The 115,343-nt window shown below is 34.8% G+C and carries 117 protein-coding genes, 18 pseudogenes and 2 riboswitches (1 of these 137 running past the window's edge); of the genes and pseudogenes, 24 read left to right on the top strand and 111 right to left on the bottom strand.

Features of this window, described 5'->3' with window-relative positions:
* From C564_RS0121840 to C564_RS0121790, 11 genes are all read right to left on the bottom strand, one after another.
* Nucleotides 1–1,363 carry the 5' portion of a peptidoglycan D,D-transpeptidase FtsI family protein gene (locus tag C564_RS0121840; RefSeq protein ID WP_018766833.1) on the bottom strand. Its footprint begins 800 nt before the window's first position, so the window shows 1,363 of its 2,163 coding nt (coding positions 1–1,363); the start codon lies at nt 1,361–1,363; the stop codon falls past the left edge of the window.
* Between the two features lie 212 nt (nt 1,364–1,575).
* A complete protein-coding gene (locus C564_RS0121835; RefSeq protein WP_018766832.1) occupies nt 1,576–2,292 on the bottom strand; it encodes an NAD-dependent protein deacylase in 717 nt (238 codons plus the stop codon).
* Between the two features lie 69 nt (nt 2,293–2,361).
* A complete protein-coding gene (gene pcp / locus C564_RS0121830) occupies nt 2,362–3,009 on the bottom strand; it encodes a pyroglutamyl-peptidase I (RefSeq protein WP_018766831.1) in 648 nt (215 codons plus the stop codon).
* Nucleotides 3,010–3,024: 15 nt separating this feature from the next.
* Nucleotides 3,025–3,987 carry a DUF979 domain-containing protein gene (locus C564_RS0121825; RefSeq protein ID WP_018766830.1) on the bottom strand — a complete coding sequence of 321 codons (963 nt, stop codon included), beginning with the start codon at nt 3,985–3,987 and terminating at the stop codon, nt 3,025–3,027.
* A gap of 1 nt (nt 3,988) precedes the next feature.
* Nucleotides 3,989–4,684 carry a DUF969 domain-containing protein gene (locus C564_RS0121820; RefSeq protein ID WP_003198508.1) on the bottom strand — a complete coding sequence of 232 codons (696 nt, stop codon included), beginning with the start codon at nt 4,682–4,684 and terminating at the stop codon, nt 3,989–3,991.
* A gap of 20 nt (nt 4,685–4,704) precedes the next feature.
* Nucleotides 4,705–5,463: a 5-oxoprolinase subunit PxpA gene (gene pxpA / locus C564_RS0121815; protein WP_018766829.1), complete on the bottom strand. Its 759-nt coding sequence runs from the start codon at nt 5,461–5,463 to the stop codon at nt 4,705–4,707.
* A 20-nt stretch (nt 5,464–5,483) separates the two neighbouring features.
* The gene (locus C564_RS0121810; protein WP_018766828.1) at nt 5,484–6,473 is read right to left on the bottom strand and encodes a biotin-dependent carboxyltransferase family protein; all 990 of its coding nucleotides are present in this window, start codon (nt 6,471–6,473) and stop codon (nt 5,484–5,486) included.
* Entirely contained in the window at nt 6,470–7,177 is a 708-nt protein-coding gene (pxpB, locus tag C564_RS0121805; RefSeq protein ID WP_003198503.1) for a 5-oxoprolinase subunit PxpB, read from the bottom strand. The genes C564_RS0121810 and pxpB overlap by 4 nt, the downstream gene beginning before the upstream one ends.
* The gene (locus tag C564_RS0121800; protein WP_003198501.1) at nt 7,177–7,944 is read right to left on the bottom strand and encodes an IclR family transcriptional regulator; all 768 of its coding nucleotides are present in this window, start codon (nt 7,942–7,944) and stop codon (nt 7,177–7,179) included. Before C564_RS0121800 ends, pxpB begins: the two co-directional genes overlap by 1 nt.
* Nucleotides 7,945–8,115: 171 nt before the next feature.
* Entirely contained in the window at nt 8,116–8,670 is a 555-nt protein-coding gene (gene lepB, locus C564_RS0121795) for a signal peptidase I (RefSeq protein ID WP_018766827.1), read from the bottom strand.
* Nucleotides 8,671–8,691: 21 nt separating this feature from the next.
* On the bottom strand, nt 8,692–9,375 hold the full coding sequence (locus C564_RS0121790; RefSeq protein ID WP_003198497.1) for a copper homeostasis protein CutC: 684 nt from the start codon (nt 9,373–9,375) through the stop codon (nt 8,692–8,694).
* Nucleotides 9,376–9,751: 376 nt separating this feature from the next.
* Here C564_RS0121790 and C564_RS0121785 point away from each other — a divergent pair, with 376 nt between their 5' ends.
* Nucleotides 9,752–10,900 (top strand): SH3 domain-containing protein, encoded by a 1,149-nt coding sequence (locus tag C564_RS0121785; RefSeq protein ID WP_003198495.1) that lies wholly within the window; start codon nt 9,752–9,754, stop codon nt 10,898–10,900.
* Between the two features lie 618 nt (nt 10,901–11,518).
* Here C564_RS0121785 and C564_RS0121780 read toward each other — a convergent pair.
* The 9 genes from C564_RS0121780 to C564_RS0121740 all read right to left on the bottom strand — a co-directional run bounded on the left by C564_RS0121780 (nt 11,519) and on the right by C564_RS0121740 (nt 18,083).
* Nucleotides 11,519–11,740: a YdbC family protein gene (locus tag C564_RS0121780; protein ID WP_003198493.1), complete on the bottom strand. Its 222-nt coding sequence runs from the start codon at nt 11,738–11,740 to the stop codon at nt 11,519–11,521.
* Nucleotides 11,741–11,941: 201 nt separating this feature from the next.
* Nucleotides 11,942–12,604, bottom strand: coding sequence for a methionine ABC transporter permease (locus tag C564_RS0121775; protein ID WP_018766826.1), 663 nt, complete (start codon nt 12,602–12,604; stop codon nt 11,942–11,944).
* Nucleotides 12,594–13,355, bottom strand: a complete 762-nt coding sequence (locus C564_RS32455) for a methionine ABC transporter ATP-binding protein (protein ID WP_018766825.1) — start codon at nt 13,353–13,355, stop codon at nt 12,594–12,596. Before C564_RS32455 ends, C564_RS0121775 begins: the two co-directional genes overlap by 11 nt.
* A 6-nt stretch (nt 13,356–13,361) precedes the next feature.
* Nucleotides 13,362–14,522: an acyl-CoA dehydrogenase family protein gene (locus tag C564_RS0121765; protein WP_003198488.1), complete on the bottom strand. Its 1,161-nt coding sequence runs from the start codon at nt 14,520–14,522 to the stop codon at nt 13,362–13,364.
* Between the two features lie 13 nt (nt 14,523–14,535).
* Nucleotides 14,536–15,354, bottom strand: a complete 819-nt coding sequence (locus C564_RS0121760) for a MetQ/NlpA family ABC transporter substrate-binding protein (RefSeq protein ID WP_018766824.1) — start codon at nt 15,352–15,354, stop codon at nt 14,536–14,538.
* A 59-nt stretch (nt 15,355–15,413) separates the two neighbouring features.
* A riboswitch (SAM riboswitch) is annotated at nt 15,414–15,503 on the bottom strand.
* A gap of 171 nt (nt 15,504–15,674) precedes the next feature.
* Complete coding sequence (locus tag C564_RS0121755; protein WP_018766823.1) at nt 15,675–16,304, bottom strand: YdcF family protein; 630 nt, start codon at nt 16,302–16,304, stop codon at nt 15,675–15,677.
* A gap of 329 nt (nt 16,305–16,633) precedes the next feature.
* Complete coding sequence (locus C564_RS0121750) at nt 16,634–17,131, bottom strand: GNAT family N-acetyltransferase (RefSeq protein WP_003198479.1); 498 nt, start codon at nt 17,129–17,131, stop codon at nt 16,634–16,636.
* 9 nt (nt 17,132–17,140) lie between these two features.
* Nucleotides 17,141–17,719, bottom strand: coding sequence for a GNAT family N-acetyltransferase (locus tag C564_RS0121745; protein ID WP_003198477.1), 579 nt, complete (start codon nt 17,717–17,719; stop codon nt 17,141–17,143).
* A gap of 73 nt (nt 17,720–17,792) precedes the next feature.
* Nucleotides 17,793–18,083: a hypothetical protein gene (locus C564_RS0121740; protein WP_003198475.1), complete on the bottom strand. Its 291-nt coding sequence runs from the start codon at nt 18,081–18,083 to the stop codon at nt 17,793–17,795.
* A 250-nt stretch (nt 18,084–18,333) separates the two neighbouring features.
* Between C564_RS0121740 and C564_RS0121735 the strand changes: the two genes are divergently transcribed.
* The gene (locus tag C564_RS0121735; RefSeq protein ID WP_018766822.1) at nt 18,334–18,942 is read left to right on the top strand and encodes a CPBP family intramembrane glutamic endopeptidase; all 609 of its coding nucleotides are present in this window, start codon (nt 18,334–18,336) and stop codon (nt 18,940–18,942) included.
* A gap of 50 nt (nt 18,943–18,992) precedes the next feature.
* Here the strand turns inward: C564_RS0121735 and C564_RS36310 are convergent.
* From C564_RS36310 to C564_RS0121725, 3 genes and pseudogenes are all read right to left on the bottom strand, one after another.
* Nucleotides 18,993–19,145, bottom strand: a pseudogene (locus C564_RS36310) (IS1595 family transposase); the annotation flags it as partial.
* 89 nt (nt 19,146–19,234) lie between these two features.
* On the bottom strand, nt 19,235–20,437 hold the full coding sequence (locus tag C564_RS0121730) for a M20 family metallopeptidase (protein ID WP_018766821.1): 1,203 nt from the start codon (nt 20,435–20,437) through the stop codon (nt 19,235–19,237).
* A gap of 91 nt (nt 20,438–20,528) precedes the next feature.
* A riboswitch (SAM riboswitch) is annotated at nt 20,529–20,633 on the bottom strand.
* Between the two features lie 86 nt (nt 20,634–20,719).
* Nucleotides 20,720–23,029, bottom strand: a complete 2,310-nt coding sequence (locus tag C564_RS0121725) for an AAA domain-containing protein (RefSeq protein WP_026008658.1) — start codon at nt 23,027–23,029, stop codon at nt 20,720–20,722.
* 113 nt (nt 23,030–23,142) lie between these two features.
* Here C564_RS0121725 and C564_RS0121720 point away from each other — a divergent pair, with 113 nt between their 5' ends.
* Complete coding sequence (locus tag C564_RS0121720; protein WP_003198468.1) at nt 23,143–23,532, top strand: VOC family protein; 390 nt, start codon at nt 23,143–23,145, stop codon at nt 23,530–23,532.
* Nucleotides 23,533–23,673: 141 nt separating this feature from the next.
* Nucleotides 23,674–24,342, top strand: coding sequence for an alpha/beta hydrolase family protein (locus tag C564_RS0121715; protein WP_306474245.1), 669 nt, complete (start codon nt 23,674–23,676; stop codon nt 24,340–24,342).
* Nucleotides 24,343–24,411: 69 nt separating this feature from the next.
* On the opposite strand, the gene C564_RS0121710 is transcribed toward C564_RS0121715, so the two are convergent.
* From C564_RS0121710 to C564_RS33705, 8 genes and pseudogenes are all read right to left on the bottom strand, one after another.
* Nucleotides 24,412–25,407 carry a D-cysteine desulfhydrase gene (locus C564_RS0121710; RefSeq protein ID WP_018766818.1) on the bottom strand — a complete coding sequence of 332 codons (996 nt, stop codon included), beginning with the start codon at nt 25,405–25,407 and terminating at the stop codon, nt 24,412–24,414.
* 339 nt (nt 25,408–25,746) lie between these two features.
* Nucleotides 25,747–25,998 (bottom strand): annotated as a pseudogene (locus C564_RS0121705) (DUF4073 domain-containing protein); the annotation flags it as partial.
* Between the two features lie 155 nt (nt 25,999–26,153).
* The gene (locus C564_RS0121700; RefSeq protein ID WP_018766816.1) at nt 26,154–26,915 is read right to left on the bottom strand and encodes a CPBP family intramembrane glutamic endopeptidase; all 762 of its coding nucleotides are present in this window, start codon (nt 26,913–26,915) and stop codon (nt 26,154–26,156) included.
* A 98-nt stretch (nt 26,916–27,013) separates the two neighbouring features.
* Nucleotides 27,014–27,361 (bottom strand): DUF4260 domain-containing protein, encoded by a 348-nt coding sequence (locus C564_RS0121695; protein ID WP_003198457.1) that lies wholly within the window; start codon nt 27,359–27,361, stop codon nt 27,014–27,016.
* Nucleotides 27,362–27,491: 130 nt separating this feature from the next.
* Nucleotides 27,492–28,163: an ABC transporter ATP-binding protein gene (locus C564_RS0121690; protein ID WP_003198455.1), complete on the bottom strand. Its 672-nt coding sequence runs from the start codon at nt 28,161–28,163 to the stop codon at nt 27,492–27,494.
* Nucleotides 28,163–29,227: an ABC transporter permease gene (locus C564_RS0121685; protein ID WP_018766815.1), complete on the bottom strand. Its 1,065-nt coding sequence runs from the start codon at nt 29,225–29,227 to the stop codon at nt 28,163–28,165. Before C564_RS0121685 ends, C564_RS0121690 begins: the two co-directional genes overlap by 1 nt.
* 131 nt (nt 29,228–29,358) lie before the next feature.
* Entirely contained in the window at nt 29,359–29,649 is a 291-nt protein-coding gene (locus tag C564_RS32450; RefSeq protein ID WP_003198452.1) for a response regulator transcription factor, read from the bottom strand.
* Between the two features lie 118 nt (nt 29,650–29,767).
* Nucleotides 29,768–30,444: pseudogene (locus C564_RS33705) on the bottom strand (ABC transporter ATP-binding protein); the annotation flags it as partial.
* On the opposite strand from C564_RS33705, the pseudogene C564_RS37675 reads away from it, so the two are divergent.
* The 5 genes and pseudogenes from C564_RS37675 to C564_RS36305 form a co-directional block, all read left to right on the top strand.
* A pseudogene (locus tag C564_RS37675) lies at nt 30,439–30,531 on the top strand (IS6 family transposase); the annotation flags it as partial. The pseudogenes C564_RS33705 and C564_RS37675 overlap by 6 nt on opposite strands.
* 178 nt (nt 30,532–30,709) lie before the next feature.
* Nucleotides 30,710–30,866, top strand: a pseudogene (locus C564_RS37670) (GIY-YIG nuclease family protein); the annotation flags it as partial.
* Between the two features lie 21 nt (nt 30,867–30,887).
* Entirely contained in the window at nt 30,888–32,195 is a 1,308-nt protein-coding gene (locus tag C564_RS0121670; RefSeq protein ID WP_018766814.1) for a condensation domain-containing protein, read from the top strand.
* Between the two features lie 194 nt (nt 32,196–32,389).
* Nucleotides 32,390–33,298, top strand: a complete 909-nt coding sequence (locus tag C564_RS0121665) for an alpha/beta fold hydrolase (protein WP_003207587.1) — start codon at nt 32,390–32,392, stop codon at nt 33,296–33,298.
* A 59-nt stretch (nt 33,299–33,357) separates the two neighbouring features.
* Nucleotides 33,358–33,444, top strand: a pseudogene (locus C564_RS36305) (IS6 family transposase); the annotation flags it as partial.
* Between the two features lie 205 nt (nt 33,445–33,649).
* On the opposite strand, the gene C564_RS0121660 reads toward C564_RS36305, so the two are convergent.
* The 34 genes and pseudogenes from C564_RS0121660 to C564_RS0121490 form a co-directional block, all read right to left on the bottom strand.
* Nucleotides 33,650–35,026: a sensor histidine kinase gene (locus tag C564_RS0121660; RefSeq protein ID WP_018766813.1), complete on the bottom strand. Its 1,377-nt coding sequence runs from the start codon at nt 35,024–35,026 to the stop codon at nt 33,650–33,652.
* A gap of 1 nt (nt 35,027) precedes the next feature.
* Nucleotides 35,028–35,699: a response regulator transcription factor gene (locus C564_RS0121655; RefSeq protein WP_003198595.1), complete on the bottom strand. Its 672-nt coding sequence runs from the start codon at nt 35,697–35,699 to the stop codon at nt 35,028–35,030.
* A 234-nt stretch (nt 35,700–35,933) separates the two neighbouring features.
* The gene (locus tag C564_RS0121650; RefSeq protein WP_003198593.1) at nt 35,934–36,620 is read right to left on the bottom strand and encodes a formylglycine-generating enzyme family protein; all 687 of its coding nucleotides are present in this window, start codon (nt 36,618–36,620) and stop codon (nt 35,934–35,936) included.
* A gap of 359 nt (nt 36,621–36,979) precedes the next feature.
* Entirely contained in the window at nt 36,980–38,227 is a 1,248-nt protein-coding gene (locus C564_RS0121640) for a DUF1015 domain-containing protein (protein ID WP_018766810.1), read from the bottom strand.
* Nucleotides 38,228–38,240: 13 nt separating this feature from the next.
* Entirely contained in the window at nt 38,241–39,413 is a 1,173-nt protein-coding gene (locus tag C564_RS0121635) for a phosphoglycerate dehydrogenase (protein ID WP_003198589.1), read from the bottom strand.
* 12 nt (nt 39,414–39,425) lie between these two features.
* The gene (gene serC, locus C564_RS0121630) at nt 39,426–40,508 is read right to left on the bottom strand and encodes a 3-phosphoserine/phosphohydroxythreonine transaminase (protein ID WP_018766809.1); all 1,083 of its coding nucleotides are present in this window, start codon (nt 40,506–40,508) and stop codon (nt 39,426–39,428) included.
* 207 nt (nt 40,509–40,715) lie between these two features.
* A complete protein-coding gene (locus tag C564_RS0121625; protein WP_016115354.1) occupies nt 40,716–40,907 on the bottom strand; it encodes a DUF378 domain-containing protein in 192 nt (63 codons plus the stop codon).
* Nucleotides 40,908–41,114: 207 nt separating this feature from the next.
* Nucleotides 41,115–42,854: a tetratricopeptide repeat protein gene (locus C564_RS0121620; protein WP_018766808.1), complete on the bottom strand. Its 1,740-nt coding sequence runs from the start codon at nt 42,852–42,854 to the stop codon at nt 41,115–41,117.
* 25 nt (nt 42,855–42,879) lie between these two features.
* Nucleotides 42,880–43,824: an ATP-binding protein gene (locus C564_RS0121615; protein WP_018766807.1), complete on the bottom strand. Its 945-nt coding sequence runs from the start codon at nt 43,822–43,824 to the stop codon at nt 42,880–42,882.
* Between the two features lie 237 nt (nt 43,825–44,061).
* Nucleotides 44,062–44,778: an endonuclease V gene (locus C564_RS0121605; protein WP_018766805.1), complete on the bottom strand. Its 717-nt coding sequence runs from the start codon at nt 44,776–44,778 to the stop codon at nt 44,062–44,064.
* A 21-nt stretch (nt 44,779–44,799) separates the two neighbouring features.
* Nucleotides 44,800–45,192 carry an immunity 22 family protein gene (locus tag C564_RS0121600; protein WP_018766804.1) on the bottom strand — a complete coding sequence of 131 codons (393 nt, stop codon included), beginning with the start codon at nt 45,190–45,192 and terminating at the stop codon, nt 44,800–44,802.
* A 65-nt stretch (nt 45,193–45,257) separates the two neighbouring features.
* Nucleotides 45,258–45,947 carry a hypothetical protein gene (locus C564_RS0121595; protein ID WP_018766803.1) on the bottom strand — a complete coding sequence of 230 codons (690 nt, stop codon included), beginning with the start codon at nt 45,945–45,947 and terminating at the stop codon, nt 45,258–45,260.
* A gap of 71 nt (nt 45,948–46,018) precedes the next feature.
* Nucleotides 46,019–46,543 carry a hypothetical protein gene (locus C564_RS0121590; protein WP_018766802.1) on the bottom strand — a complete coding sequence of 175 codons (525 nt, stop codon included), beginning with the start codon at nt 46,541–46,543 and terminating at the stop codon, nt 46,019–46,021.
* A gap of 56 nt (nt 46,544–46,599) precedes the next feature.
* On the bottom strand, nt 46,600–47,118 hold the full coding sequence (locus C564_RS0121585) for a SecY-interacting protein Syd (protein WP_018766801.1): 519 nt from the start codon (nt 47,116–47,118) through the stop codon (nt 46,600–46,602).
* A 148-nt stretch (nt 47,119–47,266) separates the two neighbouring features.
* The gene (locus C564_RS0121580; protein WP_003198568.1) at nt 47,267–47,614 is read right to left on the bottom strand and encodes a DUF2185 domain-containing protein; all 348 of its coding nucleotides are present in this window, start codon (nt 47,612–47,614) and stop codon (nt 47,267–47,269) included.
* Nucleotides 47,615–47,827: 213 nt separating this feature from the next.
* On the bottom strand, nt 47,828–48,271 hold the full coding sequence (locus tag C564_RS0121575; protein ID WP_018766800.1) for a hypothetical protein: 444 nt from the start codon (nt 48,269–48,271) through the stop codon (nt 47,828–47,830).
* A 296-nt stretch (nt 48,272–48,567) separates the two neighbouring features.
* On the bottom strand, nt 48,568–50,955 hold the full coding sequence (locus C564_RS0121570) for a penicillin acylase family protein (RefSeq protein WP_018766799.1): 2,388 nt from the start codon (nt 50,953–50,955) through the stop codon (nt 48,568–48,570).
* 224 nt (nt 50,956–51,179) lie between these two features.
* Nucleotides 51,180–51,560 (bottom strand): hypothetical protein, encoded by a 381-nt coding sequence (locus tag C564_RS0121565; RefSeq protein WP_003198562.1) that lies wholly within the window; start codon nt 51,558–51,560, stop codon nt 51,180–51,182.
* Nucleotides 51,561–51,681: 121 nt separating this feature from the next.
* Nucleotides 51,682–52,296: an immunity protein Imm33 domain-containing protein gene (locus C564_RS0121560; RefSeq protein ID WP_003198560.1), complete on the bottom strand. Its 615-nt coding sequence runs from the start codon at nt 52,294–52,296 to the stop codon at nt 51,682–51,684.
* Between the two features lie 33 nt (nt 52,297–52,329).
* Entirely contained in the window at nt 52,330–52,896 is a 567-nt protein-coding gene (locus C564_RS0121555; protein WP_003207573.1) for a DUF1444 family protein, read from the bottom strand.
* 124 nt (nt 52,897–53,020) lie between these two features.
* On the bottom strand, nt 53,021–53,557 hold the full coding sequence (locus C564_RS0121550; RefSeq protein ID WP_003198556.1) for a SecY-interacting protein Syd: 537 nt from the start codon (nt 53,555–53,557) through the stop codon (nt 53,021–53,023).
* A gap of 221 nt (nt 53,558–53,778) precedes the next feature.
* Nucleotides 53,779–54,510 carry a DUF4261 domain-containing protein gene (locus tag C564_RS0121545; protein ID WP_018766798.1) on the bottom strand — a complete coding sequence of 244 codons (732 nt, stop codon included), beginning with the start codon at nt 54,508–54,510 and terminating at the stop codon, nt 53,779–53,781.
* 83 nt (nt 54,511–54,593) lie between these two features.
* Nucleotides 54,594–54,812 carry a bacteriocin immunity protein gene (locus C564_RS0121540; protein WP_026008656.1) on the bottom strand — a complete coding sequence of 73 codons (219 nt, stop codon included), beginning with the start codon at nt 54,810–54,812 and terminating at the stop codon, nt 54,594–54,596.
* A gap of 252 nt (nt 54,813–55,064) precedes the next feature.
* Nucleotides 55,065–55,538: an SMI1/KNR4 family protein gene (locus C564_RS0121535; RefSeq protein WP_018766796.1), complete on the bottom strand. Its 474-nt coding sequence runs from the start codon at nt 55,536–55,538 to the stop codon at nt 55,065–55,067.
* A 47-nt stretch (nt 55,539–55,585) separates the two neighbouring features.
* A complete protein-coding gene (locus tag C564_RS0121530) occupies nt 55,586–55,975 on the bottom strand; it encodes an immunity 22 family protein (RefSeq protein WP_018766795.1) in 390 nt (129 codons plus the stop codon).
* Between the two features lie 108 nt (nt 55,976–56,083).
* Nucleotides 56,084–56,562, bottom strand: a pseudogene (locus C564_RS33700) (DUF6985 domain-containing protein).
* A gap of 387 nt (nt 56,563–56,949) precedes the next feature.
* Nucleotides 56,950–57,144: pseudogene (locus C564_RS38260) on the bottom strand (nucleoside triphosphate pyrophosphohydrolase); the annotation flags it as partial.
* A gap of 479 nt (nt 57,145–57,623) precedes the next feature.
* A complete protein-coding gene (locus C564_RS0121520) occupies nt 57,624–58,466 on the bottom strand; it encodes an SDR family oxidoreductase (RefSeq protein ID WP_018766793.1) in 843 nt (280 codons plus the stop codon).
* A gap of 237 nt (nt 58,467–58,703) precedes the next feature.
* Nucleotides 58,704–59,099, bottom strand: coding sequence for an immunity 22 family protein (locus C564_RS0121515; RefSeq protein ID WP_026008655.1), 396 nt, complete (start codon nt 59,097–59,099; stop codon nt 58,704–58,706).
* Nucleotides 59,100–59,160: 61 nt separating this feature from the next.
* Nucleotides 59,161–59,463: a hypothetical protein gene (locus C564_RS0121510; protein ID WP_018766791.1), complete on the bottom strand. Its 303-nt coding sequence runs from the start codon at nt 59,461–59,463 to the stop codon at nt 59,161–59,163.
* Between the two features lie 121 nt (nt 59,464–59,584).
* Entirely contained in the window at nt 59,585–59,977 is a 393-nt protein-coding gene (locus C564_RS0121505; protein ID WP_018766790.1) for an immunity 50 family protein, read from the bottom strand.
* Between the two features lie 148 nt (nt 59,978–60,125).
* Complete coding sequence (locus tag C564_RS0121500) at nt 60,126–60,677, bottom strand: SUKH-4 family immunity protein (protein ID WP_018766789.1); 552 nt, start codon at nt 60,675–60,677, stop codon at nt 60,126–60,128.
* 34 nt (nt 60,678–60,711) lie between these two features.
* Nucleotides 60,712–61,068 carry an SMI1/KNR4 family protein gene (locus C564_RS0121495; RefSeq protein WP_003203407.1) on the bottom strand — a complete coding sequence of 119 codons (357 nt, stop codon included), beginning with the start codon at nt 61,066–61,068 and terminating at the stop codon, nt 60,712–60,714.
* A gap of 108 nt (nt 61,069–61,176) precedes the next feature.
* A complete protein-coding gene (locus C564_RS0121490; protein ID WP_018766788.1) occupies nt 61,177–61,533 on the bottom strand; it encodes an Imm3 family immunity protein in 357 nt (118 codons plus the stop codon).
* A gap of 278 nt (nt 61,534–61,811) precedes the next feature.
* Here C564_RS0121490 and C564_RS36300 point away from each other — a divergent pair.
* Nucleotides 61,812–61,931: pseudogene (locus C564_RS36300) on the top strand (IS1595 family transposase); the annotation flags it as partial.
* A 19-nt stretch (nt 61,932–61,950) separates the two neighbouring features.
* Complete coding sequence (locus C564_RS0121485; RefSeq protein ID WP_018766787.1) at nt 61,951–62,418, top strand: hypothetical protein; 468 nt, start codon at nt 61,951–61,953, stop codon at nt 62,416–62,418.
* Here C564_RS0121485 and C564_RS0121480 read toward each other — a convergent pair.
* The 9 genes from C564_RS0121480 to C564_RS0121440 form a co-directional block, all read right to left on the bottom strand.
* A complete protein-coding gene (locus C564_RS0121480) occupies nt 62,400–62,897 on the bottom strand; it encodes an SMI1/KNR4 family protein (protein WP_018766786.1) in 498 nt (165 codons plus the stop codon). The two genes, C564_RS0121485 and C564_RS0121480, sit on opposite strands and share 19 nt — an antisense overlap.
* 110 nt (nt 62,898–63,007) lie before the next feature.
* A complete protein-coding gene (locus C564_RS0121475) occupies nt 63,008–63,493 on the bottom strand; it encodes an Imm30 family immunity protein (protein ID WP_018766785.1) in 486 nt (161 codons plus the stop codon).
* A gap of 112 nt (nt 63,494–63,605) precedes the next feature.
* A complete protein-coding gene (locus C564_RS0121470; protein ID WP_003203397.1) occupies nt 63,606–63,971 on the bottom strand; it encodes a hypothetical protein in 366 nt (121 codons plus the stop codon).
* A gap of 224 nt (nt 63,972–64,195) precedes the next feature.
* On the bottom strand, nt 64,196–66,766 hold the full coding sequence (gene pulA, locus C564_RS0121465) for a type I pullulanase (RefSeq protein ID WP_018766784.1): 2,571 nt from the start codon (nt 66,764–66,766) through the stop codon (nt 64,196–64,198).
* 565 nt (nt 66,767–67,331) lie between these two features.
* Nucleotides 67,332–67,823, bottom strand: coding sequence for a hypothetical protein (locus tag C564_RS0121460; RefSeq protein ID WP_018766783.1), 492 nt, complete (start codon nt 67,821–67,823; stop codon nt 67,332–67,334).
* A 116-nt stretch (nt 67,824–67,939) separates the two neighbouring features.
* Nucleotides 67,940–68,134 (bottom strand): hypothetical protein, encoded by a 195-nt coding sequence (locus C564_RS37665; RefSeq protein WP_018766782.1) that lies wholly within the window; start codon nt 68,132–68,134, stop codon nt 67,940–67,942.
* Nucleotides 68,135–68,454: 320 nt separating this feature from the next.
* Complete coding sequence (locus tag C564_RS0121450; protein WP_018766780.1) at nt 68,455–68,997, bottom strand: SecY-interacting protein Syd; 543 nt, start codon at nt 68,995–68,997, stop codon at nt 68,455–68,457.
* Nucleotides 68,998–69,075: 78 nt separating this feature from the next.
* On the bottom strand, nt 69,076–69,453 hold the full coding sequence (locus C564_RS0121445; RefSeq protein WP_018766779.1) for a hypothetical protein: 378 nt from the start codon (nt 69,451–69,453) through the stop codon (nt 69,076–69,078).
* A 264-nt stretch (nt 69,454–69,717) separates the two neighbouring features.
* Complete coding sequence (locus C564_RS0121440) at nt 69,718–70,722, bottom strand: hypothetical protein (RefSeq protein ID WP_018766778.1); 1,005 nt, start codon at nt 70,720–70,722, stop codon at nt 69,718–69,720.
* Between the two features lie 369 nt (nt 70,723–71,091).
* On the opposite strand from C564_RS0121440, the gene C564_RS0121435 reads away from it, so the two are divergent.
* Nucleotides 71,092–71,913 carry an alpha/beta fold hydrolase gene (locus tag C564_RS0121435; protein WP_018766777.1) on the top strand — a complete coding sequence of 274 codons (822 nt, stop codon included), beginning with the start codon at nt 71,092–71,094 and terminating at the stop codon, nt 71,911–71,913.
* A gap of 54 nt (nt 71,914–71,967) precedes the next feature.
* Here the strand turns inward: C564_RS0121435 and C564_RS0121430 are convergent, their stop codons facing one another.
* The 11 genes and pseudogenes from C564_RS0121430 to C564_RS0121385 all read right to left on the bottom strand — a co-directional run bounded on the left by C564_RS0121430 (nt 71,968) and on the right by C564_RS0121385 (nt 77,393).
* Nucleotides 71,968–72,297: a hypothetical protein gene (locus tag C564_RS0121430; protein WP_231382345.1), complete on the bottom strand. Its 330-nt coding sequence runs from the start codon at nt 72,295–72,297 to the stop codon at nt 71,968–71,970.
* A gap of 42 nt (nt 72,298–72,339) precedes the next feature.
* Nucleotides 72,340–72,483: a hypothetical protein gene (locus tag C564_RS36295; protein ID WP_018766775.1), complete on the bottom strand. Its 144-nt coding sequence runs from the start codon at nt 72,481–72,483 to the stop codon at nt 72,340–72,342.
* Nucleotides 72,484–72,577: 94 nt separating this feature from the next.
* Nucleotides 72,578–72,770: pseudogene (locus C564_RS38255) on the bottom strand (immunity protein YezG family protein); the annotation flags it as partial.
* A 6-nt stretch (nt 72,771–72,776) separates the two neighbouring features.
* Nucleotides 72,777–72,905: pseudogene (locus tag C564_RS35185) on the bottom strand (immunity 22 family protein); the annotation flags it as partial.
* 125 nt (nt 72,906–73,030) lie between these two features.
* Nucleotides 73,031–73,600: pseudogene (locus C564_RS38250) on the bottom strand (suppressor of fused domain protein).
* Between the two features lie 124 nt (nt 73,601–73,724).
* Nucleotides 73,725–74,153 (bottom strand): SMI1/KNR4 family protein, encoded by a 429-nt coding sequence (locus C564_RS0121410; RefSeq protein WP_026008653.1) that lies wholly within the window; start codon nt 74,151–74,153, stop codon nt 73,725–73,727.
* Nucleotides 74,154–74,303: 150 nt separating this feature from the next.
* Nucleotides 74,304–74,822, bottom strand: coding sequence for an SMI1/KNR4 family protein (locus C564_RS0121405; RefSeq protein WP_018766770.1), 519 nt, complete (start codon nt 74,820–74,822; stop codon nt 74,304–74,306).
* A 155-nt stretch (nt 74,823–74,977) separates the two neighbouring features.
* Nucleotides 74,978–75,448 carry an SMI1/KNR4 family protein gene (locus C564_RS0121400; protein WP_018766769.1) on the bottom strand — a complete coding sequence of 157 codons (471 nt, stop codon included), beginning with the start codon at nt 75,446–75,448 and terminating at the stop codon, nt 74,978–74,980.
* 318 nt (nt 75,449–75,766) lie between these two features.
* A pseudogene (locus C564_RS38465) lies at nt 75,767–75,997 on the bottom strand (DUF3994 domain-containing protein); the annotation flags it as partial.
* Between the two features lie 71 nt (nt 75,998–76,068).
* Nucleotides 76,069–76,803 carry a DUF975 family protein gene (locus C564_RS0121390; protein ID WP_026008652.1) on the bottom strand — a complete coding sequence of 245 codons (735 nt, stop codon included), beginning with the start codon at nt 76,801–76,803 and terminating at the stop codon, nt 76,069–76,071.
* Nucleotides 76,804–77,111: 308 nt separating this feature from the next.
* On the bottom strand, nt 77,112–77,393 hold the full coding sequence (locus C564_RS0121385) for a hypothetical protein (RefSeq protein ID WP_018766766.1): 282 nt from the start codon (nt 77,391–77,393) through the stop codon (nt 77,112–77,114).
* 200 nt (nt 77,394–77,593) lie between these two features.
* On the opposite strand from C564_RS0121385, the pseudogene C564_RS0121380 reads away from it, so the two are divergent.
* The 4 genes and pseudogenes from C564_RS0121380 to C564_RS0121360 form a co-directional block, all read left to right on the top strand.
* A pseudogene (locus tag C564_RS0121380) lies at nt 77,594–77,899 on the top strand (MFS transporter); the annotation flags it as partial.
* Between the two features lie 589 nt (nt 77,900–78,488).
* A complete protein-coding gene (locus tag C564_RS0121370; protein WP_018766764.1) occupies nt 78,489–80,192 on the top strand; it encodes a molecular chaperone HscC in 1,704 nt (567 codons plus the stop codon).
* Nucleotides 80,189–81,487, top strand: a complete 1,299-nt coding sequence (locus C564_RS0121365) for a J domain-containing protein (protein ID WP_018766763.1) — start codon at nt 80,189–80,191, stop codon at nt 81,485–81,487. Before C564_RS0121370 ends, C564_RS0121365 begins: the two co-directional genes overlap by 4 nt.
* Before the next feature lie 12 nt (nt 81,488–81,499).
* The gene (locus tag C564_RS0121360) at nt 81,500–82,180 is read left to right on the top strand and encodes a DUF1266 domain-containing protein (protein WP_018766762.1); all 681 of its coding nucleotides are present in this window, start codon (nt 81,500–81,502) and stop codon (nt 82,178–82,180) included.
* A gap of 355 nt (nt 82,181–82,535) precedes the next feature.
* Here C564_RS0121360 and C564_RS0121355 read toward each other — a convergent pair whose 3' ends face one another.
* The 6 genes from C564_RS0121355 to C564_RS0121330 all read right to left on the bottom strand — a co-directional run bounded on the left by C564_RS0121355 (nt 82,536) and on the right by C564_RS0121330 (nt 87,163).
* Nucleotides 82,536–83,042 (bottom strand): hypothetical protein, encoded by a 507-nt coding sequence (locus C564_RS0121355; protein WP_231382344.1) that lies wholly within the window; start codon nt 83,040–83,042, stop codon nt 82,536–82,538.
* A 131-nt stretch (nt 83,043–83,173) separates the two neighbouring features.
* Nucleotides 83,174–83,641 (bottom strand): DUF2004 domain-containing protein, encoded by a 468-nt coding sequence (locus C564_RS0121350; RefSeq protein ID WP_018766760.1) that lies wholly within the window; start codon nt 83,639–83,641, stop codon nt 83,174–83,176.
* A 59-nt stretch (nt 83,642–83,700) separates the two neighbouring features.
* Nucleotides 83,701–83,889 carry a DnaB-like helicase N-terminal domain-containing protein gene (locus tag C564_RS0121345; RefSeq protein WP_018766759.1) on the bottom strand — a complete coding sequence of 63 codons (189 nt, stop codon included), beginning with the start codon at nt 83,887–83,889 and terminating at the stop codon, nt 83,701–83,703.
* Nucleotides 83,886–84,758, bottom strand: coding sequence for a DnaD domain-containing protein (locus tag C564_RS0121340; protein WP_018766758.1), 873 nt, complete (start codon nt 84,756–84,758; stop codon nt 83,886–83,888). Before C564_RS0121340 ends, C564_RS0121345 begins: the two co-directional genes overlap by 4 nt.
* A 277-nt stretch (nt 84,759–85,035) precedes the next feature.
* Nucleotides 85,036–85,380: a DUF2185 domain-containing protein gene (locus tag C564_RS0121335; RefSeq protein WP_003209416.1), complete on the bottom strand. Its 345-nt coding sequence runs from the start codon at nt 85,378–85,380 to the stop codon at nt 85,036–85,038.
* 313 nt (nt 85,381–85,693) lie between these two features.
* Nucleotides 85,694–87,163 carry a TROVE domain-containing protein gene (locus C564_RS0121330; RefSeq protein WP_003202640.1) on the bottom strand — a complete coding sequence of 490 codons (1,470 nt, stop codon included), beginning with the start codon at nt 87,161–87,163 and terminating at the stop codon, nt 85,694–85,696.
* A 936-nt stretch (nt 87,164–88,099) separates the two neighbouring features.
* Between C564_RS0121330 and C564_RS0121325 the strand changes: the two genes are divergently transcribed.
* Nucleotides 88,100–88,528 (top strand): hypothetical protein, encoded by a 429-nt coding sequence (locus C564_RS0121325; protein WP_003202638.1) that lies wholly within the window; start codon nt 88,100–88,102, stop codon nt 88,526–88,528.
* A gap of 264 nt (nt 88,529–88,792) precedes the next feature.
* Here the strand turns inward: C564_RS0121325 and C564_RS0121320 are convergent, their stop codons facing one another.
* The 4 genes from C564_RS0121320 to C564_RS0121305 form a co-directional block, all read right to left on the bottom strand.
* Complete coding sequence (locus C564_RS0121320) at nt 88,793–89,437, bottom strand: hypothetical protein (RefSeq protein ID WP_018766757.1); 645 nt, start codon at nt 89,435–89,437, stop codon at nt 88,793–88,795.
* Complete coding sequence (locus C564_RS36285) at nt 89,434–89,550, bottom strand: Imm3 family immunity protein (RefSeq protein ID WP_018766756.1); 117 nt, start codon at nt 89,548–89,550, stop codon at nt 89,434–89,436. The genes C564_RS0121320 and C564_RS36285 overlap by 4 nt, the downstream gene beginning before the upstream one ends.
* 114 nt (nt 89,551–89,664) lie before the next feature.
* A complete protein-coding gene (locus tag C564_RS0121310; protein ID WP_018766755.1) occupies nt 89,665–90,150 on the bottom strand; it encodes a hypothetical protein in 486 nt (161 codons plus the stop codon).
* Nucleotides 90,151–90,231: 81 nt separating this feature from the next.
* Nucleotides 90,232–90,591 (bottom strand): hypothetical protein, encoded by a 360-nt coding sequence (locus C564_RS0121305; protein WP_018766754.1) that lies wholly within the window; start codon nt 90,589–90,591, stop codon nt 90,232–90,234.
* Nucleotides 90,592–90,710: 119 nt separating this feature from the next.
* On the opposite strand from C564_RS0121305, the gene C564_RS0121300 reads away from it, so the two are divergent.
* Nucleotides 90,711–91,337 (top strand): FMN-binding negative transcriptional regulator, encoded by a 627-nt coding sequence (locus C564_RS0121300; protein WP_003209412.1) that lies wholly within the window; start codon nt 90,711–90,713, stop codon nt 91,335–91,337.
* Nucleotides 91,338–91,744: 407 nt separating this feature from the next.
* Here the strand turns inward: C564_RS0121300 and C564_RS0121295 are convergent, their stop codons facing one another.
* The 6 genes from C564_RS0121295 to C564_RS0121270 are packed head-to-tail and all read right to left on the bottom strand — an operon-like array spanning nt 91,745 to nt 101,521.
* Complete coding sequence (locus C564_RS0121295; protein WP_018766753.1) at nt 91,745–92,023, bottom strand: hypothetical protein; 279 nt, start codon at nt 92,021–92,023, stop codon at nt 91,745–91,747.
* Nucleotides 91,995–93,632: an SWIM zinc finger family protein gene (locus C564_RS0121290; protein WP_018766752.1), complete on the bottom strand. Its 1,638-nt coding sequence runs from the start codon at nt 93,630–93,632 to the stop codon at nt 91,995–91,997. The genes C564_RS0121295 and C564_RS0121290 overlap by 29 nt, the downstream gene beginning before the upstream one ends.
* Nucleotides 93,608–94,714: a VWA domain-containing protein gene (locus C564_RS0121285; RefSeq protein ID WP_018766751.1), complete on the bottom strand. Its 1,107-nt coding sequence runs from the start codon at nt 94,712–94,714 to the stop codon at nt 93,608–93,610. Before C564_RS0121285 ends, C564_RS0121290 begins: the two co-directional genes overlap by 25 nt.
* Entirely contained in the window at nt 94,704–97,010 is a 2,307-nt protein-coding gene (locus tag C564_RS0121280) for a DUF5682 family protein (protein ID WP_018766750.1), read from the bottom strand. The genes C564_RS0121285 and C564_RS0121280 overlap by 11 nt, the downstream gene beginning before the upstream one ends.
* Nucleotides 96,971–98,077 (bottom strand): ATP-binding protein, encoded by a 1,107-nt coding sequence (locus C564_RS0121275; protein WP_018766749.1) that lies wholly within the window; start codon nt 98,075–98,077, stop codon nt 96,971–96,973. Before C564_RS0121275 ends, C564_RS0121280 begins: the two co-directional genes overlap by 40 nt.
* Before the next feature lie 15 nt (nt 98,078–98,092).
* Nucleotides 98,093–101,521, bottom strand: coding sequence for a DUF4132 domain-containing protein (locus tag C564_RS0121270; RefSeq protein WP_018766748.1), 3,429 nt, complete (start codon nt 101,519–101,521; stop codon nt 98,093–98,095).
* 261 nt (nt 101,522–101,782) lie between these two features.
* Here C564_RS0121270 and C564_RS0121265 point away from each other — a divergent pair, with 261 nt between their 5' ends.
* Together C564_RS0121265 and C564_RS0121260 are read left to right on the top strand one after the other, a co-directional pair.
* A complete protein-coding gene (locus tag C564_RS0121265) occupies nt 101,783–102,085 on the top strand; it encodes a hypothetical protein (protein WP_003202614.1) in 303 nt (100 codons plus the stop codon).
* A 188-nt stretch (nt 102,086–102,273) separates the two neighbouring features.
* Nucleotides 102,274–102,813 carry an STM3941 family protein gene (locus tag C564_RS0121260; protein WP_018766747.1) on the top strand — a complete coding sequence of 180 codons (540 nt, stop codon included), beginning with the start codon at nt 102,274–102,276 and terminating at the stop codon, nt 102,811–102,813.
* A gap of 529 nt (nt 102,814–103,342) precedes the next feature.
* Here the strand turns inward: C564_RS0121260 and C564_RS0121255 are convergent.
* Entirely contained in the window at nt 103,343–103,696 is a 354-nt protein-coding gene (locus C564_RS0121255; protein WP_003209400.1) for a hypothetical protein, read from the bottom strand.
* A gap of 309 nt (nt 103,697–104,005) precedes the next feature.
* On the bottom strand, nt 104,006–105,748 hold the full coding sequence (locus tag C564_RS0121250) for an ABC transporter ATP-binding protein (protein ID WP_018766746.1): 1,743 nt from the start codon (nt 105,746–105,748) through the stop codon (nt 104,006–104,008).
* Nucleotides 105,749–106,496: 748 nt separating this feature from the next.
* Between C564_RS0121250 and C564_RS32425 the strand changes: the two genes are divergently transcribed.
* Nucleotides 106,497–106,724 carry a hypothetical protein gene (locus C564_RS32425; RefSeq protein ID WP_018766745.1) on the top strand — a complete coding sequence of 76 codons (228 nt, stop codon included), beginning with the start codon at nt 106,497–106,499 and terminating at the stop codon, nt 106,722–106,724.
* Here the strand turns inward: C564_RS32425 and C564_RS36280 are convergent.
* The 3 genes from C564_RS36280 to C564_RS0121230 form a co-directional block, all read right to left on the bottom strand.
* Nucleotides 106,709–106,879, bottom strand: a complete 171-nt coding sequence (locus C564_RS36280; RefSeq protein ID WP_018766744.1) for a hypothetical protein — start codon at nt 106,877–106,879, stop codon at nt 106,709–106,711. The two genes, C564_RS32425 and C564_RS36280, sit on opposite strands and share 16 nt — an antisense overlap.
* Before the next feature lie 120 nt (nt 106,880–106,999).
* The gene (locus tag C564_RS0121235; RefSeq protein WP_018766743.1) at nt 107,000–108,631 is read right to left on the bottom strand and encodes a multicopper oxidase family protein; all 1,632 of its coding nucleotides are present in this window, start codon (nt 108,629–108,631) and stop codon (nt 107,000–107,002) included.
* 127 nt (nt 108,632–108,758) lie between these two features.
* The gene (locus C564_RS0121230) at nt 108,759–110,042 is read right to left on the bottom strand and encodes an aminopeptidase P family protein (protein WP_018766742.1); all 1,284 of its coding nucleotides are present in this window, start codon (nt 110,040–110,042) and stop codon (nt 108,759–108,761) included.
* 261 nt (nt 110,043–110,303) lie between these two features.
* Between C564_RS0121230 and C564_RS0121225 the strand changes: the two genes are divergently transcribed.
* Nucleotides 110,304–111,296: a F510_1955 family glycosylhydrolase gene (locus C564_RS0121225; protein WP_003210062.1), complete on the top strand. Its 993-nt coding sequence runs from the start codon at nt 110,304–110,306 to the stop codon at nt 111,294–111,296.
* A 150-nt stretch (nt 111,297–111,446) separates the two neighbouring features.
* Here C564_RS0121225 and C564_RS0121220 read toward each other — a convergent pair.
* Both C564_RS0121220 and C564_RS0121215 read right to left on the bottom strand, forming a co-directional pair.
* Nucleotides 111,447–111,835: pseudogene (locus C564_RS0121220) on the bottom strand (LysR family transcriptional regulator substrate-binding protein); the annotation flags it as partial.
* 98 nt (nt 111,836–111,933) lie between these two features.
* Nucleotides 111,934–112,524, bottom strand: a complete 591-nt coding sequence (locus C564_RS0121215; RefSeq protein ID WP_018766740.1) for a DUF3994 domain-containing protein — start codon at nt 112,522–112,524, stop codon at nt 111,934–111,936.
* A gap of 16 nt (nt 112,525–112,540) precedes the next feature.
* Between C564_RS0121215 and C564_RS0121210 the strand changes: the two genes are divergently transcribed.
* Together C564_RS0121210 and C564_RS36275 are read left to right on the top strand one after the other, a co-directional pair.
* The gene (locus C564_RS0121210; protein ID WP_018766739.1) at nt 112,541–112,801 is read left to right on the top strand and encodes a cytochrome P450; all 261 of its coding nucleotides are present in this window, start codon (nt 112,541–112,543) and stop codon (nt 112,799–112,801) included.
* 252 nt (nt 112,802–113,053) lie between these two features.
* Nucleotides 113,054–113,227 (top strand): annotated as a pseudogene (locus tag C564_RS36275) (cytochrome P450); the annotation flags it as partial.
* Between the two features lie 145 nt (nt 113,228–113,372).
* Here the strand turns inward: C564_RS36275 and hblB are convergent.
* From hblB to C564_RS36270, 3 genes and pseudogenes are all read right to left on the bottom strand, one after another.
* The gene (gene hblB, locus C564_RS0121200) at nt 113,373–114,773 is read right to left on the bottom strand and encodes a hemolysin BL regulatory component HblB (protein WP_018766738.1); all 1,401 of its coding nucleotides are present in this window, start codon (nt 114,771–114,773) and stop codon (nt 113,373–113,375) included.
* 36 nt (nt 114,774–114,809) lie between these two features.
* A pseudogene (locus C564_RS37650) lies at nt 114,810–114,972 on the bottom strand (hemolysin BL lytic component L1); the annotation flags it as partial.
* Nucleotides 114,973–115,187: 215 nt separating this feature from the next.
* A pseudogene (locus C564_RS36270) lies at nt 115,188–115,343 on the bottom strand (hemolysin); the annotation flags it as partial.

Raw genomic sequence — 115,343 nt, 5'->3', positions numbered from 1 at the left:
AAGCTCTGACATCATCAATATCACCAAAATCTTTCCATGATTTCTTTGCTTTTGTTGTCCCTTTAAATGTCATCGGTGCATCGTAAAAATGAGTAAATGGTTTGATCGCACCCGTTTGATAACCTGTTAGTAGCGTAGCTCCCTTGACTGTTGAACCTAATTCATATGAACTTGTCATTGTACCAAGGGCATAATCCTCTACTTGAATATTTCCATCTTTATTTACTAGTTTTTTTCCTGAAATTGACAAAAGTTGTCCATTTTTAGGATTCATCATTACCACAAAGGCACGATCCAACATTGGTTCTACAGCTTTGAACGCCATTAAGTTTTTTTCAATGCTTTCCTCAACTTTCTTTTGCAATTCCATATCAATTGTTAGCATTAAATTATTGCCACTTCTCCCTTTCGTAATTTGTTCAGTACGAAGTATTTTCCCTTCTTTATCTGTAATATTTTTCGATTGCGCTTTCATACCATGTAGGGCGTCTTCGTATTGCCTTTCAATATAACTCTTTCCAACCCGATCATTGCGGTTATAATCACGAACTAAATAATAATCTAATTGCTCTTTCGGTAGTCCTTCATCAGCACTTGAAACGTTTCCAAGTACTGAACGAAGTATTTTATCATATGGATACTCACGTTCCCAATCTACGGTCGTATCCACACCTGGAAGATTTGCTAAATTTTCACTAATTACTGCATATTCTTCTGGTTTTACATCTTTTTTTATTATTTTAGGAGTCATATTATATCCTGCATTCATTTTACTTTTAATAGCTAATACTTCTATATCTTGTGGGGTAAGTTCATTTAACTCTTCCGCTGTAATTCGCTCACGTCTAATTTCTTCCACCTTTTTATCTAATTCTTTTCCCTCTATTTTTTTTGCTCTTAATTTATTTTCATCCTCCTTTGTAACCTTTTCTGCTGCACGTTTCTTATGTAATTGCATCCAAAAATCTTTCTTATCTACCTCGGTTAACTTATTTATAGCCTCCTGCGGCATTTCAATCATCTTCGCAAGTTGTCTTGCCGTATTTAAAATCTCTTCTGAATTAACACCTTTCATTTTTGTATATGTAATTGTCCGTAATGGTTTATTATCAACAATCGAGTGGCCTTCTCGATCAAAAATTTTCCCACGTGGAACGGGAGTACTAACCGTTAAATCTCCCTTTTTTTCCACCTCATTTTTATAAGTCTCACCATCAATAATTTGAACCTTACCTAATTGAACAATAACAGTTGAAAACATAAGAAATACAAAGAAAAACAACACATTTAATCGGAAAGGAATATGGGTTTTCTTTTTCCGTTTCTTTTTCTGTTCTTTCTTTTTCTGTTCTTTCTTTTTCATTATGCTCTCCTCTTTCTATGGTCTAAAGTATCTTTATCTTATAAATAACAAAAATTAAACCATACTTTCTCATCCGGATATAAAAATCTCCTCTATTAATAATATTAAAGCACATAGATAATATAATTTATAGTGTTTTTAAAGAAAATTAAGAAAATTTAAACTCCAAAAAACCGAGATAAATACCTCTTATCTCGGTTTTCCTACATCATTTAAAATCGATCCACAAACTGCCCGATTTTTTGCTGAAAGATATAATCAAAATAATACTCTTGACCCGTTAACTCTTCATTCACTAAAATAGTCGTTGTCCCTACTTCTCTTTTTGCAATTTGCGGGAACGATGCAACCGGCTGCACTTTTAATGAGGTTCCCATAACAAGTAATACATCCGTTTCATATAAACGCTGTATTGCATTTTGATATTGTGGTAATGTATCACCATATAAAACGACATCTGGATTTAAAATAAAATTACATGTTTCACATCGTGGTACCTCATGGTCTATCATATATTGCAAATCATATTTCGTTTTGCATTTTGGACAATGAGCCGTTTGGAGTGTACCATGCAAATCTATCACATGCTTACTTCCTCCTAATTGGTGCAGACCATCAATGTTTTGTGTTAACACCACAATATCTTTTCCTTGCTCTTCTATACTTGCTAAAAATTGATGCCCACGGTTTGGTTTGTATTGATGGAATGTATTAATTTGAAATATTTCTTTGTAATGCTTCCAAAATTCTTTTGGATTACGGTTATAATATCCTCTAGATAAGTACATTTCAACTTTAGCATCTGCATATAAACCATTGGCTGAGCGAAAATCAGGAATGCCACTTTCTGTACTTGCACCAGCACCTGTTAATACCGTTATCTTATTTGCTTTTTCTATAACAGAACGAACTTCTTCATATTGCTGCATTGCTCTCACCTCTATGTATAATCCTTCCTTTATTATAACATTTGTCCATAGCAGGTGTTGTACTTTTGTTTAGTGTGTGGTCCCGCCACATTCTATAATATCCATTTCTACCTCTAATGCGACCCGTACCAATAATTCAATTCCAGTTGTAATAGTTGAAAGCGACATACTCGGTTGTCCAGGATGCTTACTTGCTTGCTCTGGCAAAAACGGAATATGTATAAAACCACCACGAGCCCCGTTTTCACTTTTTGCTAAAATGTCCATAAGTCCATAAAAGAGATGATTACAAACAAATGTACCTGCAGTTTGAGAAACAGAAGCAGGTATTCCTTCTTCCCGAAGTTTTTTTACAGTAGCTTTTATAGGAAGTGTAGACCAATACGCAACGGGCCCCCCTTCTACAATAGATACATCAACCGGTTGGTTTCCTTCATTGTCAGTGATTCTTGCATCGTCTACATTTATTGCAACTCGTTCCACTGTAATATCTGGACGTCCTCCTGCTTGCCCGATACATATAACAAGCTCCGGTTCTATTTCTTCCATATAAGACTTTAACGCTTGTAATGATTTATAAAACACAGTTGGAACTTGTTTACTAACAATCTTGTAATCTCCAAAGCTTTGTCCATCAAGCTGCTTTACAACTTCCCAGGCAGGATTAATCTCCTCTCCACCAAAAGGTTCGAATCCTGTTAACAATACTGTCTTCATCATTCCCACTCCTTACTAAAATCGATATACGAGCCCATACATGATGAACATATTAATAACAAAAATGGTAATAGCAATTGGTGCTTGGGCTTTAATTACCGCATTTTTATCTTTTAATTCTAATAGCATCGCTGGTACAATATTAAAATTTGCAGCCATTGGTGTTATCAATGTACCGCAGTACCCTGCAAACATTCCAAGTGCGGCCATGATCGCTGGATTACCACCATGCATTTGAACGATAAGCGGTAAACCAATTCCTCCTGTAATAACAGCAAATGCGGCAAAGGCATTCCCCATTACAACTGTAAACAACATCATACCTAAACAATATGCCATAACAGCAACGAATGGATACTCTGTTGGCAATACTTGTCCTACTAAATCTGAGACAACTTGACCCACACCAGACTTTGCAAAAATACCGCCAAGCGCAGCTAACATTTGTGGTAAAATAACTGCCCAGCCGACAGCTTGTAATAATCTGCTTCCCTCTTGTACAGGCGCTGTTATTTTTGCTTTTGTGATTCCCATCGCTGCTACAAAAGCAAGCAATGCCCCAAGAGCTAATGCAATTAATGTGACTTTCTCAGGATCAACAAGAAATACATTTCCAAACTTTAGCTTTCCTAAAGTTAAAGTACCAATAATCGTAAAAATAGGAATTAAAATAGCGGGCATAAAAATTTTATTTCTCAGTTTTTCTGCATGTTTCACTCGTTCTTCAGTAGGTGCTTCTTTTTCATTGGACTTCGTTACTTTATTCAATGATGCTAAAATGACCATTGCTAATACAATACAACCGATATAAAATGATGGAATCATATTTCCAAATAAAAATGTAATAGAAAATAATGCCCAAAATAAACTAGAACCAAAGCGATTTGGATGTTGGCAATCAAAAGCGACACGAATCGCGACAAAGGCAACAATAATACCTAATAAATAATAGATTGTATCAAGTGTAATAATATTCATCCTATATCGCCTCCTTTTGTTGGCTTTCTTCTTTTTTCATCGTTTTTTCAATATACTTATCGAATTGTTTAAAACGAATCCAACTTACAATAAAAGCTGAGATTGCCGTAGGAATTCCCCAAAGCGCCATATCCCACACACCAACATGCATTCCTACAGAATCAAAGAATCCTTTCATTAATAGAATCGCTCCTGTTGCAATAAAAATATCTTCACCAAAAAACCATGCCGTATTTTCAGCTGCCGCTGCATTCGCTTTAATCTTTTCTTTTAATTTTTCTGGTAGTTTTCCATAACGTCCATGAGCTGCACCTTCTGCCATCGGTGCAACAAGAGGCCTTACTGTTTGAGCATGTCCCCCAATATTTAGTCCTACCGCTGCCGAAGCCTCACGAATTGTAAAATATGACATTAATACTCTACCAGTCGTTGCTCCCTTAGATTTTGATATCAATGCTTCTGCACGTTCCTTCAGTCCATATCGTTCTAAAATTCCAATTACAGGCAAAGTTAATAATATTGGCATAGACATATATCGGTTTTCTATAAAAAACTTTCCAAACATACTTATGACATCATAAAAACTCATCCCCGCAACCATACCAGTAACAATTCCTGCAACCATTACAACCAATAACGTATTAAGGCGAAATAAAAATCCAACAGCTACAAGCAATATTCCAATTAGTTTCAACATCTATGTATCTCCTCCTTATTCTACTTTGGTGCACAAATAGAAATATCATTTAATCTAAATGTTCTGTATATTCTTTCTGCAAATTGAACTGCATGCTCACCATCACCGTGTATGCAAATTGTTTGTGCATCGATATTGATAATCTTTCCACCAACTGCTTTTACATTTCTTTCCTTAACCATCTGCAACACTTGTTCAATTGCTATATCTTCATTTTTTATGAGTGCATTTTCTTCTGTTCGGCTTGTTAATGTTCCATCTAATTGATACGTACGATCGGCAAATGCTTCCTGCACGAGTTTCAGTTCATATTTTTCAGCTGCTTGTATAAATTTACTTTTCGTTAATCCATACAGAAATAAATCTGGATTTATATGATAAATTGCTTTTGCAATTGCATCCGCAATCTCTTGATCAGTGGCTCCCATATTATAAAGTGCACCGTGCGGTTTTACATGGTGCATTCTTCCTCCTGCCGCTCTTATAAATCCATCTAATGCCCCTATTTGATATAAAGCATAATCATAGACCTCTTCTGGTGAAATATACATCATTCTTCTACCAAATCCAATTAAGTCCGGAAACCCTGGATGTGCTCCTATTTCCACATTGTGGTACAACGCTTTTTCAACAGTTTGACGCATGACAGTTGGATCACCAGCATGAAAACCGCATGCAATATTTACTGATGAAACAAACGGAAGAATTTTATCATCGTTTCCTATCTTATATGCACCAAAGCCTTCTCCTAAATCACAATTTAAGTCAACGGTAACCATACGCTATCTCTCCTCCTGCTTTACGCTTGTAAAGCGATGAACTTCTTTAATAGATTCATATTTTGTTCTTGCTCGATGTAAAGCTCCGTCGCTTCTGTTATAGAAGTCTTTGCAAACGTGACATAATCACCTGGTTTCAATTGCGCAAGAATAGGTAAATCAACTGATATGACATTACCAATTAACGGATATCCACCTGTCGTTTGTCTATCTGCCATTAAGATGATTGGATGACCACCAGATGGCACTTGAATTGTTCCAAATGTAACTGCACTTGATAGAATCTCAGATTGTTCTATTCTTTTTAATTTTTCACCTTCAAATCGATAGCCCATACGGTCAGCATAATTGGAAACTTTATATTCCTTTGTAAAAAACGACTCTAAACTCTCACTCTTAAATTGATCCCATTCAAAACCTGGAATAACACGAATGATTGGGCTGCGACTATATTTGGGTAGAACAGGATTACATATACCCCAACGTGTTTCTATTCTGTCTTCATCCATCAATTTCTTTATCATACAAGTAGCAAATTTTGATGGTGTACCAATTTGAAAAAGGTCGCCCTTTTTAAGCGCTCGTCCTTCTAGTCCACCTATAGCTGCTTTTACATATGTACTTTTGCTTCCCATACTACTTGCAACATCAATTCCACCTGCAAATGTCACATATGTCCTACACCCAAACTGCGTCTTCCCGAAGCAAAGCATGCTACCTTCTTTCGCTAAAACTGGTCGCCACAATGGAATGGGTTCTCCGTTTAACAGAGGCTCCATATTCGCACCACCAATTGCTAGCAATGTCGTTTTCTTTATAAGAAGCTTTGGTCCCATCATTGTAATTTCTAATCCAGCTTCATCCTCTTCATTTCCAACTAACATATTTATCATTCTTAATGCTGTCTGATCCATAGCACCGCCAACAGGCACACCATATTGTTGATAGTGATACCTTCCTAAATCTTGAACAGTTGTAAACATCCCAGCATGTAAAACCTCAACATTCATTTCCTAGCTCCCTCCATAACCAGGTACTCTTCCTCTGTTATTGGGATAAAACGTAAATACATTCCGCTCTGCACATATGTAGGCTTTTCTTCATTTGGCTGAAACAACGCAATCGGTGTTCGGCCAATAATATTCCAGCCGCCTGGTGTTTCTAATGGATATATTCCAGTTTGACTTCCACCAATTCCAACTGAACCAGGTGTTATTTGTAGACGTGGTGTTTGTTTTCTAGGTGTTTCTAGCTCTTTGGGCATACCACCCAAATACGGAAAGCCTGGTGTAAATCCTAACATATAAACAAAATAAGTCACTTCACTATGAAGACGAATCACCTCATTTGCACATAACCCATGATACGCCGCAACTTCTTCTAAATCAGGTCCATATTTCCCGCCATAACAAACTGGAATTGAAATACAATCATATTGTTTTTGTGTTTTATTTTGATTATGACTAAACAATCGATTCATGTATTCACATACAAACTCATACGGTACTACCTTTCTTTCATTTTCCCTCCATAACTTATATACATCATAGTAAACCGTTAAAGAAGTAAAAGAAGGTACACACTCAACCATTCCAAGAAATGGATTTCCCTTTAATAGTCGATGTAAATTTTGCACACTTTCATATATATCCAAATCAATTTTTTCTCCAAACGTAACAACAACTGCTTGATCCCCTAGTGCTGAAAATTTCATCATATACCTTCCTTTTCACCTATCCAGCCAAGTTCTTTCGAAATTTGATGCGCTGTTTCTTTTACTTTTGTAATAAAGTTTGGAATTGTCGATTCATTATACTCTATTTCTAATCCCGAAATACTAATACCAGCTATTACACTACCATCACTTGCAAAAATAGGGGCTGCAATTGCAGCTGTATGATTCTCAAGTTCCGAATAACTTATCGTATATCCTTCTCTTTTAGCCTTACATAATAGGCTTTGCAACTCTTCTTTATCCACTATCGTTCCATCTGCAAATCGTTGTAATTGCACTTTTTCTATATACTGCATTTGATCGTCTTCCGAAAAATACGAAAGTAAAATACGCGGACATGCTCCGGCATATAAAGGAGCTCGCCGTCCTATCTCTGTGTATACTCTTACTGGTTGATCTCCATCCATTTTTTCAATATAAATTGCCTCATTCGCATCTTGAATAATTAAATTGACAGCTTGACCAAGAGAGTCTCTAAGCTTTTTCATATATGGCTTTGCAATATTTCGTACTGACAATCGCTTCGAAACGAGTTGACCGAACCTTAAAAATACTAATCCAAGCCTATATGTTCCCCTTGTTGTCTTTTGTAAAAAGCCCATTTCTTCAAGTGAACCAATTAAACGGTATACAGATGTTTTAGGCATTCCCGTCTGATGAACCATTTCCGTTAACGTTAGCTCTTCATGTCCATAAAATAGTTCTAAAATATCCATCGTCTTTACTGCCGTTTTATTTACACTCATCTTAGCTCCCCTAAGTTCCGTAATTCGGAACAACAATTCCGTTTTTTGAAACAAATATATAATTTAAAATTATAAAATATTCTTTCTATTTAAACAATATTTTTCTCAAATAAAAAAAGCATTGAAAGTAAAATTCAATGCTTTTTTAACGCGTATACGTAAACTCTCTCTTTAATGCAATGCTCTCACTTGTTGCAACGGCCAAAATACCGCTTCACCTTTTCCGACAATTTGATCTTCAGAAACAAAACCAAACATGCGACTATCTTTTGAAACTTGACGATTATCTCCTAACACAAACACTTGACCTTCTGGAACTTTTGTTTTCCCAGTTTTTTGTTCTAATGTAAAATCAGGAGTTAAATTCCCTTTCGATACCTCGTCCTTATAATCTGCTAAATATGGTTCATCAACCGCTTTTCCATTCACGTACAATACGTCGTTTTTATATTCAATCGTATCTCCTGGTAAGCCAATTACTCGCTTCACTAAATCATATCCTTCTTTTCCATGAAAAACAATAATATCAAAACGATTTAATCCTTGTACATTAAAACCAATTTTATTTACAAGTACACGCTCGTTATTTTCTAAAGTAGGCATCATAGACTCACCTTGTACGAGTGAAGGAGTAAATAAAATACCACGTACAATTAAAGCGATTCCTAGTGTAATCCCTATTGTTTTAACCCATGAAACGATTTCTTTTTTCTTGCTTTTCTCCATCTTTTTCCCTCTTCTCTAGTATTATAATGATTTTGTTAATACCACTAGATCTTGTACAGATTTTTGATCTACTTCAGCAAAACAAGATTTACCTTCTCGGACTGCAGTACCAACATGTGCTTCTGAAATTCCTGTTTCGTTCAATAGTCGCTTTATATTTTCTTTTGTCACACCACTTCCAACAATGAGCTGGATATCCCCTTTACTTACTCTTTGCATTTCATGAAGTACAGGTATATTTTCCTCTATCGTCCCTTGACCACCAGAAGTTAAAATATGAGTTATCTTTTCAAAATTACGTAATATTTTAACTGCACCAATAAGATCATCCACTTCATCTATCGCACGATGAAATGTGATATTAATCCCATCTACAACAGATAATAAATTAGCTAATTTTTTTTCATCAACTTGATTCTGCTCATTTAATACACCTAAAACAACACCTGCTGCACCAAGTTCTTGTGCAATTAAAATATCTTCTTTCATCATTTCGATTTCTTCTGTTGTATATATAAATGACTTAGCATGGGGACGAATCATAACATGGATAGGTATGTTTGCTACTTTCACCGCTTTTTTTATAAAAGCATAACTTGGCGTTAATCCACCTTCTGTATATGCTGAAATTAACTCAATTCGATTTCCACCAGCTTTTTCAATTTGCTTCACATCTTCTAAACAAGTTGCAATGACTTCGAGCATGAAACTACCTCTTTTCGTACTTTTTCCACATTATTATACCGCAGCATAAATAAGAAACCTAGGTTTCTCATATAAAACATAAAAAAAGGAATTGAAAAGAAAGATTTCGAAACTCCTTAACAGATTCATTATTTTCTCAAAATTGTTACGTTTATCACATGAAGTCTGTGAATTCTATAAAGCAGTTAATCTTCCTAGAAAATATCGGATAATTTCCACGCCTCATTTAAACCATCAAATATTATCGTACAAATAAATCTTATGTTGAGAAAAACAAAAATCTCTTTCATTTATTTCCATATTCTTTATATTTCTGTTATTCTTGTAATATAATTCTAAATTTTACCACAAATTATACAAGGGGGCTCATTATACGATGAATATGAAAGTTACAACATTGACAGCAGCAACTGTCGCAGTCACTTCTCTTCTCCCATCAATTACTGAAGCGGATATGAAAACAGCTGCTGTACAACCAAAAAACAACGTAAAAATCGGATATGTAAAACTTGATAAAGTCCAACTATATCAAGAAAATACAACAAATGGTGATTCCCTTGGCAGTATTTCATACAATACACCTGTTACCATTCTCGAAACTACACGTGACTGGTATAAAGTAAACGCTCAAAACAAAATTGGTTACATACAAAAATCTAATTTGTCGTTGACAAAATTAAATCAACAGCGTAACCAACATATCGTAAATGCAAGCGCTTTAAACCTTCGTTCAGAACCAAGTATACAATCATCCATCCTTGACGTATTACCAAACGGGACATTTATCTCCGTTCAAGAAACACTTAATGACTGGTATCTCATCTCTTACAACGGAAAAATAGGATATGTAAAAAAAGAATTTGTATCACATAACTCACAACCATTCGTTAAAGGAATCACTATACAAAATAATTCTTATTATGTTGCAACGCCTAAACTAAGGGTAAGAAATGGTGCAGGAACAAATACTGCTGTTATTGGTTCCTTGCAAAATGGGACACAAATACAAGTAGTAGGCACAGTAGGTACATGGTATAAAATTCGTTTTGGCTCTGGATATGGATATGTTGCAAAGCAATATGTATTACAAAATAAACAACAAGAACAGTCTGCATCACCTTCAATACCTGCTGTTTTTAAATTTCCAACACAAGGACAAGTTAGCTCAAACTTCGAAGTCAGATGGGGGCAAATGCATTATGGTGTCGATTTTACGGCAACTGGAGATAAGCCTATTCGTGCTGCAGCTGCTGGAAAAGTTATCAAATCCTACTATTCTAGCAGCTACGGAAACGTCGTATTCGTCACTCATTACATAAAAGGAAAATTATATACAACTGTTTATGCACATATGAAAAACCGATCTGTACAAGCTGGAGATCGCGTTCAAACTGGACAAGTGTTGGGGCAGATGGGGAATACTGGACATTCAACTGGGCAACATCTTCATTTCGAATTACATAATGGGGAATGGAATTTTGAAAAAACAAATGCCGTTGATCCACTTCCTTACTTAGTACGGTAACATCTTATGCTACGTAATATTCCATTACTCATTGAATACCTAGCTTTTTTCGGCCTAATCTGTTGTTTCATTATTTATGATACAAATGTAATTTTTTTAAGTATGCTCATCCTATTTGTATGCTGTGAAATATTGCGAGAGGTATATAAAATACGATTAAGAAAACACATTTCTCATCTATTTACATCACTCATTATTATCGTTTGTCTAATCACTAATTTAAAGATCGATGGTCTATTTATATCAAGTATGTTCCCTATATTTTTTATAAGCGTTCTCCTTATCGTATCCCAATATATCTATGTACCTGAACATCACAAGAAAGAAGATAAAGAGGTAAAGATTATATAGTCTTTTCCGACATATACGTCCATACAAAAATAATTCTAAAATGAAATGCTATATATACAAAAAGCCACTTTTGAAATAATGATTCAAAAGTGGTTTTCTCTGCACAAATCATTTCGTTTTTATCCCGCATTAACGGACAGTAACACTCCCGCCTCAAAATTCAGTAAAAGCAAAGAAGTTAGATGGGAGATGAACTTGTCCGTAAAAGCCCGATTGATGAGGGCTGATAATCAGTGGGGATAGCCCCCCACTGATTAAAGTTTTACTTTATAACTCCATACGATTTAAAATATCTTTTAATGCCTTTAACTCTTCAACCGTCAATGTAACACCTTTTCCCATTTTGTCATGCTCTGGTGCCCAATCACGCAGATCATATTTTGGCTCTTTTCCGTTCCAACTGATTAAATTGAGCTCTTTATTCCAGCCTTTAGGTGACTGTGATAAAGTTCCAAAAATTTCTTTAATATCAAATTTAATTTCCGCCACTGTTATTCCCCCTTTAAAATATATATTCCCTATTTAGATCTCCTACATTCTCTCATATCTATATCGATAGGGCTAATTTCCCACACATCTACCTCTGATTCATTATGAACTACACTGATTGTTTGAACTTAGCAGAATACCCTCAGCAATTCATCTTTCACTATAAAAGGCTCCGGTGTATACCGAAGCCTGTTTTCATACTTACCGTTTATCAATTTTTGCAGCAATCCTATTCCCAATGAATTGAACAGATTGAACGAGAATAACAAGCATAAGTACCGTAACAATCATAACGTCTGTTTGAAAACGATAATATCCAAAACGAATTGCTAAATCGCCGACACCGCCTCCGCCAACAACACCTGCCATGGCTGAGTAGGAAATAAAACTTACTGTTAAAACTGTTAAGCTTAATACAAGGCCTGAACGCGCTTCAACGAGCAATACTTTCCACACAATTTGCAGTGGCGTCGCTCCCATTGCCTCAGCAGCTTCAATTACACCTTTTGGAACCTCGCGTAATGCTTGCTCTACGAGTCTCGTAAAATAGGGAATGGCTGCTACTGATAAAGGAATCGTTGCAGCGATTGGACCAATTGTAGTTCCTAATAAGGTTCTTGTAAGTGGTACAAGAGCCACTAGTAAAATGATAAATGGAAATGAGCGAATAATATTTACAATGCCGTTTAAAATACGATGGACAATATTTTGTTCCAAAATTTGTCCTTTACTTGTAAAATATAAAATTACACCTAAAGGAACACCTAAAATAATTGCTGCTCCAACTGAAAGTCCAACCATTAATAATGTTTGTAAAAGTGATGTCCAAATCTCTGGAAGCAGTGGGATAACATTATTGAACATGTGCAATGCCCCTCTCTTGTTCTACACCTAATAGAAGTTTTGCAATTTCTGTTGTTGGTTTTAGATGTTGGTCACGTAAGTGGAAAGATTCAACAACTTCTCCTTCTTCCATCACCGCTACTTTATTACAAATTTGTTTAATTACATTCATTTCATGCGTTACAATTACGATTGTAACTCCTAACTCTTTATTTATCTTTTGTAAAAATTGCAAAATAGATCGTGTCGTTTTCGGATCGAGTGCCGATGTCGGTTCATCACAAAGCAATACCTTGGGATCATTTGCTAATGCACGAGCAATCGTAACACGCTGTTTTTGTCCACCACTTAGTTGAGAAGGAAAATGATGCGCTTTATCACTTAAGCCAACAATCTCCAAACACTCTCTTACACGTTTTTCTCTCTCTTCTTTTGAAACTGATTTCAATTCTAATGGTAAAGCAATATTATCCGATACGTTTTTATTATGAAGAAGATGAAAATGCTGGAAAATCATACCAATTGACTGTCTTGCTGTTCGTAAATCTTTCTTGGATAACTTTGTTAAATCTTTTCCATTTACAATAACTGCACCTGAATCTGGTTTTTCCAATAAATTCATTGTACGTAATAATGTAGACTTTCCAGCACCACTTAATCCAGTAATTCCATATATATCATGTTCCTCAATTTGCAAAGAGACTGATTTTACACCGTGAAATAAACCTTCTTTCGTCTGAAACGTTTTATTGATATCGCATAACGTTATCATTTTCACTCACTCCTTTTCAATTGATTTAAACGCATCATCTGCTAGTAATGAGAGTGTTATATCATCCATCGGTGGATTGTGTAAACCAGCGCGAACATTTAAATAATAGCGGTGCAGTGGATTCTTTTCAGATAAGCTTTTTGCCCCTACAATTCTCATTGCCTTATCAACAATTGATATCGCCGCATTCGTCGCAATATATTTCGCTGCTGCTAATTCCGCTTGTAAAGATTGTTTATTTTCCACCTCATCATATTTTTTCGCAACTTGGTATAAAAAAGTACGAGCTTGCAAGAGTTCCAGCTCTAATTCGCCTACTAATCTTCTAACGTTTGGAAGCAAACTAATTGGGTGATTTAAACTATTCGGTTGATATGCTTTCGCAAAATCAATCGCATAATTTCTTGCAGCCTGCGCAATCCCTAAATAACATGCTGGTATATGAAGTAACCATCCAATTCCTTTCGGTTTCGCCTGTGAACCTTTTACATCTGTAAAAAATTTATGCGGGATTTCAACATTCTGTAATACAAGATCATGGCTAGCCGTTCCACGCATCGCAACACTATCCCATGTCTCTTCAATCAACACACCCTTTTCGTGTCTTGGAATCACAAATTCTCCTATCTCATCTCGCCCTTCAATGCTTGCAGATATGATGAAATAATCAAGTACTGGCGCCATCGTTGTGAACGTTTTTCTTCCGTTTATAATCCACTTATCGCCTTTTTGTACAGCTAATGTTTCTGGTTTTCCTCCCCGAGTAGGACTCCCTGTCTTCGGTTCAGTTGCCGCCCTGTTAAAAAGGGCGCCTTTTTTTACTTCTTCACAAAACCAAGAAAACATCTCAGGTTTCCATGAGCGATTTTCCGCAAGTTCCTTCACAATTCCAAGATGCCATCCAATAGACAAAGCTGTTGCTCCATCTCCCTCTGCAATCTTCTCTTGAAATAAAACAAAATCATATAATGAAATTGCCTTCCCACCAAAATCCTTCGGAAGAGTTAACTTTGTATAACCAATACTTTGTAAGTCTTTAATATTTTCAAAAGGAAAAGAGCCTAGTTCGCTCAGTTGATGTTCCCTTCCTGCAAATTGCGGAATGAATTCTGTTATCTTCTCCAATACGAGAACTTGTTCTTCTGTTTCTATAAATGATAATGTCATGTCAAGATCTCCTTTACTTTAAGTAGTCAGGAAGCACAAACCCTTCAAATTGTTCTTCAGACTGAATCATCTTTTTGAACTCTGGTGAATGGTATGCTTCAATTAAATCTTTCGCAAATTGTTTTTCTTTATCTTCATCACGAACCGTAACAATAATTCTATGTTGTGAAGGTGTTTTTTCTAATTCCAGTGCCTCTTTTAACTTATGTCCAGATGAAATGACAAGATTTCCGTTAATAATGCCGTAATCTAAATCTTTCATTGCCCTTGGGATTTGTGGTGATTCAAGTGGTACTAATTTGAAATCTTTCTTTTTAAACGTTATATCTTTTTCGGAAATTGTTAAAATATTTTCATTTTCTTTTAATTTCACCCAGCCAATCCCTTCTAAAATACGTAATGCCCGTTCTAAATTAACTGGATCATTTGGTACCCCAATCTTCATTCCATCTTTCAAATCATCTAATGATTTATGTTTTTCAGAGTATACACCTTGAGGTGCTGATGGAACTTGAATAATACTTGAAATTTCCGCATTATTTTCTTTTGCGTAAGACTTCATAAAAGCAGTACTTTGAAATATATTTGCATCAATATCCTTATTCGTTAATGCTGGATTTGTTTCGTTTGGTGAATTAAACTCAACAATTTTAATTTTGTACCCCTTTTTCTCTAAGTACGGTTGTACCGCTTTTTTCACTTGATCACTGTATGGACCAGGTGTAAAACCTAAACGAATTTCTTTTTGATCGCCCCCTGATGTCTGCGTGCAACCCGTAATGATAAATAAACTACATACAATACTTACAAGTGCAAAAAATAAACGTTTCATCCCTTCTCCTCCTACTAAAAAACAACCTTACATATTAAGAAGGTTGTCATCTCTTTTCCTTCTTATCTACTCGGAATTAGCACCTTTTTTATTACAGATAGGTTGCTGAAGCTTCATTGGGCCGTTCCCTCCACTTCTCTCGATAAGATTATATTTGATTATGCATTCTATTGTGTCACTATTCCGATGAAAATACAAGGTTTTTATTGAAAGTTTTTTCTATAATTTGTAAAGTTATAGAAAATCCAAAGCATATTTGCATAAAAAAAGGATAGACTCCGTAGAACCACTCTACCTTTGTCTATCCTTTTCTTTATTTTTTAATCACCTTTCAATATACGCAAAGGTAACGATGCAACATATCCAATATAAGAACATAATTCTTTAAAGAAAAATGGAATTTCCGTATCTAATGTTTTATATGCTGATGTTGGCGTTGGTGATGCATATGCATCTATCCCAATATGCTTCGCTATTCTCATCGCTCGCTTCATATGAAGAGGATCACTTACAATCGTATACGTATGTAAGCCATTATCAATTCCAACCTGTTTCGCATTCTTTAAATTATCTTCTGTAAAACGCGACTGTGTTTCAATTAATATATCTTCATCCTTTACGTTATGCTTTAATGCATACGCTTTCGCAGTACGTGCTTCTTCCTGCTCTGCTTCAAATTTAGTACCACCTGTAAAAATAATTTTTTTAATACTTCCATTCTTATACAAAGAAATCGCATGATTGATTCTTTCACGAAATACAGGAGATGGTTTTCCGTTCCAAGAAGCTGCTCCTAGTACAATAGCAGCATCTGTATCCACCTCATCCGTTTTAAAGCGATAACTCCAAATATCGTAAGCTGCATAACTTACAAATAGAATGATAGAACTAACCATGAGCAAGAACACTTGCAAGACTCTTCTTTTTTTACTTTTCTTATTTTGTTTCATTTGTACTGGCCCCCGTGCATTATCCATACTTCTAAAAAATAATCTATTTTAAATCATTATATTTGAGTTCATTTGAAAGAAGGCACTTTTCTCAACAATTGATTCGTGCTATAAAGGGTTTTCATTCAAATAGAGGATTTTTAATTTACTATTTTTTGTGGTGCATATTTTATGAATTTAATTTATGTACAAAATTTCTCATACAACTCCATTGTAACGAATTTTTTCACAGAAGGGAATGATGAAACAAAAGTATATAAAAGAAGTAATCATTTTGTAAGAAAAAGAGGTATATTTTTTCCCTCTTAGGGACGTATACCTCTTCCACTTCACTTTACAATCCAATATTTCATATGTTGTTCTTCAAGCACACATGTAAAACCGGCTTTTTCTAACACTCTACTTGAAGCGGCATTACTCGTTAAACAATCTGCTTGAATCGTTTGCACTTCTTCATTCCGTTCTAACCATTCAACGAAAGCTTTTGCCATTTCAGTCGCATAACCCTTCCCTTGATATTCTGGTACAATACTATATCCGATCTCTACTGTACCAGTTGGATCGGGCGCACCTTTACAACCCATATCACCAATAATAACATTATCTTCCTTATGAACAATCAGTCCACTCCACTTACTTTGCTTTGGATTTTTCCGTAAGCCTTCCGCAACCCATGGTAAAATATCTTTATAATCAGGCATTGGCCATTCTAAAGATATTTTATATGGTATGATTTCTTGCAGCTCTTCTCTGCCTTTTATCGTTGCCTCAACAAGTTCTAATGTAAAAGGAATCATCTTTAGTCTTTTTGTTTCAATATTTGTCATGTTTGCCTCCTATTTATACAGGTCCATTTTGTGCAGTAATCGATCTTTCACGATTGGCCACTCGCTTGCAATGATGCTATACACTACCGCATCCCTTATATAACCGCTTGGTAACCTTCTCTCATTTCGTAATATCCCTTCTTTTACTGCACCTAACCGTTCAATTGCTCGTTGTGCTTTTTCATTTCGCAAGTCTGTTTTTATTTGCACGCGCAGCATTTGTAATTCTTCAAACGCATATTGCAATAACATATACTTACATTCCGTATTTATACTCGTTCTCTGTACACTCGGATGATACCACGTTTGACCAAGTTCAACAGTCTTGCTTTCTGTTGATATATTGTACAAACGTGTACTGCCGACAACTTCATTCGTTTTTTGATCTATCACAACAAATGGTAAATCCGTTCCCTTTTCATATCGTTTTACTGCCGTTTCAACATATCGCTCCATATCTTGATAGCTATCCATTTTAGCTATTAAATACGTCCAGATTTCTTTATTTCCTTCCACAATTGAAAATAATTTTTCTACATCATTTGTATCTATTAATCGTAACATTGCTCGTTCATTTGTTATTTGCATGAACAATTCCCCTTTTCTATGTATCTAGCTGTATTATAATTAAAAATGCACTATCTATCAAAATATTTAAAATTTATTTTCTATCACTTAAAATCCAATAATACGAAAAAGAAGACTCACTTTGTACAGAAGAAACTGTAAAAGTACCTATCATTTCATTTTCCTTTAAAATGATGTAAGTGTTTTTATTTATTACCGCTTGAATGATCTCTTCGTCATCTCCACCTTCTAAAAGATACTGCCACTGGTCAATTTCTTGCTCTTTTAACCACTGTGCAACTTCTTTTAGCATTTTAACAATGAGAGGACTTTCATCATTATGTGCAGTTCTAATTTGATAGCCTTCAAGAATATTTTGATACAATTTTTCTTCCTTCCTTTTAGCACTTCGGCTTTTTACTTAAATAAAAAAAGAAACACTCTACCTTAATATATAAAATTGAATGGTGACGTCTTTTCTTTCCTTTACAAAGGTTCCATTATCATATGGTATAAATAAAGGCTGTTTTCTAAAAGATTGTTGCTTTTTAAATAATTATTTGTAGATATTATATCTTCTGATAAAATAGTAAAGTATTTTCATTATTCTAAAGTCACAGGAAAGAAGGTAAGATATGAAAGATATAAAAGACAAAACCAAGAAAACAAAAAAGGATTTCAACCCAAAAGACGCTGTTTTAGTATTCTCTTCTTTTACATTCATTTGCGTGGCTATCATTTTTATTCTTATGGTTTATGATGTACTCACAATTCAAAATTTCCTATCATTCGATAAACCAATCCGAATGATAATGAATATATTTATTGCTTCGTTTGCTCTACTTTTGTTTGGTGTAATGTTAACGCTTTACATTCCCTCGAAATACATTGACGATACAAACAAGAGTTATCAAAAGTATTCACTGTTAAGTATTTTTGCCTTTATGTTTTTAGGAGCGTTATTTGAAGAACTTTTGTTTAGAGGAATTATTCAAAATTTGCTTTTCATATTTATAGAGAACCCATGGATTGCAATTATAACAACTACTTTATTTTTCTTAGGTTTTCATACTCAATACTTCAAAAAGCCTATAATGCTAATAAATATAAGCGTTCCAAGTTTGACTTTTGGTTGGATATATTTTGAAACAAACAATATTTTAGTACCATTTGTTGTACATTTTCTAATGAACTTAGGAATAACGCTATTATTCAAATACAATTTAATAAGGGTTAAAAAATAACTTAGTTTACTGATATTTCGACCTCAATCGACTCTTAGTTGAGGTCTTTTTTATGCACTTCTCAACATCTCAACTGTTGTACAATTTGATTTCTGACACGCTGAAATAAGCATTTGTTCTACTCGTTTATCAAATGCTAAATTCTTCCCTAATTCAAGCCAATGGAACCAATAGAGATAGTTATCTAAATAATAAGTTCCAACTTTTATAACTAAAAAAGGCTTAGAGATTTCTCCAAACCTTTTTTATCTAAATAGAATTCTAGAAAACTATTTCTCCAATACTAATCACATTACTGATTTCGCTGCGCCCCTCTAAACTCCTCCTTAATTTGATCAAGCGTTCCTTCTTCTGTAATTAATCGATATGCTACATACGCTAATACTTTTGCGGATGTAACTAATGCTTTATCGCCAAGTTCCGAACGAGCTGCTTCTCTAAATTCATTCGTATGTGCAACTAAATTATCCGGCCCAATTTTAATATAAGGATGAACCGTTGGTACGACTTGACTCACATTTCCTGCATCTGTTGAACCGATTCCAAGTCTCTCTATACGATTTACATCTTCACCAAGGTTTTCTAATTCCTCAGCAACCACCTCATTAAATGTCTTCGTCACTAATAATTCATCAATTTCATTTTGAAATTGATTGATTTTTACTGTTGTTCCTGTTGCTAGCGCTGCACCCTTTGCAATATTTCGTACCTTTTCAGTTATTTCAACACATCTTTTACGTGTTGCTGCGCGAATAAAGAAACGGGCTGATGCGTAATCCGGAATAATATTCGGTGCCTTACCACCCTCAGTAATGACACCATGAATTTTCACATCTGATGGAAGCTGCTGACGAAGTGCGTTAATCCCATTGTAAAGCTGAATCACCGCGTCTAATGCATTAATTCCTTCTTCAGGTGAAGCAGCCGCATGTGCCGACTTTCCATAAAAATGAAAATCAAGTGGATCAACTGCGAGTGACGGACTTGTTGTTGCTGTTTTTCCACTAGGGTGAATCATAAGTGCTGCATCAATATTGTTAAACAAACCTGCCTTCACATAACTTGCTTTTGCACTTCCATTCGGCCCACCTTCTTCTGCTGGTGTTCCGAATACAACGATTTCACCGCCGATTTCTTCAATTGTTTCCGATAATGCAATGGCTGCTGCAACGCTAATTGTACCAATTAAATTATGACCACACGCATGGCCTAATCCAGGCAAAGCGTCATACTCTGCTAAAAAGGCAATTGTCGGCCCTTGTTTCCCTGAACTTTTCCCTGCAATAAATCCTGTTTCATGTCCTGCGATATTGTGCTGAAGCTGAAATCCTGCACTTCCTAAAAGTAAACTTAACGCTCTAGATGCAAAGAATTCTTGATTACCAATTTCAGGATTCGCATGTATATCATGACTTGTTTTTAAGTATTTTTCTCTATTTCTTTCTATACTTTCAGTAATACTATTTCGGTGTGACGTTACTTGTTTTGTTCCCATTTCCCATTCCTCCTTTAAATTTGCACATAAAAAAGCCTCTTTCTAAAAGATAGAAAGAGGCTTGAACATACAGATTCAAAAATGACCTTCTTTCTTATCTTTCAAGTCTTTCACTTGCTGGAATTGGCACAGTATTCATATTGAATCCGCTGCCGAGGTTTCATAGGGCCAGTCCCTCCACCTCTCGTGATAAGAAAATCGTTTTTATTTTCATAAAATTATATTAAATTATTTTCATTCTATTTTTATTCCAAGTAAATGTCAAGGAATTCCGATCTGATTTTAACGAATATCTAAAAATCCTTTTAAAACGCCAATCGTTTCAGGCGCCTGCATTCTTGCACATATATAAGGGAATTCTGGACTTCCTTCAAACATCATTTGCGATGTTAACGGAGCACCTACCCAAAAGATCTCATCATCAATACATACAAATGGGAGTGATTTATTTTGCCTTTGTACTCTCACATTTTTTAATGGAATTGGTCCATCGCTATAGATTGTTACCTGCGCTGTTGTACGCATTAACGCCTGCCATACCCTTTTATCTACTTGTCTTGTACTTGGGAGCGAAATAATAATTTTTTGTTTTGCTGACAGAATGTCTTTTAATAATGCTTTCGTCTCTTCCAAATTCATTTGCATAAACCATCTCAAGCGTTTTGTAATTTTTCGTTCTAACAATGGACGTGATGTTGTACGATCATATACATTTCCGTGTCTTTCTATGTGAGAAGTTAAGTGAGATAACGCTTGTTTTCTAGAAAGATTTTTCCGCATATATTGACAGTCCGATAACTGAATGAGCTTTCCTCTTGCTCTCGTTACCGCAACATTTACAAGACGATGATTCTTATGATCAAAGAATAACACGCCAGGACGTTCCTGCGGATAACTATCTACTGTATCAAAAATCATCATATCGCGTTCAGATCCTTGAAATTTATGAACCGTCGCTGCTAGAATAGGTGTATTTCGATACTTTGTTTTTTGCAATATTTCTCTTATACATGTTGATAAGAAACGGGACTGCGCGCGATATGGCGTTACAACTCCAATCGATTGAACGCCATCTAATAATCCAATTAAAATCATCTGCATTGCAACGAAACCGGACATAATATTAAAACGAGAACCAGAAGCGGCATCTTTTAAAGAGTAAGCTCCCATTAAACTTGTATCAAACAGAGCTGTCGCTTCGTTTGCAAACGGCTGTAATTTCGCTAATTCTTGTCTTGCCGAAACAGAAGGATGGTCGAACACTCTATTCTTATAAATAAATGAGTTTGTAAATTTAGATATATCCGCATGCATACGTCTTTGTTCTTGCAGCATAAATAGATTCGGATGTGTCTCGCACTTGTTTACGGATTGGACAATCCCTGCATGATAAAACATATCTTCTCCTAACCACTTTCTAACAAGCTCATGATTTGCCATCGCAATTGGTGGCAACTGTAAAAAATCACCACAAACGACAATTCGCTTACCAAGAGAAGCAGCTAATGCGATTTGTGGCACATATGCCATACTCACTTCATCTACAACAACTAAGTCAAATGTTCGTTCATAAATAAGAGAATCAATTGCACACTTAGATAGTGTCGCACCTATTACCTTTGCATTTTCAATATATTCTCTTTCTACTTCTTTAATTTTCGCTCTTTGTTTTCTAAGATCTCCTTCAATTTCTTGCATACGCTTTTTATCAGAAGCAGTTGCCTTATAAGATAAGATTTTTTGACGAAGATCTTGACGCATTTCTTCTAAATAAAGCTTTTCTTCTCCCCATGAGCCATTCGCTGTTTCCACTAATCTAGAAGCAAGCAACGTTTCATGATTACGTATATGTTCATGTTGACTAAATCCATACCGGACGATTTCCCCTGGTGTCCATTTTTCTTTTTTTTCTATTTGCTTTGTAACCTCACTCATTAATACATCAACCGCTGCATTACTATGAGCAAGTACAAGTACTGATTTTCCTTTTTGATAGTGCGCTGAAATAATACGTGATAAATTATAAGATTTTCCTGTTCCCGGTGGGCCCCAAACATATGTTGTCGGATTATAAAAAGAACGATATGCCAGTTCATTCTTCGGATTTTTCATCTTTTCTATATGCTTTGGCGTACTTTTTCCATCTAAAAGACGCTTTACGCGTTGACGTTTTTGTTTATCTTTTCGTATTTCTTTCAATCGCTCTTGCAATTGCTCTAATAACTGCCATGGTTCACTATATAAAATCGCTTCTCTTATTTCGCCTTGTATATAATCATTTAATTTCAGTTCGATTTCTAATCCATGTACAGATAGCACTTCTCCTGTTGCTTCCTCACCATCAAATTCAATCCGAATGGGTGTACCATCAGGTAAGCTTACTTCCGAAATAAGCTGAAATACATACACCGTACTCTCATAATCTGTATATAAAAAATGGCCATTTATAATCGATAATTTACTGCCGCCTATCGTTTTCCAATGTTTAATTTCATATGCTAACGCCTGATGCCACTCTTTCATCGTTTCCGTTAATGAAGGAGCTTGCGAAGTTGTATTCATACTAATGTCTCCTTCCTTCTCTCCAAACATACTTTCTCACTATATCATATAACACGATAAAATTTGTAAGGTTTTTATCTTGCTTATTTTCTTAATTTTCAATATTATGATACATATGCAATTTATGGGATGAAGGAAGCAACATGCCAGTAAGAAGAATCGAACATGTCGGAATCATGGTTGCAAACTTAGAAACGTCCCTTTCCTTTTATGAAGAAGTAATTGGACTAAAGCTTATCAAACGTATGGGACATCCAGACCCAAACTTAAAGCTTGCTTTTTTAGGTGTAGAAGAATCACAAGAAACAATTCTTGAATTGATTGAAGGCTATAATCCTTCTCTTCCAGCAGAAGGAAAAGTGCATCATATTTGCTTTAAAGTAGACTCTCTAGAAGATGAAATTGAAAGACTGAAGAAGTTAGGAGTAACTTTTTTATTAACAGAGGAGATTGAAACATTACCTGATGGAACACGTTACATTTTCTTCTCTGGCCGTGATGGAGAATGGATTGAGTTTTTTGAGACGGAGTGATAAGGTAAAGCTTTTATCAGTAAGGGCATTCATTCCCTCACTTATTTATTTATGGAGGTGAACCGATACATTGAATCAAACAGACATTCAACTAGGAAACATACACGGTCTCTTATTACAGCCCACACAACAGAATAAAAAATAACAATCGTTTTCTATCATGGATGGGGATCTAGTCAAATCTTTTTAGGTATCATCTTAACTAACTTTGGATATACCGTAATTATTCCAGAAATTATTTATCACGATTCACGGACAGCTTTAGAAAATCATTTTTCTAAACCGATAATGGAACAATATTTCTGGAAAACCATTTTGCATACTGTTAAACATGATATAAATGATTTATTTACTAGTATCTATGAGAGTGAATACTGCTTAGGTCATAAAATTGTAGTTCTCGGAAGTTCAATGGGTGGATTCATATCCTCAGGAGCTTTTATCAAAGATTCAAAAATTGATGCACTTATTAATATAAATGGTTCAGGAGCTTGGATAACTTCTGAAGAGATTTTTCAAAAGCAAGGCTCAAATATCGCCAATGAAATTCATATGATTAGAAAAATGGATCCTATTCAATCTATCGAACGCATTCATAATCGACCTATACTATTATTACACGGGGCAAGTGATGCTGTTATCTCGCCTCTTGGACAACAAACATTTTATGAAAAAGTACAATCACACCATCAAGATACAACAGCTAACATTACATTTATGCTATACCAAAATATCAATCATTCTATAAGTATTCCAATGATTGAAAAAGTAGTAAACTGGTTAGATGAGCAATTTGTTCTTTATAGCTAATTAAGACAGACAAGCAAAGCTTACATAAAAAAGCAGCACCACTTATTTTGGTGCTGCTTTTCTTACATATTAGGAAAATAGCGATGTATTCGCATATAACGCCGGAGAACCACCTGAATGTACAAATAGAATGTTATCTTCTTTCTTAAATGTACCTTTTCGAATTAGGTCGATCAGTCCAGCTACTGCTTTCCCTGTATATACTGGATCCAGTAAAACCCCTTCTGTTTTTGCTAATAGCTGAACAGCTTCTACCATTTCAGGTGTTGGTAAAGCGTATCCTGGTCCAACGTATTCATCAAAACATGTCACAGCCTCACGCGGAATACTGTTTAGAATCCCAACATGCGCTGAAGTTTCTTGCACAAGCTTACATACTTTTTCTTCTTGTTCAGCTTTTCCGCGGCTCACATTCATTCCAATTACCGGGATCCCTGTTTGTCTTCCATAAAATCCAGTGATCAAACCAGCATGCATGCCCCCGCTGCCACTTACACAAACAACCGCATTGAAATCTATCCCTTGCTCAAACGATTGAGCCATAATTTCCTCTGCACATGCAATGTATCCCATTGCACCGGTAGGATTGGATCCTCCAACTGGAATTACGTATGGTGTATGCCCTTTTTCAGTTACTTCTTTGGCCACTTTTTGCATCTCATCCATAAGGTCAGTTCCGTTTGGCACAACGATTACATTTTCAGCACCTAATAAATGATATAAGAAGTAATTCCCATTAAAGTCTGGTTTTTCTTCTGGTACAAGTCCTTCTTCTAATACAAGAATGCATTTCATTTTCTCTTTTACCGCAGCCGCTAATGTTAATCGGCAATGATTGGACTGAATACCGCCAGCAGTAATTAACGTATCTGCACCTTTCGCCTGTGCATCCGCCACAAGGAATTCTAATTTTCTTGTTTTATTGCCACCAGCTGTTAAACCAAGTAAATCATCTCGTTTAAAATAAATAGAAGGTCCTCCTAGGACTTCAGAAAAGTGATTTAATTTTTCAATTGGCGTATATGATTCTGTATATTTTTTTCTGGGAAATTTCGCTAAATTCATACTAACGCTCCTTATTTACTCTTTATCTAAAATTAAAATAGTAATTCAAATATCCATCAAACATTATCTGTTCACTAATCATAACTCTTACACTTTTATTAGAAAAGTCTTCAGTAGCCAAACAACCCTAATGGATTTTTAGCCTGAATTATTTTCAGGAAACATTTCTCAGTATACTTGATTCATCGTAGTAAAGCGACTCTAATGATTTAAAAAACATGATTTCCCCTAACATTTCACTCACTTTTTTATAAACGCACAAAAAAGAGCTTTATCATAACATAAAAGCCCTTTTTATATAGAAGATATACATTATTACTTTCATACTACTTTTCTAAACTATTTATTAGCTGAAAAATGAACAATCCGTGTTAAACCTGGATGTAAATTCATTTCTCCTTTATGGCGCACATATACCGTTTGATCCCCTTCAAATTTTGGAGGATTCCCCGCATTATATGTATGCCATTCGTTTGTTCCTTCTATAGAATATTCCATGTACTCTGTTGCACCGACAAGAATATTCTTTTTATCATCAGCTATTACATCGAGTTCCATTTGCGTCATTTTCCCATCATGAACAGATCGCTTTATCACGCTGCAGACAGCGTTCGCAAAATAAAATTGTGCCCAGAGAGCAGCATTTAAAATCCACGATATAACATGTCGGTAAGTTATATCCCTTAATAGGGGACTTAAGGTTTGATGAAGGGAAACTCGAAATAGGTTTCCTTGCTTTATCTTTGTTAACCTGTTAATAAGGTACTTTTTCTTTTTATCACTAATTTATACACTATAAAGACACAAATCCCAAAGATAAGAGTTGAACAGGCTGGTAAAATCTTATCATTTGGCACGTATACGCTCCAAAAAGAATTCATAAGTGCATGGAAAACTAGACACATAAAAATACTTTTAGTTGCATTATAAATTGTAGTATATATGAAGGATACGGCAATTATCGTGATTATAAAGTATATAAAATTTATTTGAGACTGGTTAGTGCCTGGAATGAACCATAACGGCAGGTGCCAAACAGCCCATATTATGCTCACAATCATGGTGCTTAAAAATGAAGAAAACCTTTTTTGAAGTGCAGGTTGCAAGAATCCCCTCCATCCGATTTCCTCAACTCCACCACCAATAATCATCATTGGAAAATTAAATAATGCAACGTATAATGGCTTTTGCATCGTTGCCCCACCAAATAGCGTTGGCAGATAACAGCTAATAAAAGCTAGAACAATGAGCAGAATATACCATGCAAAATGATGTTTAGCGTTAACAATGTTTTTGATAAAAACTCTAAACTCCTCTTTTGATCCATATTTTTTCTTTAAACTAATTGCAATAATTGCTGGCATGATACCTCCGAAAACAAACAATATCATTGCTAATGGAGTACCGAATGTGGTAATATCCCATTTTATCAAGCTAATTAATAGTCCCCAGAGTATCCATGTAAATATGAACGTGCATATTAAGTATCGTTTCATATCATTATTCATATACCTATCCCTCTTTGTCGCGATTAGATTTTAAAATGAATATAGCTTGGTACATAAAAAGATTCATATGTATGATAAACGTTTATTCCTACTGTATTTTATAACTTCTGAATATGCGTATCCTTAAAATCCGTTTGATATTTAAGACCATATCCGAACAGACGATCCATTCCAATATGAGCTGTCCAAATTAAGCCGATCATAAGAGTCACATCTGATTTTAGAAATAAACCGATCAAAATCAGTAATATTGATACTATGTAAGTATGAAACAGGTTATAAATCTGCGCACCAATACGATTATTAATAAGATATGCTAGCATTGAAACATCAGGTACTAAAAGCAACAAGAAGAATATTAACCAGCTAAACTCATTTAATGCATATATATAAATGGTCGCTATTAAGACAATAAGCCCTTCCATATGTATGATTTTTTTCTCCATATTTTATCCTCCTCCCTTATAAATAACGGAATAATAAGACTATTATAACATTTAATTCCAAAACCAGTCTAAACGAATTATCATGTACAAAAAAGCACAGGAATCCACCCTGCGCTTTTTCTTATACTACCTATACTAACTTTCCGTCACGTAATGTTAAGATACGATCACATACATCAAGCATTCTTTCATCATGCGTAATCATAATTGCTGCTTTTTGACTTTCTTTTACTTCTCGTTTCATCATTTCGACAACTTCGCGCCCACGTTTTGAATCAAGGCTTGCTGTTGGTTCATCCGCTAATATTAAATCCGGATTATTCATGAAAGCACGAGCAATTGCAACCCTTTGTTTTTCTCCGCCAGATAATTGATTTGGATAATGATTTTTTCTTTGAGATAATCCAAATGCAGCTAACAAATGATCCACACGCTTTTCGGATTCTTTTCGGTCTTCTTTCTTTAATTTTGCAATGTAGAGTAATTGTTCTTTTACATTTAAATAGGGAACAAGATTTGCAAACTGAAAAATGAACCCGATTTTTCTTAAACGAATATCTGTCATTTCCTTTTCTGATAAACGCGTAATATTTTGTTCACGAATGTAAATGTTTCCTTTTGATGGTGATAATAACGCACCAGCAATTGATAACAAAGTACTTTTCCCTGATCCAGAGGGACCAACAATACCGATAAACTCTCCCGCCTTCACATCAAGTGAAATTGGATGTAGAGCAGTTACTTCTGTATTTCCTTCTCCGTACACTTTACTTACTTCCTCTAATTTTAATAATGAAGTCATTACATGCCACCTCCAATTGCTTCTAGTGCATCAACTTTTAACACTTGATATAGGGAAATAAGTGTTCCTAGAATACTAATGACAATAAAGATTCCTGCATATTGGCCAATCATTGTCGTTGTTAATAAAAATGGCATGCTTTCTGGCAAAATCTTTTGCAATCCTTCTACTAATACAATGCTTATCACCATTGCGACAACAGATAAGAATAATGCTTGCACAACTAAAGTATTTGCTAAATACGAATTTTTCGTTCCAATTGCTTTTAATACACCTAATTGCTGCGTTTTTTGTAATGTAATGACATAGAAGAACACACCGATTAATAAAGCAGCAATCACAAGCAAGAACGCAATAATCATTGTTAATGTTCCTTGTTCTTCTTTATACCCTGGAATACTTTGAAGAACTTCTTTTTTCTCTATCACATGTGCATTTTTCACTTCTTTATCAGTACGAAGTGCAATTGCGCTATAATCCTTTTGATTTGGCTGCGCAATTTGTCCCCATACATCTTGATTCACATAAACAATAGGTGTGTGACTAAACATTTGATCTTTCGTAAAGCCAACGATTTTGAATTCCTTTTTCGAAACTGGATCAATAATTGTATCGCCAATATCTATGCCTTTTTCTTTAATCGATTCGTCAGCAACCATTTCATCTTGTGCTGTTCCTAATGCATTCCCTTTCACAATCTTTGGTTCCAAGAACGTGTCACGTTCACTTGCAAAAATTGCAATATCAACCTTTTTTGAACTATCCTTCTTTTCATACGTAGAAACCTTCACATGAAATGGCACAGCATCTTTTGCATCTACTTGCCCTACTACATCATCCACATCTTCTTTCTTTATTTGTGAACGGAGTAATTTATTTTCTGCATCATCTGCTAATACAAATTTTGTTGCATCCATATTTTGAATTGATGATGCATTATCATACGATAAACCATTTGCTAATCCAGAAATCACAAGAACTAAAAATGATAATAAAATCATGATGAGCCCGATTAATCCATATCTTAATTTTGATTGTTTTAATTCACGCAGAGCTAGAAACATTTCGCTCGCTCCTTCCTATTTCTTTCTATGTACTCATCTTAAAAAAGAAATATGAACGGAATATGAACAAAAGATTACAATCAAAAAATTACCATTGAATGAAATGTATTGGATTCAAGCCCATAGTTTCATTAACGATTTCTATAATGAGGTTGAATATATCCTAATTGTATTCCTTTTGTTACAGCTTCTAATGAGGATGAAACATCCAATTTATCAAATATATGTTGAATGTGGTTTGATATTGTGCGTTCACTAGCATATAACATAGTAGCAATTTCTTTACGCTTATATCCACCACATAGTAACTGTAAAATTTGTTTCTCACTATCGGTTAATTCTTCAACATAGTCCATAGACATTGGAAAATAACAAATACCTTCGTTAATTTTAATTAAAATTTCCAACAACTTATCTGGCATAATATTTTTATTAATAAAGCCACTGAAACGAAATAGAACGAATAGAAGGAAAAGTTATTCTTCAGATTCTTTGTTGCTATTGTTAATAATCCCACAGTCATGCCTTCCTTTCACACTCTTAGTTATATCGATTTTCATCAATTTTTGAGATTTCCTTTAATATCTCTTCAAAAAATTCTTTTCTACCCTTTTCGTTTCTTTTTAATTCTTTCAAAATATTCCCATCCTTGAATATTAAGATTCTACTTGAAAAACTTGCTGCATAAGCGTCATGGGTTACCATCAAAATTGTTGTATGAAGATCCTCATTAGCCTCTCTTAACTTTTGAAGCAGCTCTGTTGCAGAGTTTGAATCTAACGCGCCGGTTGGTTCATCTGCAAATAATAAATGGCTCTTACTGCCGCAACCCTCTGCTTTTGTCCTCCAGAAAGTTGACTAGGGTACTTTGATAATTGTTCGAATATGCCAAAACGCTTTGCTAAACTTTCTATAGTCGATTCGATTTCGTTTGGAGATTTGTTTAACAGAGTAAGTGGCACAGCAATATTTTCCTGCACCGTTAAACTATCAAGTAAAAAATACTCTTGAAAAATAAAGCCTAAATGATCCTTCCTAAAATCCGCAGTTTTGTTATCATTAAGTGTTTTAATATTGACACCATTTATCAAAACATCTCCATCTGTCGGTGTATCAATAGTTGATAGTATATTTAATAAAGTTGTCTTTCCAGATCCTGAAGCACCCATAATACCAATAAATTCACCTGATTCAATATCAAAAGATACTTTATTCAGTCTCTATATAAACAAAGGCGAAGTCTTCAAAGAGACTCCGCCTTTTCAACGTACAATGAACTTCAACAATTACTAGCTACTTCTTAAACATTGCTCCTCATTTACCAACCTGTTTATGCTTTTTTCAAACTTTGCAACAGAACCATTCGTTTGGTTTTTTGACAATATCCAAACGTTATTATAAAATGTTTATATATGCGTAAACGAAATAAATTTATGTTTATTTATATTCATAAGAGATAGGAAATGTTAATAACAATAAAGAAATGGGTATACCACCAACAAAGAGCTGCAAAAAGAATGGAACCAGTACGGAAAAGATGCTTTCATGATTGACATACTAGAAAAATAGAAAAGAAGAATTATTAGCTCTTGAAGAAAAGTTACAACCATATGGAGAACGGGGTTATAACCAAAAATAGTCTTAAAAAGGGGAGAAAATTATGGAACAAAGAAAGTATCCAGTAACACCTCAAGATCGAATGAATTATATATTAGGTCTTTATTCGGCAAATCAACAAATTAATGCAGTTCTTTATTTTCCTGTAGGTATATCAAAGAACATACTTGAACAATCAGTAAGGATAACGTTACAATTGCAGCCGGTTTTGAACAGCCGTTTTGTAGAAAGTGATATTCCTTACTGGGAGGAACATTCATCTGGTACTAACTCACCTATTTGTCTTTTTGCAGAAGGAAATGATCAAGAACTTGAAATGATGGCAATAGATTTTATTAAGGAATCTGGAGATCGTATTCAGGGGCCTATGGTTCAAACAAAATTATTACGAGGCACTACAACAAATATGTTAGTGGTGAAATTATCTCATCTATGTTCAGATGGTGCAGGAGTCAAGGAATATATTAATTTGTTGGGAGCAATTTATACTCAACTTTACCTGGGAAAATCTAAGGATCAAATTATAAAGGAATTTGGTGAGGGGAATGAGAGTTTTCGTGATCAATCACCTGTTTTCAAATATGCTGGAATACCAGACGTAAAAAGTGCCTATCGTCCTAACCAAGAACAACAGGCATCGTTATGGTCTTTTCCATCTCAACCGAACAAAAATATATACCCAAAAATGGCGGTACGGCGGTTGAGCCATGAGCAAACTCTACGTCTAATCCAATGGACAAAAGCACAACAGGCTACCTTGAATGATACAATCATGACTGCATACTTCCGAGCTTTATCACGTTTCACTGTGTATGCAGAACCTCGCACCGCAGAAAAAATGATCGGTTTAACAATTGATTTACGCCGATATCTTCCTAATCATACAACTGGTGCTATTTGCAACTTATCCGGTATGGAAATGCCAGTGATTAAAATGGAAGATGATGAATCATTTAATCAGACTCTAGCTCGAGTCAAACAATCAATGGATAAAATAAAATCTCAAAATCCAGGTCTTTCTTCAGCAGCAGGAATGGAGCTACTGGCAGGTATAAAGCTATCTGCGGTGAAAGAAATGTATAAGCAGCAATACGAACAGGCTTTACAGATGGGGATGGCATTGCCGTTACTTACAAATTTCGGGGTGATAGCAGATGAACCTATTAAGTTTGGTGAAGTTCAAGCTGAGGACGGGTATATAACATCACCTATTATGTATGCACCATTCTTTACAATGGGGGCAAGCTCTTATAATGGAAGACTTACATTTACGATTGGTTATCATACGCCGGATACATCAAAAGAAAAAGTAGACCAATTTTTAGAAAGTGTGGTTAATCAACTATCATAATTGTAATAATCATTACGTAATAGGGGTATCACCCCACACCCAACAAGCTAAGCTTGTATAAGTTTAATTTTACGTGAGATTTTTCTTTTTTCTAAAAGAGAGTTTTGGCTTAAAGAAGATAAATTTTTAATGGATTATTGCCATGAATATATTGATAAAGTTCATCAATATATTTGTAGAAAGGAGGAACTAAAATGAAGAGAGATGATAATAAGATTGGTCACTTTACATCTGAAAAAGGAAAGGAAGACTTTCAAATTGCCTACGATGAATCAATGGCACTTCTTCCAAAGCCTAACGATACGAAAGATATAAAAACTAAATATGGCACAATTCGTGCTTATTACTTTACTAAAGAGGAAAACAAACATAAGGAACCAATACTCTTACTCCCTGGACGTAGTGCATCTACTCCAATGTGGGTACCCAATTTAGAAGGGCTAAGGGAGAAAAGGCCTGTTTACACGATAGATTTACTCGGTGAACCTGGAATGAGTGTGCAAACGAAGGTGATTGAAAACCAAAAACAACAAGCAGAATGGTTAAATGAAGTAATTGAAGGATTAGGTTTAGAAAAAGTGCATATCGTGGGTGTCTCCATTGGCGGTTGGACAACAATGAATTTGGCCAGATATAATCCAGAGCATATTGCTACGGCTAGTTTATTGGACCCAGTCTTTGTATTTGCGCAAATGCCCATAAAGATGATTCTAGCATCTATTCCAGCTTCCGTCCCTATTGTACCTAAGTTTATAAGAGAAAAGATGTTAAGCTATGTATCTGGAGGAGCAGAAACAAATGACGATGAGCCTATTGCTAAATTAATCGAGTCGGGTATGCGTAACTATAAACTTAAAACGCCAGCGCCTGATCTATTTAGTAAAGAAGACTTAAAAAATATCAATGTTCCGGTGCTTGCATTAATGGCTGAAAAAAGTACAATGCACAATTCAGTAAAAGCAGTTGAAACTGGGAAAAAATATGTTAAAGATATCGATATAGTTAACTGGAAAAATGCATCTCACGCAATCAATGGTGAGTTCTCTAACGAAGTTAATGCCAGGATCCTTGATTTTGTAGAAAAACATTCTAATGACAACTAAGTTGAAAGTGGAAAATATGTTGTAATAACAACTTTACACTTTCATTTTTCATAATCGGTATAAAAAAGGGACAGATTGATTTAAGGAATCAGTCTATCCAAAATCCAAAAGAGTTCATCCACCAAGTGTTTGGACTTATAGCATAAAATACGATTTCACTAGGAATCTACTATTATCCGCGTTCTTCTTCATATATTTGTACCAGAACCGAAAATGACGTACCCATTTCCAAATGGCTACTTCCAACAATCTATCTCAAATGATTTACATATTTTCTTTCAACATTTTTATCATTTTATCCTATAAAAAAAGACTGATTTAAAGATTTCCTCTTCAAATCAGTCCTTCTCATCATTTCGGTAATTCAATTCGAAACGTCGTACCTTCCCCTCTTATACTCTCCACTGAAACTTTCCCATGGTGTAATTCAACAATTTTTTGCACAATGGATAAGCCTAAGCCACTTCCTTCCACATTACGAGCCCTCGCTGTATCCACCTTATAAAACCGATCAAAAATCCGCTCTACTTCTTCTTGCTCCATACCAATCCCGCTATCTGAAATTGAAATCACTACACTCGCTTCTAATTCTTCTACAGCAAATCCAATCGTTCCACCACTATCTGTAAACTTAATACTATTTGTAAAGATATTTGTCCAAACTTGATGAAGTAAATTTTCATCGCCTCTTACATTTATGCTAGGTACGTCAAATTCAACCGCTATGTCTTTTTCACGCCATTTCCATTCCAACATAAAAATGACATCTTTCATTTGTTTGTGCACATCAAATTCTTTTATTTGAAGAACCTTTTCCTCTTTATCTAAAGAAGCAAGCGTAAGTAACTGCTTACATAAACTAGACATCCGCTTACTTTCACCCTCAATAATTTGTAAATAACGTTTTCTTTCATCTTCTGTCATCTTTTCTGACTGTAGAGTTTTAGAAAAACCTTGAATCGAGGAAAGTGGAGATTGAAATTCATGAGACACGTTAGAAACGAACTCTTGTCTCATTTGATCTAACTCTTTTATACTTTTTGTCATTTTTTTAAAACTCGTAGATAATGTTCCAATCTCATCTTTTCGCCCTTCTTCTAATTCAATATCATATTCACCATTCGCAATTTTTTGCGTCGCTTTTGTAAATATGCGAATCGGACGAACGATATACCGCGCTGCGATTGCAATAAAAACGATACTTAATACAACAATAAATCCAAGCAATACCGCTAAGAAAATCCTCATTTCGCCGAATTGTTGCTGAATATCAGGACGAATAAATAAGGCATATTGCTTATCACCATGTTTCAGCGGAACCCCTACGCTATTAATTAATTCATTATCAAAAAAGCCTGTTATAAATAGACGAGTTGGATAGGTAGAAACACCATTGTATGTTTTCCCTTGTAAGACTTTATCAATGGTAGCATCACTAATCTTTATAGTCCGAAAAGCATTTCCAATTCGTTTCCCCTGTTTTTGATCATCTACTACATAAATCTCATAACCTAATTTCGCAATAGCATGTAAATACTCATCCTTATTTTCCTCAGTCTGTTTTTCATATAAATGTTTTACTTCCTCAGCGTAACGTAAAATCTTTTCACTATTGTACGGTTTTAATTTCACTTGATAATAAACATTGGTTAATAAAAAACCAATGATGCTACTAAGAAGCATAATCCCAATCGTAATCAATGCAAATCTAGAATAAAGTGACTTCATCTTATTTCAGCTCCAACTTATAACCAAGTCCACGTACCGTTTTAATTTGAAAATCATCTGTTCGTTTTGAAAAACGATCTCGAAGACGTTTAATATGAACATCGACTGTCCGTTCATCTCCTTCAAAGTCCATCCCCCAAACAAGTTCAATCAACTCTTCTCTTGAAAACGTTCTTCCAGGATACCCTGCAAGTTGTGATAACAATTCAAATTCCTTTAAAGGAAGTAAAATCGTTTGGTCATTACATTTTACCTCAAAGCTTTTTCTATCAATCGTTGTTCCGTGAAGCGTGATAACGTCCGCACTCAGCATTTGATAACGACGAAGTAAAGCTTTCATACGGAAAATAACTTCCGCTGGTTCGAATGGCTTTACAATATAATCATCTGTTCCTGAAATAAATCCTTTTTCTTTATCCACCAATTGATCTTTAGCAGTTAATAAAATAACAGGTATATCATGATACTTTCTAATTTCTTCGCACAAAGTATATCCGTCAATAAATGGCATCATGATATCGACAACGGCCAGGTGAATATTTTCTTTTTCTAATATGGATTGCGCTACCTTTCCATCCTCAGCTTCAAAAACTTTATAGCCTTCCTTTTGTAAGTGGTAATGTAATAATTCTCTAATATGCCCGTCATCATCCGCTAATAAAATATGTATCATATTCGTTAAATCCTTCCTTGTTTATCCTTCTACACTATTACATTAAGAAACAATTGTGTTTTTTGCAAGAAAAAGCCCGCATTTAAAATTAAATATATACAAATATTAACAAATATTACAAATGAAAGCCTGCACCTTCGATTACTAAGTAATTTTCGATACAGGCTTTTTTATTTAACCTTAGCTCTCCGTTCGTTAAGCTGTAAAACCCGAAAATCCGCTTGTTTGTAGGCGCTAAAAAGACCGAGCAAGACGGAATCCAAGGTCGTCAATGTAAAATGTCGGATGGCTACGACGACGACACGAAGCCCCACACCCCCTGGCCTCTTCAGCCCAGCTACCTCCTCGGAAAATTCGGTAGGATCCGTACACTTGTTCATCATATAAATCAAAGCACCACTCCCAAACATTCCCTAACATATCATATAGACCCCATGCATTCGGTTCCTTTCTTCCTACTTCATGGATTTTGCCCCCTGAATTTTCATTGTACCAGGCAATCTTATCAAGCTCTCCATATCTATAACCAGTAGTCCCGGCTTTACATGCATATTGCCACTCTGCTTCTGAAGGAAGTCGATAACCGTCAGATTCCCAATTACAAATAATGTTTTCACCATCATTACTTATAGAATAACACTCTTTCAGTCCAGCTTTCTGTGAAAGTAGATTACAAAAAGAAATTGCATCATTCCAAGAAATATTCACAAATGGTTTTAGATCTCCGTCAAAAGAATTGGATGACTTATTTGTAATAGCATAGTATAGATCCATAGTTACAGGATACCTTGCAAGAAGAAACGGTCTTATTTCAACTTTCCATTTGCTTTTTATTCTATCGTCTCTTAATTCTATTTCTCCCCCTGGAATTTTCACCATCTGATTGTCAATGTAACTCATTATTTCATTTGACACTCCCATTTCCTCCTAACAATCTTAATGCCGTAAATTTCATTACATCTAGAACCATTAGATCAATACAAAAATCATGTTGTTTTTGTAGATAACTACCCGTTATCCATTCATACAGCACAGGTACTACACCATAGAAGATGAAAATGGATAGAATGTGTTCATACTATTTTATGGTTGGAAGAGGAATTTCAATCAACTACGGTACTTTAGAACCTATCCCTTAGTTGAAGAAAGAATAGTGTATAGCGTATTTTCATAAGTCGTCAATTATTACTATGTATCTTTAATTTGTACTTATAGTTTAAAAAAGATAGTAGGGATATTTAATCCTTACTATCTTTACTCCTAATCTTATGTCTTTTTGTTTAATTTAAAGAATGTATGAAAAGCCCACTACGAAGCTTCGGTTCAAACCAAGTGGACTTTGGTGGCATAACTTCCCCCGCATCAGCAATTGCTAATAAATCTTCCATTGATGTAGGATATAAAGCAAACGCTACTTTATAATCACCACGATTTACAAGGCGCTCTAGCTCCTCTAAACCTCGAATGCCACCAACAAAATCAATGCGGCTATCTGCACGTGGATCGTGAATTTGTAATACTTGACTCAATAAGTGATCTTGTAAAATAGAAACATCTAAACGTTTTACAACATCATAGGCATCAAATGTTTCTTCTTTCACAGTGAGTTTATACCACCCCTGATCCAAAAACATGCCAAATGATTTTGGTTCAGTTGGTTTATATGGAGATACATAAGCTCTTTCTACATAAAAATAGTGTGAAATTTGCTGTAAAAATTGGTCCTGTGATAAACCATTTAAATCTTTCACAACACGATTATAATCCCAAATTGATAGTTCATCATGAGGGAATAAAACAGATAAAAAGAAATTAAATTCTTCTTCTCCTGTATAATTCGGATATTGTTCCCTACGCATTAACCCAACTTTCACAGCAGATGCTGATCGATGATGTCCATCTGCAATATATAAGGAAGGAATCTCTTCGAATGATTCTACTAATGCAGAAATCGCATCAATTTCTGCGATTTTCCATATTACATGCTCCACACCGTCATCTGCAGTAAATTGATAAATTGGCGTGTGATTTTTTTGCCACGTTACAATTAACTTTGTTACGTCTTCTTTCGCACGATATGTTGAAAAAATTGGACCTGTATTCGCATTACATATATCAACATGACGAATGCGATCTTGTTCTTTTTCATGACGGGTCCGCTCATGCTTTTTAATTGTATTATCAGTATACTCATCAATTGATGTACAAACGACAAGTCCAGACTGCGTTCTCCCTTGCATTGTTAATTGATAAATATAAAGACATGGCTCTTCATCTTGAATCAATACTTCTTCTTGCATTAAACGTTGTAGATTTTCACTTGCCTTTTCATATACACTGTTATCATATGGTGAAACAGCCAGATCTAAGTCTATTTCAGCTTTATCAATATGCAAAAAGGAATATGGGTTTCCCTTTACAACTTCTCTTGCTTCTTCACTATTTAACACATCATACGGCAGTGCTGCAACTTGTGCAGCTTTATCAGATACTGGACGAATTGCCCTGAATGGTCGAATTGTCGCCAAATCTCTCTCTCCTTTATACAATCATTCGAACAGCTACTACACCTGTGATTTTCTTTATGTTTTCAACTACATTTTCTTTAATTATATCATCAATTCCATTATCGATATCAATCATTGTATATGCAAAAGAGCCTTTACTACGGTTTATCATATCAGCAATATTAATATGATGTTCCGCTAAACATCCTGTAATTTGCCCCACCATATTCGGAACGTTTTGATGCATAATCGTAATTCGTTTCTTTCCGACATAAGGAAGTTCTACATTTGGATAATTTACTGAATTACGGATATTTCCTGTTTCTAAATAGTCTCGTAATTGACGAGCAGCCATAACTGCACAATTCTCTTCAGATTCATACGTTGAAGCTCCAAGATGGGGTGTTGCCGTTACATTTCTCATTTTTATTACATTTTCATTTGGAAAATCAGTTACATAATGATTAATAATCCCTTCTTCTAAAGCTTTTGCTAACGTAACTTCATCCACAAGTTCTCCTCTTGAGAAGTTAAAGAGACGGACACCTTTTTTCATCGTTTGCACAGCGTGTTCTCCAATAATACCTCGCGTTTGATCTGTCAGTGGAATATGCAATGTAATATAATCACATGTTGCAAAGATTTCATCTAAACTAAATGCACGTTGTACATGTGTTGATAAGCGCCATGCTGTTTCAACAGATATATATGGATCGTATCCAACGACGTCCATACCAAGAGATAATGCGTCATTTGCGACAAGGGCACCAATAGCACCAAGTCCAATAACACCAAGTCGTTTTCCCGCTATCTCTGAACCAACGAATTGTTTTTTTCCTGCTTCTACAAGCTGCGGAACTTCTTCACCTTCTAATCCCGCTGTCCAACCAACCCCACTTATAATATTACGTGACGACATAATAAGACTGGCAAGAATAAGTTCTTTCACTGCATTCGCATTTGCCCCTGGGGTATTAAAAACAACGATACCTCTTTCTGTACAACGTTCTACAGGAATGTTATTTACACCAGCTCCTGCTCTTGCAATTGCCTTTAAATCTTTTGAAAATTCTTCTTGATGTAAGGAAAAACTTCGAAGTAGTATACCATCTGGATGTTCTAAGCCTTCTCCAACCTCATATCGCTCTCCACCAAAAATTTGCAAGCCCTTTTCAGCAATCTGATTTAATGTTTGAACGCGAAACATTTCCCCATCTCCCTATCTATTCTCTAGCTCAAAATCCTTCATGTAATCTACTAATTGTTGAACACCTTCTACCGGCATTGCATTATAAATACTCGCTCGCATGCCACCAACTGAACGATGGCCTTTTAATGTAACAAGCCCTAGTGTCTTAGCTTTTTGTAAAAATTGCTCATTTAAATCATTGGATGGTGTTGTAAATGGAATATTCATAAGCGAACGATATGCAGGATCAACCGGTGAAGTAAATAATTTTGATTCATCTAAGAAATCGTATAGAAGAGCTGCTTTTTTTCTATTTTGTTCTTCAATCGCGGATACGCCGCCCTGCTCCTTTAACCATTCTAATACTAGCTTCGTCACATAAATACTAAAGGAGGGTGGTGTATTATATAAGGAATTATTTTTACTGTAAGTTTCATAGTTTAACATTGTCGGACAAGAAGTATCCGCTTTACCAATTAAGTCTTTTCTAATAATTGCAATTGTTAGTCCTGCTGGTCCTAAATTCTTTTGTGCTCCTGCATAAATGAAACCAAATTTCTCTATATCGTATTCTTCAGATAAAATATTTGAAGACATATCAGCAATAAGTGGAATATTCTCTAATTTCGGCAATTGAACATATTTCGTTCCTTCAATCGTATTATTCGTTGTTATATGTACATAATCTAGTTCTTTCGGAATCATTGAAACATCAACATGTGGAATCGTTGAAAAATGATTTTCTTCCGATGAAGCAATAACTTCTACTTCTCCAGTTTTCTTAGCCTCCTGTAAGGCTTTCTTAGACCATGACCCTGTAAGGACATATCCAGCTCTTTTATGTTCATTCATTAAATTTAATGGAACCATTGAAAACTGTAACGATGCCCCTCCTTGTAAAAATAGCACGTCGTAATTCTCAGGAATGTGCATCAATTCACGAAGCAAGCTACTTGCTTCATCTATAATATTTTGAAACTCTGAAGACCGGTGACTCATTTCAATAACAGACATGCCTGTCCGGTTATAATTCAAAAGCTCCTTTTGCACTTTTTCTAAAACTGGCAAAGGGAGTATAGATGGTCCTGCCGAAAAATTGTAAACTCTCTCCATCAACTGTATGACCTCCCTGTTTCTATATTTATTATTTTTTAAACTTTCTGAATTATAACCCATATAAAATATACGGTCAATTTGTTTTGCTTTATTAGGGTGCAAGACGCAATGGAACCGTTTGCAGATGCATTTACTTTTATAAACATACAAAAAAGTGTTAAGCATTTTATCTCGCTTAACACTCCATTCATAAATTTATAAGAGCTAATTGTCCGTAAAGAACCGATCATAAATTTGATAAAGAGCAGAAAGACCAAAAAGCCAATAAATGGTATCAACAAGAGCTGGTGTAGAACCAAACCATTTCTCAACTACATTATAATCCAGCGCAACAAACAACCAATTCAAACCGCCAAGAATCACCAGAATTACTGTAAGGTAAGACAAAAACTTCATTATGATTGCCCCCTAGGTGATAAAATGGTGAAAGGCCTTTCACTAAAATATATGTAACAAATCAAAAAACTTTCTTATTTTTTAATTAAATTTATCACACATTAACGAGCAGTAATATCCCTTCCTCAACATTCAGCAAAAACTAAAAGGAGGACATTTGTCCCCCTTACTTGTTATATAAAAGCAAACAATGTAACCTATATGATTTTATTTTGTTCCTACTGTAATACCTTGTGTATCAATTTTCGTAATTAACTCATGATATCTCTGCATCTCTCGCTCACTATTATCCCAACTTTCACCGTAAATGTGACTTATTTTTGTTGCTCGGATTTCTAAAAGAAACGAGCCCTCCTCATCTTGCAATAATACATATGTAATTGTTCCTTCTTTATAAAATTTAGTTGGATGTGCATTTTTTAATTTCTCGACACTAGGTTGGCCAACCTTTCCCATCACAACTGGAACATAACCTTCTTCAACAAATTGCTGAAGGGATTTCTCACTAAAATCACTTCTTTTCAATGAATATAAAATAGATTCCACCGTATACTTATTGAATTTTTCTTTTTGTTCTTCGAGCGCTCTATCCTGATATTCAACAATCGATTGTTTTGTTTCTTGGCTGATATGTGGCGTTGTATTTCCGGTTTCCCTCTGATACAGGTTGTATAATTTTTCAGCACGATAAATAAGAGTAAAAGAGAAAATAATGACTAGACAGATTCCCCATTTATTATACCGTGGAGATTTAATATCTGAATACGATTGAATTTGTTTATGCTCTTCAGACGATAATTGTGATCGAGCAACCGTGGGCGCTACCTCTGCGACTTGTTGTTTTTCAAACATGGCTTCTTTTCCCCAAAAACTTGCTAATTGCGACTCAATCTCTTCTGGTGACAGCTTTTGTGTCGATACATTTACAGGCTCTACTTTCCCAACTTCACGTGTCATTTTAGAGATTTCTCGATCTCTAATAGATTGATTCTGGCGCAGATTCGTTCTCCAATCTGAAGGCATACTTAGTCCAGCTTCTTTATATATCTTCCCTTTAATGATAGAAGAAACAAGACACATCACAAGAACAACAAAATAGATAATACCTGCATACCCTCCTATCACATATATAGGAAGAATAAGCCATCCAATAAAACTTAATACGATTAAAAAAGTATACACATACCGATTTAGATCATATACAAATCCAAATAACGAGCAAAATTTAGAAAAAGCTCGTACTAAAATTTGTGAAAATCCCATAGTAAAAGCACAAAATTTATTTTTCGTTACAATTGTATCTTTATAAATCCCTCTAACGTCTTCATCATTTGGATCTAGTTTCATCGCGGTTTCAGCTAGCATTCTTGCTTTTTTAAAATTCCTCTTCTCCTTCGCTATACTTGCAAAACAGAAAAGATTCGTTATATTTTCTGGATTTAATTCTAAAGCACGCTTTTCAGCCTTTAATCCCTCTTCTTTTCGTTTTGGGAAATGTTTCAAAAGGATATAAGCATACCTACCTACATACGTTTCATTTTCAGGGTCTAATTCCATCGCCTTTTCTAGGTAAACAAGTACATTCTTCATTCCTTCAAGATGCATGACAGCTTCGCTCATATAGAAATAATATGGTCCCTCTTCAGGGTAGTTTCTTATACCAATTTCCGCTATTTCTCTTAATCTTGTAAAATTACTTTGCGCAGTAAAAATATCTAATCCTGCTAAAAGAACAAATTCATTTAAGTGATCTAATTTAAGCGCTTCTTCTATATATTCACTTGCAATATCACTTTCATGAAGCCCATAGAAATATACATAGCTTAAGCTGAGATATCCATAAACATCTTCTGGATCTTCCCTAACCATAAGTTCCGCTTCTTCTTTGGCACGCTCAACATCACAAAGTTTCAGCAAATAATAAACCCTTCTAAAATTGTCTTCCATTCCCTCATCCCCTGCTTCTTCCCTGCTATTTCAATCTGTATTCTTTCATATAATCTAGCACTTTATCAAAATCCTTATTCACATCGCTAAATGTCGCATAATTTTTTGCTGTTGAAAACCAATCTAAAGTCGTTGGCTGACGTTTTTTCATCGCTTCTAGCAAGTCTTCATTTGAAAGAGGTTGTAATTGCCCTGTTTCAAATGAACGCTGAATCGCTTGATTAATCGCATCCTCAACTAAATATGTTAAATCGGCACCCGAAAAATGCTCTGCATACTTTGCGACCAAATCAAGCTGTAATTCTGTTTTCGGCTTATCTTTTGTTTTCAAATCCAGGATTGTTAATCGTTCCTCATAAGTCGGCGGTGTAACAAAAACAAGAGAATTAAAACGTCCTGGACGGCGTAATGCAGGGTCAATATACCATGGTGTATTTGTTGCACCAATAATATAAACTCCTTCATTAAAAGAATTACTTCCATCCATTTCTACTAGCAATTGATTTACTAGTGTCCGCTGATGATGGGAACCCATTTTTTGTCTATTCCCTCCAAATGCATCTAATTCATCAATAAACAAAATACATGGCTTTGTTCTCCGTGCTTCCTCAAAAATCTCATGTAAATTTTTCTCAGACTCACCCGTCCACATAGAAAGTATAGCTTGCAATTCCAAATGAATAAAATTCGCATCAATTTCCCCAGCTACCGCACGTGCTAAAAATGTCTTCCCGCAACCAGGCGGTCCATAAAATAATAAGCTTCCACCTGTTTTCTTACCAAACGCTTGAAAGTATTCAGGATTTTTAATTGGCATAATAAAATCCATATTAATTTTCTTCTTAATCTCTTCCATTCCGCCAACATCGGCGAAAGTCATTTTACTTTCTTCAACTTCCACCATTCTATTTTGTTCTCTATCAAAAGAAATCACCTTAATTTTTTTGCGATATTTCTCCATTTCATCCATCTTCTTATCCATTCCCCTCTAAATAAACACTTTGATTCTAACTAATGTTGTCATGGTGTTTGTAGAGTGAATCTCTCCAAAAACACCATAAAGAATAGCTAATACAACTCATTATTATAAAAATGAAATATTCCAAAAAACATCATAGCAAATAAAGTTTTTATGCGTTGTCGTATTTCGTCGAATACAACAAAAAAAGGGACCATCCTCCTATCCCTTTTTACATAGACATACCTATCATTTATCATTTTCCCTCTTGTCTCTTCTCACCTTATGCGTTTCTAAATCTGCCAACCTCACTGGAATTGGTAATCTACTTTCTTTCCCGATTAAATTCGATACAATTTGAACACTCGTATCTAAATCGATATTATTTCCACAAGAGACAAAAATCGGTTTTACATTCTCCTTCGTCCTTAGAACTCTTCCATATACCTCATCATCAATCATAATATCACTAAAAGTAAACGCCTTATTCTCTGGCATGATAAAATCAACATCTTTAATCTTAAGATAACTTTTCGCTACACCGATTGTAGGTTTTTGTAAGAAAAAAGAAGCATGTGTCGCAATCCCCATATGTTTATAGTGTAAATAGCCATTTCCATCGAACATAAATATATCTGGATTAGAAGTAAGCTTTTTGGCTGCTTCTATTACTAAAGGCAACTCACGAAATGCTAAAAAACCTGGTATATACGGTACCGTTACCTCCCCATAACTATAGACCTTCTCCACTTCCTTCTTCGTATGATAATCAATAACAACAATACAGCAAGTTCCATAGTGCTTATCATCTTTTTCCCAATAAGCTAAATCTACTCCAGCTATTAAACTTACATCTTCTAGATGAAAGTTATTTTTCAATTCAATTCTATGTATCAATTTATCTTGAATTTCAGAAAATTCTTTTTCTGAATGTAGATGAAATGAATGTATTTCTCTAACTTCCATGTTCTAATCCCCTTTTTATTATCATTTATACGAAACAGCTCCTATGTATTTCATTTCATAAAGATTTTCATTTTTATTTATTATTTCACCACTGTATTCATAGTTATAGATCATAATAATCGTGTTGTACTTCATCTCTAATATATTCGAAGTAAATCTTTTCATCTGTGGTATCACAACTTCTTCATAAGAACATCCTGCTAGTAAAGTTTCTAGATGATCACTTCGCTTTAAATAAAATTCTTTTTCAATAAAGTCCTCATCAATATCATACATACAAATATGAAAATCCTTTATAAATGGTGATGGTATGGAATCACCATCATCTGTATATTTTATACTGAAATAATCCTCTAAAAAATCTTGAGATTCCATATTTCCTAGCCATAATGAGACCACACCTTCTTTTTCCATACATACAAACTCCATTCATATATAGTTTCTCAGTACACAAAAGTAATTCTTAAACCCTCTACATACTACGCTTCAAAACCAATCACAATCCATTCATCTACTACATCCCAAAAATCAACATTATATTTTGGCTGATTGTTTGCAAACCATAATGTAGCTTTATCACATTTGCAATTGTTATAATCAATAGCTACATAACCGCCCGCTCCACTTTTAAAAAATCCAAAAGTTGTTTTCAAATCAATTTGTAAGTTCTCCTCTAATTCTTCAATAATTCCCCACTCATCATCATCAAAATAAGTAACACATTCAAAAGGCACTAATCCCATAGCACCGCTCGCATAATAATAAAAACCATTATGAACTTTTTCATAAAACTTTCGAACTGAAATGGGAATTCTATCCCATGAAACTTCTAGCACTTTATTATGAAATGTATCCATAGGATTTCCTGCTTCATAATACACTATTTCACCATCCGATGTCTCCAGTATATATAACATCGAATATATGCCGTTATTTTCTATTAACTCCACATTGAAAATGTGCTCTTCCAAATATGAGATTGTGTTTCTTAATTCTTTCCCTACGTATGTTCTCCAAATCTCTAAAACCATTTTTATTCTCTTGTTGCTATCGTGTTCTTTAAAAATTTCATACCAAATACTAGGTATGACCTTATTATCTATTTTATCTATTGATTGAAGCTTTACATTTCTTTTATATTTTCTTAAAAATGCAAGTTTTGGTTCCATATAGCCGTCCCCTTTCATTTCTACTTCTCTAAAGTAAAAAAGTTTTCACCACCAAATTCAAAGTAATACCTTTAAACTAATCTATTCAATTCTAACAGTTTGTACCACTCATCCTCTTTACTTCCAATGGGATTCCTTATTCCACCCGCTTCAACAAAAGACAGGCCGATATCAATATATTTGCTCCCTAAAAAATAATTTTCTAAAAAACTGCTAAAATCACCGTATGATTCAATAACAAAGTTTTGATCAATTAAATTTCCAAACAAACAAGATACTTCTCCATCAATTTTATTAATAAATAATGGATAATTTTCTACCGTTCCTATACAAATCCATTTATCAGCACCATCTAGCATATCTTCCACATAAAACTGAATACTTTTAAGTCTTTGATGGCCGTATATAGTAATTACTCCACCATTCAATATTTTGTATTTTCCTGCAATAAAATAATAATCTTTTAAAATATGATCTTCTAATTTTTCATCTATTGGGTTTTCTTCTTCCACAATTTCACCAATAATCAAACCGAATGGATCATCACCTAAAATATTTTTGACTAATTCTATTTTTTCAAATACTGATTTGCTCATATCCATTACCTCTTAACTTATATTTCGAATTTAATCCTATATAATATATACTTTCATTAGAGCATTGAAATGAGTTCTGCTAAACTATTACTAATAACTTCAAAAGTCCCCTTTTCATAATCTTCTATTTTCACTTGGCCATTTTCATTATCTACAACTACCAAAAGCCCGTTACATTCCATACCTATAGGAATATTTTTCAACTCATTATGGTGCGCTTTTTTATAATCTTGTAAAAAGGTATAAAAATCTCGAAGTTCGATTCCTGGTATAACAGAATTTAACTCTATGTTATACTCTAAATAACTACCTGCTAAATCTAAAAACCAGTAGGAATTATAATATTCTTTAATCGAATGATGTAATTGTACTGCTAATTCCTTTTCTATATCAGAAAAGTCATGAAATAAATCTTTTTCTATAGGCTTCCAAAAAATATATTCCTCTGCATCTGGTTCCCCTACATATATAAAAGAATCTGCTTCTTCTATCCATACGGATTTTGGTAATGAATGATTATAGTTTTTCCATTCCTTAAATAATTTATGAAAATACTGCTCCATTTCTCTTTTCATTTTCACTTCTCCCAAACCATTATCTATTCCCTACTTCATACAATTCACTAATAAGTTCAGTACAACTTCGTGTAGCATAATATACATTTTCTCTTTGTACAGAATCTATCTGGCTACAAGTTATTATTCCTCTTTAGAGTATGTTATTTTAATGGTACAAAAACTCGATAACTTCTTCTGTTATATTATCAATAAAATAACATTTTCCCTTCTCTACAACTAATTGTAGATCACTTCCAACCGGAAAGGAATAAACCGCTAGAATAGCAGGTTCAATTTGAGCTACTGTATTAAAATCACATACTACTAAGTTATTCGGAACGTTTACATAATCATCATCATCAATATCCGAAAAAAACCTCCAGCCATTATCAACGCTAGTCACAGATTCATCTCTAACCAACCATTTTAATTTTCCATTTCCATCTAAAATATTTTTCGATACGATACAGCCACCTGCATTTTCGATAAATTCCGACTTTACGTAATTGGACATATTTTCTCATCCCTTCTGCAGTTTCTTTTTATGATTTATTCTATTCCATATATTTCATTTATTGTTATGTAACTTGGATTCTTTCAACCTTATATAACTAAATGAAAACTATCTACAATTTTATACGTATTTCCGTGTTTATTTGATTTTTCAAAACTAAATGCATAGTTACAATAAGAAAATCTATCACTATACCTTTAACTATGGTAAATTCTATACGCTCTCATCAATAATTTTGAATCCACTATACTCAATCAACGCTCTAAACACATCGTTTCCACCGTATGGCCATGCATAGGGATAAAATTCAATTCTTCCAATATTGTTCGATACCTTTTCACAAGAGACTAGTTCATATTCTCCACAAGCAAATGCATCAATCATAGATTCAAAGTCCCATGGTGTTCTCAGTTTAGAATCTGTAAAACGCTTTTCTACAGGGGTTTGTTCCCATAAAATCTGGTGATGGTGTAACTCTTCTTCCGTCGGCCACCAAAATTGTTTTAATACCTCTTCTTCAAAATAATCTAGCCACATAGAATCACTACAATCTATCATCTCTTTTTCTTTCTCTTCTTTAAGATTGTAAAAAAATTTTCTTAGTCTATGAAAACAAGACTCTTTATGTATTACAAATTCAAAATAACAATTGCTCATGTACTCACCTCTATATATGTATAACTATGAAACTCTCTTCCTAAATTATAACATTCCATAATTTAATTATGGTACACTGTCGTTTTATAAGAAAGCTATTTATGATACGAAAAAGACTCTTACAAACGTAAGAGTCCTATAAAGTACAACTTTCATCAGTGAGTTTTTTCTTCATCTCCCACTGGTGGTTAGATGAACCAATTAGGCTTTTACGGGCAGATATCCCTCACCTATCTTCCTCATTCCTCTCTGAAGCTTTAGGTGGGGTCTTATTTCCCGTTAATCCGGGATAAATCTTATTGTGGTTTTAAAGTTAATATTTTACCGTCAATTCGATCTGTACGAAGCGTAGTAGCATGATAGTTTCCATTTACCCAATCTTCTATTTGATCATGATACCAGTCACTTTTAAAATGTCCTGATTGTCCTGGTCCTACAATATGATAACCCTTTGACATATCCTTTGTATCTATTACAAATCGCCAAGATGCTCCGTGCTTCACAATCCCATCATCTCCATAACTTGCTGCTTGAACTGTAATATTACTTCCCCCAACTGGCACAGCCTTTTCACGATTGAAAAAAAAACCAAGTAACGGAGAGGATTGGGACATAGGATGCGTAAAAGAAAGCTTATGATATTCTCCCCACTTCCATTTCGTTACGTCTGATCCATATTGTTTTTCAAGCTTTTTCATTACCTTTGAATACGATGTATGTAAAACTTCTTTGAAGCCTCCATGTTTAGAAAACCATACACTGTTTTCCCCATTCATCTGCTTCCGTATCAATTGATCCACAACTTGTTGCTTACCTTCAAATAAACCCATTACATCCTTTGGTATTTCCTTTAAAAATAAAGTATTGGATATTTCTTTCATCCATAAATGAAAAATTAACGGGGCAGCTTTCTCTTTATTATCGTAAAAATCCCAATTTGTCAGCTCTTTTAACCCTTGTTTCTCCACGTCTGATACGTTTACTTTATTCAGTTCTTTCACAAACATTGGAACAAACTCTCTTGCCTGAAGGTTCTTTTGATCCATTTGCAAAGTTTGTAAATCCTTCGTAGTCAATTTATCCTTTTCCTGTAAAAATTCTTGAATACGCATTTGACGATACGGCTGCGCCCAAATATGACTAATATGATACGGATAATCATCATTTATTATTTTATTATTGGCTGTTGATATAAAGCCTTGTTCTGGGTTTATCACCTTTGGAAGTTTATCAAAGGGAATGTAGCCTTCCCATTCATATTCATCTGTCCATCCAGGAACAGGTAAAATTCCATCTCCCTTTTTACGTATCGGTATGTTTCCGTTTGCTTTATAAGCAATTGTGCCATCTATTGATGCAAATAAGAAATTTTGAGTAGGAGTATGAAAATCTTCCAGCGCTGATTCAAATTCAGTCCAATTTGTTGCTTTGTTCATATTTAATACGGCCTTTAATTCCGCTGAAGGTTCCAATGCCGTCCATCTAAGCGCAAAAACGGCCTCATCTTTATTTTTATAAGCAAATTCTGAAATGACTGGACCGTGTCTAGTAATCGTCACTTCGTAAGGAATTGTTTTTTCACCTTTCACTTTTATAGGTTCATTCACAATCGTAGCTTTTTCCCATTTATCGTTATACAAAAACTCATTGGGATTATCCGGGTTTCTTTTTTCTATATATAAATCTTGTACGTCCGGACCCGTATTCGTGACACCCCAAGCAATTTGTTTGTTATGCCCTAACATAACACCTGGAATCCCTGCAAAAATAACTCCGCTCACATTTATGTCTTTCATCTCCAAATGTGTTTGATACCATATCGATGGTGTCGCCAAAGAAAGATGGGGATCATCTGCTAATATAGGCATTCCTGATGCACTTTTTTCTCCACTTACAACCCAATTATTGCTCCCGTTAGATTCTGGTGGAATAATTGCTTTTGCAAAACCACTGGCCACATTCACATCCAGATTATTTAACAGCGCTAATAGTCTAGGAGCATCCGTTGGATAAGTTGGAAATAATTCATAGGCCTGCTCTTTCGAAAGATGTTGAAGTGCCCAAAATCGAAATGCTTGTCCATGCCAATGACCACCTAAGTCAAAAGCCATATACTTGCCAATCGTTAAAGAATCAACCGGAATCCATTCAGCAGGCTCGTATCCTAGTAAATGAAACTCTACTGGTAGTTTCCCATCCTTTTTTGCTTCCTTTATAAATGCATTTACTCCATCAGCAAACGACTCCAATGCATCTTTTGCTTCGCCAGTATATTGGCTTACTGATGCTTCTGCTGCTCGCCTTAGCCCAAGGGTTCGGAACAATTTATCTTTATCTAGCGCCGCCTTCCCAACCACTTCGCCTAATGTTCCAGATGCTTGTCTTCTACTTAAGTCCATTTGAAACAACCGATCTTGCGCCTGAACATATCCTTGTGAAAAATATAAATCATGCTCATTCTCAGCTTTAATATGAGGTACCCCTCTTTCATCTCGTGTTACTTGAACCGATTTTTGCAATCCACTGACATGAACCGTCCCTTCTACCTTTGGCATTGACTTCATCACGAATGCATTTACAAAAACTGCCGCGATAACAAGTAGAAAAAGAAGAATACTACCAAACCAAATGACAATTTTTTTCCCCTTACCTCTTTTCTTCCGCTGTTTCACAACAACTTCCATACAAACTCCCTCCTTTTTCAATCTATTCGCTCATATTAGGAGAGAAACCTTTCAGATTGAAGAGAGTTGTCATGTACCATCCATCTTTGATATGTAGAATACTATTTATTTTTTACATTCTTATCGTGAACTGTCTCACTCAAAAGATAACGATAAACAAAAAGCCCCAGTAAATTTCGATTTACTGAGACTTTTTGTTTCTTGAATACTCAATAGTAAACTCTTTATCTTGAAAGCATGTCCAATAAAGGAATTTTAAATGCACCAAAAAATCTTGGAATGACAAATGCAACAATCAGAAAAAGCACTTCCACAGCTACCTTTTTCCACTTAGAATTCGGTGCGTACTTCTGATAGAAATAACAGCTGACAAAAGCTAAAAATATACATATCCCACCGATAAGAACTGGATATAAATACGGCATAACTATTGGCGCATATTCTGTACTCATATCAGCATTCGGATCGTCCCAAAACAAAGCTACCGTAACTGCAAAAAAGAAGAAAAATGCAAAATTTATCATATGGAAAACAGTAAGTAAAATAAACATAGTTAATATAATTTTATCCTTAACAACATGAAATAAACTATCTTTATAAGCCACAAATGTTCCTCCCTAAGTAATTGCTCCAATATGTAATAAGGCTCATCCTACACGATTCGATTTTTACACTTTATTGAGATACTAACATTAACAAATGGCTGGGTCTTTTTTCTATATCAGATTATTTATCGTTAATCCTATCCAAAATGTTCACATTATTTTCATCTACCACTGCTTTCACTACATCTTTTTCAAAGATTACAAGAAATCCAGAAGGTAGTGTTAGTACTTGAATAAGTGAAGGCTTCAATTTTAGTAATTCATATGCATAAAACGCTTCGTACTCTTCTGTATCATCCTCATCATTAATAGGACCTATATACCAACCGGAGTCACCTTTTTCACAATCTTTTGTTCTTTCTAAGTAAATATCATCTAACTTTAAGACATTTTTGGCAGCGACAATTTTATCACAAAATCGCAGCAATTCCCCTTCAATTGTTAATGGTTTTAAAAAACTCACTTGTGTTAATAGTATCCATAATGAAATCGTCAAATCATCTGTCATATCTTCAAATGGATTCTTCGTATAATCATGTACAGTAATATGAAATCCATCTTCCCTTTTATCAAGAAAATAAATCGACCAACCAACTTGTATAGAAAACCCATCTATTAATCGATCATTTTCTACTTCAGTTAAAAAATGAAATAACCCTTCTACCTGCACTGCGAAGATCTTTTCCGCCTGAGCAATGAAAGTTTTATCCCCTATCTTCTTAATAAACTTTCCCACTAATTTCTTCCCCTTTTCCTATGTGCTTCATTTTCACTCTGAATAACTCCATTTCCCCTCACTTCTCACCAAAATTTTATCAATCAGTAAATGATCTCCATCTTCCCAAACCTTTTCTATTATTCCTCTCATTTTTTCAATCCCGTTACTAGCATTACAATCACAAAAAACAAGAATATCTCTCGCTGGTATCGCAACTGCATACCCATTTGATACGAATTCTTTTAATGAGTGCTCCCATAAGTCGTCTAGAACAATTAAGCTAGCTTCGAAATTCCCGTCAAGAATTAAAGCAAAACACCCTTCCGATAGCGTGTGAACCCGTAGTTCTTTTTCATCTGCTAATTTATAAAGATTATTGATCCCGATTTCTACTAACTGTTCCTCATCCAATCCTTCTTCTGATATATGCTTATTTTGAACATATTGAAAATAATCGTTTTGATGATCCTCAACTAAAAAGGTAATCATTAAATCTTCATTAAAAAATGTATGGACAAAACTATTTTCTTCAGATAAAATAAAGCATTCTTCCTCAAGATCCTCTTTTACTATTGGTTTTAAGTATGCAACTGCTTCCTTACAAAACCGGATTGTCATATAAATACGCCCCTTTACTTTCTATAACAATACACACCAATTAACAGATATAAAGCCAACAAAACACTACTAATTCATTGGAAGCTTAATCGAGAAATGAGTTCCTTTAAACTTGTACTAACTATCACCTCTTCAAACGTAAATTCAAAATCAATTCTTGTATATTTTCTGAAATTGTTTCAAATGAACTTCTCTCAAAATCTTCTAATTTCACTTTCCCATTTTCATTGTCAATCACAACTAACATTCCATTACCTTCAATACCTATTGGGATATGTTTTAATCTCTCTTGATGGTTCCCCTTATAGCCCTTTAACCGTTCTTTAAATGAATGCAATTCAATATTCGGCAATACCGCTTCTAATTCAATATAATAATTTTTATAAAAACCATTTAATTCAGCAAACCAATAGGAATTAAAGTACGTAATAACCGTTTGATGAAAGTGAATATCCATTTCTTGTTCTAAACGAATAAAGTCGTGTACGATATTTTTTTCTACTGGTTTCCATAGAATATAACCTTCCTCATCTATTTCCCCATCATAAAGAATAGGATTCATTTCTTCAAGAACTGGTGTTTTTAATAGAAAATCTAAACCTTCGTGCGCTAATTTTATTCTTAACCTAAAGTATTGTTGCATTGCATTTTTAATAGACACGCATATTCCCCTTTACTTCACTTAATTTTCCCCCTACAAATCTATCATCAAAAATGGATTTGTATCTCTTCAGTAACTGCCTATGTAAATATGCCCCTAAATTAGAAGTACTCCATTCTTATTCACCAGTATCCATATCAACTCTCATCATTTTTACAGTTAGTTATTTACAACAAATCGGATTTCCTGCACCATCTATTCCTATCACAACAAATTTTATACTACTCTTTTTTTACTAACGCCCAAATACCATACTGATTATAAAACAATTCATCTTCTGAAAAATGTTTACACTCCGTATGTTGCAATATAAAATGAGGGTTATTTTCATCTAGGCTGAATGTAGAATAGTCCGTTAAGCTAGGCTTTTCAATCAGATTATACAGACAAAAAACGTTCATTAATTCTTGAGCATATTGCGGGGTTACTTGATCTTTAAAAGTAATTACATCCGGCAGCCCAAAGCAATGCATACCACACGTATAGTAAAAATCATCTTCTGCGACTACTGTTACAAAAGCTTTGAATAATTGGACTTCATCATCTGTATGATACATATCCTTCCAGCTTTCAATTGTATTTGCAGTACCTGAGGATTCAACTTTCACGCCCAGCCCTCCAGCTTTTACAAGTGCATTTGCAGTATCAACTAACTTCCTTATCTTTTCAATGGAACCTCCTTCCCCAATTAAATACAGTGCTAAAGAATGTTTTCTAATAGGATCAAGGTCTTCCTCAGTAAATGAATTGTATCCAGCAATTTCAAACGCTTCTGCTACTCGCTCGTCATGTTCATATATATCAACTTCAAAAAAAATACTCGGGTCCCCTAGTTTACTCATATAATTCCCAGCAAACATATATCCCTCACTTTTTCTTACAATCGCCTCAATAAGTTCACTTCTATTCTTCCATAAACCAGGTATACATAATACAACTTTTGAACTTTCCATCTAACCCTCTCCTTATTTACAACATTTCTCTATGTAAATACTAATACAATCTCCTTCTAAACTCTCTCATCTACTTATTAAAGTTATTCTTTTTCTTTCTTATAACTTAATGCACATTCTACTACTTCTTCAGGTGTTAATTCTATATCATTCCAAAATATTAAATCACTAGGTGTCGGATGCGGAACACCGCTATTATTGAATTGATTCACATATTCGCTATGTTCTGTTTCTGGTAAATCAAGATTATAGATCTTTTTTACAAGTTCAATAAGTTCCTCTCTGTTCATTTTACTTTTCATATCTTCCAACCTTTCAAATTGCAAAAATCGCTCCACTGTTCTTTCTATTCCAATTAAACTTTACATTACATTTATTGTACTATATTTCTATTTTATATTTTTACGTTTGATAGTTATATTATTGTTAAAAAACACGAAATCCCTAGGTACATTCCGTTCACTAGGGATTCCAATTCATCATATAATTTTATCAAGAAAATATGTATACGAGCTTCTTACATAAAATACGTTTTATCTTGCAGTTTTTTCAACTTATTCTGATAACATTTCAAAAAACTCATTTATATTATTCGCTATTTTTTCAGTGAATGGTTCAAATTCATCTGAATCCTCATGATACCAAATACAAATCTCTGGACTCATTTGATTTTCCCGATAATCTATACAAACAAAATCTCCCGCATATAGAGCCGCAATAGGAACTATCTCCGCACCAGTTAAATCCTCATCCGAAATAATTCGTTCATCCAATTGACTAAACACTACTTTCATATCATACATACCTTTTGGATTTTCACTTGGGTTATCCAATAAACATAGGAAACGCTCTACTACATACCGATTGTTTTTATGTGCAAAATACTTTGTGATGGGAATCGCTCCATTATTTTTCTTAATAAACATACAAAATTCTGAAGGGAATTTAACTTCCAGATTTCCCTCTATTCTTTCTAGCAACGTATCATCTGGGAGAGGATAAATAATACTTTCCGTTTGTATTTTCATTTTTTCCTCCTTGATGTTTTGATATTTCATTAAATACCTAAAAATCATTAATTATAAGGTACAGCACCAATAAATATAAATTCTAAACCCTCATATGTATCTTCTACTTTCTCAGCATCGTATTGAAAATCATAAAGCACTATAGCAGAATTCATCCTGTCCTCTACATTTACTTTTTTCATCAAATCTTTAAATCTCGGAATAATTACCTCACTATAAGAGAAATCCAGTAAAATCTCTTCTATATGTATTTTAGGTTCCTCATAAAACATAATTTCGATTTCATCTTCATCATAGTAACCAAAACCGAAATTCTCTCCAAATTTTGAATCTATACTATCTCCATCTTCTGTATATTCTATATCAACATATTCTTGAAGATGCTGAAATGATTGACTCGTTCCAAGCCACAACGAAGACATTCCTTTATATTCCATATTACCTCTCCTTATTATACTCTCCATCGTATAGAAACCTGTTCTCTTACTGTGAACGCCCTTATCTTGCAAAAATTTATTCATATGTAAGTTTTCTCGTTCTACAATTTAAATAACAATATCCTGATAACCAACTTCAATAACTTCTTCATTCTCAAATCTTGCACCAATACCGTCCTCTTCCCATGTACAATTGAATATTAATCCTAGCCTTCTAACTCCATCTTCGAAATCTGGTAAAATAGTAAGTCCTATATAGGATCAACCAACTTTCCTAATTGTTGAGTAGTTGTTATAATTGGTACTATTTCATCAGCAGACTCATCACCTAACATAGCTCTATACTCTAAACATTCTTCTTGATAATATTCGAATATAGCTTGTTCAGCTTCTTGTATAAGTCTATTTGTATCAGCGATGAATTTGCTATAAGCTTCTTCTTGAATTGCAGAAAACACATCATGTTCTTCCCCATCAATAGTTAAAGGAACTATTTTGTCATGACCCAAAATAGCTATTTTTTGTTTTCCGGTCCAATATCCATCATAGATAAGTTCACCAAATAATTTATGGTTTATTTTTTTCATCTATTCATTCTCCTATCGGATACTACTATTCTATTTTCTTGCTAATTACTTATACCGAAGTACAAATACATTCCCTAGCAAAACGTAACCAAAACATTCGTTAAAAACTACACCAAAAGACACGATCTACTGTTTGTTGGAAAACAGGTACTTTCATAGAGTTTAATAGTATATCTTTCTCATTTGTCCCAACATATTCATCGTTATCTACATTATAAAATTGAAGGACTTCCACTTTACTCAATTAAGATTTGAAACCATAATCAATTGGACCCCATTCTTGAATTACTTGTCCATTTCTTTCAATTTTTCCTCCTCCCTGTTTAAATTGTATACTTGAAACTAGAATCAAACCAACTAAAAACAAAGAACAATAAGAAAGCAATATAAATCTGCTAGTTTTTCTACTTTATAGTCTTTATTTTTCGCCTCTAAATGCTTCGTTAACTCTTCCCCTGTTTTCTTGCATACTTCTTCTATGTATTCTTTTCATCTAGTATTCTTGTTGTAAGTAAGTGTTTTACTATTATTTGTAATCATTTCTTGGATTGGGTCACGTACTAGTTTATTGTAGGTTGGCATCGTGATTCCTCCGGTATTTTTGTTTCCCTTCAATTATAATATCTATTCACAAACGATACAGGCACCTTAACAATTTTATTGTAGCTTGTTAAAGTGCCTCTTCATCACTAAATATTCTTTATTGCTTCCTTGAAATACTACTCTTCTTCCCTTGACTGTTTTACAATATTGTTAAAATGACCTTGCGTTACACCAGTGCTCCAGATGATTTCTTCTATTAACTTATAAAGCTGATTAGCAATGATATTTGTACACTTCATTTTTACGTGTTATCGCTTTGTACATAAACAGTGATGAAAAATCCCTACAACAGCTGCTAGCATTAACATTGGGCAATTGATTGCCATTCTACTCTGGTCTTCCATCATGTTTCAAATAGGACATTTACTCCTTATGAAGAAGAAAAGAGAGTTGAGTGAATATAGAGTGAAAGGAAAATACCCAGTTTGAACAATAATTAATATCAGTTTTGTTAGTATTTATCCATTTATAATTTCCCCACCATTCACGTGCAGAATTTGCCCTGATATGTAAGATGCATCATCGGAGGCCAAGAATACATAAGCAGGTGCCACTTCAAACGGTTGACCGGCTCGCTTCATAGGAACATGGTCTCCAAATGTAGCGAGCCATTCTGGAGGCAAGGAAGATGGAATTAATGGAGTCCAAATTGGTCCCGGGGCCACACCATTCACTCGAATCCCTTGCGATGCCAGTGACAATGACAGCGAACGTGTAAATGAAACAATTGCTCCTTTAGATGCCGCGTAGTCAATTGCATCTTGATCTCCATCATAAGCACTAAGGGATGTTGTATTTATTATGGAGCTCCCTGAATTCATGTATGGCAAAGCAACTTTCGTAAAAATAAACTGAGAAAAAACATTTGTGTGAAAGGTACTTGCTCGTTGGTTCGAATCTACATCAAGTAGACTATTCCTTATGTATAGTACACCAGCATTATTCACCAAAATGTCAATACGGCCAAATTGGTGAATGGTTTGCATTACTGCTTGTTGGCAATGCTGCTCATACCCAATATCACCTGGAATGGTAATGCAACTACGGCCGTACTTTTTGACATAGAACGCCGTTTCTTTTGCATCGCTGTGTTCATTTAAGTATGAGATTGCTATGTCTGCACCCTCTTTCGCGAATGCTACAGCGACAGCTCTACCAATTCCACTATCTCCACCAGTTATAAGTGCTACCTTATTTATAAGCTTACCGGCTGGTTTGTAATTGGGGTTATCAAATATAGGTCTGGGTATCATTAATGATTCAATGCCAGGTCTACCTTGTTGTTGAGGCGGGAAACCCATCACATACACCCCTCTCAGCATTTTTCTATAATGTATTATGATATACAAGAAAATATATCCTTTTCAAAAAATTAAATAGAGGAAGTTTTCATGCGTTCATACTCTCCGAATATTTCTAGTAGCCTTATATTTTTCATTAAAGATTAAACGAAAAATTTAAAACACACTTATTATGCTTTGAGCGTTTCACCACATTATAAGCAGCAGATACTTTGACCATAAATGTCTTCACCAATATTATTCTTCCCACTCTTCATAAATAACTGCGCCAGCATAAACAAGGTGCTTATTTTCAACAGCATTAGCTTCGTTATATTCAAAATCATACACTCTAATCACTGTGTTATAACTCTCTAACATATGTTCCCCATAATAATCTATGAATTGAGATATAATCTTTTCATAATAAGATGCGCCTTCTAATAACAACTGTAAAGATGTAGTTGAAATATCAATAAATGTGATTTCCAATAGATCTTCATTGTAATTTATAAAATCAATTTGAAAATCTCTCATAAATTGTGATGGGATTCTGTCTCCCTGTTCATCAAATTTTATTTCCACATACTTTTGCAGCATTTCTTTACTCTTGAAATTCCCTAGCCATAGAGACATTACCCCTGGATTTTCGATATTAACCCTCCTTTATGCATTCTTACTCGTTTATTAGGGGTCGTTTTATTTTGAATTCTCCTTACCCACTGCTAGCATCGTCCTCTTCTATTAATAATGCATCCAAACGCGACCTTTGTTTTGCAATCTGCCTGGAAGTTTCCATACCATTTGTAAACATTGCAACTGTTACCTCACTAATCCCCTCATCAGTTTGCTTGAAAATCCTAAATTGCAGCTTATTTGAAGACAATTCTTCATTTAAATTCTTCATTTTTTCCATTTCTTCTGAATTCCGACGGTTAACAGCCATTACCGGATATTTATTTTTTATATTAGATTGAATTTCAGATAAAGAGCAATTTGTATAGTTTTTTATTTTCATTAATAAGCGACCTTTAATACTTAATTCAAGAATGACAGAATATATAGCCTAATAATACTCCTCTTCAAATGTTACATTTTATAAAACGTAGGTGTTCTTAAAATCAGCTACTATAACTAGGTCACTGTGTTCCTATTAAACCTGGGATTATTTTCTCTATTCTTGCCCAACTAAATAAGCATTCAACTTGCATTTGATTTCTACACTTAATTTTTAATACCCCTTCTTCTTCAATAGCATTTATTTCAAATTGATGAATTACATTGTCTGTTCCTATATCTTTGATTATTAAATCTTGAATACAAAAGAATGAAATTTCTATATAAATTACATCCCATTTATTCCATCGCTGTGGTTTATTTTCAACAGGTTCCTTTGTCATGAGTCGGATAACTAAGGTCGGACTATCTCTTTTAAGGTGAACATCTAATAACTCTGATTGTTCAAACTCTGGTATCATTCCAAAAATACTTATAAGTGCTTGAGGATTTAAGATTTTAAGTTGATTAATCATTTTTATATACCTTACTTTCTTTAATTTTCTTTTCAAAATAATGGGGCTTCATCTCAAAATTCAGAGAAAAACATGTAGAAAATCATCATTTATGTAAGCCTAATAGCTGCCATAACGATAAAGTACATTATCAATAAAATACACTCCGTCATTCAGTAAGGTTTTCAAGCTCCTCAAACCAAAACGTATTCTTTTCCACAGCCTTTGGATCGATACGCCCTAATTCATTTTTAAACCAGATACGCACTGATTCTGGAATTTCATTGTCTAAAAAAGCAAATTCACCATTTATCTGAATCGCTTCATCTATTAACTTAGAAAACAATAGAAGGCTTTCTGCAAATTGATGAATGGAAGAATTAATGAAGATTTCTTCATAGTTGTTGTCGTGATGTAAATAGACTACATTATTTGTTCTCTCATCAATACAAAGCGGATCACCAGAACCAGTCGTACCTATAAACCAATAAAACTCAAAATCTATTGGCATGCCAAATTTTTGAGTTACATTCTGCATTAATTCAGTTGCGTTATCAAACTCTATAAATGGAGCAACCGATGCTGGAAGACCCGCTTCACTTAAAAACCTTCTCGTATCACTAGATAAATTTGTATGCTGCATTATCTCTCTATCCAATTTGTTTAATGTCCCGTCTCTTTTTTCATTCCATCTATCACAAAATTCTTTAGGTGAACTCATTTAAATACCCCTTTCCTTTTTTCATCCCCATAATTTACTCCTCTTCCATTCTATTGAAATCAATCATTTCCCTAATCGCGAACTCCAGCCATTCCCAAAAATCATCGAATTCCTTCCTCTGTTCAAACCCTTCTGTAGCGAAGTCATGAATCACTTGAACCTTTTGTCCTTTTCCAAATTCAAAGCAGGCAATATCATCATTATCATCTCTTCTAGCAAAAGGAACTAATTTTCTATTTGGATACCTTTCTTTCAAATCAAGAAAGCGTCTAGTTGCTTGTGCTGATTCCATCATATACCATAAATCAAAATCCACTAAATGTAATTCAATTGCTTTTCTATATGCTTCTGGATATTCAAACCCATCTATCTTAATAAAATAGCTCCCCACTCAAATTCCCGCTTTCTCATTTATTTTGAGCAAAACAAAGATATAGCTTTTCTCCTACTCGTTTATCTTCAAATACTTCCTCTTCAGCACTAAAGAGAATAAACCGCGCTATTCTGCTGAAGGATTATAATCAATCTCTACTTTTTCAAGACCTTCCAATACTTTATGTATTCTGTTAGATAAATCTCTTATTTCTTCTTGTGTTAATTCCCCCATTGCGTCTAGTGGATTAAACTTGCTTAATCTCTTTGTTATACCTTTTATATACCCAATGAAAACTTTGTCATGAGATAACACTATTTCACCTACAGCTGTATCAACAATTACGTCTTCTATTTCTCCGAGATTTATATACTCATAACAAGTTCTCGCAATTGCATCTTTCTGTCCTCTATCTAAAGTTAAAAAATCATTATAGGCCTCATTAATGGCTTCAAACAATTCATTGTATTCCCAGTTTTCCATTTCTGGTCCCTCCATTAGGTATTCATTATCATGTTGAATTTAAAGTAATTGTTTAGGCATGAAAAGCTAAGTCTAATTTAAAATCACCATGTCAGTTCTCCTTTTCCTACCTTTCTCCCATCATTTTGATTGTCTACCACTACATTTTACAATCCTAGCAATTTTCAAATCAAAAAACTTGAAAGGCATTGTACAATCAAGTTTTTTACTACTGTTTATTTAACGCTGTTTTCGCATAGATTGTTGCTTTCTTGACCACCTCGTTGATAGCTTGATACAATCGTGTCCAAGGTGTGGCTACAAAATACCTTGATAACTATCTCTATTGGTTCCGTTGGTTAGAAATAGACAAGCATTTAGCATTTGAAAAACAAGTAGAACAAATGCTAAATGCTTGATAAGGAGGCGAAAATTACAATGGATGAATTACTTTTAGAGATTGAAAAATTTAGGAATTGGGCTAAAACAGCAGATAAGTCCTTTGGTGAATGGGAAACTGAATATCTCCATTGGGATAGAATATATCGCCTTGTTAATATGCTAGTAGATGCTTCTCCTGTTGGAAAATGGAGTTCTGACCTTCTAAATGATTTTCTATATATTTTAGCGAGAGACAACGAATGTGAAATAATTATTGATACTTTGATAGAAAATCCAAGCCAACTTCTATCCCTTGCGAAACACTCGGTATCTTTTCCAGACCACGATGCCAGGTGGCAAATAGCTTATGGACTTGGAGAGATATCTGAGAATAGCGAAGAAATCAAAACTCTCCTTAATCAATTTTCACTTGATGAATTTGAATACGTTAGAAGAAGAGCATCATTTGCATATGAGAACAGCGTTATTTTAAAATTTATGAATGATTATATGAGTCCATCATAAGCATCTCCAAGTGATACAAAATCACTCTGCATCCAATACCAATACTTCCCCTTATTATGTATAAGTCTTTCAAGTAGATCTATAAACGATGTTGCAATGATTTGTGATTCCCCTGCAATTCCATGACGATCAAAGAAGCTATCATAACATTTCCCCAATCTATTTCGATTTAGGTCAATTGTTAAGTATTCCTCTTTTCCATCATTACATATAATATACCAATTGGAAGTAATATCATCTTCACACTGCTCACTTATTATTATTGGATTTGCTAAAATAAATTCTTGTGGGGAGACAATATAAATCGGATACTCCTCATTCTCGAACAAAACCGCTCCTCCGCAAAGACTGTAAAATCCCTTTACATCCTCAGGTAGGATATGCTTCTTCTCATTAATTATCGGTAATCCTGCAGGCTCAAGCACACGACAATCAGATAAAGACTCTATTTGTGCAATGAGTTGACTCCTTTTTTTCATTTCTATCACTCCTAAAGTGATATTGATTATATTCTTATTAGCGAATTTGAGTACATTTTTATAGCTACCTTCCTCTCATTTATTGCCACTCAAATTTCTTTTGTACTGTTTCAATTCACTTCATTGATTGCGGAATGACTTAATATAAAATCAACCTTTTCCGCAAATAACTCCGGCATCTCACTCTTTACATTACATAAAATATCTTTCACTATTTGTTTCGTATGCTCATCAACCTGTTGTAAAGCTTTAATATATGGCAAAATTAACTCTTCTGAATTTAAAAGTGTTCGATGAATTCTATCTGCCCAAAATTCTGCCTGGGGTAACATATTTGGTATTCCATTCGCTAACTGTACAAGTCCATCCTCTAATCCATTCCGGCTTGCAATATAAAAAATGGTTTCAATTACATCGCTGTCTGCAGAAGGTTCCGCTACCTCGTCTTCAAATATTTTACAAAGTTCTGGAATCACTTCATTTCCTGCATGAAATGATAGTTCATTTAATATTTCTTCAAATTCTTCAATATCATCGCCTTCATTTTCCATAAAGCGCATTTTATATAAAATAGCAAGTTGTTCTTTATAACTCATGATGTACCTCCCGATTTTATTGTTATTCACTAATTACTAGAATACAAAACACTATTTAAACAATTATGATGTAAAAAAACAGCAGAGTTTTTAAAATCTCTGCTGTTTTCTGTTATTTAACTTCTAACGTGAACCAATTATTTATTGAATAGACAAGCGTTACCAAACAGCCGATTACACCAAACCAAATAGCATTAGGATCAATCTTTGAACCAAATAATACTGCTATTAACGATACCATACACAATAGCATCGCTAGACCATTAATCTTAATTTCGACTATATCGCCACTTTTTACTTGCTTTTCTTTACTTCCAAAAAATAATTGATTTGCTTTTATCTTCGCTTCTTTTACATCAGAAGGGAGCGTGTACTCTTCATTATTTTCTAATTTCATTACAACTTCATTATCCACTTTTAAAGCTACTCTTGTAGCCCCACCCATCATACCTGTTGCCCTTATTACTTTTATAGCCATTTTAAACTCCCCTTAAACTTTTGTTCGTCTAATAAAAACCTTCCTACTTTTCAGTCTAGTATATTCCCTACAATTTTTCATCTTTTTTCCATAATTTATATTATCATATTTGGAATTAATTTATTAATAGGAGTATGATTGTTTCTACCTTTTACTTTATAGTCTATGATGAGAATCCTGTTTCTCTCCAGATATGGTTAGTGGATTTTTTAAATCATCTATTCTTATTTAATCGGTTTCTCTGTTTTTAAAACAAATGAACTTAATGCGGGAACCTTAATCTTATTATCATGGAAAACATACAGCACTTTACTTCCTGCACGTTCACCATCTACTAGCACTTTCCAAGGACCTTTTGATGGAAGAGTAATTTCCACCGCTTCTCTATTCGCATTGTGAGCTACAACAAAATATTCGTTTTTATTACCATTTGCTTTGCCATCTATTGTATAAGCTACAACATTTTTTGGCGCATCAATGAACGTTAAATGTTTTTTTATTTGTTCAGCAGATGTCATGCGAAAAGCTGAATGGTTGTTACGCAACTCTATTAAGCCTTTCATATACTCTACTTCTTTATCAAATGCTGCACGGCGCACCCAATCCATTTGGTTAATAGAATCAGGAGATTTGTAGCTATTATGATCACCATATTTTGTACGCATGAACTCTTGGCCTGCATGCAAGAATGAAACCCCTTGCGATGTTAATATGATGGAAGAAGACAACTTGTGCATTTGTTTACGTACTTCTTCACTGTCGCCAGGATTAGTCAACTGAAGCTTATCCCATAATGTATGGTTGTCATGTGCTTCAACATATGTCAGAACCTGCTCAGGATCCTGATAAGTATACACTTTTTTATCATAGTCGATACCAGCCGTAATTCCTTTTTTAATGCGTTCTTCCATGTTTTGCATTCCGTTCACAAAACCATTATCCTTATCCCCGAATACGCTTCCTTTCAATCCATCACGAATATCGTCATTAAAATGAGCGATTCCTTTCATTTTCTCCGCATTTTTTTGATTTGCTTTTAACTCAGGCGCTAGAGGCGTATTTAAATCCCAACCTTCTCCATGAAGAATAATAGAAGGATCAATTTGATTAATGGCTTTACGTATCGCATTCATTGTTTCGACATCATGAATACCCATCAAATCAAAACGGAATCCATCTAAATTATACTCTTTTGCCCAATACACGACGGAATCTATCATAAATTTCCTCATCATCTTTCGTTCAGAAGCCGTATCATTCCCTACTCCTGTTCCATTTGCGAGTGAACCATCCTCATTGTAACGATAATAATAACCTGGAACTAACTTGTGGAAATTGGATTCAGCCGCATTGTACATATGATTATATACAACGTCCATCACAACACGAAGATTATTATCATGAAGTGTTTGAATCATCTGCTTTAATTCAGTAATTCGAACAGTGGGCTCATAAGGATTAGTAGAATATGAGCCTTCTGGTACATTGTAATTTTTCGGATCATATCCCCAGTTATATTGTGGTTCATTTAATTTTTCTTCATTTACTGAAGCATAATCAAATATCGGTAAAAACTGGACATGAGTAACACCAAGATCCTTAATATGATCAAGACCTGTTTTTACGCCTTCGGGTCCTCTCGTTCCTTTTTCTGTTACACCAAGATATTTTCCTTTTTGTTTAATACCACTTTCAGGTTGAATGGAAAGATCACGTACTTGTAACTCATAAATAATAGCATCTTCCGGCTTTTTAAATTTCGGCTTTTTGTTCCCCTTCCAATTTTTTGGATTTGTTTCTTTTAAATCAACGACTGCACCTTTATCACCGTTAACAGAAGCAGCACGCACATATGGATCAACGGCCTCAGTCCATTTGTCCCCAATCTTCACCTTATATGTATAAAAAAGGCCCTTTTGATCACCTGTCAGTTTTGCAGTCCAAGTTCCTTTTCCCCCTTGATCCATGCTGATTTCAGTACCTTTTTCATCATTCCATTTTTTATAAGTAACCAACTTTGCCTCGCTCGCAGTGGGAGCCCACAAACGAAACTTGGTTTCCTGTGGCGTATATGTATTCCCTAAATCATTACCATCATAATAAAATAAATGATCAAATTCCTCGCTACGAATTACTTTACCAATTTCAGTATTAGCTTCAATGGAATTTCCCATTTTGATTTTGTATGTTTTTTTTAAATCAAGATTCTTTTCTGTAATGATTTTGACCTTATTGGTAATATCTCCATTATTTGTGTCATAAGGACTAACTTTCTCAATGTTAACGCCCTCAATTTCAATTTTTTGCTCCTTAATATTGAATGGAGCATTGGTAGTTATAGTGATTTCATTGAAGCTATCAATAGTCGCCTTCTGAATAGAAAGTTCAGAAGAAGGCTTAGAATTGTAAACTTTATCATCGCCAGAAAGAATCCATACTTCAGCACGGCCATCCTTAATATTTTCAATCCAACGATCACCACCGTCTTTTTCCCATTCATTCGTACGAACTATAAATCCGACACGATTATAATCACCATCTATTTTCACCTTAGCATACTTACCAAACTCATCTTCCCCAGTAAATTCATAGGACCTGCCACTCGTATTTTCGGCCCACATCCAAAGATTCCAATCTTTTATATTTCCAGACTTCTCCTTATAATGAACGATAATTTCAGTTGTTTTCGTATTTGATTCTGCTTGTACACTCTGAAAAGAAAAACCAGATAATAGCATAGCAATTACAGTAAGTAATAAAAACGTCTTGTTTATTAATTTTTTTGTAATATACACTCCATTCACCCTTTCTTAAAATATTACGAATAATTCATTATGAGTAACCCTGCATAAGTTAATCTAGAAATCGCTTTTATAACACCTCCGTATTGAATGTTCTTACTTATGTATTTCAATGATCTTTTAATAGAAAAACCAAAGGTAGAAAGGAATAAGAAATTAACGAAAACGTTTGCATTAAATATCAAAAAAAAATACTTACTTATTCCTTTTTATGTCTCTAAATATCAAAAGATCATGAAAAACATTCTAAAGAAAACGTTTGTTATCGCTTTCAATTTTATAGCACGAACCATAAAAAGGTCAATATATTATTAATTTTCTGTTTTTACCCTATGTACATATTGTTAACATGTAAAGTTGTAACTCATTGAAGATAGTTAAGCATGGATATATTTTGACTTTGAAACTTCATCTCAGCGTCAACACATAATAAAATTCTCCCACTTTACATAATAAAAACTCCCCTAAATACATCCACGTGTTTAGAGGAGTTGGGGATTATTTTATTTTTCAAGATTCATGTATTGAATCCTCTTTCTTTATAACTCGCTTATATTAACTATCTCTTTTCAAAATAAGCGATAATTCTTCCATCACCAGGGTACTCACCATCCCATCCACAAGGAAAACCACCTGCTTTATAGATTTCAAACATAGTTTCAAAGAAATCGTTATTTTTCCCATTGATAGCACGGCTAAAAGAACAATTATTGAGGTCAGCTACAACATCATTGAAAAATCCCATTCTAACTGCACTCTGCCTTACATGATCGTCAATAACCTCTAACATATTATGTAATTCCTTTGGTCTTTCACTTTCTGATAACCTATAATACACTCCCCGAACTTTACTCTTTTCTAACTCCCTTATATCTGTCCACGTGTATTCATCCTCACCATATACTTCCTCATAAACAAGAAATTCCGCTTGCTGCATATCGGTAACGATAGCTATTTTATTCGAAAGTTTTTTAGTTAAAGAGGAAAACTGAAAATCCTTTGAGAAATCAACTACCTCTTGTACCCATTCCTTGTATTCCTCACCGTTCATTCCTTATTAAACCACCTTTCTTGATGCTTAATTACACCTCATTGAGACCATTCGTAAACGAAACGCTCGAAAACTGTTTTCAAAAATCATTACCTATTCTTTTTCATATAATGATATTAACTCCAAGGACTCCCTAATCGAACTTCGCCATTATAATAAGCAACCCAAATGAATTCTGTCATTCCATGTTCTAAACTAATATTAAACCAAATCATATATTGCGGTGAATGATCAACTACTCCTACTTTAAAAAATCTCTCTTTATAATCAAATGTTGCCTCGTATCCAAAATGTTTCAGTACTTCTATCACTTTTTGAATGTTGTAACTTCCTAATCTATCATCTAAATCGTTAGAATTCCCTCAAAATCGATTAGACATCGCTTGATATCTATCAATAAAATTTATTTTTTCTAAAACCTTTTTAATTTCTGGCTTCATTTCTATAGCCATACTTATTGTTCCACCCATCTCATTTCAATATTATATTTTTCATTACACATATTACTCTTTTCTTTCTCTAATTTATTCATCATCTTCATCAGCAAATTGCCATTCTACTTTACCCATTTCATTCCATCCCCCAATCACCTAAATCATTATGTGTCTCTTAAATAACGAATTGCATCGTATTACTCTATTTTTATTTTTAAATTACTTATTAATTCAACAAGTGAATGAGAAAGCAGTTCATTTTCTTCTGTTTCAAAATTCTCTATGAATACCTGCCCTGTTTCATTATCAACCGTAATAGCCATATCTTCAGGAGAGATGAATCCCATTTGAATATATCTAAGTTGCCTTCCCCTATTTTCTTCGTATTGTTTCATTACTTGAAAAAATTCTAATAGGCTTTTACCAGGTTCTACAGGTTCAAGATTAACAAATCGCGAACCATAAAATCCTTGCAAGTTTAGAAACCAATATGAATTAAAGTATTCCTTAATAGAAAAATGGATTTTGAAATCAAGTACCTTTTCAATTTCCGAAAAATCATCTAATCTAACTTTTTCAACGGGTTTCCAATACACGTACTCTTCTTCATCTGGATGTCCCAAATATAAAATAGGCTCCATTTCTTCATCCCAAGGTGCTTTAGGATGTGTGCCATATTTCTCTTTCCAAAAATACAAAAGGTGATGAAAGTACTGTTCTAATGATTCTTTCATTTCCACGTTATTCTCCCATCTAACTTAAGCAATTAGCAATTGAAACCGCTTAGCAGTCTTCTAATCTTTTACCCTGAACCTACCTTATTTGGGTAAAACGTATTCTAAGTATTCCTCATCCCATACAAGAACGTGATCATCTATATTCACATGCCACTCGGCACCTAAAATGACACAACGGATTTGTGAAAGCAATCCATTCCAATGTTGAAAACCCTCCCATTGTGTATAATCTCCGTTGTCGGGTAACCTAGTTGAACCTGCAAAAATTTCATCGTCTTCCATTAGATTTTCTTGATTATATACAGTAAAATCTTCCCAGTCATATCCTTCACCCGTATTATGATATTTCTCAATTTCTTTATCGACGGAATATTCCAAAATCAATTTATCAATGGCTTCCTGTTCAGTAGTAGTAAGCTTTTGTTTACGGTTTGCAGAATAATAAATAGAAACACTCATTTTATAATCCCCCTCTATTCATGTTATTTAAAAAATTGTAAATCTCCGCTTAAAGTCTTCCAACGTTTATGATACATCTACTATTATTTTTTACATTACTTCAAAATGAAGAATCCTGTAGCATCAAGATAAGCATCACAGATTTCATCAGAAGGGATATATATACTTTCCCTGAAATTTTCACTTTCCCAATCGTAATCTCGATAGATTTCCTTATCATATTGCGAGGAAGTTGCTATATGATAAGGAATCAATTTTTAGTTTTTATTCTTCCACTAAGAATTTTTTTACAGCAGTTTCAATTTGTTCTCTTGTTTGCAATTGATTAAGTAAAAGACTTCTTGTATAAGATGATTTCCCAGTATTAACAAATTCCATTTCAAAATTATTGTTAGGTTTTTCTGTTTGCAATAAAGAAGACACTTTGTAAATATCGTCAATGAGTTGTGGATTTTTCTTATAATTCAACATGTCATCTTTAAATTGTAAAATCACCTTATAAGTTTTGCACTCTCCGTTTTCTATATAATTACAGGAAATGCTTTTGAACGTTACATAGTCATTTTCAATTTCTTTCATTTTGTCATGAATTTGCGTTAGGATTAAATTGTTCCAATACTCTTCTGAAGCATTTTTCATTGCGAATAGCAACTGATCTCTTGATTTGATTTCTTGTATGTTTTCCAAATTTAAATGAGGTAACTTATCCTTATTATCTACCATTTCAATTTTTGTTATTTGTTTATTATTGTTTTGAACAAGTTGCAATAGAGAAAATAAACGATCGAGTTCTTTCGTTTCAAATTGACTGTAATCTAGATTTTGGACAGATTTTAACATTACAAATAACTCAGAAGGAACCTTTCTATGGCTTTCTTCCATATCATCAATTATATATTGAATTACATTTTCATCAGGTGCTGGAATGTATCCCAACTTTTCAATTTCATTCAATAACGGTTTGAATTTTTTATACTCTTCATTTATCTTTAAACCATTTTCATAATCATCCCCTATAATGGTAGAGTTAAATAGGCCATTCACTTCTACCTGAAACTGAATGTTCTTATTATCTTTCACTTGAACCGTGTGCCAAGTGTGTCCCCCATTCCCTCCATTTATACTGCCCCACTTCGTTACGATAACATCAATACTGTATTTGTCTTTTATATATTTTTCTATTGTTTCGTCCTCTGTGGTTTGAGAGAAAATAAGCATAAATAATGCAATAATAGCAAGTGCAATTATCACAGTTTTTTTTATATTCACAATTCACTTCCCTACTATATTTTAACATATAGCCTTTCTCTTTCTTCATTCTGCATGAAATTCAATTCACATCCATTAACTTAAGAAATTCGTTGTTCCAAAAGCGAAACATACATTAAATGCTCATAAATAACTGTGGAGAGACAAAATTTTAGTTTTGAGATATTTTTAATCCAACATGATTTCAAAACAACAATTTGAGCGTAACTGTAAACTATGGTGACTTTGTTTCTTAGTTAATTTCTGCATTTTATATCATTTGCCAATCATATAAAGTAAAGAGGACTACCGATTATAGTTAAAAGCGACAAAAATTGAACACCTTATTCATTTTTTATGATAGATAAGAAAAAAGGAGAGATTTTACAAATGACTGTAGTGAAGAACGGAACATTGCAAGTACCTGGAGCGAGTCTTTACTATGAAATTAGAGGAAAAGGACCTGTACTTCTAATGATCCATGGCGGTGGTGGTGACGCTGATAAGTTTCTTAATGTCGCTAATCATCTTGCTGATTGGTATACAGTTGTTACTTACGACCGCCGTGGTCATTCCCGCAGTCATCCTACCGATCAAACTGAGGATTACCGCGTAGAAACACATAGCGACGATGCTCACCGTCTGCTAGCTAAACTGACCGATGAACCGGCATACGTATTTGGAAGCAGCTCTGGTGCTGTTATTGGACTTGATCTGTGCGTACGCCATCCGGAGCAAGTAAAGCTACTAATCCCTCACGAACCCGTCTTATTGCAACTTTTATTCGGTGATGAGCAGGTGCAGGCTAGAAAGTTCATGGAAAACCTTATGAAAAATCATCAAAATGAGGTCATAAAGTTATTATCAAATATAGGAGCGGGCACTAACGATCAAAAACAACCGAAAGATGTGCAAACAGAGCGGATGCTTAGTAATTCAACGTATTTCGTTGAGTATGAAATCCCTGGCACCCTCAATTATTCACTAGATATCGATGCATTGCAGACTGCATTAAAATCTTCGCCGATGCAAGTACTTCCAGCCGGTGGAAGTGATTCACGAGATTTTTTCGCTTATCGCTGCGCAGTCGCATTATCGGAACAATTAGGAACAGAAATTGTGGAGTTTCCAGGGCATCATGGAGGCTATAACACAAGTCATCATAAAGAATTTGCTGAGAAATTACACGAGATTTGTTCTTCACGTTTATAAAAAAACAAAAACTAGCAAATTTTATTTTGCTAGTTTTTATTTGTTCCAGTACTACTATTCATCGGAATCATCACCAAATATTACATTATCAATTGCTTCCCTGTTTTTTGCAACTCCTTCTATTGTCCCAATTAAATTTCTTACCATCTCAAGTGTAATCAATTCTTCCTCTTCATAAAGTTTTATACATGCTCCCATTGAAAGTAATTCCTCGGCACAGTTCACTAAAGATCTTAATTGATCTGCATCATCATAATTACATTCCATTACAGGCTTTTCTGTTTTCATCTTTTGTTTGATTTCACTTATCGATTTAGACGTTTTCTTTCTAATCAAAGGCAGATACTTATTAGAATTCGAATCATAAAGCACTACTACATTCACAGTAAACAACTCTACTATCCCTCCTTACATTAAGCTCATTACTTAAAGATTAGACAAAAGGCATTGTTGCATAGATTTGATTTCTTCCTTATCTTTTTTTATAGTTTGAAAGACTTTTTCAGCAATAGTCAAAATAAAAGCAACCTTTACATCATCTTCTATAGGATAGATTAAATCGCAGTCCATATGTCACCTCTGATGTAACAATTATATATTCAACGAAATTGATATTTTGCATTCTATATAACTTGAATCTATATTCATCTAATTACAAAAATGCTTACCGTTCCTTCTTTTTCTTTATATATTCTCTAATTAGTTTTACATCATTTTCCCGATCCCATTAGGGAAAATTCCTAACTCTTCATACTTCCATATAATTAAGCGTTCATAATGGTTGTAACTATGTTCTCTCTCTCTAACGGAGCATAATCAAATTCCACATCAAACTTGCCAGTAGAATATAACTTAAATTAACCTAAGTTGAAATGTTGTTCGAATATGGAGGGGATACTATCTCCTTCTTCCATATATTTAATATTTGTATAGTTTTCAAGCTCAGCATTACTCTCAAAATTCCCAATCCATACTGTTACTTTTTCATTCATCTTATACTCCCCCCTTTAATTCTTTTAATGAGCCAATTTTTTAGTTTTTTCAATTTATCTTTTCTATGCTGATATGCACTATTTCGTCTGAACCATTACAAACTTATATCAAAACTAGCTAACTCTCAATTAATAGATTCCCTGCTAACATGAAATGGATCCACATGATTCTCTTCTAATAATTCCTCAAATTTCTCTGCCCCATATTTTATAAAATATTCATATTCCGAATCCGAAATAAAAAATGCCAGCAAAACCTTCCCATCTTTTTCTGCATTTCCAGTAAACACATGGCAATATTCATCTGGGAAAGCAAATGGTTCAGTAAAGTAAACTGCACTTTTATTTTATTTTTGAACAAATGACGTATCAATACTTTCAATGCCGCTAATTGCTGTTCCCCGACCTATCTTTATTCCGTTAGCTATACAATAAAATAAAGCATTTGCAAGAATATATCCCGTACTACGAAATGCTCCATCAACTACCATTGAAACCTCAACATTATCCCCTACTATTTCTTCATATTTACTAACTCCAAGTGTATTAAAAACAAGACATTGTTCAAATACATTTTCATATTTCAAAATTTGTATACTTGGCATATCCTTACCATTTTTAAACACTTCTCGGTCCATTGGTTCACCTAAGTATTTACTATAATGATCATAATACAGCTCTCCATATTGAATCATTCTTTGAATTCTCCTTTATACGTTCCATTTCCATCTTTATACACATGAATTTTTATTCTTTTCCCCTAAAGGCTATACAGCTGAATTGATAATCCCTTTAACGAACTTAGAAGACTGTTTAACTTTACTCCTCATATAAATAATCAAGAAATTCATTTATATTATTAGCTAAAAAATACATGTTTTTCATGCCATCGTGCTCTTCATCATGAGCCCAATGAAAAATTTTTTCACAGTATTCCTCATTAATCCCCAAACATATTTGGTTACCGCCAGGATCATCTGCAATTGGTATAAATCCCATATCTAAAAGATCATCAAAAAAATCTATTATTTTCTCCAAATTATCATACATACTCCCAATTCCATAGAAAATATTTAATACACTTTCTCCTGCATCATCAGAGATTTTATACATACTTGCCTTTGGATAGCCTCCATTATATTTTAATAAAAACTCTCTATAATACTTCGGGAATTGCAACTGATGTTTTTCCTCAAAAGCTTCTAATTCTTCTAATGATAATTTTTCATGAATCATTTCAATCTCCAACGCATTCCCACTCCTTGGCAAATTTTTTCCACCATCTCTTTTTGAGTGTGTATCATTGGCATAAGTTGGTTAGACATATCCTCTTTCAATAAAAATCATTTCTCTCTATTCTGTAATACTCTAAATCTGTTAATGAAACTTTATTATCTGCTACTTTCTTAAAGCAAATACTTCTTCGCGATTATAATCAATCATCGTTAAAAAGTACTCTTCAAAATTTTCAAATCGATCTATTTCCTCTCCAGCAAACCAAATGACCGCTCCAGGTATGGAGGAGTTCGGCAAACATAATGTAAATAAATCTCTGTCAAATTCCGTGACTGCGATTGGCAATAATTGATGCCGTAAAAAGCCACTTTCTCTTAAGACGTCGTCCTCTATTGTGTGGAATAATACTCCTGCACAATTTATCATATGAGTTTCTTTCAATTGTTCTATCCCAAATAAATCAACTGTTTGATACAACCCTTTCCAACCATTAGCATATCTCAGGAAATCTCTATACTTTTGATCAAGTTTGTATCCTATTGTTTTCTCAACAAGGCAAATCTCTGCCTTATTTGCTCCAACCTTTGGAAAGTGATGCGGCCATATTTGCTCCACATCCTGTTTCATCAATTCCTGCTTCACCGCTGTCATTGTCGATATATGACCCTTCCAGTTTGTCATCGTTTAAATCCCCTTTTATAACCAAAAATATTGTATAGCATAACGAATATCAATTGTAAAATCCGTATTCAAGATAGACTCTATATGTATACTACTTATCATTCACTAGACGACTTTGCCGATTATTGTTTTGATGAATAGCAACCTAAGATTTATTAGTGAAGCATGTCCAGAAACTGTTGAAAAGTATTTGTAACATAATAAACTACTGGCTCAAGCTCAGCAGAATTTTCATGATCCCATACGCAAACTGTAGGACTATTTCTTGATTCGCGAAAATCTAAACATAAAACATCATCAGCAAACAATACAGCAATTGGCAATAAAGCTACTCCCAGTAAATCTCCATCATCTGTAAGTCTCTCATCAAGTTGAGACCATGTTGCATCTATATCAAACATGCCATTTTCAATATGTTCTGGAGTTTCAAGGATACATAAGAACCGAATAACTGCGTAACTATGATTCTTACGAATAAAAGAGTTCTTTTCTGGAAGTCCACCATTATACAGTTTTATGAAATTCTTATAGTCTAGTGGTAATTCAACTCTCCAATCCTCTTCTTTCTTACATATTAAGTTTTCAGAAGGTAACGGAAAAATCACTGAATCTTTTTTTATTCCCATAAAACACACTCCTCTTTTCTATTTTCGTAGCGCAGCAACTTATATTTTATACTATAAGATTATTTATAAAATAAAGAGAATTCTCATGAAATAATGAGTTTAAGAATAGTATGCGTCCAAATTTAGGAGGTTGATCCGATTTGACGCTTACGTAACTAGCTATATTTCAGACTCATACCTCCTTATGAATAAAGGACTAGGTTAATTACAACCCAGCCCTATATTTCTACTAATTTACTTTTGCTTTGTATATCGAATCGTTTGATAAGACTCTACATCAAACATTTGAACCCTGTTGTCACCGAAACTTTGAATTGTTCACGGTATGTCTTTTCTAGCAACATCGAAAGGTTTACCATCTAGGATTGATTCCTTAATGTGTATTTTTAACATATAACCGTTATTTGTATACTCACAAGTTCCTGCAACATAATCATCTTTACTCGGATATCTACCCTTTGCATACAATTCAAATGTTCCATCTTCTTTTAAGATAAGTGAAACAGTAAAATTACCGTCTTTCTCAAAACCCCAAGTATCTGCTAATTCTTTACCATCAAAGTTACTTCGTAAATTGTACTATCCTCGTGTAGCAATATAAAACAAACTATATTCTCCTTCTAGATAACTGTTTTTTCCTCCATAACAGTATTCCTATTCACTATATTCAAGTAGAAATGCGATACTGTTGTAATATAGTATGGATAGATCCAAAGAAACGGGATACCAAGTGTAAAAAATCCGATGATAATCCCTAAAATAAACCATCCGATAAAACTTAACGATAGTAGGAATAAATCTAATTTATGTCCTTTCATCAGTTCTTGGCTCTTTTTAATTGCTTCACTCGCTGTATATTCTGGATGATCTAACAAAATATAGTAAGCCATAGAATAAGAGATAAATTTTATAATACCTGGTACAATTAATAATACACTCCATAAAAGTGTGTATACAGTCATTAAAATAGTCACCTTCATAGATCTAAACACATTACTTTTTCGAAATCCTTCAAATAACTCACCAATTGTAGTAGATTCTTTTTTCGCTAAACGCAATGTAACTTTAAAATACCCATAATTCATAATGCCTTGTACAGCTATTAAACAAATAAATAGAGCAGCGAAAACAAGTAAATAAGAAAAAGCACCTACTGCATTTAACTTTTCGTCTCCTGTAATCGAATAACTAGAATTCATTGTTTCACTTAATAAGATACCCAGTAACAACAGTGGAAATCCTATAATAAACATACCAGCCCTGGAAATGACATGATAAAGAAACGATGACAATACCCCCAATCCCCATCTGTCTTTTAATGAAGATAAGGCCGCTTTTTTTAAGTCACTAATCATTTTGATCCTACCTTTCAATTTTTTCCTCTTATATGAATTACTTTTACACAAGGGATAATAGCATATTTTAACAATATTGACATTATATATAATTCCATTAATATCTAAATGAATGATGAAACTTTTCCAAAAGTGTTATTTTTAAGTAAGTATCAAATTCAGTACTTCTAATGATTTTTTATAAAACTACTTGACTAATCTTAGTATGTTTATTTTAAATCTATTAATTATGTAATTTATTTAAAAACTCCGTGAATGTACTTGCTGCATAAAGCTCATTACCAAACTGCAGTCATTCTATAATATCTTTAATTAAGTTCTAAATGATCCAAAACACTCTGAATTAGCCATTTCAGTTTTTCTTCATTCATCTTTCTCATACCATATTTTTTAACGAGTCCGTGAACCATATCCCAATCTTCTATGTGCAAAATTAGCTTTAACTCTGCATGAAGTTTTTTAAGATACTCCATATTTTCCAATGAGTTAAAATCGTGAATAAATTTATCCAATTCATCATAATCCGCACTTACGTTAAAATAGCATTCAAGAAAATATTTAAAAGTTTCAAAGTTCAATTTCTGATTCAAGTTTCCCCCTCTTACTAAAGTTATTTTACGATTAAAAGATTAATCATAACTCATAAAACTATTCTAGAATTAGCGATATCTAGTTTTTTAATACACGCATAACTTCAAATATCTTTTAATTGATATCTGTTAAGTTAATATGTTAATACTTTCCCTAAATAAACAGGCTTTTATTTTCTTATTCACTCCATACACTGGTTAGTAAAAAAGTATTCGTCATATCTATGGTTCTATTCTCTAGTTCATTTGCATTCATGTATGCACCATTACTTGATTCTTGCATTTGTACAATCGAGAAAGAAAAAACAGGAACAGCAATCGGGTTTTATAATTTAACACTCAATGTCGCGATGTCAATCGGTATTGCCTATACAGCAGCAACGATGGACCATTCCGCAATGCGCCAAAGCTTCCTAGGAATTGCAAACAATGCGGACGCTTCCATGTTTAGCAATATCCTATTCATTCTCGTACTCATTGCCCTTTTCAGTTTATCTCTATACTGAATATTAGTAGGACGAAAACCGACAAAATAGATATATTGTCTATTTGTTAACTAGTCATATAGAATAACGATTCTTTCATAATTAGAACCCTAAAACGAGAAGTTTAGGGTTCTTTTTTATAATTTATAAAATATAAGAGATGTTTTAGACTTGATGCTTCCGCCTAATTATGTAAGTACAAACTATACAATATGTAACTTCTAACCATTCTTCCTTAATCTTCTTCTCTCTTTTTCTAACCGTCTAAAAATCACACATATAACACCGCCCGCCACTGTAAACAGAATGCCAGGCACCAATAATAAAAGTCCCCCTCCACTCATCCAAATTAACGCTATTCCTAAAATCAAACATATAATTCCAATTATCATCTGACCTCTTTACCACCCTTTACATAAAATTTTCCCATGTTTGTAAAAACATTCTGATGAAATTATACCTCTTCACTTATAACAAACTCAACACTACTAAACTATCTGTTTCTCCCCCTTTCCTTCAAGAAATAAAACCCTACGATTCCACTTTTCTCATACTATATATTATTATAATAATATATAGTATGATAGAGTAAAAACGAGAGGAGATTATTATGGCAACGATTGGAATTGACCTAGGAACAACGAATAGTTTAGTAGCCTATTGGACGGATCATGGTGCAGCCCTTATCCCAAATGCACTTGGCGAATATCTTACACCATCTGTCATCAGCGTTGACGAGAGCGGTGAAGTTTTAGTCGGACGCATCGCCAAAGAACGGCTGATTACCCATCCGCACGTTACAGCATCAACGTTTAAGCGATTTATAGGAACAGAGAAAAAATACGAGTTAGGTATGTATACATTTTCTTCAGAAGAACTTTCATCTTTTATCATTCAATCTTTAAAACAAGATGCAGAAGCTTATTTAAACGAAGCGGTTACTGGTGCTGTCATTAGCGTACCTGCTTATTTCAACGATGCTCAGCGCAAAGCGACAAAACGAGCTGCTGAAATTGCTGGATTAAAAGTTGAACGTCTCATTAGTGAGCCAACGGCAGCTGCTATCGCTTACGGACTGTATCAGGAAGCGGCAGAGACAAAATTTCTTGTATTTGATTTAGGCGGCGGTACATTTGACGTGTCCATTTTGGAATTATTTGAAGGAGTTATGGATGTGAAATCAATCGCCGGCGATAATTACCTTGGAGGCGAAGACTTCACAAACAGTCTCATGTCCTTTTTCTTAGAGTCACACCAGCTCGATTCTGATTCCCTTGACTCAAAAACACTATCTTTAATTTATACACAAGCAGAACGTTGCAAACTAACACTATGTAATGAACCTGCCGCAAATATGAAAGTCGTTATTCATAATAAGACGTACGAAACTCGCATCAATAGAAGCGAATTTGAAAAATTAGTAACCCCGCTTCTCTTACGGCTTCGCTATCCGATTGAACGCGCACTTCGCGATGCGTCGCTAAACCCTAAAGATTTAGATGCTGTCATTCTAATTGGCGGTGCGACAAGAATGCCGCTTATCAAATCCGTCATTTCTAAAATGTTCGGACGCATGCCTCATGCGAATATTAATCCTGATGAAACGGTTGCTTTAGGTGCTGCGATTCAAGTTGCTTTAAAGGAACGAAACAAAGCACTAGAAGAAGTTATCTTAACGGATGTTTGTCCATATACGTTAGGAACTAGTGTTGTTCAAGCATTAGGAAATGGACAACAAGAATCCGGATACTTCTTCCCGATTATTGAACGAAATACACCGATTCCTGTAAGTCGAGTGGAACGACTTTATACTGTCAATGATAGACAACACTCCATACTTGTCGATGTTTATCAAGGAGAAAACCGCTTGGTTAAAAATAACTTAAAACTTGGCGAACTTAAAATTAAAGTCCCTCCTGCTCCTGCTGGACAAGAGGCGATTGACATTCGTTATACATATGACATAAATGGCATTCTCGAAGTCGAGGTAATAAGTACAACGACTGGAGAGAAAAAAAGAGCAATTATCCAACAAAATGCCGGAAATCTTACAGAAAAAGAAATTGAAGCTAGACTACTAGAATTGAAGGAAATTAAAATTCATCCACGAGACCGGTCCGAAAATCGATTGCTGCTCGCAAAAGGCGAACGGCTCTATGAAGAGTTACTCGGTGACGAACGCCAGAAAGTCGCAATCTTGTTACAGCAATTTGAAAATGCGCTCACAACGCAAAATGATAAAAAAGTGAAAGAAGCCGCTCATATATTAAAAGAGCATTTAGAGAATATTGAAAGGTGGATCAGTCATTCATGAGCATTTGGGAAACGTTAGAAATTGAGCCTACCGATAATATTGCAGCTATTAAAAAGGCTTATGCAAAACTTCTAAAGATTTATCATCCCGAAGACGATCCTGAAGGATATCAGAGGCTGAGAGAAGCATTTGATAAAGCGATAAAAAGCGCAAAACAAATGAAGACCGCACCTCCCTCTCAACTAGAAAAAACAGATGAAAACGAAGAAAATTCCTATATCCATCCTGTATCTCCTACATGGATGGATGGTGACGCTGAACTTGCCGCTACTCTCGTTTCAGAACATCCCGTTCACGCATTTACGGAAAAAATTGAGACGCTGTATAACGATTTCTTTGCACGAATCGAACCGAAAAATTGGGAAGACTTATTAAGTTCCGATGTGATATGGGACGTAGAACATGCGGCAGTGATTCAAGATAGATTAATAGAATTTTTACACTATCATTACCATTTCCCCCGCTCGATTTGGGAACTTCTCGACAATGTATTTCGCTTTAGTGAACAAAGAGAGGAGTTGGAATTTGAATATAGTGAAGAAACAGTGCAGTTTTTGCTAGAGAGAATTAGCGGCGAGAAGGAAATGCGTTATGATGTTTTCAAGACAAGTGATGATTTAGATTTTGAAGCGTATTTTCATTTACGTGAAGAAGTCCAGCTCACACTTATGAATAATAACTTAGAAGCAGCAAAAAGTGCACTCGATTTTGCATACGAGCTTTATCAAGAAGATCCGGAACTTTTACGTATGCAGGGCATTTATTATTTGCGCATAGAAAATAAAGAACGTGCGTTACAATCATTCAATGACATACTTGCCATTTGCCCGGATGACCTAGATGGTTTACTTTATCGGGCCCAGATTTACTATGACCGCGGACAGTTTGCAGATGCTATCAAGGACTGTGAGCATCTACTGTCGATTGAGCTGGAGCATATGGACGCACAATTCTTAATAGTGAAGTATTCGTTCGAATCAGGTGATATAGAAACTGTAGCCACTAGGGCGTTGGATGTGGTAAAGCGTTATGTGGAACGCTTCGAATTTCGTTCATACTGTATTCGAATTCACACTGAAATTCCAGAGAAAAGACAGAAACAAGAAATAAATATGAAGTTTATTATCAGATATGCGCTATACTTTTTATTTCTATTTATTAGCCGTACCTGGGTTTATTTCGTCTTTATGATTCTTATTGTTTTAACCCCATTACCATCTAAATATGCATTACTTCTCCTACTCCCACTTATCTGGGAAGCATGGAAATTCGTTAGGCTTAAAACATTAGCATAAGGAGGAGACAGAATGCCTGTTTTATATAAAAGAAAACGAGAGAAACAGCTCGAACTATATTTCCGCTGTCTGTCTTCCGTTTGTTTGAGTTGCGTTTACCTTACAAACTATTTTACCCGATATGAATTTACCCTTATCAGAGACCGCTTTATTGGGAAACGTTTTTTGAAGAACGTGTTATGGACATGGCAAATCGAAAATTCGACGGAGTTAAAAGAGAAAATCATTTGGTTTTTAGAAGAAGGAACACGGCAGGAATTTAATCATATACGCCATCAATTGACTCCTCTTTCCGAGGCAGCGCGAAAGCAATTATCGAAAGACAATCCTAACTATGAAAAACTTTATATTGCTAATTACGGATTACATATTTTGACGGATTCCGGAATTGCAGCGTTTGATTATGCATGGTGTATCTGTTTATGCCGGGTCGGTAGAAGACTCGGTTATTTATCAAAACAGGAAGCAAAAAACTTTATGATACAGGCTGCACGACTTTCACAACATTCTTATTCAGATTGGCACGAGTATTTTAACGCCTTTCGTATCGGCAGCCACTTTAACGCAAATGATATAGAATTCATAAATAAAGATAAATATAATATTAATTACGTATCGCTCCTGTTTGATTATAAAAAAACTCTATTGAGTGTTGTTCCATGGGAAAATAATCTACTTAAAGATTTAAGTTAAATCATGCTATGCTTCTTAACCAAATTGATAAAAAATCCTAGGAACTATGATTTCCTGGGATTTTATTTACATATAAGGTATTTGATAAACTTAGAAGAATCCACTTCTAATAACATAAAAAACTGATTCTTGCAGGAAGAAGTGCTTACATTGATTAAATTGGAAACGTAAATCCTAGTGCTTGGGGAGTAAGCAGTCATGTATATGACACTAATAATTTATCTCCTACTTTGACATGCGGTGATCCACCAAGAATATTAATAGAAAATACACAAAAATAGCATATCTAAGGGGGAAATTATCCATGAAGACACATACAGTTTATAGTAAAAAACAAGCCGTTATCTTTTGCGTATTAATCCCACCACTTTTCCTCATCAGAAACCCATATATTTTTCTGTAAGTCAAATGATTGATTAGCATCATGAAAACCACAATAGGCAGGTAACTTTATACTTCCTCCATTTGCTTTATTCCAGCAATCAACAAACCATTCCACAAGGGTTTTTTCCTCATCTTCCGATATGATCTCATCGTTTTCTTCATAAAACTCCCAGAACTCGTCTGATTTATCATAAGAAAGGTTATAGTATGATATACGTTCGAGTAATTCATGACTTCCTGCAAAAACACTGCTATCGTTTCCTTCGTAAAAAACCTCACTTGCTTCTCTATTCATAGAAAACATCATGATAGAAAGGTCAAACGATCCGATAAAAATCATAAAATCTACTAACTCTATTTTACTGTAATAATTAAAATTAAGAATTTCTCTTATATTATGAATCAACCTTTCTGAATTTTTTTCAAGATTTTCTTTTACCGAGCTAATGTATGTATCTTTTGTAAACAATTCATTCACCTCATGCTTCATTTTAATTTAAATATAAATTAAAACTCTTTACACATAATATAATTGAGCGTCTTCTTTTCTTCATCAATTTCATATTTTAAAAGAAAACTCTAAGCTATCTTTATATTACTTCACCCTATTCAAATCGCAACATCCTGATAGCCCACTTCGGTTACCTTTTCATTTATAAGAAGAAGACCTAAACCATTTTCCATATCCCATGTACAGTCGAAGGTGAGTCCGATCCCTCGACCTTCAAAAATACCCGCATACGGAACAACAATTCCAACTAGACTTATCCTATTAAGAAGTTGATCAGTTGTTTCAATTAAAGGATAATGTTCATTAAATTCAATATCATAACCAAGCTCATACCTTTTTTGTTTATAATAATCTAAAATCGGTTGCAAAATACTTTGTTGCACTTGCTCCCAATTTTTCATCAATGAATCATATGATTCATATTGTTCTTTATCAAATCCACTCTCCTCTTCGCCATCTACCATTAACGCTATCTTAGCTTCCTTTCCACAAAACGTTATAGTAGTGTACCTTACCCATCCGTAATTATATTCAAGTTCACCAAAAACGGCATCGTTTATTATCATTTTAAGATCTCCTTTTTCTAATTCTTCAAGCTCCATCCAAAACTAGCATGCAAGTTAATCTACTTAAGTAAAATTATCTTGTCTAACTGCAGCTCGTCTTCCTCTATTTTTCGTATCAACTTGAATATAGCTTGATACACACCCATAGAAAAGTACCGCTCAATCAGGTGACACTCCTTAATTAGTTCACCATCAAGAAGCAAAGATCCTAACACCATTTGTTCCGCCTCGATATGTTGAATACTCACGGCTGCCACCCTTGTTCCTGCAAGAACTTCTGTAATTCTTCCTCAGACGGAACATTCTTCTTCCACTCTTCACATTCCTCCAAAAACTTCTCCGTTTCATTAACAACAGACGATTCCTTCTTCCGGAATTTCGCTGCTGCTTCCTCTACTTCACTGAGCTTCGTATATCCTTTCCCATGCCAATCTCGTAAAATCCCCTTCACATAAGCAAGCGTCCGCTTATTATTTTCATAGGCAATCTGAAGTGCCTTTAGTACAAGCTCCTCCGACAAATCCGTAACCCATTCACTTAATTCCTCCGCTGCATATGATGACAAACTACCGAAGTTTTGTTCATAAAACGTGAATACACTGCTACCTGGATTCGCTTTTTCTTCTACTTCTTCTACTTTCTCATCCTGTGCACAACCTTGAAAAACTTCTTGCGGAATCACATCAGATACTTCAACCGGCATTCCGAAATGCTCTAGCAATAGCTGAATATTCAACTCTTCCTCGAGGCATCTTTGAAGAAACATATGTACAAACTTTTTATTTTTCACAGTCTTTAACTCACGTAACACACACTTTTCTATGTTCGTATTCGTAACAGGGTTATAACGTAACCAATTTAGAACATATAACTCCTTCGTTTTCGCGTCATATAATATCTTTCCATACGCAACAAACCTCTGCAACAACTTCTCAACCGTTTCACGATTATACCCCGTTTCCATCTCTACCAAACGTAGTGGCAGTGGGTAAATCCCGCATTGTCTTGTCTTCGAACATGTCAGCAAATACATATAAAAGTAGCGCTCCTCCGGCGTTAAATCAAGTACAAACTCATCTTGCCAAAAATTCACCTGTACACTCCGGTATACTCCCATGTTTCTTCCTCCCGCCCTGTTAGTGGTAAATATAGAATTGGTACTCCTTCTATATATAGGATTGCAGGCAGGAATTTGGTGGATTTATTTTATAATTTTTACTAGTACTAGAATGTTACTTTTTTATTTTTTCATAGTAGTTCTTGTAGTTGTTTTTTCTTTTGTTTATTTAATGATTTATTACTTGGTAGGGGTTTATAAGGGGGTTGGAAGAGGCTTATAAGGGGCTTGTTTGTCATCTACTGAAGAACTTATAAAATAGAGCTACATGAAAAAACTAGTTTTGTTTTATAAGTTCATTAATGGTCACTTCTTTATCGGCGACTACATCATAAAATCCAATATGAATACCTTCTTCATATAGCCAGCATAGATCCGTTCCATAAGGCGCTTCAAAAATCTCAAACATTACAGGGGCGATTTTAAAAATAGATTCCGCGTTTAAAATGATGAAATTATCCGCATGATTCACATATTCATCAGTATCATCTATAGCATACAAATTCCAGCCATTTAATTGCGGGATAGAACTTTCTTGTCTAAATGAATATCTAACTGGTTTTCCAGCCAGAATATTTTTTGAAACGACAAAACCACCATACTCACTATTATTTATTTTCATTTTCAAACTCCTTAATACTTGAATTAACAGCATGCTTTATTAAAATTTCATAAACTAGTTTCATCTTATCAGTAGGCAATTTATTGTTTGTTACTATCCAGTTGCTTTTGTAGTTAATCTATCCTCGCCAAGATTAGCTAACAGCTCAAATCATAGAAATGGACGAGCAGCTCCAGGTAACCCTGCTTTAATTAGAAAATCATTGGTTTCTTAAAATAAAGATTATGAGTTTCTTTTTTATTGCATCATGGTTAACTAGACCTGCCGTTATCCTAATTATTCCGTCTTCTAAATAAAAAGAGTGTAACAAAAATTATTGATAATTTTCGATAGCCGAAATAAGGGAACCTGTTCCTTCTTCCGCATAATGAATGAAGTCCAAACATTTTTCACTCCAGCCACCGATTAAATTTGTTTTCTCTCCTACGAATTGTTGATTACCGTAACTATTTAAATTGAAAGAGTGAACCCAAACATCAGGATTCATTTCACGACGATATGTTTCAAGAAGAATTTGTGAAGAATTGTCTCCATACCTATCTCCGTACACTTGCTCATCAGAGAAGACAAGAATGCGGTCAACTTTGATTTTGTGATCTAATAAATATTTGATAGAAAGATGTAAGTTTGTTCCATATCCATGTTTATTCACTTCTGATAAAAATGTGTTCATGTTCTCTAAAATACCAGAACGGGTAGAAACATTTATCGCTTTGAAATCAGTTGCGAATACAGATGTAATAGAATTATCACAGAAGGAGTGTGCCATTGCCATCATTAGTGTAGCAATATCTGCACATTTAACACTCCCATCTTTTGAAACAGGATAACATGTCATAGATCCTGAGATATCTGCTGTCATAAATGTTGTTCCTGATAATCTCGGCATGTTTGTAACAGATGCTTCAATTGCGTCATTCAATATATCTAATAATTCGCTTCCTGCTTGTGGTAATTTTTCTTGCACAACACGATATGCTGAAAAAAAGCGAAATGGTAATTGTTTTGATTTTTTTACTCGCTCAGGATCGCGAAGAATGTTATATACTGTATCAATATTTGAGGCACCTGAATTTACGATATTGCGAAGGTTACGAAGTAAGGCCATATAACCCACTTTTCCGCTATCAATTAATTCTTCCCACACTTCTTTTTTGTTTCCTTTTTGAGAAAGCTGTGTTTCCCATGTATATGGTACTTGCAGTGTGTTTTCTAACAAACTTTTATACAGTTCGTAACGTTCTGTTCCTTTTTTGGCAGATGGGCTTACTAAACGGAATACATCTTTCAATGTAACGTCTTTTCCTGTGCGATTGTATTTTTCTAATTGATATTCATCAAATGTAGAAAAGGCATCTGCTAACCCCTTTTTCAAAGAGTTTGGAATTGGATTTTCCCGACCGTATACCCCTAATTGATATGCCATTATTTCTGTTACATCATCCGGACGCTGCGCAATACGAGAAACTGTTTGACGAGCATATTTACGACCTTCAGGGTGGTTTGCAAGTTCTACTGCTAATACATGTGTAACAGAACGCATGTAGAACACTTCACGTGCATAGACTGCTAAACTTGCAACAAATTTAGGGTCTCTGTCCATGATTTGTTTTGCAGTAGTAACTAATTCTTCGCTGTTATCACCATAAAATTTTGGCTCATTAAAAAAAGATGTTAATACCATCGTAACTAATTTATCTTTATCATACATTTTATAAGCTTTTCCGCCCTCTTTTGTATATGTTTGACGGCTTCCTTGAGAAGAATGATTAAACTTTGACATTATGATCTACCCCCAGAGATTTTTTGACACTACTGGTTGAAATACAAATAAAAAAGGCAACGTATATACGTTGCTCTTTTCACTCATTCCTAACACTTAAGAAATATTCAAAACAGGAATCGAATCCCACAAACACAATCCCTATATGACGAAGTAACTCCTACCTTAGTGTTATGAATCAAAGAAAAGTACGAATTCGGTGCGGACCTTTCCGCATCGATTAGGATCGAATCTATAGCACTTAATTTTAGCAAACGAAGCATTAGCTATCTACACTGTTCCTGTTATATATAATGTTTAAAGATTTGGGAGATAAGCGAAAAGGCTCATTACGTTGCTCTACCACTGAGCTACCTTCCAAAATGGGAAGGATGGGATTCGAACCCATGACACACGGCGTCCAAAGCGAAGAAATCCTTCTCTACACTACCCAAATCTATTAAATATGAATTATAAAAAAGGGAGATAGGCGGAAAGACTCAATATGTTGCTCTACCAAACTGAGCTACTCTCCTTATGTTTATAAAACATAAGGAGAGGCAAGGATTCGAACCTGCGACCTACCGCATGTAAGGCGAAGAAATTCTTTCCTACACTGCCCTTTTCTTTTTGTTACTTATTGATTTCATTATAATCGTTAATCAAAATCTTGGCAATTATTAGCACTTTTTAAAAATCTTATCTTTTTCGTCTATTAATCTTAAAGCTTCTGTATTTCACAATTTACTTAAATTAGATTGTATGAAAATAATATGTTAGACTAACTAGCAGATATACAAATTTTACATAAAACACCAATGAAATATACCTAATAAAACAAAAATGTATCCATTCTTGCATAAAAATTAAAAAAGAAAAAGTTTTCATCCTTAATCAATATGGTCTTTTGAAAAGAAATTGATTATTTACAAGACAAGAAGCTAGGAGATTTTAGATATGAAATATTTTGTAATAGAAGATGATGAATTATCAAATTGTGGTGAAGAGACAATATATGTTTTTGAACATAGCAAAGGAAAAAGCAGTTACGACACGATTAAAACCTTGGAAGATTTTGCAGCAAAGTGCCAATTCATTGAACGAAGAAATATGCATTGGTTTTGGTATAAAGGAAAACACGTTGAAGATATGCCTATGTGGGAATTTGAAAAAAAATTTAGGGCTGAACAAGAAGAACTGAAAACACTATCCCAAGAAGAATTCACAGAATTGAGAAACAGATATGCCCCCCTTATTAAACCTATCGAGTTCCCTATTGAAGGAATCAGAATTGCTTATGCTTATGAACCAGAATGGAATGATGAATTTTTTGTTATGGAAACGGAAGAAAGTTATTTTGCTGTTTATTGGTTTACAACGGCTTAAAATAGCTTATTTTTTAAACATTCCTAAGAAACTACAAACGTTTATATAGGTGTGATTTGTCTGAAACTGGATAATCAACACCTGTGTAAACGTATGAAAAAGGACAAATAAGGTTACCTGTATCCAAACGATGGGGGCTAATCCGGTAGCATTTCGGCCATACAGAGTAAATCTTTTACTTTAACATTGTGATTTACTTCTCGCTACATGTTAAAGTATTTCTCCATATAATCACCATTTTTATTGTCACCAGTCACTTTTGTATTAACAATTATGCGTAACTTCTAACTCATTATTGGTATATATTGTTCCATAGGTAGCACAAAGTAACATACCACCACAAACCTCGCTACTCACCTGAAAATTTATGTTATCTTCATATGTATCTATGCTATTAGCTCTAATTGTATCTACAAGTTTTTTAAAATCAAGAACTGGTAAATATTTCGCTATAATTTCATAACTTGATAAATTACCTTCATTATTATATGCATTATATTCTTGAATTTCTTTATAGATAGGACTTGGACTATACGGATCATGTTTCAATTGTCCATTTTCATCTTCGAATTTTTTTATTTCTTCCTTAACTATATAATCTGGATAATCTTCACTGCCTTCATCTTCATCACCAAATTCCCAAAATGGATATTCTATATCACATAAGTGCGTTATAATCCACATTAGAAATTGCTCATTTATAAAACACACATTTGCTTCTAATTCCTTGAATCTATTACCATAATATTTTGTAGCTTTTTCTATCTTCTCTTCTTGGGACATATCATCCGTCGCCCCTGTTATATCGCATCCATCTAAATTTATAAAAATGCTATTAAACTTACCTAAAACACCTAAATCAACGGTTTCACTCCAGTAGGCTTCACCATCTCTATCGATTTTTATCATAATGTCCTCCATTCTGCTGCTATTGCCTCTCTATATCCTCTATTTAAACTTAAAAAATCATTATAGTCCTCTTTGATCGCTTCAAATAATTCGTTGTCTCCCCAATATTTCACTAAATCACCCGCACCCTATGTTAAAATAAAAAACACTTTTCGTGAAATGCAAACTATTTACCCGTCTAATTTTTTATTTGATTAAATTAAAGAAATAAGAATAGAGAAATCTCATCAATTCAATTTATACGCAACAATTTTCCCTTCTGGATCATTGCCATCCCAACCACAAGGAAAAGCACCAAATTTATATATATCAAACAATTCTTCAAAAAAGGAATTACTCTTTCCGTTTATTACTCTATTAATAGCACAGTTAGTAAGGTCAGCTACAACATCGTTATAAAATATACTATATTTAAATGGGCTTTTTCGCACATTATCATCAATAATTTCTAATAATTCTTCCAACCCTTTAGGCTTTTCATTTTCTGACATTGCATAATAACTACACCAAACTTCACTCATTTCCAATTCTCTAATATCTTTCCAACTATACTCATCATCACCAAATATCTCATCATAAGCGAAATGCTCTGCTTTTTCTATATCATTAATAATAACAATCTTATCGGAAATATTATGAGTAAGTTCACCCTGAAAACTTTTTGAAAACTGAATTACTTCTTCAACTAAATTACTAAATACACCATAGTTCATTACTTATTATACCTACTTTCTCTGAACCACCTAAGCTAAGAATTGTTGTGTAATCAAAACACTCATTAAGAACTCTATTCATTACGTACTGGTATCAACTAACCTATCATCGTAATCCTGTAATTCTTCCATAATTTCTTTTAATCGCTTCATATGATCAATAAATTCTTGGTGAGAAATTTCTTGATAATCAAAAATCCCCTCTCCATATTCATCACTTTCAAATATTTTTACTTTTGCGCCTAACTCCAACAAATTATCAACTAACCCTTTCAAACTCTGCATATCGTCAATATCGTTCGCATCCGTTTCAGCAAACCAATCTTCGTTTTCAATTTTATTTTTTATGTCTGTAATTCCTAAATCAGTATACTTTCTCAAAGGAACTATATAGTTATTAAGCGTACCATTAGGGCTTATTTTAATTGCGATTCTACTCATCTATTATTCTCCTTTTTGCTAAAACCCTTCTGTATTTTTTGAAAAATCATTTTATTTCAAATAAGCTATGTTATATTTTATTAATCATTATAGATTTTCACACTTTAAGGAGGATTTTTATGTATACACCTAAATATTTTGAAGTGCAAGATTCAGAACTTATTTTAGAACTTATCAAAAACTATTCATTTGGAACCTTAATATCTAGTACGAAAGACTTTCCAATTGCAACACACCTTCCGCTGGATATATATAATAAACAGGGACATACTTATTTATCTGGACATTTCGCTTATGCCAATCATCACTGGAAATTGTTAAAAGAAAATCCTCAAGTATTAGTTACATTTCTAGGGCCACATGCTTATGTCTCTTCTTCCTGGTACGCTCAAGAAAATGTACCCACATGGAATTATGTATCAGTCCATGTATATGGTACAGCTCAGCTCGTAGAAGGCGAAGAATTAGAGCTTATGTTAGCAAAAATGCTAAAGAAATATGAACAAGGTAGAGATAATGGAGTATTATGGGATACTTTAGATCCAAAATTTTTAAAACAAGAGATGAAAGGGATTGTAGGCTTCAAAATAAAAGTTGAGAAAGTCGAAACTTCCTTTAAGTTAAGTCAAAACCGAAATAATGATGACTACAAATCAATTACTCATAATCTTAAGAATGAAAAGGATGTCTCTGCAATAGAAGTAGCTAACTGGATGGAAAAAATCAGACCAATTAACGAAAATTAAGTTCAGCACCAAATCACGGGGTTGGCAGAAAGAAAAAACATACAAAAAGCGAAAATTCCTGTATTGTACTAATTGCCAGGACAATAACAAGGGAAAATTTTCGCTTTGCTTATTCATACTACTAATGATTTATCATGGTAATAGTAGGTTTTTAATGAAACACCTATCAAAATAATTAATAGATATTTTTACGAATACAATTAGAGTTAGGGGCATTAAAATGTCATCTCACTTATTTACTGTCACAGGTTTCTAATTCAAGTATCAAAAAACTTTTAACAACTAGAAATCAAGCAAAGATTCCCCTAAAATACTCTCCTGCTTCTTTCTTAGTTTCATCTTTATGATATTTATTAGTAGCTAAAATCTCCCTATAGCAGTATCTGCTACAACACCTTCTACCTTATCTATAAATGCAGCATTTCAGCCTTTATAACTTGAATATATTCCTGCAACTTACAAAACGCTTCTGTCAGTTTGTTTGTTTCTTCTTTATGAAGAAAGCGGGCCTTGTTTCGCTCTTCCTCTATGATAAGCACCTGCGTGGCAGCATAAGAAAGACCATACTTTTCGCATTCTCGTTTTATATCCTGAAAAAAGGAAAGAGGGACAGTCCCTGCTCCTGAGACAAGCATCTCATCTAGAACTTCTTCCAATTCATCGATTAGGCGCATTAACTCGATCATAGAACGTTCCCCCTTCACTCAGTGTAGTATTTATAATCTCTCCTGCTTCTGTATATAAAATGATAGGTGTAACAACGAGCTTTGTTCCTTCCTGATAAGGATGAACTAGCATTCTCTTTATATGCAACGAGTCCATATATATTTTTACAAGGCGAATCATTCGCTCATTTTCTGGTCGTTTCATCATTTGCATTTGCAATGTTTTCCCATTCTTATCGATAAGAGGTATGATCCATTTTTGTTCTTGCTTCTGAAACTTCCATTCTCCTATTTCAGCAACTTCGATACAAAAGACTCCTTGTTTATTTGCCTCTAGCCTTTGCTCTTTTACTTTTTTTAATAGTTCTTCCCATGAGGTTAAAAAGAGAGATTGCCACTCTGCCACATTTGTTTTTCCTTCCACTTCTCCTACTGTCTGTGAGCTAGATGACAATTGAAAATCGACGTTAAGTTTTGCCTGCTTCAATCGGACAGATGAACGAGATAGTTCGTATCCTTTCCCTGCAATTCCCCATGGAACTTGCCTTTCATGGAGTTCTTCAGGAATTGTGCTGCTCCCTTCATAAAACATGGAGCGCGACTGTGTGTATGTAATCCACTTTTCCTGTTCTCGATTATAGAAATAATACGTCACACCAACATAACCAGACTTCGTTTGCCAGCCAGATGCACCAAAAGCATGCAAAATAAGTGGTGGAACTTCGTAATATTCCGAACGAAACGGACTCTCTTGCAGATGGTGGCGCTCCAACAACAAAATGTGTTCATAAATCGCGGACACCGTTTGTCGATAAGATGCCATTTGAAAAGATGCATGCTTCATCCGATATAGCCCAATATCCGCCCCGAGCTTACGAAATAAATTCTCTAACTTTGCGAGTTTCAAAGAACGTGCTTTTACAGAAAGTTGTTCTATTTCATAGATTGTATTTTCGGTAAGGCGTGTTAATCCAAAGTGAACAATTTGCTCGATCATTTCTTTGAAAATAGATAGCTTATCCGGCGCAATGATAAGAGGATGCATCTGTTTCGTTTCATGCGAGATTCCTTTCTCTTTTTGATACCAATATACCGCTTCCGCCTTATGCCGGCATATCCCCTCTGCTTTGCACGTACAGATCGCATCCGCTACCGATTCAGCTGTTAGAAAGCGAACTGTTATATTCTCTTCTGGGAAAGTGGCAATTAAAGCCCCCTCTTCTTCTAAAACAAACTTTTGCTGAAATGTTTCGCGAAACATCATTTCTGCCCACATTTTTTCGGAGACAATACTGCGAACGTCCACATTCAAAAGAGCAGAGAAATCAACTTTTATGTTCTCTTCACCTTCGTACATCTTCTTTGCTTCTAACACAGCCATAATGACATGCTTACAAATCGTACGGGCTCCACAACTACAAGAGTAACTACGTATATCACCCGTAAACGTTACAGTAATTCCGTCATCAAGATGTATTTGCGCTGCACCCTCTTCTACGTCCATTTTGACATTTGATACAACGGCCAAATCCTTCATTGCTCTCTTATATGTTCCTTTATTGGACATGGCGATTAAGTATGTTTCATCAATAGAGGAAAGAACATTTAAGAAATGATTGTTGCGATCCATTGTGCCAACCTCCCTGGTGTTAACGCCGCTACATGAGCACCGAGCGCCGCCATTTTTTCAGCTGCCTGTTTATCATAAAAAGGCTGTGCAGTCGGATCAAGGGAGGTAAGCACGATCAGCTTTGCTCCTGATTCTACAATCTTCATCGCTTCTCGGTACATTTCATTGTAACTGCCACCTTCATATAAATCTGTTACAAGCACGACAATTGTTTTATGAGGCATCTCGATTTTATTCGTTGCGTAGCGCAGCGCCTGAGCAATATATGTTCCTCCCCCAAGCTGTACACTCATAAGCGTTTCCACCGGGTCGTCAATACGATCCGTTAAATCAACAACGGATGTATCAAAGATGAACAGATCTGTCTTAATCGTAGGTAAACTTGCAAAAATACCCGCCATAACTGCGCTATGAATAACAGAATCAATCATACTTCCGCTCTCGTCTACTGCGAGGATTACACGCCATGGGCTAACGTGCTTCGCGGCAGCATAAAAGTACGGTTTTTCAATATGAATGGCGTTTGTTTCCTTGTCAAAATGCTTTAAGTTCTTTCGAATCGTTTTCTTAAAATCAAAGTTGCGCATCGTACGTACGCGGCTAGAACGATTTCGATCCGGTCTACCACTTAATGCGTGCTTCACTTCTTGCTCTAAATTACGCCGCAACTCCTCAGCGACTTTCGCTACAATACGTTTAGCTGTGTCTAATACATCCGGTTTTACATAATCTTTAAATTGTAAAATGCATTTTAATAAATTCATATTCGGCTCCATTTTTTCAAGCGTTTGCTTATCTTGCAATAGAGCCGTTAATTCATACTTTTCTAGCGCATGATTTTCCATAATCTCAATGGTTTCTTTCGGAAATAACTCCCGCACTTTCGAAATCCAAGTCGGCACTGTTAGCTGAGAGGGATCTAGGGATCCACCGCGTTCTTCTCCGCGTTCCCGTTCGTACAAAAACTCCAGCACATCATCCATTTCTCTGTATGCAGGGTCTTCTTCCTGAAATGTGATTTGGTCATCCGCATGTTTCCCAAGAACAAGACGCCAGCGATTTAAAGAAATGTTATTCTTCATCTTCTAGCCCCCGTCTTATTAAAATTTCCCGTGCCTTGCGATCTAACTGTATTGCATACGTCAGCACTTCTTCGGAAATTGCTTCTTCTTTTATCACTTCTTCTGTGGCTCCATATAACCGCGCAATCTGTTTAGCAATCGTATCCACCTCAAGCGGCGTGAATTGACTGAACAAGAGGCGGAACTGCGGCAATACTTGTAAAAATGTCTCTTCATCAAGTTCTTCTAGAACATGAGACATTCCGTCAAGCAGCGATTCGTTATATAAGAAGATATCTTTTGCGCCAGCAAACAAACCATTCAAAAATATCGGAGCTTGCTTTTGCATATCGCCACTTCCATAAAAATATCCTTCTGCCACTTGCATTACCTCATCGATTTTCCGCTTCCCTAAAGAAGTTAACAGCCCAAATACTGCCCCTTCTACTTGGCTTTCTCGTTTTTCCCTTTGCAAATAAAGCTCCAGTGCTTCAATAAATTGCTGGTCTGCAGGCTGCATTGTATACAAATCGATAAGTTTTTCCGCAATAATTGCTGGTTCGCCCCCATCTAAAACAGAAAATAACGAAAGTGCTTTATGTCTAGCATGATCCGCTTGCTGATTTACTTTTTCTATTTGTGATAAATAGTAAGCACAATCTGCCATAGAAGCAAAATCTCCATCCGCCTGTATTGCTTCATCTATAAACTGATTGTACATAGCGAAATCGGAAAACAAACCGCTTAAGTAGGCCTCTAGCAATAAAAGAGCCACCTCTCCAGCCCGTCCTTTTGCCTTATACAACTTTGCCCTTAGCATTTCCTGCGCAGCTTCTCTCACCGTTCCGCCATACACAGATAAATCAATCAGAGCACTTTCTACTTGTGCTGAAAAACGATACTTCCAAGTTTCTCGCATAAGATTAATATTCTGCTTTCTAGCTAGGTTTGGGCCGCGCAGCTTCTCGCAAAACGGAACTCCTAAAAAAGCGAGGCAATGAAAGAATTGACTTAAACGCAAGTGCCTTTCTTTCTTGTATATGTCAAGAATCGTCTCCTGTGGTACAGTAGAACGCACCGGAAGACGAAACGAACGAACAGAAGCACGAAAATCATGCACGAGCGGCGGCACATCCGCTTCTTTTGACAATTCCCCGCGCTTCGCCCCATGCAAACTCTTCTGAAGCAGCGCTAAAGGCTTATTTGCCGAGAATATCTCACCTTTCACGAATGCACTACGCACTGCATCCATCAGTTCATACAATCCAGGTTGCATCTTTCCCCGAAGCAGTGCAAGTTCACGTATCATTCGCGCAGCCTCAATCTCATCTGCCATTGATATTCCTTCTGCCTTTAGCTGTCTAGCAATTCGTATCATAAATTGCTCAGCTACCGCTTCATCCCTGTTCTCCCAAATATGTTGGTAAAAAGCAGGTGCAGGCATACCGCTCTCATAGCCACGCATCTGATCGCTTTCCAAAAAAGAATACGGCATAAGGTAGTTTTTGGCATACGCTTTAGATAATGGGCTTTTGGACAGCTTTTTCTTTTTCCCTTCCAATTCAAGAAGCCCTTTCACATGAAAGCCTCCGGTAATAACGAGCACCTTGTCATACACTTTACACGCTTTTTCAATTTCCTTTTCCATGTGTATCTCCCTGGCTTCGCAACCGTCTTCTATCAACATCTCCTGCGTATAGTCCGCACGCGTATAATAACAATAATCGAAGAGCTGACGGACAAACTCCTCACTTGTCATATGAAAGCCTTGCAGTTCAAAATATTTCTCCCAAAATTCATGGAAACTTCGGCACCCCGTTTTTTCCGAAAGCATACGGACATATTGACTATGCCGGAAATATTGCTCGTCATACTTCCCATTCTCTTCCTCATTTTTCGTTGCAAACAAATATTCTTTATAAGGAAGATCAATAAATGAAACTGGAATATTGCGCGCAGCTCCTTCCCGCAGCGCGACAAGTTCCGGTGAATAGTCGAGAAAGGGATAGTACGCACGGTACTTTCCACTTTCTCCTCTTTCAAGCACATCCGTTTTATCATCATAACTGCAATATATACAAATTGGAGCCTCACTTTCTGCACTCACAATATGCGGAATAAGAGGGTTGCAATCTATCGGTCCTTCTATAAGAATCGCATCCGGTTTATAGAATTTAACGATCTTTTGTACATGAAAAGAGCACGCAGGACTATGATGGCGAATTGGCACGTATACGACGTTGTGATCTAAATTGTAAGCTCTTTGAAACAATGCATTTACTTCAGCTGATTGCGAGCTTCGAAAAACGACTTCCATACCTCTCCTCCTACTTGACCTCGCGCCCTAACGATGCTTGTAAAGTAACTGCGCAGCTTTTCTAAATCATCCTTGTTTTCTTTCGCAATTGTGCCCGATAAATACCGAACAAGCGCATCCATCTTCACCTGTCCGCTTCCATAATAGTACGCGTCCATTGCACTTTGATAATATACCGATACCGCTTCTGCGGTACTCATTACGGAAGATGGCTGATCAATTCGTTTTCCTTCAGCAGTTACACCTTCCCGTAGTTCATGAAAAACAGTCGCTAGCAGCTGAACAACCGTCTCATCCACTTTTGGTGTGATGCCTGATGCTCCTAATAAGCGCGTTACTTGTGACTCTATTATTTTTGCTTCAAGCTTTACATCCTTAATCGGATGCACCGTTTCAAAATTAAAACGACGCTTCAATGCACTACTCATCTCATTCACACCGCGATCTCGTGTGTTAGCCGTCGCAATAATATTAAATCCAGGCTTAGCTGTAAGAATTCCTTGCTCCCCAAACTCCGGAATATTTAGTACTTTATCGCTCAGAACGCTGATCAATGAATCTTGCACTTCCTGCGGACAGCGAGTCAATTCTTCAAATCTAGTTAATATCCCTTGTTCCATCCCAACAAAGAGAGGTCCTGGCACAAGCGCCTCCCTTACAGGCCCTTTCGCAAGAAGAAGTGCATAGTTCCACGAATACTTAATCGTATCTTCCATCGTAGCAGCTGTTCCTTGCACAGTGTTACGGCTATTTCTGCATATTGCGGCAGAAAGCAGCTCGCTTAGCATCGTCTTTGCTGTTCCTGGCTCTCCGATTAACATAAGTCCTCGGTTTCCTGCTAATGTGACAATTGCTCGTTCCACAAGCGCATCATTACCATAAAACTTACGACTAATTTCCACTTCTTTTCCTTCTAAAAGAAGCGGTTCTTCTTGTCCGATAATAAACGTCCGAACGGCACGCGGTGACAATCGCCAGTTAGGTGGTTTCGGAAACGAATCATTCGCTTCTAACGCATTCAATTCTATTTCATATAATTCTTCCATTAATGGTTTAATAGACTGCATATGTCAGTTCCTTTCTTATCGCTTGCTGCGCCAGTTTTCATCACGGCCAAGATTCGATTCTGTTGCCCGTTTTATATCATATAAAATTTCACTGAAAAAGCGTTCCGATACTTGCTTCGGTAAAACGCGTCTCTCATGATCAATTTCGTCGTAGTCATATGAACCGCGGCTCACCGTGCCTGCTTTGTAAAATTGAATTTCAAAAACGCACACATCCTCCTCACCTTCATATCCAACCGGTGCCCCTTCAAACGCAAGCTCCGCCCCTAGTCCGGCGCGAGTATCTTCTTTATAGAATGTATAATATACACCGGCATCTTGAACCGATCCACGACTCCAGCCGTACTTCGTCATCTTACCAAACAGCGAACGGCCATTGATCTGGATACCAGCAAACCTTTCCACAGTGACTTCCTCATTCTCCTCAACCTGAAATACTTCGCGGTCAATTTGCGGAAATGGCTGAGTAACCTCATAATCTTCTAGCTGTTCCTTCCATAATTCCCTTTCGTCCTCGGACAATTCTAACGGATGAATTAGACCGATAACAGTGTCTGGCGTAAGTTCATGCTCTTCTTCTTCAATCGTATTAAACGTGCCATCCTCCATATAGCGGAACATCGCAAGCAACTTTCCTTCCTTATACTCACCCCAAATAAGGGAGATAGCAAACTGCTGCAGAATTGGATTTTCTACAAACAGAGACTTCCATGTATTTTGTGACCAATAGCGATTCAGAGAAAGTGCTGTTTCAAGACGCTGCGTTTGCATCGTAATCATAGTTCGGAGCTGCTTCTTTATAGAGGATAACTCCGCCTTAGCCTCCTCGGCTTTTTCCGCATCATCTTTTGCATTTGGTTTCGGAAGCGACTTTATTCGTTTTCCTTCTCCCGTTTTTAGCTCAATTTTCAAGTTTGGAGTTAAATAGGCAGTAAATGTTCTGCTGCCGTAATCAATTGTCTTTTCACCGCGTTTATTAAACCCAAGGTCTGGGACAAGCTGATCTTCTAGCTCTTCTTCTGTAATACCACGCGTTTTAGCAGCGAGACTCAGCGCTTCTTTCGCAGCATTACGCACTTGCTTATGTTTATACTTAAATGCCATCGCATGGATAGACATTAGCCCAATATGTGATTGGGACAACGCTAGCGCCTGAACAGCTGCAGCAGCAATCGCTCCGCGCATACCAAGTGCCCACTCATCAATCTGCTTTTTGAGTTGCATCGCCATTTCATCATCACTGTAAATACCGTACAACGAAAGAATACCGCGTTTCTTCGATTCCGCGCCTTGAGAAACCCAAAGCTGATAGATCGCTTGTATATTTTCCTTCAAATCTTGTTCGTTAAGAGCAGCGCTTATTGCTTCTGCTACTTCCTTCTTCTCAATAACAGAATCTGATACGTACTGCTGAAAATATGTAAGAGGAATCATTGCATCTGCAATGGTATCGGAATCGCGAAGACGAATCTGCGGTTCAAATCCGAGCCACTGCACAAGTGCATTCCTTTTTTGCGGCGTTAAAATACGCGTGCAAAGAGCTTCTATACTTCCTGATGCTCCTTCTAATTCCCCGTCACCAAGCAATGGAGCAAACTTCTCCGTCAAAGAAGCGTTTTTCTTTTCTTGTAAAGCTTCCTGTACAAGCTTTGTATATTTGTCAATTTTATAATATAAAAGTGTTTGCATTGCATTTTCGCGAACAACTTTCTTTTTATGATTTAATTCCTTTGCTACATCTTCTGCAGCCTCCGTATCTTTTGTAAGAAGTTCTACTGCAGCGGTACGTACCTTTTTAGAGGAATCCCCAAGGCTTTGAATGAGAAGATCACGCGTCTGAACTACGTTATCCTTTGCCAGCTCATCCAAAATAAAAATCCGTTCATCTGCAGAATACTCAGGAAATTTCTCTGTCACATACGCTCGTTCTTTTACAAACAAACGAACGAGTGCCTCCGTTGCCTTATCTCGCTTCTCACTATGCCCGGAAGCTTGTTCAATAGAATAAGAAACGAGCTTCTCCATCGATAAACCGTAGGAAAGCAGATCTTCCAGCACCTTTTCTGGCGAGTTCTCCATAGCAGCATACCGCTGCAAAAGTTCATATAAACTATAGTTATAACCTTTCCCAAGTTGAAGCGTAAGAGCGGCTTCCCTCTTTGCTGCTTCCTCTATATCCCAAAGTAATGCAATTTCTAAAACAGGCATTCTCCAGTAATTATTTCTAAACTTCGAGCTTTCGAACCATTGCTTCATATCCTCAAATGATAAAGTGCCTAATAAATAGTCACGATATGTACCACGTATGTCAGATGATTTTGTTTGAAGGACAACCATTAAAAACTCTTCACGTACTTTGTTTCTATGTAACTCGTACCCTTTTTCCGCTAAAAGCATTGATACGAAAAGGTAATGACTTTGACTTAAATATTGCAGTGTACGCTGCACAAATTCCGGTTGCTCTTCTACCATACGAAGCAAAAATTGGTATTCATATACGCGATCAAAATCAACAGTACCTAAATGATGCTGCGTAAGGCGATATGCGAAAAATCTTTCCTCTGAAATACCGAATTGCTCACACAAATCTCGGGTTGTTTCATACAACTGTGCATAAAAACTTTTTGTTTTTTTGTAGTTTCCAGACTGTTCAAGAGTATGGCTGACATGTGAAATTGCATAATTCATAAAATTTTCCACAGAGCATTTCACTAATAATTCCATATATCTTCTTGCAACATCCGAATGCGGATACATACGAAAAATTTGCTGCCAAGTAAAGTCAGGTAAAGATGACCCGGCAAACACCTTACTAACAAATTCGCCTCGAACGTACCTTTGAGCTGCTTCAACCTTGTCTTCTGCACCGCTTAGCCTCAATATATACTCCGCATGCTCTTGCAATTCTTCTTCCAGTAAAGAACGATAAGGAAGAAATCTCTCATAATCTGCATCTAACATAACTAGAAGCAAAAGTAATTTTGGCTGACCTGTTATAACTTGCAACTGTTCTTCTATATACTTCGGATTTTCCTTTATTAATTGTCTTAGAAAAACATCCGCTTCATTTACAGAACGCGAAAGATTCGTTAAATACTTACAAGCAAATACTACAAGTCTATCGAATGAAAGACCGCTTTTTTCGAAATAAACCTTTATATCTGGAAAACTCATATATGAAAAACGCACGAGAAGAACATTCAACAATTGATCCTCAAGTAAATGATAGAATAACCGAAAAAACACTGGATCTTGCTTATATGTTTTCCTAAAGTCATTCATGAACTGCCAAGCAAAATCACTACGCTTATTTTCGCGAATGGTCGTTTGTTCTATATGCTTTAAAACTTCTTCATCTCTCGTCTGCAAGTAACGCAATGCTAATTCTTCTTGTGCTCCTGTCATATTAAGTTGTTGAAACAACTGATATGTACTGACTGCCATCCTCTCTGCCTCCCTAGTTCTTTTATAAATTCATCGTTATATCATATACATATGATAATACCTATTCTCTCGCATATCTGAAATTCCAGATATAAAAACGCGGAATATATTTACATTATTAGTATATCATATCAACCCGAATACGAACATACGTTTCTTTAAAACGATCATTAAAAATTTGATATAAAGATAAACAAAGTAAGTGATGAGCGTTTTCATGGTATGATGTATAGGTACTAATTTTTTAAATTATAAGTTTTTATGAAAAAACGTATGGAGGCATTGATTGGCAAATATCAACTAACATATGAAAGAAGAGCTATTGGCGATGTTTGTAAATGTATAAAAGTTGTGCCAAGACATGAGGAAGCATTACCGATAGGTTGTTCGAAAATGGGGAGAGCTCTTAATTTACCCGTATTATTTATGTATCCTACATATAAAGAGCATCCCCTTCATTTTATCACTCAATTGAATTTAGAAGAATTGCACAACGAACAAACACGCAAAATGGTTTACCGGAAAGTAGAATGTTATATTTTTGGATTTCAAATGAAGATTTAAAACATCGCCGCTTTGAGAATGTGTGTTGTATGTTGCAGTCCTGTTGGGCGAAATAGATTATATATAAATTGAAAAGGCACATAAACTTTTCAATTTATATAGGATAGGCATTTTGCTTCCAGTTCTGCATAGCGATGACGAATATGTTGGAAAATCAAGGTGGATTTATATGAGTGGGGGGGAATCGTATGAGAAAATATGATATTTATGAATCAAAGAGAAAAGTAGTTGGATTATTTTTTTTGACTTTGGTAGTTGAAGTGATGTTTCTCTTTATTGTTATGTATGCATTTTCGTCTGAGGAGCCTAATTTCATAGTTGGATTTTTATTTGGAGCTCTTGCATTCGTTGTACTAATTGCTCTTTGGAAAGTTATCCAAAAAATGCTTACGAAAAAACCAGCCATCATTTTAGAACAAGAATACATTACAATTATTAACAATCCAAACTTTCCTGTGAAAATTGCTTTGGAGGATGTATTAGGTGTTTTACCTTATGCAATCCAAGGGCAAAAGTATTTAGGAATTGTGATGGAAGATGATGTTGAAGATCGATATATTGCCTCTATACCTTCAAAAGGACAACGACTGTATCGAGTTAATAAGCGTGCTGGATTTATACCATTTAATATTCATATGAATTTATTGAGAATCGATGGAGAAGCATTACTTGAGAAGTTAGATGAGTATGATATAAGCTTTTTAATCCCTGAAGATGAAGCGAAATAATATAACAAAAGAATTAATTTAGGTATATGGAAAAAAAGAACATCTCGATGAAAAAGATGTTCTTTTATATTTATTTTGTTCTGCTACTTTCCATTAAATAGTTATAATTTTAATTAATGAGTATATTTATCCCCCCCATTCTTTATCCATTTGCAATTATGCTATGAAAGAATGGGGGTACATTATGGTTTTAATTGCTTTAAATCTAGTATCTTTTCTTTCTGCTATTAGATATAGAATTCCCTTCTTGAAATCTTTTTTATAAATATTTTAACTTCATTTAATATCTACAATAAACATTTTGAACCTCTCATGTCTTTAGTTGTAAGAGGTTACTGCTCATCTCTGACGATGCATTACCTTTATATCATTTGATTCATGCGATGTTCATTTGTTTTTACGTCGATATTCATTCACTTGTTTTATGTACTTTTGTATTTTTAATTTTAGAACTATTAGCTTTATGACCCGTTTATATGTTTACAATAACAGTTATTAAAATCACTCCATAGCATTTAACCTTCTCAAATTAAACCTCGTCAGCCAAAGCATCATCGTAATCCTGTAATTCTTCCATAATTTCTTTTAATTGTTCAATACTATTCATAAATTCTTGGTGAGAAATTTTTTGATAATCACCCGCCTTGCCATATTCATCACTTTCAAATATTTTTATTTCTGCACCTAAGTCCAATAAATTATCAATTAATTCTTTTAACTTCTCCATATTATCCAGATCATTCGCATCAGTTTCGGCAATAAAATCTCTGTTTGCAATTTTATTTTTGATTTCTATAATCGCTAAACTCGTGTACTTTCTTAAAGGTGCTATATATGTATGAAATGGAGCATTAGGAATTATTTTAATTGCTATTTTACTCATCTATTATTCTCCTCTATATATATTCTCCCGCCTAATTTAGGCTCTCATTCAAACTATCCACTATTCAATGTTAATTTTCTATAGTTTTCATAACTATTTATCTACCATTTTCATAAGGTCTAACCCTTGTTGATTATAGAATTAGGTTCTGTGTTTACTGCGTATAATGATGTGTTATGTTAACTTGACGTGAATGGAGTATTCATTGTTCCTTGTTCAACTAACGGACAGATTAGTAGAAGAATATCCAAGGTAAAAAGTAAATCGGCCTCCTTTACCAAGAGGACCGATTTATTATAGCTAAACAGATTATAATATTAATTCGAATTGCTTGGCATACAGGTTTGCATACATCCCATTGTTTGCAAGTAACTCATCGTGTGTACCTTGTTCCACAATGCCATCCTTCGTTACTACGATAATTCGTTGGACATTTCGAATAGTGGAAAGACGATGGGCAATTACGATTGTTGTACGCCCTTTTGCTAACAGTTCGAGTGATTCCTTAATGATGCTTTCGCTCTCATTATCTAGTGCACTTGTTGCCTCATCTAAAATGAGGATTGGTGGGTTCTTTAAAAAAACTCGAGCTATGCTTACCCTTTGTTTTTGACCGCCAGAAAGTTTAACACCTCGTTGTCCAATCTCGGAATGGTAGCCGTTTGGCAAGTTCATGATAAAGTCATGGGCATTTGCATGCTTGGCTGCATTCATTATTTCTTCATCACTGGCTGCTGGATTACCATATCGAATATTTTCCATTACCGTTCCTGCGAAGAGATAAACATCTTGCTGTACTATTCCAATACTTTTTCTTAAGGACTGTAGGTCGATATGGCGAACATTAATACCGTCTACTAACACCTCCCCCTCCGTCACATCATAAAAGCGAGGGATGAGTGAGCATAACGTCGTTTTCCCCACGCCCGACGGACCAACAAACGCCACGAACTCCCCTGGATGTATTTGAAGTGACATATTTACCAAGACATCGGTCAAATGGTCTTCGTAACGGAAGGAAACCTGCTTAAACTCAACTTCACCGCGAACTGCTTGCAGAGTCACTGCATTCGGATTACTTTCGATTGCCGGCTTCAAATTCATGATTTCCATAAAGCGCTGAAAGCCGGTGATTCCTTCTTGAAATAGCGTATTCATTTGAGTCAGTTTTTGAATTGGCTCAATCATAAAATTTACATACAGTAGAAATGTAATCAAATCCGCTAAATCTAACGTATTGTTGACAATTTTGGCACTCCCAAAAATGACCACTGTAATCGTTATCAGTTGAATAAAAGTTTGTATTCCGTTGTAAAAGTTCGCTTCTGTCTTGTAGAATTTTTTTCTACTATCAAGGAACCTTTTATTTTCCCGGTTAAACTTCTCGATTTCAACGTGCTCGTTGGCGAACGATTTTACTACACGGATTCCTGCTAGACTATCCTCTACCTGTGCGTTTATATATCCAATTCGCTCTTTGTTTCTTCTTAATGCCCTATTCTCGAGCCTGTTAAAATATAAAGAAAAGACACCTAACACTGGCAAAAAGCAGAAAACGGCAATCGTTAATGGAGCATTAATAAAGAATAAAATGAAAAACGCTCCCACAAAGCGAACTATATATTTTACATAATCTTCAGGACCGTGATGAAAAAGTTCAGAAATCATTAGCAGGTCGTTTGTTATCCGAGACATGAGCTGGCCTGTCTTTTCCTTGTCGTAAAAACTAAAAGAAAGCTTTTGCATGTGTGCAAACAGCTCACTGCGCATATCACCTTCCATCCGCGCACCTACTTCATGACCTTTATAGTCCACAAAGTAGTTCCCTATATTTTGAACTGCAACCAAGACAAGCATCAGCCCGCCGATCCATAACACTTTACTTAGCGCCGTTGATAAATCCCTTTCAAGAACATCCTTCGTAATATACCGAACAAGCAAAGGAAACACCAAAGACACTGAAGATACGATTAAGGCACATGCCAATATAATTAAAAACAGCTTTAAATACGGTTTGTAGTAAGAGAAAAATTTTTCAACTGGAAAATTCATGATTTACCCCTTTTTAGTGTTTTTGGAATGACACATATAAGGGAGTACACCGTTTACATTTAAGAAAGTGTTCCACCCTTATATGTTTGTGCGGTTTGAATCTTCACATTTTTCATGTAAATTACCTCCTTGTTCATTGATATTATCATTGTAATTTATTTACCAATCATTAAACAGAAAATTCCGCCAATTTTCCATAATTGGAACAAATGACAACACAAAAAAAGTACCTTTTTTCTTTTTGGTGAATTATCAACGTTAATGTTTAACATAGCAAAAAATACAAGCTTTTAACTTTCGTTTTTAGTACGTTACGTTAACCTTACATGAATGTTTATTCATCACCATTTTTCACAGTTTAAAGAGAAAACTTATACCCATTTTTCAAGCGTTCAAATTTCCGAACACCTCCTATTATTTCTTTCATATTTTGATTTAGGCATGCCCCTTGCTTTTGGTCTGTCGGCTTGGTGGTAAAAGCGAATCAAGCCGAAAAAAGTTTTGCAAGAATTAAATAAAAAAAGACAGCCATAACTGCCAACAATACTAATTATATGAACTCGAAAGCCCTTCAGTTCGTTTAACTGGAGGGCTTTCGGTTGTCTCCAAAATACATTGAATCCCGATAATATGATCTAATGTTAACTAGAACTGAATGGGATATGCATCATCTTTTTTGTATCTGGTTGTATTATTTTTAACATGATATGATGTTCGAAATAAGAAAATCAGAAAAGAGGGAATTTTCATGCGGATAGTTCAACAATGGAATCAAGAAGATAGTAATTACATTAGACAGAAAGTTATAGAATATAATACTTCACAACTACCAGATGAAGTAAAATCTCCTTCTGAGAATGTAAGCCTGGTGGTAAGAGACGAAGAAGGAAACATAATAGGTGGTATAACAGGAACCATCTTTTGGCGTCACATGCATATTGATTATCTATGGGTAGATAATCAAATACTGTTTTGAGAGTTCCCTTCTTCTCTTCTATAATGAATGATAAAATTATATAAAAAATCATTCATCTTACTCTTCTCTACTAAATTTACAAGAATATTAAATGTATTCTTATCAATTTCTAACATAATACCTATAGAAAGGTATTCGTAACATTCCCAGATCATACTCCTCCACCTTCATCCGGGCATAATCAACATATGCAGTAACACTAACAACCAAAATTAATAAAGCAGCTATCCATAAGATAATTGCTTTATATTATTATGAACTACATGAATTTTATATTATTCTGGCTTATTTGGAATGTTAGGGTTTGGAACATAATCAGATTTGTAATCTGTATATTTCACTTCTGTTACCATCCCTGCTGAAGCATGGTGTAAATCATGACAGTGGAACATCCATTCCCCCGGATTATCTGCTACAAAGGCTACTTCATATTCTTCTCCAGGTTTCAAGTTCAAAGTATCTTTAACAATTGGAGAACCTTCTATCGTTTTTCCATCTTTACTTAATACTTGGAAGAAATGACCGTGTAAATGCATCGGGTGATCATCTGTTTTAGAGCGATTTACTAATTTTACTTTTACTAAGTCACCCTTTTTCACTGGAATTGGGTCGATGTCCGGAAATACTTTACCGTTAATTGTATATACCATTTCATTTCCATTTATTTGAGTATTCAAGTCCATATTATATGTGACAGTATACTGCTGGTCTAACGTGAAATCACCTAATTTTTTAGCACCATATTTTGTCATATCTAATTTTGGTAGTTTTTCTTTTTCATTTGTCTTGTCTTTCATCTCTTTGCTGCCATCATATTCAATAACAGCTTTCATTCCTTTTGCACCTTTATCTTCTGAATGGTCCTCAACATACCATTTTCCAGGGTTGTTAGCAGTAAATTCAACATCATAACGTTCACCTGGTGCAATTGAAATTACTTTGTCCTTAATAACTTTTGGATCATTAATTGGTTGGCCATCTGTCGCAATTACTTTAATATCATGACCATGAACATGGATATCATGTGATAGGTAACCAGCATTAACTAGTCGAAGTCGAACTTTGTCTCCCTTGTTCACTTTTAATGGCTCCACTAAATCCCCGCTTTTACCATTGATTGTGAATAAGTCATACATGCTCATATCATGACCTTTCATCCTCATATTCCCAGAGTCTTTTTTATCACTGCCCATGTCCATACCGGAATGTTCCATGCCTTTCATATCATCATTCTTTTTCGTATTTTTATTATCCATACTAGATTTATTACCGTCTGCTTTTTCTGTTTTCCCTTTTGTCATTTCTTTTAACTGCTTATCGATTTCTTGTTTATCTGTTACCCATTCATCTAACATTAATGTGTAATCTTTATCATACTTTTCATTCGTATCTTCTACAACGAGAGCACCATACAAGCCTCTATCTAGTTGATTTACAGAATCTTGATGCGAATGATACCAATACGTTCCTGGTACGTTCGCTTTAAATTCATAGGTGAAACTTTTTCCAGATTCAACCGCATCTTGTGTCACACCTGGAATTCCATCCATGTTATTTGGGACAGGATACCCATGCCAATGAATAGATACTGGTGCAGATAATTCATTTTTTAATGTCACTTTAACCTTTTCACCTTTTTTCACCCTAATTTCTGGTCCAGGAGATGAACCATTAAATGTCCAGACTGGAACAATAACACCGTTACTTAGCTTTTGCTTTTCTTCTTTCGCTATTAAAGTAACTTCTGGTCCTTTTACAACTTTCAATGGTTTTGTAGCCGTTTCAGTCTGTGCTGTTTTTTTATCATTCATATTTTTATAATCATTTGTTGTATTTGTGATCGCAGAACATGCAGCAATTAAAGATATTACGGAGACTGTAACTGCTGTTAATACAAATCTCTTCATGGAAAATTCCTCCTTTTGCTTTTTCAAGATTATTATATAAGACGATTTTCAAGAAAATATGGAGATGCCAAATGAACAAAATAGTAAATGTAAAAGACGCCCAAAAATTGAGCGTCTTTTACATTTACTATTTTGTAACAACTTGTCTTTCCTTAACGTTTTCATTATTTTCTCTCATAAACTCTTCAATCTCTTCAACCGTTCTAATGATATCTTTTGACAAGTTTTCATATCCGTCCTTTGTGACAAGAATATCATCTTCAATACGAATTCCAATTGATTCTTCTTCAATATACAAACCTGGTTCTATCGTAATGACCATACCTTCTTCTAATACTCTATCTTTGTATGTTCCTACATCATGAGTATCTAAACCGAGGAAATGGCTCACACCATGATAATAATATTTAGATAGTTCCTCATCTTCTTGAATTAAACCAATTTCTTTACACTCTTCTGCCAGTACTTTTTTTGTATGTTCATTTAATGCAGCGAATTTTAATCCTGGCTTTATAAGTTCAGTTGTTTTTTTTAATGCTTTTAATACAATATTATATATTTGTTTTTGGCGATTAGAGAATGTTCCACTAGCTGGGAATGTGTAACTAATATCAGCATTGTAGTAGTCTTTTTGAGCACCTAAATCGAGCAGTACTAAATCACCTTGTTGCACTTTTGCATCATTATCTTCATAATGCAGCACAGTAGCATTTTTACCACTCGCCAAAATTGTATCGAATGCATGATATTTAATACCAGACGATTTTAATGTGAAATCAAAATGCGCTTCTAATTCATATTCCATTATGCCTGCTTTCGCTTGTTTCAGCACATTATAAATACCCTCTTGAGTAACCGTAATTGCTTCTTTTATTTTTTCAATTTCTTCATCTGTTTTGAACACTCGTAATTCACAAATGTTCGGATAGACATTCCCAATTGAAAGATGAGGATATTGTTCTCTTACGTGCTTCGCAAATGCTAGCGCCTTCGTCTCAGTACCTTTCCAATTACGACGTTCCAAATCTAAATACACATGTTTCACATTTTCTGCGAAAAGTGTATTCGCAATTGTTACTTCAAAACTTTCTATATATACAACCTTCTTAATACCAGAAATATTTTCTGCTTCTTCTTTCGAAACGGTTTTACCAACCCATTTTTCAAGTACTGGATCTGGTTTTTCAATGAAAAGAGTTTCTTCTACACTATCTCCAAACTTTTTTAAAATAAAAATAACATTTGGCTCATCGATTCCTGTTAAATAGTAAAAATTTCGATTCGGCACAAATTTATAGTGTGCATCAGCTGACATATGTGGTGCCTGTCCGGCAAATAAAATAGTAATCGATCCATCTGGCAATGTTCTCGTTAATCGTTCTCTATTTTGGGCAAAAAATGTTGGCTTCATAATAATCCCCCTTGAATTCTATGTATCAAAACAAATTATACAATGTAATTCATTTTATTATTGTTATAATTTTTCGTCAATTAATAATTATCGTGTAGAAAGTAAAACATTAATCAGTGAGCGTCCTACTGCCAGTTTAAGCGAGATACAGATTCCCCAACGATTCCTTTCCACTCGAAATCATGCATATCACTCCACAATTTCTTGACATTTATTCCATATACTTAAAATCTCATACATATAGGAAAGGAGTCTAAAAACGTGAAATATTATGTAGCAACAGGATTAGCAATTACTTCTTTATTTATAATTACAGGTTGTTCTAACAATGTAGAAACACAACTAGTAAAAAAAGAAACGATTCAATCTCAGCCCAAAAATAAAGAAACAGCAAATACGATTCCGCCAAACTTCTATAAAGAAATTACATCTGGAAAAATCGAGCACATTCATGGAATTGGCTATGCAGGAAATATGCCTGGGGTTTCTATCGCAACTCACAATGGTATAAAAGTTTATCAAAATGGCAAATGGTTTGATACTACTACCCAACTACACGATTATATGGGATTTCAGGCAACGAAAAACGGATTCTTTGCCAGCGGGCATCCTGAACCAGGCACAAATTTAAAAAATCCTTTAGGGTTAATGAAAAGTTCTGATGGTGGAAATACCCTTGAAAAGCTAACCTTTTATGGAGAATCTGATTTTCATAACCTTGCTGTCGGATATAATATGGAAGCGATTTATTTATATAACGAGCGTCCAAATTCTAAATTACAAAATGGTGTTTATTTCAGTACAAATAACGGACAAGAATGGAAAAATAGTAAGTTAAAGGGGCTATCAAGTACAATCCATTCATTTTCAGTACATCCGGATCAATCTAGTGTAGTCGCGGTAAGTGCTAAAGACGGTGTTTATTTATCTACAGATTACGGGAATACGTTTGAATTATTCTCTAAATCACTTGAATCGACCGCAGTTACATTTAGTAATGAAGATGTTATTTATGCCCCTATTAGTAAGCAAAATCAACAAACGATAACGAAGCAATCTATTGCTACAAATGAAGAGACAAACATACAAATTCCATCTTTAGATTCTAAAGATAAAATTATGTATATTTCACAAAACCCTCAAAATTCATCTGAAATGGTTTTTGCTACAATGAAAGCAAATGTATTCTTTTCTACGGATAGCGGTAAAACGTGGAAGCAGGTTACTAAAGATGGGACATTACAATATAACTAGTTAGAAAGGTGAATATAACGTGTTTTCAACAATTAGTGAATGGAGTTATCAACTGATGTCTCCTTTAATGGATGTCGCGAATTCTACGAAATCAAAACCTCTATTATTTGCGTTTTTATTAGGCATAGTAGGTACCCTTGCTCCTTGCCAATTAACAGGAAACATTAGTGCTAATGCCGAACTAATTGTCTCTGACTCCATCACTTTATTAACTACTATTTCATTTTTCGTCAAATATGGTTCAAGTACTTCTTTACAACCAGAAAGCGGCATTATAAAAGGATAATTTTTCAACTCTTTAATTGTAAGATCAGATGGAACAGACTTAGAAGAAACCATGACATACGGATCTTCACCAATGACATCATAATGAAACCCTGAAATTAAATTTTCTTTTATAGAAATAGAAAAATCTGCACTTCCAGAAGACAGCCAATCTAACACTTCCTGATAGCTTCCTTCTCGAACTGCAAGCACATACTGACTTTGATCAAAATTGCCTAATTCGATACACTCGCCAAACAATATACAGTAACTGAGTAAATGTAAAGTAATTCTAGAATCAACCTTTATTGTATATTTTGGAGTTACTTGACGTTTACATCTAAAGATTTTTATTAGTTGCAGTAGCCGTAGTTTATTTTTGTTTTACATACTTGTTAGTGTTATAAGTCTTAGGACTAAATAATTGAATGTTCTTTCCATCAAAGTTTTGAACTGTATACGGAACATCTACATTCTTTGCTTCTTTTTGTTCTTCACCGTTTATTAAGTTCTTTTCCACATGCAATGTGATAGTTTGAGAATTAGAGTCATAAGTCCATTTACCTTTAGCATAAGTCTTATCCTTGTTTGAATAATCCCCTTTTCCATACGCTTCGTATGTTCCATCTTCATTCATGATTAAAGAAACAATAAAACCTTCCAATTTATCTAATCCCCACTTACCTACTAGTTCTTTCCCTTCTTTAGATAAGTTAGTTCTTACTGCTTCTGAGTCGATACCAGATTTCTTATCTAATTCTCTTAAAGTTTTAGCGGTTACTGTACCATCAGTGCCGATTTTTATCTTATCTTCAAGATTTTTATAGAATTTAAACCAATACTCGTCACCCTTTTTCAGTTCAGATTCAGCTTCTTCCATTAATTCTTTATCTGTTTTTGAACCTTGTTTTGTTCGAGTGAACACTTCATTATTTAGTTTAAATGTCTTTGTATAATGTTCCATAGCTTTTCCCCCTCAAATGATCGCGAATCTAGAACCTCGTATTCAACAGATTACAGATGAATTATTGGATGCAGTACAGAAAAAAGGGAAGATGGATCTTATTGCAGATTTTGCTTTTCCATTTCGGGTTATTGCTGAGATGTTAGGAATACCTGTTTTGTATCAAGAGAAAATTTATGATTTGTGGGTGAGCATAAAGACAAATCCTAATCAAGACCATCATGCATGGATCAAAGAGTATTACTCATGTTTCCGAGAAACATTGGAAGAAAAATGAAAACATCCAACGGAGGGTGTAATCAGCTCCCTGATACACGCACACGATCAGGAGGATAAACTGAGTGAACCCGAACTGCTCTCTACCGTCCAATTACTCATTACTGCTGAACATGAGACCACAACCAATTTAATTGGAAATGGTATGGTTGCTTTGCAGAAACATCCCGAACAATTAGCATTGTTGCGTAGTAATCCTTCTTTGCTACCGAATGCTATCGAAGAGCTACTTCGCTATGCTGGACCGCTCATGATCAGCTGGCGTTTTGCCAAATTCGCAGGATTTCAAAGTATTCGTCATGCTTCACGTACCTTGAAAGGCATTGAAACCGTTCATGCTCTATATAAACGAAAACGAAGTTTGCAACAACCAAACTTCGTTTTTTCGACGTATAATAAATTACAACAATTACTAAGGATTGCATAAAATCCATCTGCAATCCTACCAACTTTTTATCTGTTAAAAAACTTTGCAACAGAACTCTCTGAATCATCTTTTTCACTTAACTTAGTGTCCAGTTTAGTGTACCATCTCCAATAGCTGCGTAATTTTTCTGTCTAACTTTTCGGGTTCAGTTCATTATATTTTCTACTTTGTCTTTATATACAACGTATTCTTTCCCATCCACTACTGCTACCACCGCAAATTCATCTTTTGGATTGAATGAAAGCCAGTCAGCCCACATGTTTGTATTTGGTCCTCCACTCCACATATTATGAACAGTGTTTTTAGTTAAATTCATAACTTTATAAGACGCATTTGGTGCATTTGTTCCAGTCTTTATTTCAAATGTGTATGCGTTATGAATTTTTTTATAAAAGTAGAAAACGTTTGATGGACGAAGCTGATTCATAAGATCCTGTTCTTTTTTCTCTGCAATTTTCATCCCTTCTTGTAATGTGACAACATCTGTTCTTAATGTTTTCCAACTGTCTTTAGCTGAATTCAAGTTAGGGTTTAAGAATTTATATCTATTTTGATCAGCTTTTTGAGCTGCTGTATCAATATGTCCCAGTACGCCCGAATATTGAGATTCTAAATCATCCCATTGCGTGGACATATAAGTAAGAGCAGTAATAGCATTATCAATCGTACTATGCATATCACTAATATTATGAAACGCAACTCCAACTACACGATTTAATGTTATTTTATAATCTACAGTCTTACGTAATTCTGTTAATGTAGGCTCTAATCGGCCTAAGTTATCTCTTGCTGTACCTATCATTATACCACCAGAAATCAATGTGGGAATAAAAGGGATTTTCACCATTGTTAATCCATCAGATTCTAATTTTTTATAATAGTTTACTTGTCCTAAAACTTCATCTAAACGCTTTTGGTCAGTCTCCACATCAGCACCTTGGTTTTTTAAAATCGATTGCAAGGTCTCTTTATGGCTTCCAAACGCTCTAACATCTTCTCCAATATCGTTTTTTAATTTAGTTAATTCTTCTATTAATGCTTTTGCAGACTTTTGATTTTGTTGAATTTCCCCCCGTAAATCTGTAATCCCTGTTTTTAAAGTATCTCCATTCCCTGTATTGATCGCCTTTACTAATGTTTCATAATAATTTTCAAATTTTGTATCGTATTCAATAATGTCTGTCAATGTATCTAAAAGCTGTTTTTTTACTTGCGTATCCCATGTAACAGCATGTGCTCTAGCATTCTTTTGATCTTGTACAATTTTAATAGGTAAATCTGCATACCCATTAATAGTAATTCCTTCAAAACTCACATCTGGATTATTAATTAACAAATAAGAATATTCATTCATAGATTTTGCAAATACCCCAGCATCTTGCAAAACTTTTTTCATCTGTTCTTCATTTGCTGAAAGGGACATATCTCCATTGTTAGTTTGTTCAATTTCACTTACAAAAGCTGCTACTGATGTGACCGCATAAGTGGTTGTTATAGTTAAAAACGTCGATACAGCGAGTATTTTGTAAGGGAGTTTTTTCATCATTTTATATTCCTCCTATATAGATTTTGATTTTAAATTCTATTCTTCTTTAAAAGCGATGTCTTTCGAAATGAGTTCTGCATCTTTTAGGAATATCATTCTAACTTTCTTTAGCAACCTCTACATCATCAAATATGAAAGAGAATCTATGTTGTTGCATAGATTCGATATTATCAAGTAAATCTTTATAATCTGTCCCCAATTAACCGATTCTGTTGCAAGTTTTTTAAAAATAAGTAAAATTGCACGTTTATCTTGTTATTTGGATGAAACTTCTATATAAGTGAAAGGCGAAGTCTTTCATGAGACTCCGCCTTTTCGGTGTATAAGGAATTACTAATTGTTGCATTACTATTTAACAATGTAATCATAGATTCTCTATGTTTTAGGTAACTTTGCAACGGAACCAATATTTCCTTATTTTTGCGGAGTAACAGGTTCCACTTTTAATTCTTTTATCCCTTCTTTTAATGTAACCGCATCTGTTCTTAATGTTTTCCAACTGTCTTTAGCAGCATTCAAGTTAGGTTTTAAGAATTTAAATTTATTTTGATCAGCTTTTTGAGATGCATT

It is taken from the genome of Bacillus sp. 105MF, from assembly GCF_000374885.1.
Classification (GTDB): Bacteria; Bacillota; Bacilli; order Bacillales; family Bacillaceae_G; genus Bacillus_A; species Bacillus_A pseudomycoides.
This window is presented reverse-complemented; position numbering and strand designations above follow the sequence as displayed.

What these genes read in the sequence shown, in the direction of transcription:
- C564_RS0121835 (WP_018766832.1), bottom strand. Translation starts at nt 2,292, where the DNA reads ATGCAGCAATATGAAGAAGTTCGTTCTGTTATAGAAAAAGCAAATAAG.
- C564_RS0121810 (WP_018766828.1), bottom strand. Translation starts at nt 6,473, where the DNA reads ATGAATGTTGAGGTTTTACATGCTGGGATGTTTACAACTGTTCAAGAT.
- lepB (WP_018766827.1), bottom strand. Translation starts at nt 8,670, where the DNA reads ATGGAGAAAAGCAAGAAAAAAGAAATCGTTTCATGGGTTAAAACAATA.
- C564_RS0121650 (WP_003198593.1), bottom strand. Translation starts at nt 36,620, where the DNA reads ATGGGAGTGTCAAATGAAATAATGAGTTACATTGACAATCAGATGGTG.
- C564_RS0121275 (WP_018766749.1), bottom strand. Translation starts at nt 98,077, where the DNA reads ATGCAGTCTATTAAACCATTAATGGAAGAATTATATGAAATAGAATTG.
- C564_RS0121750 (WP_003198479.1), bottom strand. Translation starts at nt 17,131, where the DNA reads ATGACAAATATTGAAACAAAAAGACTAAAGATGATTCCTTTTACATTA.
- C564_RS0121350 (WP_018766760.1), bottom strand. Translation starts at nt 83,641, where the DNA reads ATGATAATAAACGATGCCGTTTTTGGTGAACTTGAATATAATTACGGA.
- C564_RS0121305 (WP_018766754.1), bottom strand. Translation starts at nt 90,591, where the DNA reads ATGAGTAGAATCGCAATTAAAATAAGCCCTAATGGTACGCTTAATAAC.
- C564_RS0121485 (WP_018766787.1), top strand. Translation starts at nt 61,951, where the DNA reads ATGGATGAATTACTTTTAGAGATTGAAAAATTTAGGAATTGGGCTAAA.
- C564_RS0121615 (WP_018766807.1), bottom strand. Translation starts at nt 43,824, where the DNA reads ATGGATGAAATGGAGAAATATCGCAAAAAAATTAAGGTGATTTCTTTT.
- C564_RS0121655 (WP_003198595.1), bottom strand. Translation starts at nt 35,699, where the DNA reads ATGATACATATTTTATTAGCGGATGATGACGGGCATATTAGAGAATTA.
- C564_RS0121665 (WP_003207587.1), top strand. Translation starts at nt 32,390, where the DNA reads ATGAAGAGAGATGATAATAAGATTGGTCACTTTACATCTGAAAAAGGA.
- C564_RS0121730 (WP_018766821.1), bottom strand. Translation starts at nt 20,437, where the DNA reads ATGGGAACAAAACAAGTAACGTCACACCGAAATAGTATTACTGAAAGT.
- C564_RS32450 (WP_003198452.1), bottom strand. Translation starts at nt 29,649, where the DNA reads ATGCCAGATAAGTTGTTGGAAATTTTAATTAAAATTAACGAAGGTATT.
- C564_RS0121470 (WP_003203397.1), bottom strand. Translation starts at nt 63,971, where the DNA reads ATGGCTATAAAAGTAATAAGGGCAACAGGTATGATGGGTGGGGCTACA.
- C564_RS0121725 (WP_026008658.1), bottom strand. Translation starts at nt 23,029, where the DNA reads ATGTTTGGAGAGAAGGAAGGAGACATTAGTATGAATACAACTTCGCAA.
- pxpA (WP_018766829.1), bottom strand. Translation starts at nt 5,463, where the DNA reads ATGGTTACCGTTGACTTAAATTGTGATTTAGGAGAAGGCTTTGGTGCA.
- C564_RS0121520 (WP_018766793.1), bottom strand. Translation starts at nt 58,466, where the DNA reads ATGGGTTTCCCGCCTCAACAACAAGGTAGACCTGGCATTGAATCATTA.
- C564_RS0121460 (WP_018766783.1), bottom strand. Translation starts at nt 67,823, where the DNA reads ATGAACGGTGAGGAATACAAGGAATGGGTACAAGAGGTAGTTGATTTC.
- pxpB (WP_003198503.1), bottom strand. Translation starts at nt 7,177, where the DNA reads ATGAAATTTTCAGCACTAGGGGATCAAGCAGTTGTTGTTACGTTTGGA.
- C564_RS0121285 (WP_018766751.1), bottom strand. Translation starts at nt 94,714, where the DNA reads ATGAAGAATAACATTTCTTTAAATCGCTGGCGTCTTGTTCTTGGGAAA.
- C564_RS0121210 (WP_018766739.1), top strand. Translation starts at nt 112,541, where the DNA reads ATGATCGCGAATCTAGAACCTCGTATTCAACAGATTACAGATGAATTA.
- C564_RS0121400 (WP_018766769.1), bottom strand. Translation starts at nt 75,448, where the DNA reads ATGGGAATAAAAAAAGATTCAGTGATTTTTCCGTTACCTTCTGAAAAC.
- C564_RS0121475 (WP_018766785.1), bottom strand. Translation starts at nt 63,493, where the DNA reads ATGAGTTATAAAGAACAACTTGCTATTTTATATAAAATGCGCTTTATG.
- C564_RS0121370 (WP_018766764.1), top strand. Translation starts at nt 78,489, where the DNA reads ATGGCAACGATTGGAATTGACCTAGGAACAACGAATAGTTTAGTAGCC.
- C564_RS0121760 (WP_018766824.1), bottom strand. Translation starts at nt 15,354, where the DNA reads ATGAAACGTTTATTTTTTGCACTTGTAAGTATTGTATGTAGTTTATTT.
- C564_RS0121745 (WP_003198477.1), bottom strand. Translation starts at nt 17,719, where the DNA reads ATGCAAATAACAAATGAACGAGCAATGTTACGATTAATAGATACAAAT.
- C564_RS0121510 (WP_018766791.1), bottom strand. Translation starts at nt 59,463, where the DNA reads ATGAAAATAAAAAACTATACAAATTGCTCTTTATCTGAAATTCAATCT.
- hblB (WP_018766738.1), bottom strand. Translation starts at nt 114,773, where the DNA reads ATGATGAAAAAACTCCCTTACAAAATACTCGCTGTATCGACGTTTTTA.
- C564_RS0121300 (WP_003209412.1), top strand. Translation starts at nt 90,711, where the DNA reads ATGTATACACCTAAATATTTTGAAGTGCAAGATTCAGAACTTATTTTA.
- C564_RS0121785 (WP_003198495.1), top strand. Translation starts at nt 9,752, where the DNA reads ATGAATATGAAAGTTACAACATTGACAGCAGCAACTGTCGCAGTCACT.
- C564_RS36295 (WP_018766775.1), bottom strand. Translation starts at nt 72,483, where the DNA reads ATGGACTGCGATTTAATCTATCCTATAGAAGATGATGTAAAGGTTGCT.
- C564_RS0121280 (WP_018766750.1), bottom strand. Translation starts at nt 97,010, where the DNA reads ATGGAAGTCGTTTTTCGAAGCTCGCAATCAGCTGAAGTAAATGCATTG.
- C564_RS0121295 (WP_018766753.1), bottom strand. Translation starts at nt 92,023, where the DNA reads ATGATCGAGTTAATGCGCCTAATCGATGAATTGGAAGAAGTTCTAGAT.
- C564_RS0121790 (WP_003198497.1), bottom strand. Translation starts at nt 9,375, where the DNA reads ATGCTCGAAGTCATTGCAACTTGTTTAGAAGATGTGAAGCAAATTGAA.
- pcp (WP_018766831.1), bottom strand. Translation starts at nt 3,009, where the DNA reads ATGAAGACAGTATTGTTAACAGGATTCGAACCTTTTGGTGGAGAGGAG.
- C564_RS0121545 (WP_018766798.1), bottom strand. Translation starts at nt 54,510, where the DNA reads ATGGAAAGTTCAAAAGTTGTATTATGTATACCTGGTTTATGGAAGAAT.
- C564_RS0121575 (WP_018766800.1), bottom strand. Translation starts at nt 48,271, where the DNA reads ATGAGCAATTGTTATTTTGAATTTGTAATACATAAAGAGTCTTGTTTT.
- C564_RS0121480 (WP_018766786.1), bottom strand. Translation starts at nt 62,897, where the DNA reads ATGAAAAAAAGGAGTCAACTCATTGCACAAATAGAGTCTTTATCTGAT.
- C564_RS0121215 (WP_018766740.1), bottom strand. Translation starts at nt 112,524, where the DNA reads ATGGAACATTATACAAAGACATTTAAACTAAATAATGAAGTGTTCACT.
- C564_RS0121595 (WP_018766803.1), bottom strand. Translation starts at nt 45,947, where the DNA reads ATGGAACCAAAACTTGCATTTTTAAGAAAATATAAAAGAAATGTAAAG.
- C564_RS0121530 (WP_018766795.1), bottom strand. Translation starts at nt 55,975, where the DNA reads ATGGAATATAAAGGAATGTCTTCGTTGTGGCTTGGAACGAGTCAATCA.
- C564_RS0121660 (WP_018766813.1), bottom strand. Translation starts at nt 35,026, where the DNA reads ATGAAGTCACTTTATTCTAGATTTGCATTGATTACGATTGGGATTATG.
- C564_RS0121585 (WP_018766801.1), bottom strand. Translation starts at nt 47,118, where the DNA reads ATGAAAAGAGAAATGGAGCAGTATTTTCATAAATTATTTAAGGAATGG.
- C564_RS0121540 (WP_026008656.1), bottom strand. Translation starts at nt 54,812, where the DNA reads ATGAAAAGTAAAATGAACAGAGAGGAACTTATTGAACTTGTAAAAAAG.
- C564_RS0121325 (WP_003202638.1), top strand. Translation starts at nt 88,100, where the DNA reads ATGAAATATTTTGTAATAGAAGATGATGAATTATCAAATTGTGGTGAA.
- C564_RS0121710 (WP_018766818.1), bottom strand. Translation starts at nt 25,407, where the DNA reads ATGAATTTAGCGAAATTTCCCAGAAAAAAATATACAGAATCATATACG.
- C564_RS0121535 (WP_018766796.1), bottom strand. Translation starts at nt 55,538, where the DNA reads ATGAAAATACAAACGGAAAGTATTATTTATCCTCTCCCAGATGATACG.
- C564_RS32425 (WP_018766745.1), top strand. Translation starts at nt 106,497, where the DNA reads ATGCGGATAGTTCAACAATGGAATCAAGAAGATAGTAATTACATTAGA.
- C564_RS0121390 (WP_026008652.1), bottom strand. Translation starts at nt 76,803, where the DNA reads ATGATTAGTGACTTAAAAAAAGCGGCCTTATCTTCATTAAAAGACAGA.
- C564_RS0121765 (WP_003198488.1), bottom strand. Translation starts at nt 14,522, where the DNA reads ATGACATTATCATTTATAGAAACAGAAGAACAAGTTCTCGTATTGGAG.
- C564_RS0121365 (WP_018766763.1), top strand. Translation starts at nt 80,189, where the DNA reads ATGAGCATTTGGGAAACGTTAGAAATTGAGCCTACCGATAATATTGCA.
- C564_RS0121825 (WP_018766830.1), bottom strand. Translation starts at nt 3,987, where the DNA reads ATGAATATTATTACACTTGATACAATCTATTATTTATTAGGTATTATT.
- C564_RS0121775 (WP_018766826.1), bottom strand. Translation starts at nt 12,604, where the DNA reads ATGTTCAATAATGTTATCCCACTGCTTCCAGAGATTTGGACATCACTT.
- C564_RS0121250 (WP_018766746.1), bottom strand. Translation starts at nt 105,748, where the DNA reads ATGAATTTTCCAGTTGAAAAATTTTTCTCTTACTACAAACCGTATTTA.
- C564_RS0121555 (WP_003207573.1), bottom strand. Translation starts at nt 52,896, where the DNA reads ATGACAATCCGGTTTTGTAAGGAAGCAGTTGCATACTTAAAACCAATA.
- C564_RS0121605 (WP_018766805.1), bottom strand. Translation starts at nt 44,778, where the DNA reads ATGGAAGTTAGAGAAATACATTCATTTCATCTACATTCAGAAAAAGAA.
- C564_RS0121445 (WP_018766779.1), bottom strand. Translation starts at nt 69,453, where the DNA reads ATGAGTGTTTCTATTTATTATTCTGCAAACCGTAAACAAAAGCTTACT.
- C564_RS0121290 (WP_018766752.1), bottom strand. Translation starts at nt 93,632, where the DNA reads ATGGATCGCAACAATCATTTCTTAAATGTTCTTTCCTCTATTGATGAA.
- C564_RS0121700 (WP_018766816.1), bottom strand. Translation starts at nt 26,915, where the DNA reads ATGAATAATGATATGAAACGATACTTAATATGCACGTTCATATTTACA.
- serC (WP_018766809.1), bottom strand. Translation starts at nt 40,508, where the DNA reads ATGGAGAGAGTTTACAATTTTTCGGCAGGACCATCTATACTCCCTTTG.
- C564_RS0121230 (WP_018766742.1), bottom strand. Translation starts at nt 110,042, where the DNA reads ATGAAGCCAACATTTTTTGCCCAAAATAGAGAACGATTAACGAGAACA.
- C564_RS0121620 (WP_018766808.1), bottom strand. Translation starts at nt 42,854, where the DNA reads ATGGAAGACAATTTTAGAAGGGTTTATTATTTGCTGAAACTTTGTGAT.
- C564_RS0121360 (WP_018766762.1), top strand. Translation starts at nt 81,500, where the DNA reads ATGCCTGTTTTATATAAAAGAAAACGAGAGAAACAGCTCGAACTATAT.
- C564_RS0121310 (WP_018766755.1), bottom strand. Translation starts at nt 90,150, where the DNA reads ATGAACTATGGTGTATTTAGTAATTTAGTTGAAGAAGTAATTCAGTTT.
- C564_RS0121755 (WP_018766823.1), bottom strand. Translation starts at nt 16,304, where the DNA reads ATGAAACAAAATAAGAAAAGTAAAAAAAGAAGAGTCTTGCAAGTGTTC.
- C564_RS0121685 (WP_018766815.1), bottom strand. Translation starts at nt 29,227, where the DNA reads ATGTTTCTAGCTCTGCGTGAATTAAAACAATCAAAATTAAGATATGGA.
- C564_RS0121600 (WP_018766804.1), bottom strand. Translation starts at nt 45,192, where the DNA reads ATGGAAAAAGAAGGTGTGGTCTCATTATGGCTAGGAAATATGGAATCT.
- C564_RS0121670 (WP_018766814.1), top strand. Translation starts at nt 30,888, where the DNA reads ATGGAACAAAGAAAGTATCCAGTAACACCTCAAGATCGAATGAATTAT.
- C564_RS0121505 (WP_018766790.1), bottom strand. Translation starts at nt 59,977, where the DNA reads ATGATTAATCAACTTAAAATCTTAAATCCTCAAGCACTTATAAGTATT.
- C564_RS0121255 (WP_003209400.1), bottom strand. Translation starts at nt 103,696, where the DNA reads ATGAGTAAAATAGCAATTAAAATAATTCCTAATGCTCCATTTCATACA.
- C564_RS0121590 (WP_018766802.1), bottom strand. Translation starts at nt 46,543, where the DNA reads ATGAGCAAATCAGTATTTGAAAAAATAGAATTAGTCAAAAATATTTTA.
- C564_RS0121720 (WP_003198468.1), top strand. Translation starts at nt 23,143, where the DNA reads ATGCCAGTAAGAAGAATCGAACATGTCGGAATCATGGTTGCAAACTTA.
- C564_RS0121270 (WP_018766748.1), bottom strand. Translation starts at nt 101,521, where the DNA reads ATGGCAGTCAGTACATATCAGTTGTTTCAACAACTTAATATGACAGGA.
- C564_RS0121500 (WP_018766789.1), bottom strand. Translation starts at nt 60,677, where the DNA reads ATGAGTTCACCTAAAGAATTTTGTGATAGATGGAATGAAAAAAGAGAC.
- C564_RS0121695 (WP_003198457.1), bottom strand. Translation starts at nt 27,361, where the DNA reads ATGGAGAAAAAAATCATACATATGGAAGGGCTTATTGTCTTAATAGCG.
- C564_RS0121265 (WP_003202614.1), top strand. Translation starts at nt 101,783, where the DNA reads ATGAAAAAACGTATGGAGGCATTGATTGGCAAATATCAACTAACATAT.
- C564_RS0121690 (WP_003198455.1), bottom strand. Translation starts at nt 28,163, where the DNA reads ATGACTTCATTATTAAAATTAGAGGAAGTAAGTAAAGTGTACGGAGAA.
- C564_RS0121405 (WP_018766770.1), bottom strand. Translation starts at nt 74,822, where the DNA reads ATGACAAACTGGAAGGGTCATATATCGACAATGACAGCGGTGAAGCAG.
- C564_RS0121580 (WP_003198568.1), bottom strand. Translation starts at nt 47,614, where the DNA reads ATGTCCAATTACGTAAAGTCGGAATTTATCGAAAATGCAGGTGGCTGT.
- C564_RS0121490 (WP_018766788.1), bottom strand. Translation starts at nt 61,533, where the DNA reads ATGGAAAACTGGGAATACAATGAATTGTTTGAAGCCATTAATGAGGCC.
- C564_RS0121570 (WP_018766799.1), bottom strand. Translation starts at nt 50,955, where the DNA reads ATGGAAGTTGTTGTGAAACAGCGGAAGAAAAGAGGTAAGGGGAAAAAA.
- C564_RS0121435 (WP_018766777.1), top strand. Translation starts at nt 71,092, where the DNA reads ATGACTGTAGTGAAGAACGGAACATTGCAAGTACCTGGAGCGAGTCTT.
- C564_RS0121625 (WP_016115354.1), bottom strand. Translation starts at nt 40,907, where the DNA reads ATGAAGTTTTTGTCTTACCTTACAGTAATTCTGGTGATTCTTGGCGGT.
- C564_RS0121330 (WP_003202640.1), bottom strand. Translation starts at nt 87,163, where the DNA reads ATGTCAAAGTTTAATCATTCTTCTCAAGGAAGCCGTCAAACATATACA.
- C564_RS36280 (WP_018766744.1), bottom strand. Translation starts at nt 106,879, where the DNA reads ATGATCTGGGAATGTTACGAATACCTTTCTATAGGTATTATGTTAGAA.
- C564_RS0121335 (WP_003209416.1), bottom strand. Translation starts at nt 85,380, where the DNA reads ATGAAAATAAATAATAGTGAGTATGGTGGTTTTGTCGTTTCAAAAAAT.
- C564_RS32455 (WP_018766825.1), bottom strand. Translation starts at nt 13,355, where the DNA reads ATGATAACGTTATGCGATATCAATAAAACGTTTCAGACGAAAGAAGGT.
- C564_RS0121320 (WP_018766757.1), bottom strand. Translation starts at nt 89,437, where the DNA reads ATGATAAAAATCGATAGAGATGGTGAAGCCTACTGGAGTGAAACCGTT.
- C564_RS0121340 (WP_018766758.1), bottom strand. Translation starts at nt 84,758, where the DNA reads ATGGGAGTATACCGGAGTGTACAGGTGAATTTTTGGCAAGATGAGTTT.
- C564_RS0121235 (WP_018766743.1), bottom strand. Translation starts at nt 108,631, where the DNA reads ATGAAGAGATTTGTATTAACAGCAGTTACAGTCTCCGTAATATCTTTA.
- C564_RS0121635 (WP_003198589.1), bottom strand. Translation starts at nt 39,413, where the DNA reads ATGTTTCGCGTTCAAACATTAAATCAGATTGCTGAAAAGGGCTTGCAA.
- C564_RS0121260 (WP_018766747.1), top strand. Translation starts at nt 102,274, where the DNA reads ATGAGAAAATATGATATTTATGAATCAAAGAGAAAAGTAGTTGGATTA.
- C564_RS0121800 (WP_003198501.1), bottom strand. Translation starts at nt 7,944, where the DNA reads ATGAGTGTAAATAAAACGGCAGTAAAGACGATGGATATTTTAGAACTA.
- C564_RS0121820 (WP_003198508.1), bottom strand. Translation starts at nt 4,684, where the DNA reads ATGTTGAAACTAATTGGAATATTGCTTGTAGCTGTTGGATTTTTATTT.
- C564_RS0121735 (WP_018766822.1), top strand. Translation starts at nt 18,334, where the DNA reads ATGAAAGATATAAAAGACAAAACCAAGAAAACAAAAAAGGATTTCAAC.